This window comes from Pseudonocardia sp. NPDC049154, from assembly GCF_040648315.1.
GTDB lineage: Bacteria > Actinomycetota > Actinomycetes > Mycobacteriales > Pseudonocardiaceae > Pseudonocardia.
The window spans coordinates 1-112,423 of record NZ_JBEZDN010000011.1 but is presented as its reverse complement, the minus strand read 5'-3'; the positions used below and the strand labels follow the sequence as shown (position 1 = coordinate 112,423).

The following is a 112,423-nucleotide window of genomic DNA, read 5'->3' as shown; positions in this document are numbered from 1 at the left end:
GCGAGCAGGTCAGCTGCTGCGGCTGACCCGTCGGACGCGGCCGGGACGGGGCGGCTGCCGGGGGGCCGTGGGGCTAGTCGCAGCCGCAGCCGCAGCCGCGATCGGAACCCGACGGGGGCTCGTAGTCCATGGGGACGCCGCGGGCGTCGAGCGTCAGGGTGCAGCACTGCCCGAGCAGCTCGGCGAGCCGGCGCCGACCGCGCTGGACGCGCGACTTCATCCCCGACAGCGACACCCCCTCACGGCGGGCGGCCTCGGCCTGCCCCACACCGTCGAGGTCGATCATCTCCACGGCCCGGCGCTGCTCGCGCGGGAGCCCGCCGAGCAGCGGCCGCAGGCAATGGGCGAGCTCGTCGAGCACGTCGTCGGAGTCGTCGGGCTCCTCGCCGACGCGGTCCTCGGGTGCCGCGACGAGCTGCTCGCGAGCCCGACCGGCCCGCCGGTACTCGTCGATGACCGCGTTGCGCGCAACCCGCGACACCCAGTGCGCGAGGAGCTCCCGGTCGTCGACCGAGCCCAGGTTCTGGTGGATCCGCAGCAGGATCTCGGCGACGAGGTCCTCGGCGCGGCCGGGGTCCGCGATCCGCCGCCCGACGTACGCGCGCAGCTGCGCGACGACCTCGCGCCACATCTGCTCGGTGACGGGCTCGGCCGTCCCCGCACCGCCGGTGGTGGTCATGTCTCCGCCGCTCCTGGCGTCTGCGCCGCGCCCTGCCGAGGACTGACGACGGCAGCGCAGCGAGGACGCAGCCTCTCAGACTTCCCTTTCGGCCGGAAGGAGCTCGCCCACGGCCTTCCGCGTGAGCCCGGCGGCCATCTGGAACCTGCCGCCGGTACGAACGCAGACGAACAGCTCCGACGGCGTCGCGGTGGTCACTGGGCGGCGGCGGGGCTGGTGAGCTCGGCGAGGAGGGCCTTCACGCGGGCGTCGATGTCGTCGCGGATCGGGCGGATCTCCTCGGGGCTCTTGCCGGCGGGGTCGGTGAGCTCCCAGTCGAGGTAGCGCTTGCCGGGGTAGACCGGGCAGGCGTCGCCGCAGCCCATCGAGATGACGACGTCGGCGGCGCGGACGACGTCGTCGGTGAGCGGCTTGGGGAACTCGGTGGACAGGTCCAGCCCGAGCTCGGCCATGACCTCGCGGACGGCCGGGTTGATGGTGTCGGCGGGCGCGGAGCCGGCGGAGCGGACGTGCACGCGGCCCCGGGCGTGGTGGTCGAGCAGGGCGGCGGCCATCTGCGAGCGGCCGGCGTTGTGCACGCAGACGAACAGGACCTCGGGGACGTCGGGCATGAGGACTCCTTCGGACTGGGCGAGCGCGGTGCGGTCAGCGGCTCGCGCGGGCGTGGGCGCCCCACCAACGCCTACGCAGGGCGAGGGACACGTAGACCAGGGCGACGAGCACCGGGACCTCGATCAGCGGGCCCACCACGCCGGCCAGGGCCTGGCCGGAGGTGACGCCGAAGGTCGCGATCGCGACGGCGATGGCGAGCTCGAAGTTGTTGCCCGCGGCAGTGAACGCCAGGGTCGCGGAGCGGTCGTAGCCCAGGCCGACGGCCTTGCCCAGCGCGAGCGAGCCCAGCCACATGATCGCGAAGTAGGCCAGCAGCGGGAGCGCGATGCGGGCGACGTCGAGCGGTCGGGAGGTGATGGCGTCGCCCTGCAGGGCGAACAGGACGACGATGGTGAACAGCAGCCCGTAGAGCGCGAACGGCCCGATCCGCGGGATCAGCTTCTCCTCGTACCAGGCGCGTCCCTTGGCCTTCTCCCCGAAGCGGCGGGTGAGGTAGCCGGCGACCAGCGGGATCCCGAGGAAGATCAGCACGGACCAGGCGATCTGCCAGGCGGAGACGTTCAGGTCGGCCTGGGGCAGCCCGAGCCAGCCGGGCAGCACGGACAGGTAGAACCAGCCGAGCCCGGCGAAGGCGACGACCTGGAAGATCGAGTTGATCGCCACCAGGACGGCGGCGGCCTCGCGGTCGCCGCAGGCCAGGTCGTTCCAGATGATGACCATGGCGATGCATCGGGCGAGCCCGACGATGATCAGCCCGGTGCGGTACTCCGGCAGGTCCGGCAGCAGCAGCCAGGCCAGGGCGAACATCAGCGCCGGGCCGAAGACCCAGTTCAGCACCAGCGAGGTGGTCAGCAGCCGGCGGTCGCCGGTGACGGTGCCGAGCCGGTCGTAGCGGACCTTCGCCAGCACCGGGTACATCATGATCAGCAGGCCGAGGGCGATCGGCAACGAGACGCCGTCGATCGAGATCGCGTCCAACGCCTCGCCCAGGCCGGGGATCAGCCGTCCGGCGCCGAGGCCGACGGCCATCGCGGCGAGGATCCACACGGCCAGGAACCGGTCGAGGGTGGAGAGCTTCGTGACGACGGGTTCATCGGCCTGGCCGGGCCGCCCGGCGGCGGTGTCGGGGGTGGCACTCATGCGGGGAGGTCACTTCCGGTGGGGGTGCAGGTGCTGCGCAGCGGGGAGCGGGCGGGCACGAGGACGATCAGCGACAGCAGGTTCGACACTCATCTATCTTCACTGTCGTCGAAGCAAGCGCACAAGTGGGCGTGCGGTGAACGTCGACCGACATCGAGATGAGCCGGCTCACCCTCCGGCCGCACGGCGTTCGGGGCTGCGAGGCCCGAGGGTGAGCTGACGGCGGTGGAACTCGAAGTGCTGGGTCGGGAAGCGGTAGACGTCGGCGAGAGTCATGTAGTCCCGGAAGAACGGATCCCAGCGGGTCGGGTAGTGCATCCCACGCTCGAGGTCCGCCTCGGACTCGGCGTCGAGCCGCCGGTGCAGCTTCGCCACCGTCCGATCCAGCAGGCGGCTCATCCGAGCCGGCGTCAGCGTCTGCCCGCCCGCCCAGGAGCCCACGAAGTTGACCTGGTCGAACAGCGGCGTGGCGGCGTCCAGCGCGGCTGCGAACCGTCGGCTCGCGCCACGTGGGAGGCGGCCGAACAGGCGGACCAGGTTCCCGAGCGCACGGATGATCACGTAGCCGAGCACCATGTGGAAGAGCAACTGCCGGTTCGACCACCGTGTACCGGCGGACGACGCGCGCAGCTCCTCACCGCCGGCATCGGCGACGAGCCGCACGAAGTCGGCCCGAGCCCGCTCCATCTCCTCGTGGACCGGCTGCCTGTCCATCTCCCGAGGCTCTCCCAGGAGCACGCGGCGCAGTAGGGCCGACCAGCACCCCGATCACCGCGTGTCGTCACCCCCGCAGAACCTCAGCGCTCCGCACGGCGAGCCACTCGGCGCCGATGGCGGCGCAGGACGCCCAGCCCGAACCACACCAACGCTCCCAGCAGCGCGGTGACCAGGGTGAACAACCACAGTGGCCAGGACCAGCTCCAGAAGAGGAACCGCAGCGTGACCGGCGCCGTGTTCTGGATCATGAAAATCAGGAGCAACCCTGCGCCCACGAGGGTCGCGATCACCCCGCCGCTCAACCGTCGCCCACTATGTCCGTCCGCGGCACCGGTCGTGGCGCCGGGCCTCGTCTGCTCGACCATCGCTCTCCCCACTCCGCGCAGCAGCTCGTGTGCCCCTGCAGCGTCGGGAGCAGGGCAGATGGACGTAAGGGCCATAGGTCTCCCGTCCGGCACGACGAGGACGACCGGTGCCGTCACCGCGAGCGCGGTGCACCGCCGTCCAGGACGATCACGTCGTGGTCGCTCCTGCGGGTGCTCACGTCGGCAGCTCGGTCCCGGCCACCTCCGCGGCCATGTAGGTGGCGTACCAGTCCGGCCAGTCCTCGTCGCGCTGCCCGGTGCGCTTCTCGTGCTCACCGTGCGCGGCCTCCGCCCGCCGCAGCGCAGCGGCCAGGTCCGCGGTCGAGGCGAACGCCGTCTCCGTGGCCTCGACCCGACCGGGCAGTCGGGTGGTGACCTCCTGCAGCACCCAGACGTTGCCGTCCGGATCGCTGAACGTGGCCTGCGTGAAGTAGCTGCGCCGCTCCGGATCCAGGCCGTCGACCGGGCCGTCCGGCCCGATGTGGAAGATCGGGCTCACCTCGACACCCGCGGCGGTCAACGCGTCGCGCGTGACCTCGATGTCGGTGACGACCAGGTACTCCTTGCCCGACCCGGGCGCGGCCGCGGTGAGATCCGGGCCGAAGTGCACCGAGCACGCCGAGCCGTGCGGGGTGAGTTGGACGACGCCGGGTGGCGTGCGGTCCACCCGCCACCCGAGGCTGCCGTAGAACTGCTTCGCCCGGTCGACATCGGAGACCGGGAGGACGACGACCTCGAGTTTCATGTCGGTCGTCGCGAGGGTCTCGGTTGCGCCGGCCTTCGTGCTCTGGACATCCGTCGTGCTCATCGCGGCCTCCTCGGTCGTGTGGCGGGCGAGAGAGCGCACGGGCGTGAGGGGGTCGGTCCCCCCTCACGCGCCTGCGGATCTGCGCCCGGCTCCTGACAGCGGCGGCCACCGTCCGCGCCGCCCGCACCCACCGGCTAGGGCCATCGGTCGTGCGCGGGACGGGACGGTTGCTCCTGACGACGTGTCGGCGGCCGGACGGCTCCCGGATACTCGGGTCGACCGGCACCCCTGCCGCGGGGCCTGCCCGGCGAGGAGCGGCACGGACCGGGACTCCGGACTCACCCGCCCGGGCCTCGGGAACGTCCCGGGTGCCCGACTCCGGGGCGTCGGGCACCCCGGTCCCCCCATGCGCCGCAACGCCCCGGAGTCGAGCTACCTGAGTGGAACGACGGGCACGGTCGCGCAATACGAGCTCCGGTGTGACGCGGGTGACAGCGGCGTGAAGGTGCCTACGCAGGTGCTGATCCGGCCCGACCTGCCCCGCAGTCAGCCGATCCTCTCGTACCGCAGGTACACGGTGCCGCCGCGGAAGGCACGCTGCTCGACCAGCCGCAGCCGGAGGTCGGCGCCGAGCGGGAAGTACGGCTTGCCGCCGCCGGTGAAGGCCGGCACCACCCTCGGGCGGAACTCGTCGATCAGGTCCAGCAGTGAGGCGGCCAGACCGGCGCCGCCGACGGCCAGGTCGCCGTCGGTCTCCTTCTTGAGCCGGACCACCTCGTCGACCGCGTCGGCGCGGCGCACCAGGCGGCACCCGGGCGCGACCGACTCCAGCGAGTCGGAGAACACGATCCGCGGCGTCGCGACGTACAGCTGAGCGAACTCCGCCTCCACCTCGCCCCCGTCGGCCCGCTCCGGCGCCGTCCAGAACTCCTCCATGACCTCGTAGAGGCCGCGGCCGAACAGGAACGCCGCCGTGTCGCGGGTCTGCTGGTTGGCGAAGCGGTGCACCTCCTCGTCCGGCTCGGAGAAGCCGATGCCGCCGGTCACGTCCTCGATGTACCCGTCGAGGGAGATGCTCATCGTGTAGCTGAGGGTGCCCATGGGGAAGTAGACCGCACGGCTGACCCGAAATCATCGTCAGCGGGCCTTGACGGGCACGCGATCGCCTTGCCGCCCGGGTGTGCGCGGCGCTAGCGTCGCCGGGCTCTCCTGAGGTCACCACTGGCGCCGACGCGCCAGACGACGAGTGGGGTACTCCTCCGTTGTCCGACGACGAATCGACCGGTCCTCTCGGCTCCTCCGGCGAGCCTGCCGCGGCGCGCGAAGGGACACGGACCGAGGTCCGACCGCTGACGCTCGAGCAGGTCACGACGCTGATCGAGGCCCCCGAACGGTTCCCGCAGCAGTACGGGCTGTCCCTCGCCGACGGCTACCTGGCCTTCCCCGAGGCGCTGGCGTTCACGCGGGACGTGCTCGCGGCCGGCGCCGCGCCCGAGTGGTTCAGCCACCTGATCGTCGACCCCGACGCCGCCGAGGTGGTGGGGCTCGGCGGGTACACCGGCCCGCCGGCCGACGGCGTCGTGGAGATCGGGTACAGCGTGGCCCCCGGTCGCCGCGGCCGCGGGCACGCCACCGCGGCCGCACGGACCTGGATCGCCTCGGCCCGCGCCCACGGGGCGGTCCGGATGATCGCCCACACCCTCGCCGAGGAGGGGCCCTCGACCGCGGTCCTGCGCCGGTGCGGCTTCACCCGGGCCGCGCAGGTGGAGGACCCGGAGGAGGGGCCCGTCTGGCGGTGGGAGCTCCCGCTCGCCGTCGACGACCGGTGATCACCCGCCGCCGGCGTGCCGAGCGGAGCGGGTCGGGCGGGCGCACTCAGGTGGTGCGGGTCGTCGCGGAGGCGAAGCCCAGCCAGGTGTGGCGGTTGTTCCACCAGCACCACCCCACCTTCGGAGCGTTCCGCCTCTCCTTGCCGTCCCGGCCGGTCCCGTTGGAGATCCACACGGCAGGGGTGCGGGCGTCGAACCTCCCGCCGGGCTTGCGCAGGCGGGAGCCGATGGTCATGAAGCAGACGTTGCGCTGCAGCACCTCCGGGTCCTGCAGTACCCACTGCACGCCCTCGGTGAGCAGCAGCGGGGTCCGGCCCGTGCCGGCGAACTCGGTCGCGGCCTCCTCCGGGCTCCGGTTCACCAGGTGGTCGCCGCGGTCCAGGCCCTCCACCAGATGGACCGGCGCGTCCGGGACCTCGACGGTCGGGGCGAAGTCGTCCACGTCCGTCATGTCGGCGACCACGAACCCCGCCTTGTCGCCACGCCGCAGCAAGGGCGTCAGCGCGGAGGGTGTCGCGCCCGCGACGACCAGCAGGCCGGGTCGGTCCGGCAGGGCCTTCACGGCGATCCGGAGTTCCTCGGGGGTGAGCGGCGCGGTGGCGCCGAGGGAGACGAGTCGGTCGACCTGGTCGTGCAGGGACGGCAGCACAGGACCTCCGGGATCGGCAAACGGCACGGGCTCAACGCCCGTCCGGTCCGTCCTGTTCCCAGGACACGAGTCCGGGGTCGGCGTGCTCGCCGGCCCAGGATTCGACGGCCGGGTTCCCTGCGTCGTCGCGCAGCGGACCGAGCGGGCGGGGCGTGCTGAGCGAGTCGCACATGCCCCCACGGACCGGCGATCTCCGCCCGGACGCCCTCCACGAAGGCCGACGACCTGTCAGCCCGATCGCACGCTGCTTGACGACCGGGCCCCGGCAGGCCCGCCCCCTCGACCGGGCCCCCCTACGGAGACCTGCGCAGAGACAGGTCCCCCGCACCGGAGATCGCCCCGATCGCGCTTGCTGTTACAACTAGCTCACCCGCGGTCACGACATCGACCGGGCTGGAGCCGAGCAGGCCGAGCGAGCCGAGGACGCGGAGGCACTGCGCGAGGGGTGCCCAACGCCTAGAGTGCGCCGCGTGAGGACCTCGTGAGCGAGACCGTGGCCGGTGCCCCGACCGGCCCGGACGCCCCCGGTTCGTCCGCCCTCCGTGTGCTCCTCGTCGAGGACGACGACGGCGACGCCTTCCTCGTGGAGGAACTGCTGGCCGAGGTCGGTGAGCTCCCGACCCTGGTCCGCGTCAGCAGCATCGCCGAGGCCACGGGCCTGCTCGGGCACGCGGACTGTGTCCTGCTGGACATGAACCTGCCCGACTCATCCGGGCTGGACGGGCTGGCCCGGCTCCTCGAGATCGAGGACCACCCGGCCGTCGTCGTGCTCACCGGCGACCTCGACGAGACCCGCGGCCGGGCCGCCGTGGCGGCCGGGGCCGAGGACTACCTGATCAAGGGCAAGGTCGACGGGCGGCTGCTCACCCGGGCGGTGCAGTACGCGGTCGAGCGCCGCCGCGCCGACCGGCTCAGCCGCCAGCTGCACGAGGCCCGGGCCCAGGAGCGGGAGAACCGCCGGCTCGGGCGGGGCCTGCTGCCCACCGCGCTGCTGCGGGACCCCGCCGTCTCGGTGACCACCCGCTACCAGCCCGGCGAGAAGCGGCTGCTGCTCGGCGGCGACTTCTACGACGCCATCGAGACGGACGACGGCACCGTCCACGTCATCATCGGCGACGTCAGCGGGCACGGCCCCGACGAGGCCGCCATCGGCGTCAGCCTCCGCATCGCCTGGCGCACACTCATCCTCGCCGGAATGCCCGCCGCGCACGTCCTCCCGATCCTGGACCAGGTCCTGGTCACCGAGCGCCACGACACGATTCTCTTCACCACCGTGGCGATGGTCTCCGTGGCGGCCGACCGCAGTCACGTCGACCTCTACCTCGCCGGGCACCCGCCACCGCTGCTCGTCGACGGCATCACCCCCCGACCCCTGCCCGACCATGCCCTCGGCGTCCCGCTCGGCGTGCGGCTGGGCACGACCTGGCCGTCCGTCCGCGTGCCGTTGCCCGCGGACTGGGCGCTGCTGCTCTACACCGACGGGCTCGTCGAGGCCCGCGACGACGACGGGGAGGTGCTCTGGACCGACGGCCTGCTCGACCTGCTCGGGAGCCGGCTCCGCGCCACCGGCCCGACCTGGGACGCCGAACCGGACCGACTGCTCGACGCGCTCCTGGCCGCGGTCGACCACCGAGCGCCGCTGCGCGGCGACGATCTCGCCGTCGCGCTGATCACCCACACCGCGGCCGAGGCGAGGCAGCGGGCGGAGTGGGCGTACGACCCCACCGCCGGAGCCAGCGTCCGCGTCCGCCGGGACCTCCTCGCCTTCCTGGGCGATCGGGAGGTCGACGACGACACGACCGACGACGCCCTGTTGGTCGCCAGCGAGCTGGCCAGCAATGCCGTCGACCACGCCCGGACCCCCTTCCGCGTGACCGCCACCCTCGACGGGCGCTCGTTGCGGCTGGAGGTGACCGACGGCTCCCCCGGCGAACCCCGGCTGCAGCTCCTCGACGTCCACGCGCCACGCGGACGTGGGCTCCAGATGGTCGACACCCTGGCCACGGAGTGGACCGTCCACCACCACGACACCGGCAAGACCGTCGCCGCCGAGATCGCGATCACGACCGACTGAGCGGCTCCGCCCCCGCACGGTGCGGCCGCGCCGTCGTCAGGGACGAGGTTGTTCTGTCATCCTGTCGGCGATACCCGAGGGAGCCACGTCCCTCGCGGCGAACCGGAGCACACCCAGGAGCACGATGGCAGGCCACGCCGAGGGCGGTCCCGTCCGGGACGCGACCGATCTCGACGGCTGCGCCGACCTCAGCGACCCCGACCGGCTCCGCGCCCTGGAACACACCGGCCTGACCGCCGAACCCGACGAGCGGCTCGACGGCTTCGCCGCATGGGTACGCGAGGCCCTCGACGTCCCCGTCGCGCTCGTCTCGCTCGTTCGGCCCGACTCGCAGATCTTCCCCGGGATGAGCGGGCTCCCCGAACCGTGGGCCGGCAAGCGCTCCACACCGCTGAGCCACTCGTTCTGCCGGCACGTCGTGCTCACCGCCGAACCCCTCGTCGTCCCCGACGCCCGCGACCACCCGCTCGTGCGCGACAACCTCGCGATCCCCGACCTCGGTGTCGTCGCCTACGCCGGCATGCCCCTCACCGACGCCGCCGGCAACGTGCTGGGCTCGCTGTGCGCGATCGACGGCACACCCCGCGCGTGGACCGACACCGAGCTGGCCACCTTGCGGCGCATCGCCGCAGCCTGCGCCACCGAGCTCCGCCTGCGGCTCGCCACCTACGACGCCGGCCGCGAGGAGGTCCGCCGGGACCGGCTCGAGGCCGCCCAGAAGCGCTCGTTCCGCCGCTCGCAGACCCTGCTGCTCGCGTCTCAGGCCTTCACCGACACGACCGACGTGGACGACGTCCTGACCCGCATCCGTGCGCTGGTCCACACCGAGCTGCGCCCCGCCTACGTCGGCGCGGTCGTCCTCGACGAGCAGCACCGCACCGTCCGCCTCGCCGACGACCCGGTCGCCCTCGCCCCCACCCACACCCCCGACCTCGACGCGCACCTCCCGTCCGCCCGGGCCATGCGCGAGGCCGCGATCCTGCACTACCCCGACCGCCGGTCCTTCGACGCCGCGAACCCACCCGCCGCCGCGGCGATCATGCGTCACCTCGGCCTGCACTCGGTGGTCGCCGTCCCGCTCCCGGGTACCGACGGACCCCTCGGCTCGATCGTGCTCGGCTGGGAGATCCCGAACGTCGTCGAGGCCGAGGACCTGCTGACCATCGCCACCATCGGCGGCTACGCCAGCCAGGCCTTGGCCCGGGCGCGCATCCTGCAGCACCGGATGTCCGTGGCCCACGCCCTGCAGAACGCCATGCTCACCTCCCTGCCCACCGTCGACGGACTGCGGATGGTCGCCCGCTACGCACCCGCCGACGCCCGGGAGCACGTCGGCGGGGACTGGTACGACGCCGCAGCGGTCCCCCACCCCGCTCACCCCGGGCGGCCCGCCCTCATCGTGTCCACCGGCGACATCATCGGCCACGACCTCGACGCCGCGATGATCATGGGCCAGGTCCGGTCCATGCTGCGCCAGACCGCCTGGGACCACCCCGCCGACCCGCCCTCGGCCGTCCTGCGCGCCTTCGAGGCCGCCGACCACGGCCTGCACCTCGGCGCCCGGGGCACCGCGGTCCTCGCCCGCCTCGTCGAGACCGCCGCCGGCGCCTGGACCCTGTCCTGGACGAACGCCGGTCACCCGCCCCCGATCCTGCTGCTCCCCGGCGGCACCGCCGACCTGCTCCACGGCCACGACCCCCTGTTCGGCTTCGAGTTCACGGCGGATGCGCCCCGCACCGACCGCCACCGGGAGATCCCGTCCGGCAGCACCCTGTTCCTCTACACCGACGGACTCGTCGAGCACCGCGGCAGCGACCTCGACGTCGGCACGGAAGCTCTGCTGGACCTGCTGCGGCGCAACCACGACCGTCCGGTCGAGGACCTCGTCGACCTGGCCGTCGGCACGCTCGCCCCCGACACACCCGACGACGTCGTCGTGTTCGCGATCCGCTTCGTGTGACCGACGGAGGGGTGTGTCGACAGGAGGTGAGCGAAGCGGGACGGCCCGTCCCGCCCGGCGACCTAGTCCTGGTCCGGGCCTCGTCGCACCCGGCGGCCGTTCAGCCGGCTGAGCACGATGCCGATCGTGTACTCGTCGTGGTCCGGCAGCCAGGGCCGGGGCACGTGGCGGTCGAGGGCGGCGAGCCGATCTGAATCGGTCACCTCGTACGCGTGGCCGACACCGAGGACGCTCCAGCCCGACTGGTCGTCGAAGTCGATGTCGTCGACCTGGAAGGCGAAGACCGCGCCCTTGGACGCGGCCGCAGCCTTCGTCCGGCTGCCGGTGCGGAAGAAGACTTCCTCACCGGCGAGCGTGTACGTGACGGGGTGCGCGGCGGGCAACGCGTTCTCGGTGTAGATCACCCGGCCGACCTCGGCGACCGTGAGCAGGCGCAAGCACTCGGCGCGGCCGATGATCTCGAACCCACACGTCGGTGTGGATGCGAACAGGGGAGTGTCCGGCACGCCGGAGATTCTCGCCTTCGGAGGCCGTACCGGCCTAGGACCTGAGGCCTCACGAAGTCCCGAACCGGTCACGGAGGGCGAGAACGGACGTATCGGTGCCCACGTGCGCCCGCGGCGGGCGCAGGCCGGAGCCTGCCGTGGCCGCTGCCGTCCGCGTGGGTGACACACTCGGGCTCGGCGGGCGCGACGCCGCCCGAGACATGATCGACTCGGGGTGCCGCAAGGCCCAGGAGCACTCCGACACCGTCGCCGACGACCTCCGGACCGCGCGGGAGTGCGGCCGGCAGGACGCCCAGGCCGCCCGCGAGCACGCCGAGGACCGCGGCGAGGACGTCCCCGCGGGTGCCGATCCGGGGGATCACGCCGTGACCGGGCCGGACCGCCGCGCAGCCCCGGCCGGGTGGGACGTACGAGAGCGACCAGCCCGAATACCGGACCCGCTGGCCTGCGCCCGCACCGGCCCACCGCACGGCCCCCGGACAGGGGTGTCCGGGGGCCGCGTCCTGCCTCGGACCGGACGAGTCGCTCGCCACAGCCACCGGAGGGGATGGGATCGGGCGGACCTCCCGACTACCCTCCTCGGTCGTGAGTGATGCCGCGCGCCCCCTGGCGTCCCGGCCCGTACCCCGGACGGTGCGCTCGGCGCGGCGGTGGCTGCGTGCGCTGCACGACGAGCTCGGCGTCGCCGGGCTCGCCGCCGCGGCAGCGCTGCCGGGGCTCGCCGCGGCGGTCGACCAGCACGCGGCCGCGGTGCAGGACGCCACCACGATCGGACTCGAGGCGACCGCCGCCGTCGCGGGCCTGCTGCTCCTCGCCGGCTACGCGCACGGCGTCCTCACCGAGGCGCTCGCACACGGCTGGCACCCGCCGGCCGCCGGTCCGCAGGGCTGGTCGCGAGCCGACTGGACGAGCGTGCGGCTCGCCGCCGTCTGCGCGCTGAGCACCCGACCGGACCGTGTCGGGTCGACCGACCTGCCGCCCTGGCCGCGGACCATCACGCCTCCGTCGACCTGACCTGACCGGGCCGAGGTCGGGTCGATGCCCGGAGGCCGCCCCCTCGGTCGGGGCTCGAGAAGGTCTTAGGGACGTCTACCCGAGAAATCGCTGCTCAAGACGGGGTCGATGACGGCGCGACGGTGCGGGCGGTCGAGACGGTCGAGCTGCTGCCCTCCGTCGGCGTGGTGGTGAGGCGCCGACGGAGCCGGTGCAGGCTCACCTCGGGGTGGGCGGTTCCGGACGTACTGACGGTGGACCACCGCTCGCACGAGGCGAGGAAATCGCGCGCCGGCGGACGTCCCTGATCGGCGAGCCAGACCTCGCCCGAGCCGAGGACGAGCCGGGGCAGCAGCGCACCGAGGGCGTCCAGTCCGTCGTGGAGGTAGAGCACGTCGGCGGCCAGGACGAGGTCCCACGGGGCCCCCGCGATCGCCGACCACGGATCCGACCAGTCGCACTGCGCCACCTCGAGCCGGAGGCCGTTGCGACGGGCGTTGTGGGCCGCGAAGGCCAGGGCACCGGGCGCATGGTCGGTGGCCAGTACCCGGGCCCCGCCCTGCGCCGCTGCCAGGCTCGGCAGGGCCAGGCCGCAGCCGAGCTCGAGCACACGCGCACCGGTGAGGTTCGCGCGCGCCACCGCGTCCGCGAGCTCGATCCCGCTCGGCCACGGCTGCGCCCAGTACGGCGGCTCCGTCCCACCCCAGCCGAAGTTCTGCTCGTAGATCTGTTCGAGCGCGTCCCGGGGGTGGACGAGCTCGATCCGACCGGTCGTCAGGTCGACGGCGCTGTGGCTGACCCCGACCAGGCCGGAGGGCGCACCGGCTCCGGGGACGTCGCCGTACAGACTGAATCCGCTGCCAGCGGAGGGCATGCAAGCCTCGGATCTCTCGCGGGGTGACCCGCGTTCGGGTGCGGCACCGCAGGGGCCGCTCGTACCGCGCCTCCCGGCGCGGATCGGTCAGACTCGGTAGACGCGGGACGCGACGGGACCGGACTCCGACTCGTGGAGGTCGAACTCCACGCGGTCGCTCGCGTGCAGGCTCTGGCTCCCTCCGCCGTCGATCTGGGCGCGACGCACGGGGACCTCCCTGCCGTCGTCGAGAACGATGAGGCCGGTGCCCCGCTGGGGGTCGAACCACCGGACGATCCCGGTTGCCATGACGAGCTCCTCCGCCCTGGCTGTGACGACTTATCGGGCGACCCGGGCGACGCGCCTCGACAACTGCTGAGGCTCCGACCCTACGCGCCTCCCCCCACCGGTGCGCACCGCGCAGTAGGGTGCACTCGGTCGTTCTGTTTTCGAGGTCCGTGTCTTGCACGCTCACGGAGACACAGCGATGGGCCGCGGCCCCGCCCTCACGGTGACGGCGGGACCCGCCCATCAGGATCGGCCGGGGCTCCGCACACTGCGAAGGGCCCAGGACCTGCTAGGAGCAGTGACATGCCACAGGGCACCGTGAAGTGGTTCAACAGCGAGAAGGGCTTCGGCTTCATCGAGCAGGACGGCGGCGGCGCAGACGTCTTCGTCCACTACTCCGAGATCGACAGCACCGGCTACCGCAGCCTCGACGAGGGTCAGCGGGTGGAGTTCGAGATCGGCCAGGGCAAGAAGGGCCCGCAGGCCAACGGCGTCCGCGTCATCTGAGATCAGCCCCCCGGCCGACCGGCAGCAGATCGCCACCGGTCGGCCGGAGCCCCCCGCCGGGCTTCCGACCCGCGCCGACCGCCCAGCCTGCGACGCTGTCGACTGTGCTGATGTGGCACACCGGAGCGGTGGTGGCGCCCGTGCCCCAGAACCTCCGCGGCCCCTCCACGACCTCGCCCGTCACCGGCTCGCGCTCACACGTCCCAGGTGACCGGGAGGCTCTTGACGCCGTGGATGTCCGCGGTCTCCGGGCGCAGGCCGACCTCGTCGGCCGGCACGGCCAGGCGCAACGTCGGGAAGCGGTCGAACAGCGCGGGGAACGCGACCCGCATCTCGACGCGGGCCAGCTGCTGGCCCAGGCACTGGTGGATCCCGTGGCCGAAGGCCAGGTGCGCGCCGTCCTGCCGCCGGAGGTCGAGCACATGGGGATCGGGGAAGCGCTCGGGGTCACGGTTGGCGGTGCTGTACGAGGCGATCACGGTGGTCCCGGCCGCGATGGTCCGGCCACCCAGCTCGACGTCCTCCAGCGCCGTCCGCATGAACGTCTTGGCCACGCTCAGGTACCGCAGCAGCTCCTCCACGGCCCCGTCGACGAGCGTGCGATCGGCGCGCAGCGCGGCCAGCTGCGCCGGGTTGCGCAGCAGCGCGAAGGTGCCGAGCGCCAGCATGTTCGCGGTGGTGTCGAGCCCGGCCGCCAGCAGGATCAGGCTCACCCCCTTCAGCTCCTCGTCGGTCAGGTCGCTGTCGGTGAGGTCGCTGAGCAGGTCGTCGGTCGGGCTGGCGCGCTTGGCGGCCACCAGCTCCGCGAGGTACTCCTGGGTCGCGGTGTAGGCCGCGATCAGCTCCTCGTCGCTCGCCTCCCCGCTCATGAACGACCCGACCTGCTCCTGGAAGGAGTCCCGGTCCTCGTACGGCACCCCCAGCAGCTCGCAGATCACGATCGCGGGGACGGGCGTGGCGAACGCGCTCACCAGGTCCGTCGGCGGCCCGGCCTTCTCCATCGCGTCCAGGTGGTCGGCGGTGATCTGCTCGACGCGCTCGGTGAGCAGCCGCATCCGCCGCACGGTGAACCTGCCCACCAGCGGTTTCCGGTAGCGCCCGTGCTGCGGCTCGTCCATGAGGAGGAACTCGCCGGGCGGCGCCGGAGGGATGTCCATGCCGGTGACGTCGATCAGCGGGTGGCGCATGAGCTCCTTGCGCGAGCTGAACCGCGGGTCGGCCAGGACCGCCCTGACCAGGTCGAATCCGGTGACCAGCCAGCCGGGCTCCCCGCCGGGGAAGGTGTAGCGGCTGATCGGGCCGTGCTCGCGGGCCCGGATCAGCTCCGGGGGCGGGTCGAAGGGACAGCCGGCCGGACGGGTGGTCGGGAACGTCGTGAGGGTGTGGTCCACGGTCATTGCTCTCCTCGGCCTGACCTGTGCGGGAGCTCGGCACTCGCCGCGTCGGAGGCGAGCGTCGGACCTGCCGGTTTCACGGCCCCTTCATCACCCCTGCACCGGCTCGACCGTCACTGCCGAGGGACTCCGCGCCCGGGATCGCGTGATGGACGCGTACCCGGCGACTTCGTAGCGTCGGACGCATGGCGGCCGACACCACCGCGAACCTGATCCACTACCTGGGGTACGCCTCTTCGGCCCCGGGATCGTCGACCACGCCCGGGGCAGCCGGGTGGTCACCGAGGACGGGCGTGAGCTCCTCGACTTCACCTCCGGGCAGATGAGCGCGATCCTCGGCCACTCCCACCCGGAGATCGTCGCCACCGTCCGTGAGCAGGTCGGCAGGCTCGACCACCTCTACAGCGGCATGCTCAGCCGCCCGGTCCTCGACCTCGCCCGGCGGCTGGCGGACACGCTGCCCGCGCCGGCAGCCTCGCCGCCTGCCTCGTCGAGCCCGTCCGCAGCTCGGGCGGGGTCGTCGACCTCCCACCCGGCTACCTCGCGGCGCTGCGCGACAAGTGCCACGAGCGAGGCATGCTGCTGATCCTCGACGAGGCCCAGACCGGCCTGTGCCGCACCGGCGACTGGTACGCCTTCCAGCGTGACGGCGTGGTCCCCGACATCCTCACCCTGTCCAAGACCCTCGGCGCCGGGCTGCCGCTGTCCGCGGTGCTGACCAGCGCCGAGCTCGAGGAGCGCGCCCACGAGCGCGGCTTCCTCTTCCTCACCACGCACGGCAACGACCCGCTGCCCGCCGCCGTCGGGAACACGGTGCTCGACGTGCTCGTCCGGGACCGGCTCGACCTGCGCGCCTGCGAGCTCGGGGACCGCCTGCGCCGCGGGTTGGACGAGCTGGCGTCCCGGCACAAGGTGATCGGCGACGTGCGCGGACGGGTCTCCTCGTCGGGCTGGAGCTGGTCGACGACGAGGTCTGGGGCGACGCCGACCGGCTCGGGACCGCGGTCACCCGCCGGTGCGCCGAGCTCGGCCTGCACATGAACATCGTCCAGCTCCCGGGCATGGGCGGTACCTTCCGCATCGCCCCGCCGTTGACCTGCGCCGAGGCCGAGATCGACCGGGGCGTGGAGATCCTCGACGCCGCGCTGACCGACGCGAGGAACGGGGATGTCGGACGGAGGTCGAGCTAGGGGATCGCGGTCGCCGGCTCAGTGGCCGGGCTCCTGGCCGGCGAACATCGCGATCAGGCCGTGCGGGGCGTCGTCGCCGAACATGAGCTCCTCGAGCTCGGTGCCCTCGGCGGCCGCTTCGGCGCCGCGCGGGAACAGGGCCTGCTCGTACTCGGCGAGGGCGGCCTCGACGGACGGCGGCGACGACGGCGTCCGTCCTCGGCGCCGCCGGCGCCCGGCGTGACCCTGGTCGTGGGCGTGCGACAGGTTCACCTGTCCCGAGGGATACGGCATCGTGGTCGGACGACGAGCGTGCCCACTCGATCGGGCACCTCGGTGGTGCCGGCCTGCCGGCGGCGCCCCGCGCCGGAGCCCTGCCCGGCCACGGGAAGGTGGAGACCATGGACGACGTCGTCGTGCTGACCGTCGTGTCCAGCCGCTCCGAGGCGGACCTGCTCGTCGGACTGCTGCGCAGCGGCGGACTGTGGGCCGCCGTGTCGGCCGACGACGCCGGGGGCCAGGAACCCCAGCTCCAGCTCCAGGGGGTCCGCGTGCTCGTCGCCGCCTCCGAGGAGGGCCCGGCCCGACAGCTCCTGGCGGCCACCGCCACTCCGGACGAGGACCCGGACGTACCGGGCGATCCCCAGCGCTCCCCACACCGCTAACGAGGCGCTCCTCCGCCCCCGGAGGAAACACGACCGACACATCCGGAGACGCTGTCCGTCACAACCACGCTGTTTCCTCCTATGCGACTCAGATTCACGACACGAGACCTCGTCTCGTGCCACCGCGCGAGGAGCCGCGATGGACGCAGCAAGTACGGCGTGGATCCTGGCCGCCACCATGGGCGTGAGCCTCATGGTCCCCGGGCTGGCCCTGTTCTACGGCGGCATGGTGGGGGCGCGCAGCATCCTCAACGTCGTCATGATGACCTTCGGCGCGGTCGCGGTGACCGCGTTCGTCTGGACGCTGTTCGGCTACTCCGCCGTCTTCGGGAACTCCTACGGCGGCGCCGGCCTGCTCGGTGACGTCACCGCGCCCTCGGCGTCCAGGCCGTCGCGGTGGCCGCCGTGCTCGCCTACTCCTTCACCGTGACGTGGGTGATCGCGAAGGTCGTCGACCTCACCCTGGGGCTGCGCCTCTCGCGCGAGGTGGAGACCGAGGGCGTCGACATCCGCGTGCACGGCGAGCAGGCCTACGACCTCGACGGCCACGTGCACGCCCCGGCCGCGGACCTCGCCACCCGCGAGCACGAGGTCGTCGCCTCCGCCGAGGCCGCCCTCGCCACCGACGGGCCTGCCCCGGCCCGCGACTGACCCCCGACACCGACGAAGGGACACGGCATGACCACCGTCGACGGCACGTTCGTCCTCACCGACCAGGCCACCGGCCAGGTCGTGGAGGCCCGCAAGGGTGACGTGCTGTTCTTCCCGAAGGGCACGACGGTGAAGTTTCGAGACCCCGGACCGGGCACTCGGCTTCTCCGCGGGCCACCGCAGCTTCGCGCCCTGACCTGCCCTCCCCGCGCCGCTTCCCCCTCGAGAGGAGAACGGACCCATGGGTTCCGCGCACACCAGCGTCCCGCGCTGGCCGACCTCCGACCCGGGCCTCGACCGGACCGGGCGGAGCTACGCGATCCTGTCGTTCGGCCCGGACGCCCGGCCGACGGCCGAGGGGTGGCACCGCCAGGTCGCCGACCTCGATCGTCCGGTGTGGGCGTGGCACGGCGACTCGGCCGACGAGGTCCTGGCCGAGCTCGCCGAACGGGTGGAGGCGGCGCGGGTGGGCTGGCGGCTGATGCTCGCCGGCCCGCAGGCCGACGTGCTCGCCGCCCGGGCCGTGGCGACCCGCGGCGGCCTGCTCGACGCGGAGATCACCCTCGTGGTCACCGACGACCGGCACCGACGCGTGTGGTGCTCGCACTGCGACACCACCACGCTCGCCGAGGTCGCCACCGGGGACGTGACCGGCTGCTCCGGTTGCGGCCGCTCGCTGCTGGTCTACCACCACGTGTCCCGCCGCAACGCCGCCTACCTGGGGTTCATGGTCGACGCCGAGGAGGCCGTGTGACCACCCTGGCCTTGATCGTCGGCCACAGCGAGGAGATCGCTCCCGGCATCCGGGAGATAGCCTTCCGCCGCCCCTGCGGTGGCGTGCTGCCGGCCCACCCGGCCGGCAGCCACGTCGTCGTCGAGTGCGGCGAGGGGCGGCGCAACGCCTACTCGCTCACCAACCCGGGCGCCGAGCCCCGGGAGTACCGGATCGCGGTGCTGCACAGGCCCGACGGCGCGGGCGGCTCGGCCCACATGCACTCGCTGCGGGTCGGCGACACCGTCACGGTGTCCCGCCCGCGCAGCGCCTTCGCCCCGGTCGGCACCGCCCGCCGGCACCTGCTCGTCGCCGGCGGGATCGGGATCACCCCGATGCTGGCGCACGCCCGCGACGCGGTGCGCTGGGGCCGGGACGTCGAACTGGTCTACGTGCACCGCCCCGGCAGCGCGGCCTTCGGCGACGAGCTGGCCGCGCTGCTGGGCGACCGCCTGGCCGAGACGACCGACGAGGACGAGTTCGGGCGCCTGCTCGACAAGGCCCTCACCGGCCAGCCGATCGGCACGCACCTCTACGTCTGCGGGCCGGGTCCGCTCATGGACCGCGTGCTCGCCGACGCCGCCGCAGCCGGATGGCCACCGGAGCGGCTGCACCTCGAGCGTTTCGTGCCCGCCGCCCTGGACCCGGGCCGCGAGTTCGTGGCCCGGCTGGCCCGGTCCGGCCGCGACGTCGTCGTCCCCTCCGGCCGGAGCCTGCTCGACGCCCTCCACGGGGCCGGGGTGGCCGTGCCGAACATGTGCCGGCAGGGCGTGTGCGGTGAGTGCAAGGTGCCCGTTCTGGCCGGCGCGCCGCTGCACCGCGACGAGTACCTCTCCGATGCGGAACGCAGCACCGCGGTCATGTGCTGCGTGTCCCGCAGCGAGACCGAGACCCTGGAGATCGACCTGTGACCCTGTCCGTCAGTCCACGGCTCGCGACCTTCCCGTTCCCCTTCCGCGCCGACAGCTACCGGTACTCGACCAACGTCGAGCCCGCCCGGGTCCCGGTGGAGACCGAGGCCGGGAGCTGGGGCGCGGGGATCCTGCACCTCGACGAGGACTACACCGGCGAGCTGGCGGAACGACGTCGGATCCTGGCGGTGGACCCGTCCCGCCTGCAGGTCCTGCCGCACATGCGCCCGGCGGCCTGGGACGCGCTCCTGACCGTGCTGCGCGAGCTGCACGCGCAGCACCCCGAGTCGATGTCGCTCGAGCAGGACGGTCCGACCTTCGTCTGGCGCAACTCCCTGCTCGGCGTCGAGCAACGCTTCACCGAGGGCGCGGACGACCACCTGCCCGGTGGCCCGCTGGGCTTCCTCGGCAGCCAGATCCAGGACGACGTCGTGCTGCTCGACCAGCGCGAGGGCTCGCTGTGGGCCGACGCGGGCGTCGTCACCTTCGCAGCGGACTGGTCGCTGGGCTTCGACGTCGGCATGCGCTTCCTCGAGGTCCACGGCCCGGTCCCGCGCATCCACGAGGAAGGGATCATCTCGCGGGCCGAACGCTTCCTCATGCGCCTGCAGCCCGGCGAGGAGTACCGCCGCACGAACTGGAGCATGTCCGTCGACCGCCGGCTGGACCAGTCGACCGAGGTCTACCCCGAGTGGGGACCGGACCGGCGGGCGATCGTCGACGCCGGGCCCGCCGAGCTCGCGCGGCGCCTGCACCTGCGCGTGGAGGTGCAGCACCTGATCCGGCTCGGCGCCTCCGGCGCGATCATGTTCCTGATCCGCACCTACCTCGTCCCGCTCGACGAGCTCGCGCTGGTTCCCGCCTGGCGGGCGCGGTTCGGTCGCGTCCTGGCCGAGCTGCCCGAGGACATGGCCGACTACAAGGGCCTCGTCCGCTTCCGCGACGCCGCCGCCCGCTGGCTGCTCGACACCTGACGGCTCGTCGCACCCGCCACACGGCGGCGCGTTCGCAGGTCTTCCAAGTTTCCTCATCAGAGACTATGTTTCTCAGTGCGACACGACGAAGGGACCACCACGATGGCCTCCGACACCTCCACCCTCCCCCGCACCGAGCCCGCCCCGGCAATGGCGGCGGCCCCCGCGACGACACCGTCGCTGGCCGAGCGCGCCCGGGCCGACGGGGTGCGGTTCCTGCTGGCGCTGTTCGTCGACCTGACCGGCAAGCCGTGCGCCAAGCTGGTGCCGGTCGAGGCGGCGGACGAGCTGCAGGACGAGGGCGTCGGGTTCGCCGGCTACGCGGTCGGCGCGATCGGCCAGCAGCCCTGCGACCCCGACCTGATCGCGATCCCCGACCTGGACAGCTACACCCCGCTGCCGTGGGTGCGCGAGGGCCTGGCACTGGTGCACTGCGACCCGCACGTCGAGGGCCGCGCCTGGCACTTCGCCCCGCGGGTCATCCTCAAGAAGCTCCTGGCCGAGGCGAAGGCGCAGCAGCTGGAGCTCTTCGCGGGGGCCGAGGTCGAGTACTTCCTCGTCCGTCGCGACGCCGACGGCACCCTCGCCCCGGCCGACACCAAGGACGTCGAGGCCCGGCCCTGTTACGACGCCCGCGGCCTGACCCGCATGTACGACCACCTCACCGGCATCTCCGCGGCCATGAACGCGCTGGGTTGGGGCAACTACGCCAACGACCACGAGGACGCCAACGGCCAGTTCGAGCAGAACTTCGCCTACGCCGACGCCCTCACCACGGCCGACCGGGTCATCACCGCCCGCTACCTGATCTCGGTGCTGGCCGAGCAGCGCGGGATGACCGCGACGTTCATGCCCAAGCCCTTCGCCGACCGCACCGGGTCCGGCATGCACCTGCACCTGTCCCTCTGGTCGGACGGCGAGCCCCGGTTCCCGGACGCCGACGACACCCGCGGCTTCGGGCTCTCCGAGCTCGCCTACCGCTTCCTCGGCGGCATCCTCGACCACGCGCCCGGGATGCAGGCGGTGCTCGCGCCCACGGTGAACTCCTACAAGCGCACGGGGGCCACCTCGACCCGGTCCGGCGCGACCTGGTCCCCGCGCCGGGCCACCTACGGCGGCAACGACCGCACCCACTTCGTGCGGATCCCCGACCACCACCGCATCGAGCTGCGCGGCGGCGACGGGTCGGCGAACCCGTACCTCGCGCTCGCCGCCGCCCTCGCCGCCGGTCTCGACGGCATCGCGCGGGACGTCGACCCCGGCGCTCCGGGCGCGGACGGGGTCCTGCGCCCCGAGCTGCCGCCGACGCTGCTGCACGCCGTCGAGGCCCTGGCCGCCGACCCGGTCGTCACCGCCGGGCTCGACGCCGCCGGCCCCGGGGTCGCGGAGTACTTCGCCGCGCTCAAGCGCGAGGAGTTCTTCGACTGGCACGGCACGGTCGGCTCCTGGGAGCACGACCGCTACCTCACCGCCTTCTGACAGATCACTACCGAGAGGAGACGGCCCGTGTGCGGGATCGTCGGGCTCCACCTGCGCGACCCCGAGCTGCACCCGCAGCTCGGCCGCCTGCTGGAGACCATGCTGTGCCAGGTCGTCGAGCGGGGCCCCGACTCGGCCGGGGTCGCCGTCTACGGTGACCGCCGCCGCTGCCCCGAGGGCCACGCCGCCGTGTCGGTCCTCGCCCCCGCCGGCACCGACTTCGGCGTCCTGGGTCTGCCGGACCTGCTGGTCACCGGGGCCGGCGACACCACCGTCCTCGCCGCCCCGGTCTCCCCCGACGCCCTGGTCGCCGCCGTGCGCGCCGCGGTGCCGGACGCCACCGTGGTCGGCTCGGGCACCGACCTGGCCGTCTACAAGGGCACCGGCCATCCGCGCGAGCTCGCCGCGACCTACGACCTGGCGAACGCGCAGGGCTGGCAGGGCCTGGCCCACACCCGCATGGCCACCGAGTCCGCCGTGACGCCCGAGGGCTGCCACCCGTTCTCGGTCGGCCCGGACCAGTGCCTGGTGCACAACGGGTCCTTCGCCAACCACGCCACCATCCGCCGCGAGCTCGTCGCGGCCGGGCACGTGTTCGACTCGGAGAACGACTCCGAGGTCGGCGCCCGGTTCGTCGCCGACCGGCTGGCCCAGGGCGAGGACCTGGACAAGGCGCTGCGGCTGGTGTGCGAGCGGTTCGACGGTTTCTACACCCTGCTCGTGACCAGCGCGGACGGCTTCGCCGTCGTCCGCGACGCCATCGCCTGCAAGCCCGCGATCATCGCCGAGACCGACCGCTGGGTGGCCATGGCCTCGGAGTTCCGGGCGCTGGCCGACCTGCCCGGGATCGCCGACGCCCGGATCTACGAGCCCGAGCCCGAGCGCGTCTACCACTGGACCCGTCAAGGAGTGACCGCGTGACCAGCACGCTGGAGACCACCGTCGTCGACCTCGCGACCACCTCGGTCCGCGAGCTCAACGCCGAGCTGCACGCACCCACGGCCACGCACTACGCCGTCGAGCACCCGCAGGGCGCGCACGCCCTCGCCGCGGGTGTGGCCACCCCGATCACCGTCGACGTCCGCGGGCACGCCGGCTACTACGCCGCCGGCATGAACGACGGCGGCACGATCACCGTGCACGGCAACGCCGGCACCGGCGTCGCCGAGAACATGATGTCCGGCACCGTGCGGGTCACGGGCGACGCGTCGCAGTCCGCGGGCGCGACCGCCCACGGCGGGCTGCTGGTGATCGAGGGCTCGGCGTCGATGCGGTGCGGGATCTCGATGAAGGGCGTGGACATCGTCGTCGGCGGCGACATCGGCCCGATGTCGGCGTTCATGGCGCAGGCCGGACGCCTCGTCGTCTGCGGGAACGCCGGCGCCGACCTCGGCGACTCGATCTACGAGGCCCGCCTCTACGTCCGCGGCACCGTCGGCTCCCTCGGCGCGGACTGCGTCGAGAAGGAGATGCGCGCGGAGCACCTCGCCGAGCTGGCCGAGCTGCTCACCGCCGCCGGGATGCCGCACGACCCGGCCGAGTTCCGCCGCTACGGCTCCGCCCGCCGGCTCTACCACTTCACCTCGGGGAACACGTACTGATGCGCGAATCAGCCACTTTCGACCGCAACGTCATCGCGGACATCCAGCGGGCCGCCGCGACCGGCGTCTACGACATCCGCGGCTGGGGCGCCAAGCGCCGCCTCCCCCACTTCGACGACCTGCTGTTCCTCGGCGCCTCGATGTCCCGGTACCCGCTGGAGGGCTACCGGGAGCGCTGCGACACCGACGTGGTCCTCGGCGACCGCAACGCCAAGTACCCGCTGCACCTCGCGATCCCGGTGACCATCGCCGGGATGTCCTTCGGCGCGCTGTCCGCCCAGGCGAAGGAGGCGCTCGGTCGCGGCGCGTCGGAGGTCGGCACCTCGACCACCACCGGCGACGGCGGCATGACCCCCGAGGAGCGCGGCCAGTCCAAGCACCTCGTCTACCAGTACCTCCCGTCGCGCTACGGGATGAACCCGACCGACCTGCGCAAGGCCGACGCCATCGAGATCGTCCTCGGCCAGGGCGCCAAGCCCGGCGGTGGCGGGATGCTGCTGGGGCAGAAGATCTCCGACCGGGTCGCCGGGATGCGCACGCTGCCCGCGGGCATCGACCAGCGCTCCGCCTGCCGGCACCCGGACTGGACCGGTCCGGACGACCTCGCCATCAAGATCCTCGAGCTCCGCGAGATCACCGACTGGGAGAAGCCGGTCTACGTCAAGGTCGGCGCCTCCCGGACCTACTACGACGTCAAGCTCGCCGTCGCCGCCGGCGCGGACGTGGTCGTCGTCGACGGGATGCAGGGCGGCACCGCCGCCACCCAGAACGTGTTCATCGAGAACGTCGGCATCCCCACCCTCGCCGCGATCCCGCAGGCCGTGCAGGCCCTGCAGGAGCTGGGTCTGCACCGCAAGGTCCAGCTGATCGTCTCCGGCGGGATCCGCACCGGCGCGGACGTCGCCAAGGCGATGGCCCTGGGCGCGGACGCCGTCGCGATCGGCACCGCCGCCCTGATCGCGTTGGGCGACAACGACCCCAAGTACTCCGAGGAGTACCGCGCGCTCGGCTCGGAGGCCGGCTTCTACGACGACTTCCAGGACGGCCGCGACCCGGCCGGCATCTCCACCCAGGACCCCGAGCTCGCCGCCCGGCTGGACCCGGTCGAGGGCGGCAGGCGGCTCGCGAACTACCTGCGGGTGCTCACCCTGGAGGCGCAGACCATCGCCCGCGCCTGCGGCAAGGCGCACCTGCAGCACCTCGAGCCGGAGGACCTCGTCGCGCTGACGATCGAGGCCGCCGCCATGGCCCGGGTGCCGCTGGCCGGCACGAGCTGGATCCCGGGAGCCGACCATGCCTGAGGTCGTGATCGTCGGCGGCGGTCTGGAGGGCTGCGCCACCGCCTGGGCCCTGACCCAGCGCGGGGTGACGGACGTCGTCATCGTCGAGCGGGACACCGTCGGCTCCGGCGGCACGGGCAAGTCGTCGGGCGTCGTCCGGTGCCACTACGGCGTCTCCTCCCTCGCCGCCATGGCCACCCAGGCCCTCGAGGTGTTCGAGAACGCCGCCGAGATCCTCGGCGAGGACGTCGGCTTCCACCAGACCGGCTACGTCGTCGGCGTCGGGCCGGAGAACGTCGCCGCCCTGCACGCCTCGATGGCCGACCAGCGGGCCGTCGGGGTGCGCACCGAGGACATCGACAAGACCGAGGTCCAGAAGCTCTGGCCGGTCGCCGACCTCGACCCGTTCGCCGCGTTCGCCTGGGAGGCGCGCGGCGGCTACGGCGACGCCTACCAGACCGCCCAGGCCTTCGCCGCCGCCGCCCGACGGGCCGGGGTGCAGCTGCGCCAGGGCACCACCGTCACGGAGATCCTCGCCTCCGGGGCGAAGGCGAGCGGGGTCCGCCTGGCCGACGGCTCGACGATCGAGGCCGGCGCCGTCGTGCTCGCGGCGGGGCCCTGGTCGGTCCCGCTGCTGGCCGCGCACGGGATCGACCTCCCGATCACGGTGCACCGCGAGCAGATCGTGCTCATCGACCCGGGCCAGGACCTCGGCCGCGTGCCGGTCTTCTCGGACCTGGTGTCGCTGCAGTACGTCCGGCCCGGGAGCGGCGGGGAGATCCTGTTCGGCAACTCGGACCTCGCCGAGCTCGAGCCCGCCGATCCGGACGACTACTCGAACCGGGCGACCGAGGCCTTCCTCGATCTCGCCGTCGACAAGGTCGGCACCCGGTTCCCGGGGCTGGACGACGCCTCGATCGCCTCGACCTACGCCGGCTGCTACGACGTCACCCCCGACTTCAACCCGGCCATCTCCGAGACCCCCGTCGACGGCCTGATCGTCGCCGCCGGGTTCTCCGGGCACGGGTTCAAGATCTCGCCGTCGGTGGGCCGGCTGGTCGCCGACCTCGTCGTCGACGGGAAGAGCAGCCGGCCCGACGTCCCCGAGTCCGACTTCCGCCTCTCCCGGTTCGCCGAGGGTGCCCTGCTCCGCAGCCCCCACCCCTACGTCGGCGCCGGCGAGATGCGCTGAGCCGGGGCGAGGACGAACGGATGTGCGTGCAGGTGCCGGCCGACACGACCGGCGCGGTGTCGGTCGACCACGGGCCGGCGATCCGTGAGGTCGTCCGGCCCCGGCCGGTCGAGGGCCGGCTGGAACGCGCGATCGGGGCCGAGGTGCGGCGGATCCGCAGCGCGTCGGGCGCGACGCTGGCGGAGATGTCGATCAGGACCGGCATCTCGAAGCCCATGCTGTCGAAGATCGAGAACGCGCAGACCTCCTGCAGCCTCACCATGCTCGCCCGGCTGGCCGACGCCCTCGAGGTCCCGGTGACCTCGTTCTTCCGCCAGGCGGACACGCCCCGTGAGGCCGTGTTCACCCCGGCAGGTTCGGGAGCCCGGATCGTCGCCCGGGGCACCCGGGTCGGGCACGACTACGCCCTGCTCGGGGCGTTGCGCGGCCCGCACAAGCGGATGGAGGCCCACCTGGTCACGCTGACCGAGCGCAGCGAGGGGTTCCCGCTGTTCCAGCATCCCGGCACCGAGCTGCTCTACGTGCTCGAGGGCGAGATGGTCTACGGACACGGGGACTCCAGCTACACGATGCGCAGCGGCGACGCGCTGCAGCTCGACGGCGAAGGCGCTCACGGCCCTCGCGAGCTCCTCGACCTGCCGATCCGGTTCCTGTCCGTGGTGGCCTACGGCGACCTCGGGCCGCAGGCGGACGACTGAGATCGTGCGTCACCCGCGCTGTGCCAGGCTGTCGGCATGACCGAGGTGTCGCCCACGAGCCACTCCGGACTGGACGTCAGCGCCGTGTCGGTCACCGACGCCCGGTTGGGCGAGATCGACGTGACCCGGGCGAGCCTCTGGCGCGTCCGGCTGCGCGGGGCGTGGATCCACGAGGTGGAGGTCGACGGCTACGTCGGCGACCTGCGGATCAACGGCGTCGAGGTCGGCCCGCTGATCGAGGCGGAGCTCGACCGCCGCCAACCTCACCGTGCCGCGATGCGCCCGGACGACGTCGCCGGGTTCCGCGAGGCCTGGGACATCCTCGAGTCCCTGTGGGCCGGCACGGTGGACCGCGCGCGGACCCTGCCGCCCGAGCTCCTGCACGAGCAGGTCGACGGCGAGTGGTCCTTCGTCCAGACGCTCCGGCACCTGCTCTTCGCGACCGACATCTGGGTGCGCCGCGCGATCCTCGGCGACCCGACCCCGTGGCACCCCCTCGACCTGCCGTTCGACGAGATGGAGCCCGACCCCGCCGTCCCGTGGGACCGCGGGGCCCGGCCGGATCTCCACGAGGTGCTCGCCCTGCGCGCGGACCGCAGAGGCACCGTCCGCCGGGTGATCGAGGGGCTCACCGAGGAGGCCCTGGCAGGGCGGACCGAGCCGGTCGACGGGCCCGGCTACCCCCCGGCCGACAGCTACCCGCTCGCGGAGCCTGCGCACGGTGCTCACCGAGGAGTGGCAGCACCGCCTCTACGCGGAGCGGGACCTCGACGTCCTCGAAGGACGCCTCACGACGTAGCGCCTCTCGGCACCGAGGCGGCCACGCTGCCTGCAGAGCTCCGCTCCGCAGGTCGTCCGGCGCCTGGCCGGACCGAGCCACTCGTCCGGTCGGACGGTTCCCCGGCCAGCGGCAGGCGCGGCAGGGTGGCGGGGGACGGATGCCTCGCCGAGGAGGGGACGCATGACGCTCTACACCGACATCCCGACCCGTGCCGAGATCGACGCGCTCTGGCAGGTCGACGCCCACGCCGCCGCGTCGATCTATCTCGAGACCGCGCCCGAGTCGTCGGGCGAGGCGGAGCGGATCGCCTACAAGAACGGGGTCCGGGAGGCGCTGACGCAGCTGGAGGGCGCGGACAAGGAGGATCTCGCGGGCCTGGCGGACCAGCTGGGTGTCCTGGAGGACGAGGACTCCGACGAGTTCTGGCGGCACCAGGCCCGCAGTCTCGCGGTGTTCGCCACCTCGACCTCGCTGCGCACCTTCCGGCTGCCCAACCGGCTCACGCCGGTCGCCGTGGGCGGGACCCGGTTCTTCGTCAAGCCGCTGCTGCGCGCGGTGACCTTCCCGCAGACCGCGTTCGTGCTGGCGCTCGCCCAGGGTTCGGTCCGGCTGCTGGAGACCGTGCCCGACGCCGCCCCGCGCGAGGTGCGCGTGCCGGACATGCCCACGGACGTGGCGAGCGCCGTCGGCAAGTCGTCGATCAAGGACCGGGCGCCGGTCCGCCGGGTGCAGGGCACGGAGGGGCAGAAGCTGCGGATGGCGCAGTTCTCCCGGCTCGTCGACGGCGCGCTGCGCGAGGTGCTGCCCGGGCACGGCGTGCCGCTGGTGCTCGCCGCGACCGAGCCGCTCGACAGCATCTTCCGCGCCCACTGCCGGTACCCGGACCTGGTGCCGCACAGCGTGCCGGGCAACCCCGAGGGCCGCGGCGACGGCGAGCTGGTCGCCGAGGCCCGCACGATCCTCGACGGCTGGTACGCCGACCGGCTGGAGGAGGAGAAGCGGACCTTCGCCGACCGCGCCCAGCAGGGCCGCACCTCGACCGATGTCGCCGAACTGGCCCGCTTCGCCACCCGCGGCGCCGTGGACACGCTGTTCGTCGACATCGACGCGCGCGTCCCCGGGGAGGTCGACGAGCTCGGCGAGGTGACCTTCGCGGCCTCGGACACGGGCTACTCGGGTGGCGTCGTCGGTGAGATCGCCCGCCGGGCCTGGCTCTCCGGCGCCCGGCTGCTGGCCGTCCGGCACGAGGACGTGCCCGGAGGCGGGGACGTCGCGGGGGTGCTCCGGTACGCCCCGACCTGAGATCGGGAACCGGTCGCGATCAGGCCGTCGCGAAGCCGACCAGCAGGAACAGGTTCAGCGCGATGATCAGCGCGGCGACGACCACGGCCGCGGCCGTGGTCGGCCGGCGGTTGACCAGCGGGCCCATGAGGTCGCGGCTGCGGGTGAACAGCACCAGCGGCACCAGCGCGAACGGGATCCCGAACGACAGCACGACCTGGGACCACACCAGGGCCTCGGTGGGCTGCACGCCCACCCCCAGGACCACCAGGGCCGGGGCCAGGGTCAGCGCGCGGCGCAGGAGCAGCGGGATGTGCCGGCGCAGGAAGCCCTGCATGATCACCTGCCCCGCGTAGGTGCCGACGCCCGAGGAGGCGAAGCCGGAGGCCAGCAGCGCGATCGCGAAGGCGAGGGCCGCCCACCGGTCGACGGCGACCTCGAGGCCGGAGAACACGCCGTCGAGGGTGTCCGTCCCGGAGAGCGTCGAGCCGGCGAACACGGCGGCGGCGATCAGCAGCATCGACGCGTTGATCAGCCCGGCGGTGCCCATGCCGATCAGGACGTCGAGCCGCGTGGTGCGCAGGACGAACCGCTGCTGGTCGGGCCCGTCCACGCGGAGGCGGCGTTGGACGAGCGCCGAGTGCAGGTAGATCACATGCGGCATCACCGTCGCGCCCAGGATCCCCGTCGCGAGCAGGAGGCTGTCGGCGCCGGCGAACTGCGGTACCAGCCCGCGGGCGGCGTCGGCGCCGTCGACGTCCACCCGGAACAGCGTCGCGAACAGGCCCACGAGCACGACCACGAACAGCACGACGATCGCGCGTTCGAAGGGCCGGTGCCCGCGGCTCTGCAGGGCGAGCAGCGCGAACGCGGCGGCTCCGGTGATCAGCCCGCCGGTGAACAGCGGGATCCCGAACAGCAGCTGCAGGGCGATCGCCCCGCCGAGCACCTCGGCCAGATCGGTGGCGACGGCGACCGCCTCCGCCTGGACCCACATGCCCCAGCTCACCGGCCGCGGGAACCGCTCGCGGCACAGCTCGGCCAGGTTCCGCCCGGTCGCCAACCCGAGCTTGGCCGACAACGTCTGCACGAGCATGGCCAGCAGGTTCGCCCCGACGATCACCCACAGCAGCAGGTACCCGTACTGCGAGCCGGCCGCGAAGTTCGTCGCGAAGTTGCCGGGGTCGATGTAGGCGATCGCGGCGACGAAGGCCGGGCCGGCGATCATCAACCGGGCGCGTGCGCCGCCACCGCGGACACGCTGTGCGGCCGGTCCGCCGGTCGACCGGGGCACCGACGCCGCGGAGCGGCCGGGAGCAGAGCGCATGGCGCGCACGGTAGACAAGGCTAAGGGTTCACGGTAGCCGGTGTTCCATCCTGAGACGACGCGCGAGGCCCGGACCCGTCGCCCGCACCGCACTCCCCCGCGCGTGGCAGTCTGCGGCCATGGCGATCGATCCCACCGGTGCGGACATGAAGGCGTTCCTCGCCGCGGCCCCGGACGAGCCGGTCACGATGCTCAACCTGCTGCGCTTCGTCGAGGGCGGGCGGGCCCGCTACGACGAGTACATCGCCCACTTCCGGCGCACGTCGGAGCGGTTCGGCGCGCAGGTCGTCTACTACGGGTACGGCGGCGCGCCGGTCGTGGCCGAGCAGGGCCAGGACTGGGACGCCGTGCTGCTCGTGCACTACCCGAGCCGCCGGGCCTTCTCGGACATGGTCCGCGACCCCGAGTACCAGCAGGGCACCCACCTGCGGACGGAGGCGCTGGTCGAGGCGGTGCTGCAGCCGATGACCCCCGCCCCCTGACCGACCGCGCCCCCGCGACGGCACCGGCGGCGCCCGCTCAGGCCCGCCGCAGGCACCAGACGAGCCAGGACAGCCCGCCGACGGCCACGACGCCGCCGAGCAGCAGCGAGCCCACCGCCAACAGCATGATGCCCGCGGCCAGCACGACCGCGGACCCGAGCGCGTGCACGACGGTTCCCACGGCTCCAGCATGCCCGGCGCCGGGGCCCGGCCGCCCGCGCCCGGCTCCGAACCCAGGAGCGGCGTCGCGAGGCGCACGCCCTGGTGACACGCGTCTCCGGGCCGTCAGGATCGCGTCAAGATCGGGCATTGGGGCGTCAAGGTCCTGTTCGGGCCCCTCCCGCCCGCTCCCGCCGGTCCCAGACTCGCCGTCGGTGTCGCCGGAGGGTCCGGCGGCCGTGGTGTCGAGGAGTTGTCCGGTGGCCGATGTGCTCTCCGCACTGCTGCTGGTCGGCGCGTTCGCCGTCCTGGTGCTGTGCCTGCGTGGCCTGGAGCGGCTGTGAGTACCGCCGATCTCGTGACGAACGTCGTGGGCGGGGTCGTGGCGCTCGCGCTGCTCGTCCACCTCGTCGTCGCCCTGCTGCGGCCGGAGAGGTTCTGACGTGGAGGACAGCCTCGCGGGCCTCCTCCAGGTGGCGCTCCTGCTGGTCCTGCTCGCGGCCTGCTACGCCCCCTTCGGGGACTACATGGCCAGGGTCTTCACGAGCGAGCGGGACTGGCGGGTCGAGGCCGCGCTCTACCGGCTGGTCCGGGTCGACGCGTCGAGCGGCCAGCGCTGGCCGACCTACGCCGCCGGCGTGCTCGCCTTCTCGTTCGTCTCGATCGTGCTGGTCTACCTGCTGCAGCGGCTCCAGCCGCTGCTGCCGATGTCCTTCGGCCGCGGCGCCGTCGACCCGGCGATGGCGCTCAACACCGCGATCTCGTTCGTGACCAACACGAACTGGCAGTCCTACGTCCCCGAGCAGGTGCTCGGCGACACCGTGCAGATGGCCGGGCTGACCGTACAGAACGTCGTGTCGGCCGCGGTCGGCCTGGCGGTGGCCGTCGCGCTGATCCGCGGCCTGGTCCGGTCCGGCACCGACCGGCTCGGCAACTTCTGGGTGGACCTGACCCGCGGCGTCGTCCGGATCCTGCTGCCCTTCGCCTTCGTCGCGGCGATCCTGCTGATCGCCCTGGGCGTGACGATGTCGCTGCGGTCGGGGGTGGACGTCACCGGCGTCGACGGGACCACGCACACCCTGCCGATGGCCCCGACGGCCTCGCAGGAGGCGGTCAAGATGCTGGGCACGAACGGCGGCGGGATCTACAACGCCAACTCGGCGCACCCGTTCGAGAACCCGAACGCCCTGTCCAACCTGTTCGAGATCTTCCTGATGCTGGTCATCCCGGTCTGCCTGACCCGCACCTTCGGCACGATGGTCGGCAACCGCCGGCAGGGCACCGTGCTGCTCGCGGTGATGGGCGTGCTCTGGACGGCCGTGCTCGCGGTGGCCTGGTTCGCCGAGACCCACCCGAACGGCCCCGCCGCGCTGGCCGCGGGCGGCGCGCTCGAGGGCAAGGAGGTGCGGTTCGGCATCCCGTCGAGCGTGCTGTTCGGGGTGTCGACGACCGGCACCTCGACCGGTGCGGTGAACTCGCTGCACGACAGCTACACCGGCGGTGGCGGCGGCGCGGTCCTGCTGAACATGCTGTTCGGCGAGGTCGCCCCGGGCGGGGTGGGCGCCGGGCTCTACGGGATCCTCGTGCTGGCGATCGTCGCCGTGTTCCTCGCGGGCCTGATGGTCGGCCGCACCCCGGAGTACCTGGGCAAGAAGCTCGGCCGCCGCGAGGTGACCGCGGCCGTGGTCGCCATCCTCACGATGCCGACGCTCGTGCTCGTCGGTGCCGGCCTGGCGATCGCCCTGCCGGGGACCCTCGACGCGCTGAACAACGACGGCGCGCACGGGTTCTCCGAGGTCCTCTACGCCTACGCCAGCGCCGCCAACAACAACGGCTCCGCGTTCGCGGGCATCACGGTGACCGGCGACTTCTTCCAGACGACGCTGGGCCTGGCGATGCTCTTCGGCCGGTTCGTGCCGATCGTCGCGGTCCTCGCGCTGGCCGGCTCGCTCGCCCGGCAGCGCCGCGTCGAGGCGGGCGCGGGCACGCTCGCCACGGACGAGCCGCTCTTCGGCGTCCTCGTCGGCGGCACGGTCGTGCTGGTCGCCGCCCTCACCTTCTTCCCCGCGCTCGCGCTGGGGCCCCTCGCGGAGGCACTCGCATGACCATCCCCACCCTCGAACGCACGCCGGAGCGGGCCGCCTCCCCGGGCGGCCCGGTCAAGGCCGGCGCGTTCCGCCCCGCGCAGCTGTGGGCCTCCCTTCCCGACGCGCTGCGCAAGCTCCATCCCCGCGCCCAGCTCCACAACCCCGTCATGTTCGTCGTCTGGGTCGGCTCCGTGCTGGTCACCCTGGACGCGATCCGGCAGCCGACGCCGTTCGGCTGGCTGATCGCCGTCTGGCTGTGGTTCACGGTCCTGTTCGCCGACCTCGCCGAGGCCGTCGCGGAGGGCCGTGGCAAGGCGCAGGTGGAGACGCTGCGGAGGACCAAGCGGGACACCACGGCCCGCCTCGTCGACGGCCGGGTCGTCGGCGGCACCGAGCTCGCGGTCGGCGACCGGGTCGTCGTCGAGGCCGGGGAGAGGATCCCCGGCGACGGCGACATCGTCGAGGGCATCGCGACCGTCGACGAGTCCGCGATCACCGGCGAGTCCGCGCCGGTCGTGCGGGAGGCCGGCGGGGACCGCTCGAGCGTCACCGGCGGCACCACGGTGCTGTCCGACCGGATCGTCGTGGAGATCACGACGAAGCCGGGCGAGTCCTTCGTCGACCGGATGATCGCGCTGGTCGAGGGCGCCGCCCGGCAGAAGACGCCCAACGAGATCGCCCTGACGATCCTGCTGGCCGCGCTGACGATCATCTTCCTGCTCGCCGTCGTGGCCCTGCAGCCGATGAGCGCCTACGCCGGCGGCCCGCAGCCGGTCGTCGTGCTGGTCGCGCTCCTGGTCTGCCTCATCCCGACGACCATCGGCGCCCTGCTCTCCGCGATCGGCATCGCCGGCATGGACCGGCTGGTGCAGCGCAACGTGCTCGCCAAGTCCGGACGCGCCGTCGAGGCCGCGGGCGACATCGACACCCTGCTGCTGGACAAGACCGGCACCATCACCTTCGGCAACCGGCAGGCCACCGAGCTCCTCCCGGTGAACGGGGCGACCGCGGCGGAGCTGGCTGCGGCGGCCCGGCTGTCCAGCCTGGCCGACCAGACCCCGGAGGGGCGCAGCGTCGTCGACCTCTGCGCCCGGGAGTACGGCCTGCCCGCCGAGGCCTCGGCCGACGAGGCCCGCGCCGAGTTCGTGCCGTTCACCGCGCAGACCCGGATGTCGGGGCTGGACATCGGCGGGCGCCGGATCCGCAAGGGCGCCGCGGCCGCGGTGCTGGCCGCGACCGGGGCGCGCAGCGGCGAGGTCGACCGCCTGGTCGCGACGATCTCCGACGAGGGCGGCACCCCGCTCCTCGTCGCCGACGGCGACCGGGTGCTCGGCGTGATCCGGCTGTCCGACGTGGTCAAGCCCGGCATCGCGGCCCGCTTCTCCGAGCTCCGGGCGATGGGCATCCGGACGGTCATGGTCACGGGCGACAACCCGCGGACGGCCCGCGCGATCGCGGCCGAGGCGGGCGTCGACGACCACATCGCCGAGGCCACGCCCGAGGACAAGATGGCCTACATCCGCACGGAGCAGGAGGGCGGGCGGCTCGTCGCGATGACCGGCGACGGCACCAACGACGCCCCCGCGCTCGCACAGGCGGACGTCGGCGTCGCGATGAACACGGGGACGGCCGCGGCCAAGGAGGCCGGCAACATGGTCGACCTCGACTCCGACCCGACGAAGCTCATCGAGATCGTGGAGATCGGCAAGCAGCTGCTGATCACCCGCGGGGCACTGACCACCTTCTCCGTGGCCAACGACCTGGCGAAGTACTTCGCGATCCTGCCCGCCATGTTCGCCGCGCTGTACCCGTCCCTCGGACTGCTCGACGCCATGGGGCTGCACTCGCCGCAGTCGGCGATCCTCTCCGCGGTGATCTTCAATGCGCTGGTCATCATCGTGCTGATCCCGCTCGCCCTGCGCGGCGTGCGGTACCGGCCGAGTTCGGCGTCGGCCCTGCTGCGCCGCAACCTGCTGATCTACGGCCTCGGCGGCGTCGTCACCCCGTTCCTCGGCATCTTCCTCATCGACCTGCTCGTCCGCCTGATTCCTGGGATGTAAGGGATGCTCTCGACACTGCGCAGGCAGACCGGCACCGGTCTGCGCCTGCTGATCGTCCTCACCGTGCTGTGCGGGATCGCCTACCCGCTCGCCGTCTGGGGGGTCTCGCGGCTGCCCGGGCTGTCCGGCCACGCCGAGGGCTCGCTGATCACGCAGGACGGCACCGCCGTCGGGTCCTCGCTGATCGGCGTCGACCCCGTGCCGACCGATCCCGCCGCGGACCCGTACTTCCACACCCGGCCGTCGGCCTCGGCCGAGGGCGTCCTCGGCCCGGCGGACACCACCACCTCCGGCGGTTCGAACAAGGCCGGCAACTCCGCCGAGCTCCTCGACACCGTGTCGCAGCGCCGCGCGCTGATCGCGCAGCGCGAGGGCGTCGCGCCCGAGGCCGTGCCGACCGACGCCGTCACCGCCTCGGGATCCGGGCTCGACCCCGACATCAGCCCGGCCTACGCCGCGCTGCAGGTCGACCGCGTCGCCCGGGTGACCGGCCTCCCGGCCGACCGGGTCCGGGACCTGGTCGCGCGGGCCACGGACGGGCGCATACTCGGGTTCCTGGGCGAGCCGACCGTGAACGTCACCGAGCTCAACCTGGCGGTCGCCGCCGCGCAGCGGCCCGGCGGGTGAGCGTGGTGGGCGGGTCTCGCGCGAACGGGGTGGCGTCATGACCGGCGGGCCGGCGGCAGGAGGAACCGTGCAGCACCGTGGTGAGCTGCGGATCCACCTGGGCGCCGCGCCCGGGGTCGGCAAGACCTACGCCATGCTGTGCGAGGCCCGCCGCCGCGCCGAACGGGGCACGGACGTCGTCGTCGGGCTCGTGGAGACCCACGGCCGCGCGAGGACGGCCGAGCTCCTCGACGGCCTGGAGGTCCTCCCCAGGCGGCCCACCCGGTTCGGCGGCGAGCTCGACGTGGCGGCGGTGCTCGCCCGCCGGCCGGAGGTCGTGCTGGTCGACGAGCTGGCCCACACGAACGCGCCCGGCCCGGACCGGGTGGCCGGGAACGCCAAGCGCTGGCAGGACATCGAGGAGCTGCTCGCGGCCGGCATCGACGTGCTGTCCACGGTGAACGTCCAGCACCTCGAGTCCCTCAACGACGTCGTCGAGAAGATCACCGGGGTCCGCCAGCGGGAGACCGTGCCCGACGAGTTCGTGCGCCGCGCCGACCAGATCGAGCTGGTCGACATCACCCCCGAGGCCCTGCGCCGGCGGCTCGCCCACGGCAACGTCTACGCCGCCGAGAAGGTCGACGCCGCACTGGCCAGCTACTTCCAGGTCGGCAACCTGATCGCGCTGCGCGAGCTGGCCCTGCTCTGGGTGGCCGACGAGGTCGACACCGCGCTGCAGCGCTACCGCACCGAGCAGCGGATCTCCGAGACCTGGGAGACCCGCGAGCGCGTGGTCGTGGCCCTGACCGGCGGCCCCGAGTCGGAGACCGTGCTGCGCCGGGCGACCCGGATCGCGAAGCGGGCCGGCCAGGCCGATCTCCTCGCCGTGCACGTGCTCCGTGGGGACGGCCTCGCCGGGGCGCCCGTCGGGGCCACGAACGCGCTGCGGAAGCTGGCCGACGACGTCGGCGCCAGCTTCCACACCGTGGTCGGCGACAGTGGGGCGGGAGGCGTCACCGACGCCCTCCTCGAGTTCGCCCGCGGGGTGAACGCCACCCAGCTCGTGCTGGGCACCTCGCGACGCTCGCGGGTGGCCCGGTTGTTCGACGTCGGGATCGGCGCGCGCGTGATCCAGGAGTCGGGCTCGATCGACGTCCACATCGTCACCCACGCCTCCGCCGGCGGCTCGGTGCTGCGCCTGCCCCGCCTGCACAGCGCGGTCCCGCTCGACCGGCGCGTCCTCGGCTGGGTGGTGGCCGTGCTCGGGCCGGCCGCCGCGACGCTGGTCGGCGCGTCCCTCTACGAGATCGTCGGGCTGTCGACGGACGTGGTGCTGTTCTTCCTGGCCACCGTCGTCGCCGCACTGACCGGCGGGCTCGGGCCCGCCCTGCTCGCCGCCCTGCTCGGCGGTCTGCTGCTGAACTTCTTCCTCACCCCGCCGCTGTACTCGCTGACCATCTCCGAGCCGGAGAACGCGATCACCGTGGTGGCGATGCTGATCGTCGCGGTGCTGGTCGCGCTGGTCGTGGACCGGGCGGCGCGGCGAGGCGAACAGGCCGCACGCGCCCGGACCGAGGCGGCGCTGCTGGCGTCGTTCGCCCGGACGGTGCTGACCCGCGCCGATCCGCTGCCCCGGCTGCTGGAGAAGGTCCGGGAGGCGTTCGGGCTGCGCTGCGTCGCCCTGCTCGAGCACGACGGCGGCGAGTGGCGGCGGGTCGCGACGTCCGGTCCACCGGAGTGCGGCCGGCCCGAGGACGCCGACGTGGACGTCGCCGTCGAGCCCGGGCTGCACCTGATCGGCACCGGCCGGTCACTGCCCGCCCACGACCGGCGGCTCCTGGAGACCGTCGGCGGGCAGGCGCTGCTGGCGCTGCGCAGCCAGCGCGCCGGCGAGGAGGCGCTGCGGGCGCAGCGGCGCGCCGAGATCAACGAGACGCGCGGGGCCCTGCTCTCCGCGGTCGGTCACGACCTGCGCAGCCCCCTGACCTCCATCAAGGCCGCGGTCGGCAGCCTGCGCGATCCGCTGCTCCGGTTGTCCGGTACGGACCGGGCCGAGCTGCTCGAGACGGTCGAGGAGTCGGCGGACCGGCTGACCGGCCTCGTCGACAACCTCCTGGACTCCTCCCGGCTCGCCTCCGGCGCGGTCGAGCCGCTCCTGGACCGCATCGGCTACGACGAAGCCGCCGCCCGCGCCCTGCTCGGTGTGTCCGACGCGGCCCGGGTCCGCCTCGAGATCCCGGGCGACCTGCCCGACGTGACCGCGGACGTGGGGCTGCTGGAACGGGTCGTCGCGAACCTGGTCGACAACGCGCTGCGCCACGGCGGCGGCGCCCCGGTCGTCCTGCGGGCCAGCGCCCACGAGGGCCGCGCGGAGCTGCGGGTCGTCGACTCCGGGCCGGGGGTGCCGAAGAAGCAGCGCGAGAAGCTGTTCGCGCCCTTCCAGCGGCTCGGCGACCGGCGGGCGGCGAGCGGGGTCGGGCTCGGGCTGTCCGTGGCGCGCGGCCTGACCGAGGTCATGGGCGGCACCCTCACCGCCGAGGACACCCCGGGCGGCGGGCTCACCATCGTCGTGTCGCTGCCCGTCGCGGAACGCCCGGCGAGTCTGCTTCCTCCGCGACGCTGACGCGACGGCCGGGAAGGCGCGGCGAAGGCGTCGTGAAACCGCTCCCCCCGACGCTTCCTCCCGATGCGGCGAGTGCCGCGAGGGGAGGAACGCGATGGAACGCGACACGGCGATCGCGGTGTCCGGCCTGCGCCGGGCCTACGGCGACCGGGAGGTGCTGTCCGGCCTCGATCAACGGCGCATCCCGCCGGAGTAGGTGCTCGCGGGGCGGTCCGCGGCGTCAAACGGGGACGTCACCGCGCTGCGGGCGGTGCTCGACCGGGCCGACCGGGCCGGGCTCCCGATCGCCGACCTGACCCTGCACACCCCCGATCTCGACGACGTCTTCCTCGCCCTCACCGGGCGCCGCCAGGAGGTTCCGGCATGACCACGTCCCTCACGACGCTGTCGACCGCGCCTGCGCCCGTCCGGCCCCTCGCCGACACCCGCACGATGCTGTGCCGCGGCGTCCGCCGGCTGATCCGCTACCCGTCGCTGACCCTGATGCTGGTCGGCCTGCCGGTCGTGCTCCTGCTGCTGTTCGTGTTCGTCCTGGGCGGCACGCTCGGCGCCGGGCTCGGCGGGGGCGGCGGGCGGACCGAGTACCTGGCCTACGTCGTTCCCGGGATCCTGCTGCTCACCGTCGCCTCCAGCGGCCAGGGCACCGCCATCTCGGTCGCGATGGACATGACCGAGGGGATCATCGCCCGCTTCCGGACGATGGCGATCCACCAGCCGTCCGTGCTCACCGGGCACGCCTTCGGCGCCGTGATCCAGAACGCGGTGGCCGTCGTCGTGGTGCTCGCCGTCGCCCTGCTGATCGGCTACCGGCCGGAGGCGGGACCACTGGGCTGGCTCGGGGCGGTGGCCCTGCTCCTGCTGGTCGCCCTCGCGGTGACCTGGCTGACGGTCGCGATGGGCCTGGCGGCGAAGTCCGTCGAGACCGCGAGCAACACGCCGATGATCCTCGTGCTGCTGCCGTTCCTCGGCAGCGGCTTCGTCCCGACCGACTCGATGCCCACCGTGCTGCGCTGGTTCGCCGAGTACCAGCCGTTCACGCCGGTCATGGAGACGCTGCGGGCGCTGCTCTCCGGGCGGACCCCGGGCGCGCTCGACGCCGGGCTGGCGGTCGGCTGGTGCGTGCTCGTCGCGGTGCTCGGCTGGGTGCGGTCGAAGCGCCTCTACACCAGGTCCCGGTAGGCCTCGGCGAGCGCCCGCGCCTCCGCGCGCAGGTCGTCCCGGTCCAGGCCCGCGTACTCCGCCACCGCCTCGGCGTACGCGGGCCCCGCCGCAGCGGTGACGACCGCCCGGGTCGCCGCGCTGGACATCGTCGGCTGGTACTCGCGCAGGTAGTGGAACCGCTCGGCGATCGCGACGAGCCACACCCCGCGCACCGGCCGGCCCCGTTCCACCTCGACGAGGCCCAGCGCGAGCAGCAGCGTCCCGCAGATCGGGTCGGGGACCCCGCTCGCGAGCAGCGCGTCGAGCGCCCCGGGCAGGCTCCCGGCCGTCTCCGCGACGTCGTCGAGGCGGTGGTGGCGGAGGTGCGCGACCACGGCCGTGGCCCGCAACGACCACGCGTAGGGCAGCAGCCAGGCGGCGCAGGTGTGCACGTCGAGCACCTCGGTCGCCCGGCGCCACATCGCCAGTCCGGTGTCCGTCTCCCCCTTCGCCAGGGCCAGCTCCGCCCGCGCGGCCAGGTCGAACACCACCGCGTCGGGGGTGTCGGCCGGTGGGCCGACGGCGGCGAGGGCCCGTTCGGCGTCGCCCGTCGCCCCCAGGCCGAGCTGGGCGACGACCACGCCCAACCGCACGCCCATCGGGTCCCCCTCGACCCCGAGCGCGGCGAGCGCCTCGCCCGTCGCGGCGAGCTCCGCCAGCGCCTCGCCGTGCCGCTCCAGCTGCAGGCACAGCTCGGCGAGCCGGCCGTGGACGAACGTGTGCAGCCACGGCATCCGGGCGGGCAGCCGGGCGGACATCTCCCGCGCGGTCGCGTACGCGGTCGCCAGGTCGCCCTGGGCCTCCCGGACGTAGCCGGCCACCCCGAGCGCGACCAGGGCGACCAGCGGGCGGCGGTCCCGGCAGAGGGTGCCCAGCGCGGGCGCGTCGGGCAGCTCGGTCAGGACCTCGTGGAGCGCGCCGATCGCCGTGTCCGCCGAGCCAGCCGGCAGTCGCCGCAGGATCGCCAGCGGGCGGACTGCGGCCGCCGGATCGAGGAGCAGACACACCGCCAGATGCTGGACCACCGCCTGCCGGAGGGCGGCGCGGCCGGCCTCGTCCGTGGGCCGGTACCGCGACAACGCCGGAAGGGTCTCCTCCCCCGCCGCCAGCAGGCGTTGGGTGCCGGACTCCACCGTCCACAACGCCCCGAGCGCCGCGACGACCGCGGCGAGCGCGGCCCGGTCGTCGTGCTCCCGGGCGAGGCGCAGCACGTGCAGCAGGTTCTCCTGCTCCGCCCGGATCACGGTGCGTGCGGGCCGCGGATCGGCGCCGAACGGGGCCTCGTGCACGGATTCCGCCAGACGCCGGCCCCAGCCGAGGATCCGGGCGGTGACCAGGGCGTCCTCCCCGGCCTCGGCCCGCCGGGCGGCGCAGAACTCGCGGACGGTCTCGAGCATCCGGTACCGGCCCGCCGCGTCGGGCGGCCGCACCAGGGACTGCCCGACCAGCGCCTCCAGCAGGTCGATCCGGTCGCCGCCGAGCAGTCCGGCGGCGGTGTCGCCGGTGAACCCGCCCGGCAGCGCGGACAGCGTGCGCAACGCCGCCCGGGCCTCGTCGTCGAGCAGGTTCCAGCTCCAGCCGACCACCGCCTCCAGGGTCCGGTGCCGCGCGGGCCGGTCCCGCCCGGTGCCGCGCAGGAGGGCGAACCGGTCGTCGAGCCGGCGGTGGATCTCCGCCACCGGGAGGGCGCGGACGCGCGCCGCCGCCAGCTCCACGGCCAACGGCAACCCGTCGAGCCGGGCGCAGAGCGCCTCGACCTCGGCGGCCGGGAGGTCGACGTCGGGCCGCGCCGCGCGGGCGCGCTGGGTGAACAGCGCGACGGTGACTGCCGGATCGAGCTGGGGCAGCGGGTGGACCGACTCCGACGACAGCTCCAGCGGCGCCCGGCTCGTGGCCAGCACCCGCAGGTCCCGGGTCCGCGCCACCAGCGCGTGCACCAGGTCCGCGGCCGCGTCGAGCACGTGCTCGCAGTTGTCCAGCACCAGCAGGGCCGGCCCCGACCCCAGCGCCTCCGCCACCGCGCTCGCCGCGTCCGGGGCCGCCCCGGCCAGCGGGCCACCGGCCCGGACGGCGGTGGCCACCTCGGCGGCGACGTCGGCCCCCGCCCGGACGCCGGCCAGCGACACCACCTGCACCGAGCGCTGCTCGGCCCGGGCCGCCACCGCGTGCGCGAGCCGGGTCTTCCCGAGCCCGCCGGGGCCGAGCACCGTCACCACGCGCGAGGTGCGCAGCAGGGCCAGGACCGCCTCGACGTCACCGTCCCGGCCGAGCAGGGCGTTGGGTTCGGCGAGGATCCCGCGACGCCGGGCCGGCGCCGACTCGGCCAGCAGCGCCGCGTGCTGTGCCCGCAACGCGGCACCCGGGTCGGTGCCGAGCTCCTCGGCGAGGTCGCGGCGGTAGTCCTCGTACCGCGCCAGCGCCGCGGCCGGGCCGCGCACCCGCGCCTCGCTGCGCAGCAGCTCCACCAGCAGTTCCTCGTCGTGCGCGGCCCCGGCCGCCAGCTCCTCGAGCGGGCCGAGCGCCTCCGCGGCCCGACCCAGTCGCGACAACGCCAGCGCCCGGGCCCGGCGCAGCGCCGCGACGGTCGCCCGGCGCGCGGCCCGCAGCGCGGCGAGCGGACCCGCACCCGCCGGGTCCCCCGGGTTCGACCAGAGCGCCAGCCCGGCCTCCGCCGCGGCGAGCGCGGCCATCGGATCCGTGGCGCGCCCGACCTCGTCGGCGTGCCGCAGCAGCGCCGACGCGTCCACGTCGGCGGGGTCCACGGCCAGGCGGTAGCCGGTCGGCGTCGTCGTGATCAGGTTCGGCCCGACCCGGGCGCGCACCCGCGAGACGACCACCTGCAGCGCCTTCGCCGGGTCGGCCGGCGGACCGTCCGGCCACAGCTCGGCGACCAGCCGTCCGGTCGAGCACCCGGCGGGGAGGTCCGCGGCCAGGGCCGCGAGCAGGGCGGCGGGCCGCTCGCCCGGCAGCACCGCACCGTCCACGGCGACCTGCGGGAGCAGGGTCAGCCGGGGCACCGCCCCACCGTAGCGACCGACCCCGGCTTCGCGGCCACCGCGCCGACACGCTGCGCATCCGACAGCCGTCGACCGTCCGACGCGGGCTCAGCGCGGTCCGCCCTCCTCGTCGAGGTCGGCGGTGACGACCTCGATCAACGACGGGCCGTCCGCGCTCAGCGCGTCCTTCAGGGCCAGGACGAACCCGGCGCCGTCGGACACCGGGCGGGCCGGGACGCCGTAGCCCCGGGCGAGGGCGGTGAAGTCGATGCCCGGCACGTCCGTGCCGGGGGTCTCGCCGGTGCCCAGCACTTCGCCGAACCAGCGCAGCGCCCCGTAGGTGCCGTTCTTCAGCACGAGGATCACCACCGGGATGCGGTGGCGCGCCGCGGTCCACAGGGCGGTGATCCCGTAGTTCGCCGAGCCGTCGCCGATGACGCCGACGACCTGCCGGTCGGGCCGCCCGAGCTGGGCCCCGACGGCGGCGGGCAGCCCGAAGCCGAGCCCGCCGGAGGCGGGGAACAGGTAGCTGCCCGGCTCGCGCAGGTCCATCTGGGACCAGAACGAGGCCGCGGTCGAGGTGGACTCGACGACGTAGAGCGCGTCGTCGGGGGCGTGCTCGCGCAGCAGGGCGAACAGCTCGTCGGGGTGCACCGAGTGCGGCGAGGTCCGCGGCCGGGGGAACGGCGGCAGCGGCGGCAGCGGCGGGCGCGCGGCGACGGCGACCCGGTCGGCGAGCGCGGCGAGGGCCGGGCCGACGGGGGCGACGACGGCGTCGCCGAACGGCGCGCGGGCCGCCTCCTTCGGGTCCTCGGTGAGCTGGACCAGGCGAGTGCCCTCCGGCAGGTACCGCCCGGGCTGGTACTGGTGGTAGCGGAACACCGGGGCACCCACGACCAGCACGAGGTCGTGGCCCTCGAAGGCCGCGGAGACCTCGCGGACGGCGGCCGGCAGCACGCCGCGGAACGCCGGGTGGCGCGTCGGGAACGGGCAGCGCGGCGCGGACGGGGCGATCCACACCGGGGCGCGCAACGCCTCGGCCAGCCGCACCGCGTCGGCGTTGGCGCCGGCCGCGTCGACCTGCGGGCCGAGGACCAGCAGCGGGTTCCGCGCGCCGTCGAGCAGCGCGACGAGCTCGGTGACCTGCTCCTCGCTCAGCGACGCGCCCCCGCGCACGGTCCGGCCGGCCAGGAGCTCGCTGTCGGGGTCGGCGTCGGCGGCCCAGTCGTCGTAGGGCACCGAGACGTAGACCGGGCCGCGGGCCGGCAGCAGAGCGGTGTGCACCGCCTGGTCGATGGTGCGCGGCACGTCCGCGGCGCACGCGGGCTCGCTGCTCCACTTCACCAGCGGCTGGGGCAGGGCCGTCGCGTCGACGTTGGCCAGCATGACCTCCTGCCCGATCGTCGAGCGGACCTGCTGGCCGGCGGTCAGCACGAGCGGGCTGTGCGAGTAGACCGCGTTGGTCAGCCCGCCCATCGCGTTGCCGGAGCCGGAGGCGGCGTGCAGGTTCACGAACGCGGGGCCGCCCGTGGCGAGGGCGAACCCGTCGGCCATCGACACCACGGCGCCCTCGTGCAGCCCGAGCACGTAGGTGAAGTCCTCGGGCATGTGCGCGAGGAAGGGGAGCTCGTTGGAGCCGGGATTGCCGAAGATCGTCGTCAGTCCCCGGGCCCGCAGGATCCGGTAGGTCACCTCGGCGACCGTGGCCATGTTCCGCCTGCCTCTCCGCCACCTACTCCGGTGACGCGACCACCGTAGGAAGACGGACCGCCGTCGGACCAGTGGAACGCCGCCCGGTGAGCCGTGCGGCCCGGACACAGGATGTTCACCGCCGACGCGTGTGTCGCTCGCACCGCCGCGCCGCCGGCCTCCCTAGTGTTCCCCGGGTCGTTCTGCTCGGGAGGTCGGATGCTCAGGCGCGCACCGCTGTTCGGCGGCAAGAATCGGGTCACGTTCAGCCTGCCCGCCCATGAGCCGGCGGGGCAGGTCAGCGTGGTGGGCGACTTCAACGCCTGGGAGCCGGGCCGCCACGAGATGGTCCGCCGGCGCAACGGGACCCGCAGCGTGTCGGTCGTGCTGCCGCCCGGCGAGCACCGCTTCCGCTACCTCGCCACGGACGGGGTCTGGCTCGACGACGACACCGCGGACTTCGTCGACGCCGGCGGCAGCTGGGTCCGCGTGCGGCCGCGCGAGCGCCGGTAGCCGCCTCGGTGCCACGGACTCACGCGAGCAGGGCCGCCGCGCGGGCGGCGCTGCCGTAGACGCCGGCCCGGACGCCGTTGCGGGCGGCGCGCATCCGAGCCCGGCCGGCGGCGCCGCTGCGGTGCCAGGCCAGCAGCGCCTGGCCCCACCGGGTGCGGGCCAGGCGGGCGGTGCCGGCGGTCAGCGCGACCTCGGCCCAGCGGCCCGCGATGTCGTCGAACCCGTCGCGGTAGGCGAAGACCGCGGGCTGGACGTAGGCGAGGCCCGAGGGCAGCCGCGTCATCATCGGCGCGTACTCGGCCAGCAAGGTGTCGAGCGCGTCGTAGCGAGCGGTGCGGTGGGAACTGATGCTCCCGGTCCGCATCAAGCGCATGTCCACGTGGTAGCGGCGAATTCCCCAGAAGAGCGGGGAGGACGACCGGGTGCCGATCCGCAGCCACATTTCCTGGTCGACAGCGCTCGTGAGGCCCGTGTCGAACACCCCGACCTCGTCGAAACAGCTGCGCCGCACCAGCAGCGAACTGCCGTTGTGCGCGGGATTGTTCTCCGCGAGGAAACGGTCCATGTCGCACGCTCCCGCGGGCTGCCATCGCGGCCCGACCACCCGGCCGCTCTCCAGCATCACCCGGGTGTGGCAGAAGGTCGCGCCGACCCGACCGCCGACGGTCTCCAGCATCTCCACCTGACGGCGCAGGAACTCCGGGTGCCACCGGTCGTCGCCGTCGAGGAACGCGACGAACGGCGCCGACGTCTCGACGATGCCGAGGTTGCGCGCCGCGCCGGACCCGGCGTTGGCCGTGGAGATCACCCGGATCCGCGGGTCCCGGGCCGCCCGGGCCCGGACGATCTCGGCGGTGTCGTCGGTGGATCCGTCGTCGATCACGACGTACTCGAACCGGCCTTCGGCCTGCCGCCGCACGGAGTCGACGGCCTCCCCGATCCACGGTCCGACGTTGTAGGCGGGCGTGATCACCGAAACCACAGGACCGCGTGACGGGAGCGAAGAGCTCATGACGGCTCCAACGATCCGATACGCGACGCAACGTTCCCCCTGGAGGGTGGAATCGCGTCCGCGGAGAAAGGTGATCACGACGCGACGGTGAACGACGGTCGACGGAGAAAGGACGTGGTCGAATCGAATGCGGACCGCTCGGCCGGCGTAGGCCTGGCGGAGCAGCCGCACCTCGTTCCTGCGGAGGCCGACGGCGACCGTTCGGCCCCCTCACCGGGTCGTCCCCCGCGGAGGATGACGCGGTCTCCTCCCCGGCACGCGCACGATCGATCGGTCGGCGGCCCGTCCCGGGCCGGCGCCGGAGGCCGGCCGGTCCGGCCGGCTGTGGAGGCGACGTGACGATCGTTCCCGAGACGAAGATCTCCGTCCCGCCCCTCCCGGCGGACACCGTGCGCCGGCCGCTGTTGCGCCGCGAGCTCGACTCGATCCGCGACGTCGGACTCGTGTGTGCGCCGGCGGGCTACGGGAAGACCCTGCTGCTCGCCGAGTGGGCCGAGGCGGGGCGGCCGTCGACCGACACCGCCTGGGTGCACCTCGACGGCGACGACGACGACCCGCGCCTGTTCTGGGGTGCCCTGCTGGGGGCCCTGGCCCGGTGCCACACCGTGCCGGCGACCGCGCCGGTCCGCACCGGCCCGGACGGCCGGGGCTGGGACCTGTCCGCGGCCGGCCGACCCGAGTTCGGGGCCGCGGTCGCGGCGGCGCTCGGCGAGCTCGACCGCCCGGTCCGCCTGGTGCTCGACGACGTCCACGAGCTGAGCGCCCCCGAGGTGCTCCACGACGTCGCCCGGCTCCTGCGCCACCGCCCCGGGACGGTGCCGGTGGTCCTGGCCGGCAGGTGGGACCCGCCGATCGGGCTGCAGCGGTTCCGGCCCCAGGGCCGCCTGGTCGAGCTCCGGGCCGACCGCCTGCGCCTCGACCGGGACGAGGCGGAGGCGCTCCTGCGACGGGTCGGGGTCCGGCTCCATGCCGAGCAGCTCGACCGCCTCTACGGCCAGACGGACGGCTGGCCGGTCGGGCTGCGGTTCGCCGCCACGGCGCTGCAGGCGTCGCCGAACGTCGAGGGCTTCCTGGCGAGGTTCTCCGGTGTCGATCGGATGGTCGCCGACTACCTCGTCGACGAGGTGCTCAGCGGACTGCCCGCGTCGGCGATCGAGCTGCTGCGCCGCACCAGCGTCTCCGACGACGTCCCGGTGGCGCTCGCCGTCGAGCTGTCCGGCCGCGAGGACGCCGGGCACGTCCTCGCCGAGCTCGAGTCCAGGACCGCCCTGGTCCGCCTGCGCGGCCGGACACTGCAGACGTACCGGGTGCAGCCGCTGATCCGCAGCTACCTGCGCGGCGATCTCCAGCGGCGCAGCCCGCGGGCCGCCGGGGACCTGCACTCCGTGGCCGCCCGCTGGTGGCTCGAACGCGACCACCCGGCGACGGCCCTGACGCACGCCGCGCTGGCTGCCGATCCGGCCCTGCTCGTCGAGGTCGTCCGCCGGGTCGCCGTGCCGTTGCTGGTCACCGGCCAGCACCGAGCGCTGCGACGGGCGCTCCGCAGGGCAGGGGACGCCGTCGTGGCCGCCGATCCGTCCTTGTCGGTGGTGGCCGCGCTGGCCGCCCACCAGGCCGGCGATCGCCCCACCGGCGTCGCGGCCGCGCGGCAGGCCCGCCGGCGGTGGCCACCGGAGCCGTCGGCGCAGCTCGTCGTCCTGAGCACGATCGCGGACCGGCTCGGCGGGCTGCCACGGATCCTGGTCCGGGAGATCCCTCCCGGGGAGTCCCCGTGGGCCGACGGACCTCCGCCCGACGAGGCGACCGAGCTGTTGTCGCACGTCGCGGACTGTGCGGCACGGGTGCGTGGCCGCGACGGCGCCGAGGACCTCCGGCCCGTCCGGCGCACGCTCGACGAACTGCTGGTCCGGGCTCGCCGCACGGGCCGGGACCATCTCCTCCTGCAGTGCCACACGACGGCGGCCGCGGCGGCCGCGGCGGACGGGGACCTGCACGCGATGCGCGAGCACGCCGCGCACGCCGACGCCCTCGCCGGCGCCCGGGGGTGGGCGGCCTCGCCCGCGGCGCTCGACGCCCGCGCGCTGCTCGCCCACGCCGCACTTCTCGCCGCCGACCCGGAGCGCGTCCTCCGCCTGGTCGCCGACGCCCTGCACCGCGCCGAGACCGCGGAACCGCGGCTCCGGTTCGTCCTGGAGGTGCTGCGGGGGGCCGCCCTCGCCGACGGCGGTGACCGTCCTGGTGGCCTCGAGGTCCTCCAGCACGCCCGGGTCGTGCTCGGGGACCACGACGCCGACCGCATCGAGATCGCGCTCGCGGCCACGGCGGAGTTCGACATCGCGCTCCGGCTCGGGCACCACGCCGCGGCCTCCGCCGTGCAGGGCTGGCTCGCCGGGCGCTGCGGGACGGCCGGCGAGGCCGTGGTCATGCGCGCGCGGGCCGACGTGCTCGGCGGCCGCGTCGACCAGGCCCGCGCGACCCTGCACGGCCTCCTCGACGGCGGCCCGCGAGCCGTGCTGCCGGCCACCGTGGTGGAGGCCCAGCTGCTGTGCAGCGAGCTCGCGATCCGCGCGGAGGACCGGTTCGCCGCGGCCCTGGCCCTGCGGGACGCCGTCGGACTGGCCGAACCGCACGACCTGCTCCGGCCGTTCGTGCACGCCCGCCCCGTGGTGCGCCGGCTGCTGGCCCAGCAGTACGGCACCCTGGAGGTGGCGCACACCCTGCCGGGCCGGGCCCTGGTGCTCGCGCCCCCGGACGGCGAGCGACTCGACGCCGCGCTCAGCGTCCGCGAGCAGGCCGTGCTCGAGCTGCTGCCGTCCCTGGAGTCGCTCGAGGAGATCGCCGCCGACCTCACCGTCTCGGTCAACACCCTGAAGACGCACGTCCGGTCGATCTACGGCAAGCTCGGCGTCGGCAACCGCCGCGACGCCGTCGTCGTGGGCTACGAGCACGGCCTGATCCATCGCACCGTCTCCCCTCCGCGTCGGGCGACGGCACGCGCGAGGCGTCACGTCCCCGGCCGCGCCGGGGGACCGACGAGGAGGACCGGGTAGAGCCGGGGCCCGCCCGGGCCCACGGAAGCGACACTGGGGACTTTCGCCACTTCACCCCATCCCCTCGAGCTGCGAGGGTCTGCTGGAGTGCAGCCCGGGCACCCTGGGTGGGATCAGGCCCGCCCCGATGCTGACGACCCCCGTCGGCAGGGAACCGGACAGGTGGACGCGAGGGGTACATGACGCGGCACCGGTCGGTCAGGCTGAGGAGGGCGAGCGGGCCCCGGGCCGAGCCCGACCCGTCGATCCTGCCGGTTCCCGTCGCCGGTGGCCTCGTGCGACGCCCCCGGCTGCACGACGTGCTCGACGCCGGCGTGGCGGCCCCGGCGACCCTCGTGGCCGCGGCGGCCGGGTGGGGCAAGACCGTGCTGCTCGGATCGTGGATCGAGGCCGGCGCCGGCGGCCGGGCCGTGGTGTGGGTGACCCTCGACGCCGACCAGGACGCCCCGCAACCGTTCTGGCGGGCCGTCGCGGCGGCGCTCGTCGAGGCGACGGACGGGGACGGGCCCGACACCCTCGGCCGGATCGTCGCCGGCGGCGTGGAGACCGAGTACCTGCCGGCTGCCGTCGCGGACGCGCTCCGGGACGCGCCGACCCCCGTCGTCGTGGTCCTGGACAACTACCACGAGATCGGCTCGGCCGAGGTGCACGCGGGGCTCCTCCGCCTCGTCGAGCGACCGGTCCCGAGCCTGTCGATCGTGGTGGCCACCCGCAGGGACCCGCCCTGGCCGCTGCAACGGCTGCGCGTGGCCGACCTGCTCCGCGACGTGCGTGCCACCGATCTCGCGTTCCGGTCGGACGAGGCCGCGGAGCTGTTCGCCCGCCTCGGCGTGGACCTCACCGCCGGCCAGGTCGAGCGGCTCCTGGACCGGACCGAGGGATGGCCGGCGGGGCTGCGGCTGGCCGCCCTGCACCTGCACGACCGGTCGGACGTCGACGCCGCGGTCGAGGCCTTCTCAGGCGACGACCACAGCGTCGCCGGCTACCTGCTGACCGAGGTGCTCGACCAGCAGGCACCCGAGCTGATGACCTTCCTCACCGCCGTCAGCGTCGTCGACCTCGTGTGCGCGGATCTCGCCCGCGTGCTCACCGGCCGCGCCGAGGCGGGCCGGGTCCTGGCCGACCTCGCGGCGTCCCACCTCTTCGTGCGCGAGGCGGACCGTCCGGGGCGCTGGTTCCGGCTGCACCGCCTCGTCCTCGACATCCTCCGCGCGCGCACGGTGACCGCACGCGAACGCCGGGACCTGCATCGCCGGGCGACGGAGTGGTTCCGCGGCCACGACATGCCGCTCGAGGCCATCCGCTCGGCCGTGGGCGGTGGCCTGTGGCGGCTGGCGGCCGACCTCACGGGGGTCCACGCGGTGGCGCTCGTGATGGGGGGCGACGGCGCGCTGCTGGAACACGTGCTGGAACGGGTCCCGACCGCGGTCGCGGGGGCCTACCCGGAGCTCGCAGCGGGGCTGGCCGGGGCACGCGTCGCGCAGGGCAGCGGGCTCGACGTGCCCCGGCTCCTGGAGGCGGCCCGCACCGCACCGGCCGACGGGCTGCCGGACGACCGGCGACGGCGTGCGGAGGTGCTCCGGCAGATGAGCGCCGGCGGCCTCGGGCGGCTCCTCGGCGACTGGACCGCCGTGCAGGAGGCCTACCGCCGGGTCCCGCACGAGTCCGGTGCGCTCGCGACGCTCGGGATGGCCGGCGCGGAGATCGTGCCGGTGGTGGCCCACAACAACCTCGGCACGGCCGCGCTCTGGACCGACGACCTCGACGCCGCGGAACGCCATCTCAGCGCGGCCGCCGACGCGGCGGTACCCGGCGTCGTCCTGGCACAGTTGAACGCCGCGTCCTACCGCGCGCTCCTGCGGGCCGAGCGTGGCGAGCTCGACGCCGCCGAGGCGGAGGGGCACAAGACCCTCGCCGCCGCGGCCGCCGCCGGCCTGGAGCTCGCGGTGCAGGTCGCCGCGGCCCACCTCGCCCTCGTGCGGGTGGCGCTGGACCGGGGCGATCCCGCGGCCGCCGACGAGCAGCTGGCCCGGCTGCCGGCGTCCGAGACCATGCGCGCTGAACCGCACGTCCGGCTCGCGACCGCGCTCCTGGCCGCGGAACGGCGCGCGCTGTCCGGGGACCACGAGTCCGCGTTGGCGGTGCTCCGGAGAGGACTCGACGCGGACGCCGACCGCGCCCCGCGGATCCTGCGCGAACGGGCGGAGCTCCTGGAGGCCTCGCTCGTCGTGCACACGGGCGGCCCGGAGCGCACCCTCGCCCTGCTCGACCGGGCCGGCCCGCCGACAATGCCCGAGGGCCTCGTGACCGCTGCGCTGCTCCGGCTGCGACTCGGGGACCTCGACACCGCTCACCTGTACCGCGCCGGGCTGGGCGATCCCCCGACGGTCCGGCTCCGCGTCCGGGTCCTCCTCCTCGACGCCCTGCTGGCCGCGGCGGACGACGACCACGACCGCGCCCGGGACCGGTGCGAGGACGCCCTGGTCGCCGCCCTCCCCGGCGGGTTGCGCGGCCCGTTCCTCGACGAGGGGACGGACCTGCGCCCCGTGCTGCAGGCGTGTCTCGAGCGCGGGACGGCTGCCCCTGGATTCGTGCTCGACCTGCTCGGACGCCTCGCGGCGGGACCGGACGACACCGGAGCGGTCCGGCCGCTCGCGGACCCGCCCACCGAACGCGAGCGGACGGTCCTGCGCTATCTCGGCAGCAGCCTGAGCAACGCCGAGATCGCCGCGGAGCTCTACGTCTCGGTCAGCACGGTGAAGACCCACCAGCGCGCCCTCTACCGCAAGCTCGGGGCGGTGGGCAGGCGCGACGCGGTCCGCCGGGCCCGGCTGCTGGGGCTGCTCTGACCACACGACCGGCCCGGAGGGGGCGCGCTCATCCCATGCGGATGGTGTGCCGTCGCACCGGGACCGGCATCGTCGAGCCGTCGACCGCTGGAGGAGGTCACAGTGAGCTGCGAGTACTCGGTGCGTGTGCGGGGACGTCTCAGCCCGGCCCTCCTGGCCGCGCTGGACCCGCTCCGCCCGGCCCACCCCACGGAGACCGAGCTGCGCGCCCGGGTCGACGACCAGGCGGAGCTGCAGGAACTGCTCGCCCGGCTGCAGGATCTGGGGATCGAGCTCGTCGGGCTGCAACGGATCCCGGCCGGACCCCAGCGCGGACCACGGCGCTGAGCACGGCGCTGAGCACGGCGCCGGCGTCCGGCGGTTCCGGCGCGGCCCCATGGGCCACGACCACCCGTCCAGGATGACCACTCGCGTCCCCGCCGCCCCGACACTTGTCCCCGTCGGCAGGGTTCCCGAGCTGCCGCTCCCGGATGTCGGAGGCGTCATGATGCACATGCTCGGCGGGCCGACGGCACGACCGGGCCGGGCCGCCCTGCGCGTCGCGGCGGCCGCGCTCGGCATCGCCGCGGTCGCAGGGTGTTCCGCGCAGCCGCCCGCGCCGCCGTCGGCACCGCCCGCGCCGCCCGCGACGACCTCGGCGCCCGCGACGACGGGGTACTCGCCGCAGCTCTGCACGGCCGCCGCGGAGTTCCAGGCCGCGGCCAACGCGATCGTCGGGATCGACGCGACGAAGGTCGGCACGGACGGCGTCAAGGCCGCCCTGCAGGACCTCGCCGACGCGGGGCGGAACCTGGCCACCGCGGCGGGCGCGCAGTTCGGCCCCCAGGTCGAGGCCCTCGAGCAGGCGCTCGCCGCACTCCAGACGACCATCGCCGGCATCACGGACCAGGCGAGCCTGTCGGCGAAGCTGGGGGCGCTCGCCGCGTCCGTCGCCCAGGTCGAGGCCGCGGCGGCGCCGATCGTCGAGAGCGTGCGGACGGGCTGTCCGGGGGTCCCGACGGTCGTGGCACCTCCGACGTCGTGAACCGCACGGCGGGCCGTCCCCGCGACGGCCCGCCGTGCCGGGTCACCCGGCCCGTCCGTCCCTCTCCGCGGCCCCGACCACGAGCCCGCGCCGGTTGCTGCGGGCGCCCGCGTCCAGCCCGTCCGATCCCGGACGACGCCCCGGACCGGGGCGCAGCAGACCCAGGCCGTGGAGCCGTTCGAGCCGCCGGACCGTGTAGGGGTGGGAGCGCGGCAGCTGCGCGAGCCCGACCCAGAACCCCCGCAGCTCCTGGCCCTGCCGGAGCAACGCGGGGATGTCGACGTGCCGCTCGGTGTGGCGGCCGGAGGCGAGCAGGACCAGCCCCGTCGCCCCGTCCGGCTCCAGGTACGCGCCGTGCCGGTCGCACGAGTACTCCCGCAGCCGGGACAACGTCGGCCCGAGCAGCGGGATGCGCTGCGAGTAGGCGACGGCGAGCTGGTACCAGAGCGCGACGTGGTGCAGGCGGATGTGCCCCAGCTCGTGGCCGAGGATGAACCGCAGGCCCTCGCGGTTCCCGTCGTCGAGGTGGGCGAACAGCTCGTTGGAGAGCACGACGTAGTCGTGTCCCGTCGCCTGGGCGGCGAAGGCGTTGAGGGCGCCGTTGCCGTTGGCCAGGAAGATGTCCGGCCGACGCCGCAGGCCGAACCGTGCCGCGAGGTCCTCCGCGGTGCGGTACAGCTCGGGGTACTGCTCCGGCGACAGCTGCACGGCCGTGCCCCGGGTCGAGGCCCGCTGCGTCTCGCGGACCACGACCAGGGCGGGCACCAGCAGCAACAGTCCGAACAGGGCGGCCCGGATGCCGTTCGCCCACGCCGTGTCCTGCAGCGCCGGCGGGACGAACGGCAGCACGAGGGCGACCCGGACGATCGCCACGACGATCGCGACGTTCAGGACCACCATGAACACGAAGAACGGGAGCTCGGCCGGATGCCGGAGCCGGTTCGGCGGCGGTGCGGTGGGGCTCTCGGACCGCACGGCCTTCGCCCCTCGCCGGCGCCGGCGCCGGTCAGTGCGCCGGCTCACCGAGCGAACGGCCGAGGGCCTTGGCCTTCAGCGACTCGTACTCGGTCTGGGTGATCGCGCCCTGGTCGAGCAGGCGCTTCGCCTCGGCGATCTGTGCGGTGGGCCCGCCGGCGTCGCCGTTCGCGGTGGCGATCCGGCGCACGTCGCGCTCGTAGGCATCGCGGACCGCGGCAGCGTCCGCCTGCCGGCGCTCGCCCATCTTCCGGCCCTCCGCGATCAGGTACACGAGCGAGCCGACGATGGGCAGGACGATGATCAGCACCGTCCAGCCCGCCTTCCCCCAGCCGCCGATGTCGTCGCGCCGGAAGATGTCGCCGAAGATCACGAAGATCATCCAGAACCACAGGACGAAGCCGAAGAACACGAGCATCGTCCAGAACAGGTCGAGCAACGGGTAGTCGGTCTGTGCGAGGAGCATGTCCAACCCCTTCTTCCTGGTCTGCCGTCCGGGCGTACCGGGCCGGGGGCCGGAGTCGCTCCGGCCGGTGGTCCGCGGCGCCGACGCGGCGTCCGTCGCCGGTGTCGTGCCTCAGGAAGGACGATCGACCGTGATCGGCGCCGATGTGCCATCCCGGACGGGTGATTGCGGGTCCGCGAGGGCGTTCGTGTCCGGGGTGGACGGCGTCGGGGGTGCCCGGTCGGGCGCGCGCGGCTGGTCGAGGAACTCCACGACCCCGAGCAGGACCACGAGCGCGACGACGACCCACAGGACGTCCCACCCCGACGGCCGGTCGACGAGCACGAGCACGAGCGCGGCGAGGACCACCAGCGCCGTCCGCAGCAGGGTGCGGTGCGCGTGCACCCACGGCCCCACCGGGCCCTCGGCGAGCCATCGCCCGACCGCGCCGCGCCGCAGGGACGCGACGCCGCCGGCGAGGGCACCCCGGAGCCGCACCGCGGCGGTCGAGGGGCCCGTGAGCCACGCCGCCAGCGCGACCACCAGGCCGATCACGAACAGCGTGCGCAACGCGGCCCGGACGAAGCGCACCACGATGTCGAAGGCCGAGGACACCGCCGCGGCCGACGACTCGGCGACGCCGCCGACGACGAGGCCCCGCACCGCGAACAGGGCGAGGGCCAGCACGAACATCGTCGCCATCACCCCGATGCCGACGACCAGGGTCGCCCGCCGCCGGCGGCGCGCCAGCAGGACCCCGCCGATCAACAGGGCCAGGGTGACCCACGGCAGCCACGTGGCCGTGACGTCGAGCAGGTGGTAGAGCGTCTGGGCCCGGATCAGGGTGGTGGCCGGGAAGAGGGGGATCGTCGGGTGGATCGCGGGGATGCGTGCCGCGAGCTCGAACCCCGACGCGACGAGCTTCTGCTTCGCGGCCTCGATGAACGGGTAGAGGTCGAGGACGACCTTGCCGTCCTGGATGCCGACGGCCGAGGACTGCCCCTCCAGCACCGCGGCCATCTGCTGGTGCGACAGCGTGAGCGCCTGCTGCGCCGCGGCGACGAAGGCAGGGCTGGCCACCAGCTCCTGCACCTTGTCGCCGACGAAGGTGCGGGTGCCGTCGGCCAACGGGCCGGTGAGCCCGTGCAGCCGCTCGGCGATCGGGGCGGGCAGCCCCTGGGCGGCCAGTGCGTCCACCGCCTGGTTCGCCAGCTGCTGCACGTCGACCTGGGCGAAGACCTCGGCGGTGACCCGGTCGGCCACCACCGTCTGCACCGCCGGGTCCTGCAGGACCGGCCCGACGGTCGCCACGAACCGGTCGGTGTCGGCGAGCTGGTTGTGCGTCCACACCGCCAGCACGGACACCGGGACCAGCAGCAGGCCCAGGACCAGCAGCACCGCCGAGCCGACCGAGGCCCACCGGACCGGGCCGTGCCGCCGCGCGGCCGGCGGCGACGGGGGTGCGGCACGCAGCGCGGCCAGCTCGGCCCGCAGCCGTTCCAGCTCCGCCCGCTCCTCGGCGGTCAGGGGCGCCGCCGCCGGTGCAGCGGTGCCGGTGGCGGCCGCCGGATCCGGAGGGACGGGCTGGTCGGGTCGATCGACGACGGACATCGTGGCCCTCCTCGCCTGGGGCGCCCGGACCAGCGCACCTTCCGACGGGCGGCCCCGGGGGGCATCACCTCCTGCGGGCGAGCGGGGGAAGTCGCCGGCCGCGAATATGCGGGGCCTCGACCTCAGTGCCGGGCGCGCTCACCCGTGGGTCGAGCTCGCCGAGCTGCACCGGGGCAGCCCGTTCCGCCATGATCGGTGTGCATGAGCGTGTCGTTCGCCGCCGTCGTCCTGGGGTCGCCGGACCCCGTCGCCCTCGCCGGGTTCTACCGGGAGCTGCTCGGCTGGGAGACCGTCGAGGAGCAGCCCGACTGGGTCCGGCTGCGGGACCCCCGCCGGGAGCGTCCCGGGCTGAGCTTCCAGCTCGAGCCGCCGCAGGTCCCGCCCGCCTGGCCCGCGCGGCCGGGCGCGCCGCAGATGCAGCTGCACGTCGACCTCCTGAGCACCGATCTCGCCGCGGACGTGGACCGGGCCGTCCGACTGGGCGCCAGACTGGAGGCCGATCAGCGACAGGAGGGCGTCCGGGTGCTGCGCGATCCCGACGGGCACCCGTTCTGCCTCTTCGTCGCGGGAGCCTGAGCCGACCGAGACCCGTCACGAACCGGACGCGCTCAGGGGAGCGGATCGGGCAGGACCGAGACGAGCGTGAGCCCGAGGGCGTCGAGCTGGGCGATGATCCCGTGCAGGTGCGAGTCGTCCAGCACCTCGCCGTCGATCACCGTCTGCGGTGGCAGCTCCGTGATCCGCATGTCGCCGAGTGCGGCACGCGCATCCTCGGACAGGACGCCGTCGACGCGGAACTCGTAGTGCATGGGTCATCGGCTCCGTTCTCGTCGGCAGCGCGGTCAGCCGGAAGCGAGGCTGCCCGGCGACGGTGGGCCGGTCCTCATCCGTGACGAGTGAACGGGCCCGGCGGCTCGGCCGCCGCGTTCACTCCGTCCAGGCGTGCAGGCCGGCGCGGGCCGGCTGCGCGACGACGACGGACTTCGCCTCGATCCCGCCCCGCTCCTCGCCCCGTTCAGCCCGCCACCGCGCGGTAGCGGCCGGGCTCCACCTCCGCGACGACCCCCGTGCGGACGAGCCGGGCGATGTGCTGCTCGGCGGTGCGCGCCTCGACGCTCTCCACGTGCGGGGCCTCGACGTGCGGCCGGTAGACGAACCGGTGGTCGACGACGTCGGCGAGGGTCCGCGGCTCGGCGAGGAACTCGGTGAGCGCCTCGTCCCGCCGCCCGATCACCTCCCGGTACGCCCGCAGCCTGCGGCGGAACTCGTCCGCCCCCTCGACCACGCCCTTCTGGTGGAAGGTGCCGAACCAGCGCGCGTCGACGGACCCGCAGATGTCGATCGACCGCTCGAAGCCCTCGAGGCTGCTCACCCGGTCCCCGTAGTACGGCCCGAAGGAGGTGAGGTCGATGTCGGCGATGTAGAGGAAGCCGTCCGGCTCGACCAGCAGCCCGCAGTGCCCCGCGGTGTGCCCGGGCAGGTGCACCACGGTCGCCGTGCGGTCGCCGAGGTCGAACCGGTGGCCGTCCGGCACACCCACGGCGTCCGGGCGGCTGCGGACCCGGAACTCGGCGGCCAGGGAGTCCGCGAGCTCCGCCGTGGCGTCGGCGGGCAGGCCGTAGCCGGCGAGCAGCACCTGCGTGTCGCGGACCGCGGGCAGGTCGGCGGTGTGCACGTGGACTGGGGCGTCGAACGCGTCGATCGCCACCAGGTGGTCCTCGTGGGCGTGGCTGACGACGACCGCGTCGGCCGCCGGGAGGGCGTCCTGCTCGATCAACGCGAGCGACGGGTCCACGAGGAGCGTGCCCGCGCTGCCCCGGACCAGCAGCGAGTTCCCGTACGGGTAGCCGCCGCCGTTCGCCGCCCGCAGCAGCGTCACCTGCCCGTACTCCTCGGGTGTCCAGCCCGTCGTCCCCATCGACGCCTCCCGTCGCGCACCATCGCCTCCCGGTAGTTCTGCCTTGTGGCCACGGCCCGCGTCAATCGGCGCCGTGCCGCGACGATGCACGCGCCGGCCCGGCGCGGTGCGACGACGAGGTCAGACGGTGCGGCCGGTGCCGTTCGCCGGCCGCTCGTCCCGACCCCGCCCCGCCGGTCTGCACTAACCTCGGGGCGTGGATCGGGGGAACCTGCGGATCTCGGACGCCGACCGCGAGGCCGCCGCGCAGAGGCTGCACCTCGCGATGTCCGAGGGCCGCATCACGCTGGCCGAGCTCGAGGAGCGCCTGGGCGCCGTCTACGCCGCCAGGACCTACGCCGAGCTGGAACCGCCGTTCGCGGACCTGCCCGCGGCGTCCGGTCCGCCCGCGGCACCGCAGGTACAGGTCCCCGCCGTCCGCGAGGACCTGCACCTGAACACCGAGATGGGGTCGATCAAGCGGACGGGCGACTGGCCCGTCCCGCCGAAGCTCCGGCTGACGACCAGCATGGGCTCGATCCACCTGGACCTGACCGGGACCGCGACGCCGCCGCGGATCGCCGTCGACGTCGCCACCGGGATGGGCTCGATCACGATCGTCCTGCCGCCCGGCGGCTCGGCGGACGTCGACGGCGTCACGACCTCCTGGGGATCCGTGTCGACCAAGGTCCCGCACACCCCCTCCGGATCCGGGCCGCACCTCGTGGTGACGGGCAGCGCCGGGATGGGCAGCCTGACGATCCGGTACGCCCGCAAGGGGCTGAAGGACTGGTTCGGCGCCTGATCAGCCGAGCGTCGTCTCCGCGGCGCCCGAGGGTTCCGGGTCCGGGAGCCGCCGCATCCGCAGGGAGTTGGCGACGCCGAGCGCGGCGGCGAGCAGCGGGACGAGCAGCCCGATCTGCAGCGCGAACGGGCGGGCCTCGGTGTTGATCCGGATGATCTCCTGCCGGATCGCCTCGGGCTGCGTGGCGAGCAGCTCGGCGAGCCGGGTGTTGCTCATCAGCTCGGCGTCCTCCTCCAGCACCTGCGCGACCTGCTGTTTCTCGGCGGGCGGCAGCACAGTGCTCGCCTCGGTCTCCGCCGTGAAGGTGTAGGCGAGGGCGGCCAGCATGATCGCGCCGGCGAAGGCGAGGCCGAAGGAGAGCCCGAACGACCCGGCCGCCGAGTTGACCCCGGCCGCCTCGCTCACCCGCTCCTCCGGGACCGGTGACAGCGTGTAGTTGTTCAGCTGCGACACCAGCAGGCCCAGCCCCGCACCGGCGATCACGAGCGGGCCGACGAGGACCCAGCCCGTGCCGGCGCGCGGCACGAGCGGCAGCAGGATCAGGATACCGATCATCACGAGCCCGAAGCCGACGCCCACCACGGTGGCCGGTCGGCGCTTCCCGCTGCGCTTCCCGGCCAGGACGGCCAGCCCGAACATGCTCAGCGACAGCGGCGCGATCGTGAGGCCGGCCTCCATGGCGTCGTACTCGAGCACCATCTGCAGGAAGATCGGGAGCACGATCATGGTGCCGCCCAGCGCGACCTGCTGCAGCAGCTGCTGCGAGACGCCGATCCGGAAGTGCGCCGAGGAGAACAGCCCGGCGTCCAGCAGGGCCGGCTCCGCCCGGCGCGCCCGGTGCCGCAGCCAGAACACCAGGCCCACCAGCCCGAGGACGCCGATCGCCAGGACGAGGCCGACCCGCTCGCCGCCCTCCTGCCACACCAGGATGCCGAGGACCAGCCCGCCCATCCCGAGGACCGAGAGGGCCGCACCGACGAGGTCGACGCCCCGGGGACCGGTGTAGGGGACGTCGCGCACGAGCTTCGCGCCACCGAGCACCACGGCGATCACCACGACCTCGAGCACGAACCCGACCCGCCAGGACAGGTAGGTCGTGATGAAGCCGCCGAGCAGCGGGCCCACGGCGGCCGCGATCGCCGCCGCGGCCCCCACCAGGGCGTACACCTGCTTGCGCGCCGCGCCGTCGAAGTTGCCGTGGATGAGCGACTGCATCGCCGGCAGCAACAGCGACGCGCCGATCCCGCCGATCACCGCCCAGAACACGATCACCGCGGTCAGGCCCTGGGCGAACGCCATCGCCGTCGCGCCCACCGCGTAGCCGAGCAGCCCGAGCACGTAGGCACGCTTGCGCCCGATGAGGTCGCCGACCTTGCCGCCGATCAGGATGAACGCGGCGGACACCAGCGCCTCGAGCGCGATGGCCGACTGCACGCCGCTGACCGTCGTCCCCAGGTCGCGGACCACGGCGGAGATCGACACGTTCATCAGCGACGTGTCGACCACCAGCACGAACATCGCCATGGCGAGCAGGAGCCCGAGGAGCCGGCTGCCTCCCGCGCCCTCCGCCGCCTTCGGGTCGTCCCCGCCGGTGCTCACGTCCCGGTCCCGGCCGCGCCGTCAGGCCTTCTCAGCGCGGTACGGGACGAGTGCCCAGATCACGATCACGTTCAGCGCGATGAGCATCAGGCCCCAGATCGGGAAGTGCGGGAGGAACGCGAAGTGCGCCACGATGTTCAGCGCGGCCGCCGTGATGCCGAGCGCCCGCGCCCAGGACGCGCCCCACAGGACGCCGGCGCCCGCCGCACCGAGCAGCACGGCCAGCACCAGGTGGATCCAGCCCCAGGTGGCCAGGTCGAGCGTGTAGGTGTACTGCGGCCCGCGCACGAGGACTTCGTCCTGGACGATCGACGCGATGCCGGTGAGGACGCCGCACGCTCCGGCGAGCAGCATCAGGACCGCGGCGAACAGGGCGAAGGTGGTCGTGAACTCCGTCCGGCCCCCGGGCGTCGCCGCTCCGCCTGACTCGGCTCGGTGCGGCGTGGCGTGCGTGCTCATCATGGACTCCCTTCGGTGGCCCAGGTCTCGGGCGTCACGCTGACCTGTCGGCTCCGCCGCGGCCCCATCCCGGACGGGTGAATCGGCATCCGCCCCGCGGCCGGAGACTCCGCGCCGGGTGGACGACGTCGAACGGGGAGGCGCGGTGGGTGCGGAGAGCGAGCGGGTACGGGGGTTCGCGAGCCTCGACGAGGGGCTGCGGTCGGGTGACCCGTGGTACCGCTGGGGGCCCTACCTCAGCGAGCGGCAGTGGGGGACGGTCCGCGAGGACTACAGCCCGGACGGCGAGGCCTGGTCCTACCTGCCGCACGACCGGGCCCGCTCCCAGGCCTACCGCTGGGGCGAGGACGGCCTGGCCGGCTTCTCCGACGTCGAGCAGCGGCTCTGCCTCGGCCTGGCGCTGTGGAACGGGCGCGACCCGATCCTCAAGGAACGGATCTTCGGGCTGACCGGCCCCGAGGGGAACCACGGCGAGGACGCCAAGGAGTACTGGTGGTACCTCGACGCCGTCCCGTCCCACGCCTGGAACCGCTGGCGGTACCACTACCCCCAGCGCGCCTTCCCCTACGAGGACCTGGTGGCCACCAACGGGGCGCGCGGCCGGCACGACCCGGAGTACGAGCTGCTCGACACCGGCGTCTTCGACGACGACCGCTACTGGGTCGTCGAGGTCCACTACGCCAAGGCGGACCCGGACGACCTGCTGGTCACCGTCGAGGTCACGAACGCCGGCCCCGAGCGGGCCGAGCTGCACGTCCTGCCGACGCTGTGGTTCCGCAACACCTGGTCCTGGGACCCGGACGCCACCGCGCCGGTGATGCGGGCGATCGGCCCCGCGGCGGTCGCCGTGCCGCACCCCTTCCTCGGTGACCTGGAGCTGGTCGCCGGTCCCGCTCCGGACGGCGCCGAACCCGAGTTGTTGTTCTGCGACAACGAGACCAACCTCCAACGGCTCTACGGGACCCCCGGGCCGGAGTACCCGAAGGACGGGATCGCCGACCACGTCGTGCACGGCGCGGCCACGGTGAATCCGGAGGGCACCGGTACGAAATGCGCGGTCCGGTACCGGGTGGCGGTCGACCCCGGTGCGACGGTGGAGCTGCGGCTGCGGCTGCGCCCGCAGGACCGGCCGGGCGACCTGGGCGAGGACTTCACGCAGGTCCGCGACCGGCGGCGCGCCGAGGCGGACGAGTTCTACGGCGAGCTGACGCCCGCGGCGGCGTCGGCCGACGAGGCGAACGTGATGCGCCAGGCCTTCGCCGGGCTGCTGTGGAGCAAGCAGTTCTACCACTACGACGTGGCCCGCTGGCTCGACGGCGACCCGGGCCAGCCCCGGCCGCCCGCCTCCCGGGAGCACGGGCGCAACGCCCGGTGGCGGACCTTCAACTCGTTCGACGTCATGTCCATGCCGGACAAGTGGGAGTACCCCTGGTTCGCCTCCTGGGACCTCGCCTTCCACTGCGTCGCGCTGGCGCACGTCGACCCGGCCTTCGCGAAGTACCAGCTGATCCTGGTGTGCCGGGAGTGGTTCCAGCACCCCGACGGCGCCCTGCCCGCCTACGAGTGGGACTTCGGCGACATCAACCCGCCGGTGCAGGCGTGGGCGGCGCTCGAGGTGTTCGCCCTCGACGGCGCCCGCGACGTCGACTTCCTCTCCCGGGTCTTCGACAAGCTCCTGGTCAACTTCACCTGGTGGGTCAACCTGCAGGACTCCGACGGCTCGAACGTCTTCGAGGGCGGCTTCCTCGGCCTCGACAACATCGGCCCGATCGACCGCTCGCACCTGCCCCCGGGGTTCGTGCTGGAGCAGTCCGACGCGACCGGCTGGATGGCCGCCTACGCGCTGGCCATGGGCGTCATGGCGGCCGTGCTGCGGGCCTCCGGCCAGCGGCCCGCCGACGACCTGGTGCGCAAGTTCCTCGAGCACCTCGCCGCCATCCGCGGCGCCGTCGAGGCGGAGGGCCTGTGGGACCCGGAGACCGGCCTGTTCGCCGACCGGCTCCTCACCCCCGACGGCACGGTCGTGCCCGTCGCCGTGCGCTCGATGGTGGGTGTGATCCCGATGCTCGCGGCCGGGGTCGCGGACGAGACGACGCTGCGCCGCGCGGCCGCCGCGGGCAAGCACGTCTCCCGGCTCCTCGACCGCAAGGGCCTCGACGACGAGGCGGACCTCGCGGCGCGCGGTCTGCTGCGCGGCGGGCCCGGGAACCGGCAGCTGCTGCTCGGCGTGGTCGGCGTCGACAAGCTCGAGAGCCTCCTCGCCCAGCTCTTCGACCCGGCGGAGTTCCTCTCGCCGCACGGCCTGCGCTCGGTGTCCGCGTACCACCGCGAGCACCCGTACGTGCTCGACGCGCCCGGCCTGCACGCCGAGATCGACTACGAGCCCGCCGAGTCGACCGTCGCCATGTTCGGCGGCAACTCCAACTGGCGCGGGCCCGTGTGGTTCCCCGTCAACCACCTCGTGGTGACCTCGCTGGAGCGCTACCACCGCTTCTTCGGCGACGACCACACCGTCGAGTACCCCACCGGTTCGGGCAAGCGGCTGCGCCTCGACGAGGTCGTGGCGGACCTGTGGGAACGGCTGGTGTCGCTGTTCCTGGTCGGCGACGACGGCCGGCGGCCCTGTTTCGGCGGGGTCGAGCGGCTGCAGCGCGATCCCCGCTGGAAGGACAACCTGCTGTTCAACGAGTACTTCCACGGCGACGACGGCGCCGGGCTGGGCGCGTCCCACCAGACCGGCTGGACCGGGCTGGTCGCCGACGTGATCCGCCGCCGGCACGGCGCGGTCGACCCGGTCGGGGACGTGCTGCGCAGGCTGCGGGAGCAGGGGCCGGACCGGTGAGCCCGCGTCCCGTGCTGCCCGGGGCCGTCGCCCCGCTGGGTGCCACCGTGCGCGCGGGCGGCACGAACTTCGCCGTGGCCTCGCGGGCCGACGCGGTCGAGCTCTGCCTGTTCGACGGCGCGGACGAGCGCCGGCTCGCCCTGACCGAGTACGACGCCGGGGTCTGGCACGGCTTCGTGCCCGGCGTCGGCCCCGGTCAGGCCTACGGCTTCCGCGCGCACGGCCCCTACGAGCCGGCCCGCGGCCTGCGCTACAACCCGGCCAAGCTGCTGCTCGACCCGTACGCCCGGGCGGTCACCGGTGAGGTCCGCTTCGGACCCGAGGTGCTCGGGCACGACCCGGACGATCCCGGGCGGCCGAGCACCCTGGACTCGGCCCCGCACGTCCCGCGCAGCCTCGTCGTCGGCCGGCCTGCGACGACCTCCGAGCCGGCGCCGCGGTACTCCTACGCGGACACCGTGATCTACGAGGTGCACGTCAAGGGTTTCACCGCGGCCCATCCCGGCGTACCGCCCGCGTTGCGCGGCACCTACGCCGGGCTGGGGCACGACGCGGCCGTGGCCCACCTCGTCGGCCTGGGCGTGACCACCGTGGAGCTGCTCCCGGTGCACCACCACGTGTCCGAGGCGTTCCTGCCGGCGCGAGGGCTCACGAACTACTGGGGCTACAACACGATCGGCTACCTCGCCCCGCACCCCGGGTACTCGGCCGAGGTCCGGCGCGGGCGGCCCGGCGGGGAGGTCGAGGAGTTCCGGGCGATGGTCGAGGCGCTGCACCGGGCGGGCCTGGAGGTCGTGCTCGACGTCGTCTTCAACCACACCGGGGAGGGCGACCCGCACGGCCCGACGCTGTGCCACCGCGGCCTCGACAACGCCGGCTACTACCGGCTCGACCCCGCCGACCCGCGCCGCTACCTCGACACCACCGGCTGCGGCAACTCCCTCAACACGGCCGATCCGTTCACGTTGCAGCTGGTCATGGACTCGCTGCGGTACTGGCTGACCGTGATGGGCGTCGACGGGTTCCGCTTCGACCTGGCCCCCACCCTCGCCCGTGACGACGGCGGGTTCGACCGCCTCGCCGCCTTCTTCGACCTCGTCTCCCAGGACCCCGTGGTGTCGCGGGCGAAGCTCATCGCCGAGCCGTGGGACGTCGGGCGGGCGGACAGCTACGACCTCGGCCGGTTCCCGCCGCTGTGGCGGGAGTGGAACGGCCGCTACCGCGACACCGTCCGCGACTTCTGGCGCAGCCACGACGGCCTGCTCGGCGAGTTCGCGACCCGCTTCGCCGGCTCGGCCGACCTCTACGGCGGCCGTGGGCGCCGGCCCACCGCGTCGGTCAACTTCGTCACCGCGCACGACGGGTTCACCCTCGCCGACCTCGTGACCTACGACCGCAAGCACAACGAGGCCAACGGCGACGACAACCACGACGGCACGGACGACAACCGCTCGTGGAACTGCGGCCAGGAGGGGCCGACCGACGACCCCGAGGTGCGGGCGCTGCGGGCCCGGCAGCAGCGGGCCCTGCTCACCACGCTGCTGCTCTCGTTCGGGGTCCCGATGCTGCTGGGCGGCGACGAGCTCGGCCGCACCCAGCGCGGCAACAACAACGCCTACTGCCACGACGACGAGCTGACCTGGTTCGACTGGGCCGATGTCGACGACGGGCTGCTCGCCTTCACCGGCACGCTGATCGCCCTGCGGCGGGCGCATCCCGTGTTCCGCCGGCGCCGGTTCCTCTCCGGCGTCGACTGGCGGAACCTGCGCTGGTACGGCCCGGCCGGCACGATCCTGACCGCGGCCGAGTGGGCGGACCCCTCCGCCCGCTGCGTCGCGACGTACCTCGACGGCCGGGACTCCCCCGACCACGACGCCGAGGGCCGTGCGCTGCTCGACGACGACTTCCTCGTCCTGGTCAACGCCTGGTGGGAGCCCGTCGGGTTCACCGTGCCGGCGCTGCGCACCGGCCAGGTGTGGGCGCCCGAGATCGACACCTTCGCCCTCGAAGGGACGGGGACCCACGGCAAGCCCACGGCGGGCGACGTCGTGACCGTGGGGCCGCGCTCGGTCGTCGTCCTGCGGGCTCCGACCGACTGAGGTGGCGGTCAGCTCCGATCCGGTTCGATCCGCGTGACCCCGGTGTGGTCCGGTGCGACCATGCCCGCATGACGGTCATCGAGCGCGTCCGTTCGGCCGACGGCACCGAGATCGCCCTCGAGCAGGTGACCGACGGGCCCCGGCGATTGCTGCTGGTCCCGGGCGGTCCCGCCGGCCGGCGCCGCTGGGCGCGCACCGCGGCCCTGCTCGACGGCCACTACGCCTGCTGGCTGATGGACCGCCGCGGCAAGGGCGACTCCGGCGACACCCTGCCCTACGCGTTCGCCCGCGAGTTCGAGGACCTCCGGGCCGCGGCCGGGCGGCTCGCGAGCCAGGGGCCGCTGAGCGTGGGGGCGAACTCCAGCGGCGCCTCCGTGGTCCTCGGGGCCGCGGTGCGCGGCCTCCCGGTCTCCGAGCTGTTCCTCTACGAGCCGCCGTGGCCGGTCGACGGCCCGCTGACGCCGCCGGCGACCATCGACGCCCTCGACGTGATGATCACCGACGGCGACCGGGCCGGGGCGGTGGCGCGGGCCCTGACCGAGGTCGTCGGCGTGCCGGCCGCCGCCGTGCCCGGCATGCGCACGCTGCCCACCTGGGCCGAACGCGTCGCGCTCGTGCACACCTGGACCCGCGAGATGCGGGAGATCGACCGGCTCCCCGGGGTCGACGCCCTGGCCGCGGTCGACGTGCCCGTGGTGCTGCTGCTCGGCGACCGCAGCCCGGACCACCTGCGCCGGGCCACGACGGCGATCGCGGCCGTGCTCCCGCGCGCGACGGTCGTCCCCCTCCCGGGCCAGGGCCACAGCGCGCTCGACGAGGCACCGTCGGTCGTCGCCGAGGCCCTGCTCGCCCGGGTCACACCGAACTAGTCCTCAGCGCGGCCCGGATACCCGCGCGGCGGTGACGGCTGGTCCTCAGCGCGGCCCGGCCAGCCCCGCGGCGGTGTCGTCGAGGGAGACCGCGGCCCGGCCCGCCTCGAGGCGGGCCACCGGGACCCGGAACGGGCTGCAGGAGACGTAGTCGAGCCCGACGTGGTGGAAGAAGTGCACCGAGTCGGGATCGCCGCCGTGCTCGCCGCACACCCCCATCTTCAGCCCGGGCCGGGCCCGCCTGCCCTCCTCGACCGCGAGCCGGACGAGCCGCCCGACCCCGATCTCGTCGAGGGTCTCGAACGGCGACACCGTGAACACGCCCTTGTCCAGGTACAGGGCGAAGAACGCGGCCTCGACGTCGTCGCGGGAGAAGCCCCACGCCGTCTGGGTCAGGTCGTTGGTGCCGAACGAGAAGAAGTCGGCGGCCTCGGCGATCCGCCCGGCGGTGAGCGCGGCCCGCGGCAGCTCGATCATCGTCCCGACCGGGATGTCGAGCGCGACGCCCTCGCGCTCGGCGACCTCGGCGAGGATCCCGTCGGTCTCGTCCCGGATCAGGTGCAGCTCCATCACCGACCCGACGAGCGGCACCATGATCTCCACCTGCGGGCGGTCGCCGGCCTTGATCCGCTCCGCGGCGGCCTCGGCGGCGGCCCGGACCTGCATCGCGAACAGCCCGGGCACCACGAGGCCGAGCCGCACGCCGCGCAGTCCCAGCATCGGGTTCGACTCGTGCAGCCGTTCCACCGCGGTGAGCAGCGCCTCGTCCGCGGTGGGGTCCTCGCCGCGTTCGCGGGCCAGGGCCACCCGGACCGTCAGCTCGGTGCGGTCCGGCAGGAACTCGTGCAGCGGCGGGTCCAGCAGCCGCACCGTCACCGGCAGGCCGTCCATCGCCGCGAACAGGTCGGCGAAGTCGCCGCGCTGCAACGGCCGCAGCGCGTCGAGCGCGGCGGCGCGGGCCTCGGCCGAGTCGGCGAGGACGAGCCGCTCGATCAGCACCCGCCGCTCGCCGAGGAACATGTGCTCGGTGCGGCACAGGCCGATGCCCTGGGCCCCGAGCCGGCGGGCCCGGGCGGCGTCCTCCCCCGTGTCGGCGTTGGCACGCACGCGCAGCCGCCGGGTGGCGTCGGCGTGGGTCAGGATGCGGTGCACCGCGACCACCAGCTCGGTGGTCTCCTCGTCCGCGCTGTCCAGCACCGCGTCGAGGCCCTCCTCGAGGTAGCGGGCCACGGGGGACGGGATCACGGGGATGTCGCCGAGGAAGACCTCGCCGGTGGAGCCGTCGATCGCGAGCATGTCGCCCTCGCGCACCACGACCTCGCCGACCCGGGCCGTGCGGGCCGCCGCGTCGACGTCGATCGCCTCGGCCCCGCAGACGCACGTGCGGCCCATGCCCCGCGCGACGACGGCGGCGTGCGAGGTCTTGCCGCCGCGGCTGGTCAGCACCCCGGCCGCGGCGATCATGCCCTCGAGGTCGTCCGGGTTGGTCTCGCGCCGGACCAGGATCACGTGCTCGCCCGCCGCGTGCCGCGCGACGGCGGCGGCCGAGTCGAACACCGCCGCCCCGACCGCGGCGCCCGGCGACGCCGCCAGGCCCGTCGCGAGCCGGGACCGCTCGGCGGCCGGGTCGAACTGCGGGAACATCAGCCGCGCGAGCTGCTCGCCGGTGACCCGCTGCAGCGCCTCGTCCAGGGTGATCAGCTGCTCGTCGACGAGCTGGGCCGCGATCCGGAACGCCGCGGCGGCGGTCCGCTTGCCGACGCGGGTCTGCAGCATCCAGAGCGTGCCGCGCTCGATGGTGAACTCGATGTCGCAGAGGTCGCGGTAGTGCGTCTCCAGGCGGCGCATCACGGAGTAGAGCTGGTCCGCCGACGCCCGGTCCCGCTCGGCGAGGTCGGCGAGCGTGAGCGTGTTGCGGATGCCGGCGACCACGTCCTCGCCCTGCGCGTTGGGCAGGTAGTCCCCGTAGACGCCCTGCCTGCCGGTGGCGGGGTCGCGGGTGAAGCACACCCCGGTGCCGGAGTCCGCGCCGAGGTTGCCGAACACCATGGTGCACACGTTCACCGCGGTGCCGAGGTCGTGCGGGATCCGCTCCCGGCGGCGGTAGAGCCGGGCCCGCTCGGTGTTCCAGGAGTCGAACACGGCCTTGATCGCCAGGTCGAGCTGCTCGCGGGGGTGCTGCGGGAAGGGCCGGCCGGTCTCCTGCTGCACCACCTTCTTGTAGGCCTCGACCAGCTCCTCGAGGTCGCCCGCGGTGAGGTCGACGTCCTGGCTCACCCCGCGCTCGCCCTTCATCGCGTCCATCGCGTCGGCGAACAGCTCGCCGTCGATGTCGAGCACGGTCTTGCCGAACATCGCGATCAGGCGCCGGTAGGAGTCCCAGGCGAACCGCTCGTCCCCGGCGACCGCGGCCAGCCCGCGCACCGACGCGTCGTTGAGCCCGATGTTGAGGACCGTCTCCATCATCCCGGGCATCGAGAACTTGGCCCCCGACCGGACCGAGACGAGCAGCGGGTCCTCGGGGTCGCCGAGCTGGCGGCCGATCCGGTCCTCCAGCGCCCGCAGCGCCCGGGTCACCTGCACCCGCAGCTCGGCCGGCACCTGGCCGTCGGCCAGGTAGCGCCGGCACGCCTCGGTGGTCACCGTGAAGCCCGGCGGCACCGGCAGCCCCAGCCTGGTCATCTCCGCGAGGTTGGCGCCCTTGCCACCGAGCAGGTCCTTCTGGTCCTTGCCGCCCTCGGTGAACTCGTAGACGTACTTCTGCATCGGCCACCTCACACGTCGTCGGGCAGGAGGATCCTCGCCCCGCAGTCGAGCCGGGGATCCGATGCTGCCGTGCCACGGTGGCCGGGGCCAGACCCCGAGCGACGGATCGTCGCGGCGCGGGGCGGCCCGCCTCGTTCCACCGCGGAAGGAGGCGGGCCGCGCGGCGGCGGCCGGGGAGCGGCACCGCGGCGGGAGCGGACCGACGAGCACGGACGGGCCGGGGTGGGTCGCGCACCACCCCGGCTCCGGGTCCGGCACTCTGACGTCGGCCCGGTCCGCGTCCCGCACCTGGGGGGCGAGTGTGGGCTACACGCATCGGGCCGACCTCGTTCCAGCGTGCGATGGCGCGGCCCGTGGGGCAACGGCCGAACCTGCGCAAACGAACCTGCCGTACCGGTGCGTCCGGGGCCGGGAAGGCGCACCCTGATCCCGTGCCAGTCGCCGCGCCGGAACACACGGATCGTCCGTTGACGATCCAGCAGGTCAGCGCGCTGCTGGCGGTGCCGGTCTCCACGCTGCGCACGTGGGAGCACCGCTACTCGGTGCCCGGCGTCGTCCGCACCCGGGGCGGCCACCGCCGCTATCCGCCGCAGGTGATCGACGAGCTGCGGATCATCCGGGACGAGATCGCCCGCGGCCGGCGCGCCGGCGACGCCGCGACGACCGCCCGCCTGCTGGTCGACTCCGACGAGCCCGGCCGTGACCTGGTGGACCGCTTCCTGGAGGCGGCCCGCGCGATGGACCAGGGCGGGGTCCGCTCCTGCCTCGACGACGCCGCCGAGCGGCTGGGCCTGGGCGCCACTGTCGACCTGGTGCTCGTGCCGGCGATGCGCCGGATCGGGCACTGGTGGGAGATCGGGAGCTGCGACGTCGGCCACGAGCACCTGGCCACCGAGGCCGCGCGCACCTGGCTCTCGCGGATCGTGGCCTTCGCGCCCGAGCCGCGCCCGGGCGGATGCGTCCTGCTGGCCTGCGGCCCGCGTGACCTGCACTCGCTGGGGCTGGAGGCGTTCGGCATGCTCCTCGCCACGGACGGACGGGCCTGCCGCGTCCTCGGTGCGCGGACCCCCGTCCCCACCCTGACGGTCGCGGCGGAGACGCTCGACGCGGCCGCCGTCGTGGTGGTCTCCCACCTGGCCGTCGGCCGGCGGCCGGCGGTCGCCGCCCTGTCCGCCATGGCGGCCCAGGGCAGGCCGCCCTTCTACGCCGGCAACGCCTTCCTCACCCGGCCGTCCCGCCGCCGGGTCCCCGGCCGCTACCTGGGCGAGAGCCACCGCGAGGCGGTCCACCTGCTCGAGGAGACCCTGGCCGAACGGGCACTCGACGAGCCGGGGTGATCACCGGCGTGGGGTGCGCCGAGCGGGCCGACCGCGACCCCTGCTGCTCACCGTTCACTGGGGTCCGCGGGAAGCGGGCCCGGCTGGAGGCGATCCGGCACGTGCTGGGCCTGGTCGACTACCCCGGCAAGGATCCGAGCGTCGCCACCCCGCCGGAGCCGCGGATCGTCGGGCCCGCCGCGTCCGTCTTCGAGGCGGGCGAGGGCCGCGCGGTCTTCCCGCCGCCGGCCGGCCACCCGCCGCGCTGACGCCGGGCCGTCCGGCGGGCCGACCTCTCCCGCAGCTTCAGGGCGGCCCGGTCCCGCAGCTCGTCGATCCCCTTGATCGCCGTCTGGACGAACGGGATCAGGTCGCGGATCACGTCGGTCACGGCCGCGACGGCGTCGCGCCGCCGCCCGGTCGACGAGATCCACGTGCTCGGCACGAGTGCCACGGTCTCCACCCCTTCGCCACGACCCTCGGATGAGGGTGGAGCCGTAGTCAACCCCGGATGGAGCAGCGGCGCCACGGCTGAGGGCTCGCCTGGCCACCTGTTCATCGGGAAGTCAGGTCGGTGCCACCTCGACCGGCCGATCGGCGCCTACCCTCCGTACCGGAGCTCGTCCCGGCGCACCCGCCCGAGCCCGCACGGAGGGAGGCCGACGTGACCGACCGGGGATCCGGCGTCGGCCTGCGCCTCGTCCGGGCGTGGGCCCGGCTCGTCGGCGCCGTGGTCGTCGGCGGCCTGACGACCGCGGTGGCGGTCGCGTGGGCCGGCGCCGAGCTCGGCCGGGCGGTGCGTGGTGAGCGCCGGCGGAGCACGCCGGGCCGGCGGCCCGGGTGCGTCTGGTGCGGGTACCGGCACACCCGCCATCCCGTCCGCGTCCACGCGGACGACCTGGCCGTCCGGCTCTACGAGCGGGTCACGGCGTAGCGGTCGGGCCGCGGCGGCGCCGCCCGCCCGGCCCGCCCGTCCGCGACCACCCGGAACGGATGACGAGCCCGGGGGCACTGGCCGTCGACACTTCCGTCGGATGCCCGACGAGCCGTCCGGGCCCGCGACCGATCCCGATCGGAGACGACGATGTCCGACGTCGAGGTGACCTACAAGGAGCCCGTGACGCGGGCGCAGACCGCCCGCACCCTGTCCGCGCTGGCCGAGGCGCTCGCCGACACCGGGAAGGTCGAGCTCACGCTGGGCAACACGAGCATGACCGTGCGCGTGCCCGATGAGGTGCAGTGCAAGGTCGAGGTGGAGATCGACGAGGACGAGGTGGAGTTCGAGGTGGAGCTCCGCTGGTCGACCGCGAAGCGCCGGCACGCCGATCTCGCCGAGGCCCCGGCCGAGGCGAACGGGGACGGCGGGGGGACCGAGCCCACAGCGGAATCGGCGGAATCGGTCGACTCCGCGGACTCCGCGGACTCCGCCGGCGCCGAGGCGACCGGGCACGACGGCGCGGAGGAGACCTCCGCACCCGCCAAGCGCCCGGCGCACCGCCGGAAGGCCGGGACGCGCTGACCCGGGCGGCCGCCCCGGTCCCGCCGCCCGCCCGAACCCTCCCGTCGCCCTCCCGTCGCGGTATCCCGCACCGCCCCCGGCCGCTCTGAGGCAGCACGGAACTCCGGCGGTGGGAGAGCGGCATGAGCACGGGCACGACGACGGACTTCGGGCGCGGGGAGTACCTGCTCGACAATCGTGAGGTGGGGGCGGCGGCCCGGTTCGCCGCGCTGTCCGCGCTGTTCGACGGGACGACCTTCCGGCACGTGGACGCGCTCGGGCTCGCGCCCGGCGCCCACGTCTGGGAGGTGGGGGCGGGCGGTCCGTCCGTCCCGCGCGGTCTCGCCGAGCGCGTCGGGCCGTACGGGCTGGTGGTGGCCACCGACATCGCGCCCGAGGCGCTGACGGCGGCGGAAGGCCCCGGGGTACGCGTGCTGCGGCACGACGTGACCACGGACGACCCGCCCGGCACCTTCGACCTGGTGCACGCCCGGCTGGTCCTCACACACCTCCCCGACCGCGGGGAAGCGTTGCGGCGCATGGCCTCCGCCGTCCGGCCCGGCGGGTACCTGCTCGTGGAGGACTTCGACGTCGACCTGCAGTCCGCGCCGTGCCTCGCTCGGTCCGCCGGCCCGGACGATCTCGTTCAGGACCGCGCGCGCCGGGTCCGGAAGGCCTTCCTCGCGCTGCTCGTCGGCCGGGGCGCGGACCTGGGCTACGGCCGGGAGCTCCCGGCGCTGCTCCGCGAGGCGGGGCTCGGGACGTCGGCGCCGACGCCGTGCTGCCCCTGCCGTCGCCGGCGGGCGCAATCCTCGAGGCCGCCAACGTCACCCAGCTGCGCGCGCGGCTCCCCGGCACGGGGCTCGTCACCGATGCCGACGTCGCGGCCCATCTCGACGCGCTGACCACCGGGTGCCTGCCGGTCGCCGTCCCGCCGCTCGTCTCGGCCTGGGGACGGCGCTGAGCCACACCGGCGCCGGCTGCCTCAGGTCGCGACGCCGTGGTGGGCCAGCCGTGCGTGGTGGGCGTGACCCTCGGGCCCGTGCGGGCTCACGTGCAGGGTGGCGTCGACGAGCTTCGGCACCTCGTGGAGCAGGCGGTGCTTGGCCTCGGCGGCGATCGCGTGCGCGTCGACCACCGACAGGCTGCTGTCGACCTCGAGGCCGGCCTCGGCGCGCACGCGGTGCCCGACCCAGCGCAGCCGCAGCTGCTCGATCCCGCGCACCCCGGGCACTGCACGCAGGGCCGCGTCCGCCCGGTCGACGAGCTCCGGATCCACCGCGTCCATCAGCCGCCGGTAGATGTCCCGCGCCGCGCCCCGCAGGACGACGAGGATCGCGACCGTGATCAGGATGCCGACGATCGGGTCGGCCAGCGGGAACCCGGCCAGCACCCCGAGGGCACCCAGGACCACGGCGAGCGACGTGAACCCGTCCGTGCGGGCATGGAGCCCGTCGGCCACCAGCGCGGCCGAGCCGATGCGCCGGCCCACGCGGATCCGGTAGACCGCGACGAGCTCGTTGCCCACGAACCCGATCAGGCCGGCCGCGACGAGCACGCCGAGGTTGGCGATCGGCTGCGGGTCGACGAGACGGCGGACGGACTCGTACCCGGCGACCACGGCCGACAGGGCGATCATCGCCACGATGAACACCCCGGCCAGGTCCTCGGCGCGGCCGTAGCCGTAGGTGTAGCGCCGGGTGGGCCGGCGCCGTGCCAGCACGAACGCGATCCACAGCGGGACGGCGGTCAGCGCGTCGGAGAAGTTGTGGATGGTGTCGGCCAGCAGCGCCACCGACCCGGTCAGCACCACCACGGCGGCCTGCGCCAGCGCCGTCACCAGCAGCGCCGCCAGGCTGATCTTGAGGGCGCGGATGCCCTCGGCGCTCGCCTCCAGCGCGGAGTCGACGGAGTCCGCCGAGTCGTGGCTGTGCGGCGTGACGACCGCGCGGAGGAGCCGGAGCAGCCCGCCGTACCCGTGGCCCCCGTGTCCGTGCCCGTGTCCGTGCCCGTGTCCGTGTCCGTGCCCGTGCCCGTGCCCGTTGTCGTGACCGTGCCCGTGCCCGTGGCCGTGCTGTCGAGCGGCGCCCCGCACCTCCGTCATGGTTGGCAGGATGCCCAGCTCAGGGGCATTATGCAACCATGCGCGCGCACAAGGACATCGCAGCTGCCAGTCCCGTGCGGGAGCCACTGGATGCCGACGTGGTGGCCCTCGCCGCCGATGTCCTGCGACAGCTGGGCGACGCGACCCGGTTCCACCTCCTCGGCCTGCTCGCCGAGGGCCCACAGGACGTGACCACGCTCACCGCCAGGGTGGCCGCGTCGCGGTCCTCGGTGTCGCAGCACCTCGGCCGGTTGCGCCTGGCCGGGCTGGTCGGCGCCCGCCGCGAGGGGCGGCGGATGGTGTACCGGCTCACCAGTGACCACGTACGGAGGCTGGTGGCGGAGACCTACGCGTTCGCCGAGCACATCGGCCACCGGATCCCCCACCACGACTCGGAGTGATGGCGGCACCCCCGGCCGTGCGTGACCCCGATGCCGTATTGCTCCGGACCGGTGACGCTGATCTGATGGCGCTCCCGGAGGTGCCCGTCCTCCGGTCGCGGTTCAGGGCCCGGTCAAGCAGTCGGCCGTCTTCTTCCTCGTCCAGGAGGTGGCGATGCCGGATGTGTGCGCGGACGAACCGGGCAGAGGCGGTGCCGGGGCCGGCGACCCGTTCGTCCCCCACCTGACCACCGCCGCGGAGGCGCGCGGCGACGCGGTCGTGGTCCACGTGACCGGGGAGATCGACGCGGAGACCGCCGCGGAGTTCCGGGACGCCGTGACCCGGGTCCTCGGCGGACGGCTGGTGGTCGTGGTCCTGATCGGGGTGAGCTTCCTGGGCTCCGCCGGGCTGGCTGCGCTCCTCGGGATCCGGGACAGGGCTGCGGTGTCGGGGGCCGTCGTCCGGTTCGTGGTGGGCGGCAACCGGGCGGTGATCAGGCCATTGGGGATCACCGGCGTGGCCGGCGAGCTCGACCTGTACGACGAGCTCGGGCCGGCCCTGCGGGATCCCGCACCAGGCGCGGCCTGAGTCCGCGCGGGCGTCAGTCCCCGACCGGCGCCCCGCCGACGCCGATCTCGTCGCCGTCCGGGTCGCGGTACAGCGCCTTGCGCACACCGTTCCCGGAGGTCTCCCGCGTCTGCGGGTGCATACCCCGGCCGGCCGCGGCGTCGACGAACCCGTCGAGGTCGCCCGGCCGGCGGCCCCGGACTCATCGGCGCGCGCCCACCGCCGCCGGGTCGCGGTCGGGAAGCGCGGCGGCCGGTTCGCCCAGGTCCTGGGCGGGGTTGCCACCCCAGTGCGCCCCGGCCGGGACCTCCTCGCCCTTCATGACGAACGAGTCCGGTTCGATCTCCACGGCGTCGCCGACCGACACCCCGTAGTGGACGAGGGCGCCGACGCCGAGGGTGACCCCGGCGCCGAGCGCCGAGCGGTCGGACTTGAAGGCGCCGTCCTCCTGCGAGTGGCACTGGATGATGCTGCCGATGTTGAGCGCGCAGTCGTCGCCGACCGTGGTCATGGTGCGCTCGGTGATCGACGCGCCGTCGTCGAACACCCGCCGGCCGATGCGCAGGCCGAGCATCCGGGCGACGACGTTGTGGAACGGAGTGCCGGCCAGCAGCCGCTCCAGGGGCGGCATCGTGAGCTTCCAGTACCGCTCGTGCCGCCAGAAGCGCACGTCGTAGATCGAGCAGGACTTCGGCCGGAGCCGACGGAAGCCCGCCACCGCCCGCTCCCAGAGGATGAACCAGAGCAGCGAGAACAGCACGCTCGCGGCCACCTCGGCCGCGAAGGCGACCGCGCCGAGGTCGGAGTAGTGGTCCACGGCCAGCATCGCGAGCAGCAGGAGCCCGAACACGTGACCCCACCGGACCAGCAGTGCGAGGGCGATCGTGGCCGCGTTGTGCGCGTTCTTCCGGCGGAGCAGCCGGCGCCGCTCCTCCCGGCCGATCTCGAAGCCACGGTCCCGCTGGACCGTCCGCGGGATCTCGAAGGCAGGCGAGCCGAGCAACCCGACCCCCTCGCGGACCGGCCCGTCGATCGGGACCGCGACCTTGGTGGCGAGCAGGCAGTCGTCGCCGGTTCGGCCGCCGACGGGATAGGCGATGTGGTTGCCCAGGAAGTTCCGCGCACCGATCGAGGCCCGGCAGGCCCGGAACGAGGTGTTGGAGAAGTCGGCGTTGTTGATGGACAGCCCGTCCGCGATGACGGTGCCGGTGCCCACCGAGGCGAGGAACGGCGTCTCCTGCATCACCAGCGATCCGAAGTTCGAGCCGGTCTGCTCCACCTTCCCCAGGTCGTAGCCGAGCAGGAAGAGATAGCCGACGATGAAGGAACTGTCACCGAAGAGGGTGACGAAGAGCTTGACGTTCGTCAGCCGGGCGACGGTGCGGTGCAGCGAGTACCGGGTCCCGTGCACCGGGTACACGCGGTCCGGCCGCACGGGCAGCGCGAGCAGCCGCGGCACGGTGAACACGACCGCCAGGCCGACGAGCAGGCCGCCGAACACGATCGCGACCGAGCCGAGCAGGGCGTCGAGATAGAACTCCGATGTGGCGTACCCGACGGCGCCGGGCTCCAGCAGGGTCCGCAGCCGCGGCACCTCGGTCAGCAGGAGGAACAGCCCGCCGAAGCCGAGCGGCAGGTAGAACGCGAACAGCTTGGCCAGTTGGCTCGACACGTACGTGACCGTGCGCAGCCGCCGCACCCGGACGGGCGGCACCGCGCGGAAGTCGGTGTGCGTCGGCACCGGGGGCGAGCCGTGCCATCGCTCCCCCGCCGGCACGGACTGGCCCCGGTGCAGGGAGGAGGCGTGGCCCAGCTGGGCGCCGTCGCCCATGGCGGTGCCGATGTCCAGCACGCACTTCTCCCCGACGACGACGTCTCGCCCGAGCGTGACCGGCCCCTGCTGGATCCGGCCGGCGTGGGCGCGGTAGCCGAGCAGGTGGACGTCCTTCCGGACGACCGTTCCGGAGCCGATGCGGACGAGGTCCGTGCAGACGGGGACGAAGCGGGTGAGGATCACGACGTCCTTCCCGATCTTCGCCCCGAGGAGGCGCAGGTAGAGCGTGTACAGCGGCGACCCCACCATGAGCAGCGCCAGCGGGTTCCCCCGCACGAGCGTCTTGACCAGCCAGAACCGGAAGTAGCGCAGGCCCCAGATCGAGATCTCCGTCTCCTTCCAGCGCCCGATCAGCACCCACTTCGCCACCACCGGCAGCAGGGTCATGGCCAGGAACGCCAGGGCGCCCGCCAGCACCGAGCGGAGGTAGATCTCGCCCAGCCCGACGCTCGACGAGATCCAGACGTAGGCGCGGTCCAGCACGACGCCGGCACCCGTCACGTAGAGCAGGAAGACCAGCAGCTGCAGGACCCCCGTGAGCACGTACCCCGCGGTGCTGTGCCGCACCGGGACGACGGCCGGCGGGGCCGCCGGAGCGGGCGGTGCCGCGCCCGTCGGGCCGGCGGCAGCGGCCGCCATGCCGTCGAGCGTCGGGGTGGCGTAGACGTCGCGGATCGAGATCGACGGCAGGTCGCCGCGCTTGCGCAGCCGCGCGCAGAACCGGGTCATCACCATCGAGTCGGCGCCGAGGTCGTCGAACACGTTCCGATCGGTCGGCACCTGTTCCACGCCCAGCACCTCGGCCAGCACCCCGGCGAGCCCCTGCACGACGTCGTCGCGGGACGTCGAGGGAGCGAGTGCCTGCGGTACGGGCGTCGCCGCCGCGGCGAGCCCGGCGAGCGTCGGGTGCGCGTAGACCTCCTTGATGGAGATCGACGGCAGGTCGTCGCGCCTGCGCAGGCGCGCGCAGAACCGGGTCATCACCATCGAGTCGGCGCCGAGGTCGTCGAACACGTTGCGGTCGGTCGGGACGTGCTCCACCGCGAGGACCTCGGCGAGCACGCCGGCCAGCGCCGCGGCCAGGCCCGCGTCCGCCGGGGCCCGGGGGCTCGGCGCCGGGCTCGCGGTCGGCGCGGCCGGCGCCGGGAGGCCCGCGCGGTCGACGTGTCCGTCGTGTCCGATCGGGAGGGAGTCGAGCCGGACCAGGACCGCCGGGACATGGCTGCCGGTCAGGCGTTCGTGGAGCCGGGACCGGACGGCCTGCTCGTCGAGCGAGGACGCGTCGGTGCGGCAGGTGTAGTAGCCGACCAGCCCGGGCTCATCCGGGGCGAGGTCCCGCACCGCGGCGGCCGCGGAGGCCACGCCGGGCACGGCCAGCATCGCCGACTCGACCGCGCCGAGGTCGACCCGCTCACCGCGGAGGTCCACCTGCAGGGCGATCCGGCCGCGGTACTCGATCCGTCCGGTGTCGTCGACCCGCCCGAGATCGCCGGTCCGGTGGATCCGGCCGGACGGGTTGCCGGGGATGCCGAGGAAGTCCTCGACCTCCGCAGGACCTCCCGGCCGGTACCCGCAGGCGAGCCCGAGTCCGGCGAGCCCGACCTCGCCGGTCTCGCCGTGCCGGAGGGCCACGGGGAAGTCGGGATCGAGCACGACGCCCGCGTAGGTCGGCAGCGGTACGCCGATCGACGCGGGGGTGTCCGGGTCTGCCTCGGCCCACGCGGCCGCCACCGCCGCGCCCTCGGGCACGTAGGCGGTGCGGACCCGCCGGCCGGGGCGGTACCACCGCGCGACGAGGGGCTGCGGGCACGGTTCCCCCGCGACGACCAGCAACCGCAGGGAAGGCAGGTCCGGCTCGACCGTGGAGAGCAGGGTCGGCGTGGTGCACCACGCGGTCGCCCGCCGATCGGCGATCTCGGTGTGCAGCGCGCGTCCGGACAGGGTGGGATCACCGGGCACGAGGGTCGCGCCCGCGACCCACGCCATCCACGTCTCCGCGATCCCGCCCCCGGTGCAGAGCGGTCGCCCCTGGTACACGCGGTGACCAGCGATCCCGAACGTCTCCGAGGCGATCCGCACCGCGTTGCAGAGGCCGCGGTGGTCGATCGTCACCGCTTCCGGGAGTTCCGAGGCACCGGGCGCGTACAGCACGAAGGCGGGCCGGTCGGCGGGCTCTCCCCGCTCGGCCGGCTGCAGCCGCCCCGGGCTCATCTCCGCGATCAGCCGGGCGGCGGCGTCGATCGCGACGACCTCGGCCGTGCTCTGCCGCAGGGCGTCCCGCAGGTGCCCGCGGCCGAGCACGACGCACGCCGCCGAGTCGGCGACGACGAAGGCCAGCCGGTCCGCCGGAGCGCCGGGATCGAGCGGCACGCAGGTCCCGCCGATCGTGAGCACGGCGAGCTGGGCGACGCAGGCGTCGACGGGGTCGTCGAACAGCAACGCGACCCGGTCACCGGCGCCGGTCCCGCGCACCCGCAGGTAGCGGGCGAGCCGGTTCGCCCGCGCGTCGAGCTCGTCGTAGGTCAGCGCGGCGCCGGGGGCGTCGACGGCGAGCTGGGTCGCGCGCCCGTACTCCCGGATCCAGTCGCACCGCTCCTCGAACACGGCGTCGAGCCGCTCGTGGCGGCGCACCCGCCAGCCCTGCGCCTCGTGTCGGTCGACGACCACGAGGTCCGACAGCGGGACGTCCGGGCGGCGGACGGCACCCGGGAGCCCGGGACCGCGGTCCCGTGGCGTGACGATCGACATGAGGCCCCCACCCCAAGCACGACATCGGCTGCGCCACACGACGGAGATCGTCGCGGCGACGATGCGTCTCGGCCCGTCCGAGGGTGTCCCCGGCGGACCCCTCGGAACAATGGGACCAAGTACCCGGCGGCGAGATTTTGCCGTCGTCTCATCTGGGGCTTCCGTGATGAACCAGACATAGCGAAGAGGGGGTGGTATTCGGCCTCGTCGCCGTTCCGCGAATCGGCCGAGGGCCTCACCCGAGCGTTGCGCCGAACAGCACTCCCAGGCCGTAGGTGACCAGGGCGGCGCCCCCGCCGATCGCGAGCTGGCGCAGCGCGCGGCGCAGCGGGGGACCGCCGGAGAGCACGCCGACGACGGCCCCGGTGAGCATCAGCGCGATCCCGACGAGCACGCCCGAGACCGCGACGGCGAGACCGCCCGCGAGGCCGACGAGGAACGGCAGGATCGGGATCGCGGCGCCGGAGGCGAAGAACAGGAAGCTCGACAGGGCGGCGCCGAGGCTGCTGCCCACCACGTCGTGCCCCTCCGGGACGGGGTTCGTCGCGGCCACCGCGACCGCGGGGTCGTTGCTGCGCAACACGTGCTCGGCCCGCCGCCGGGCCTCGTCGGCGCTCAGCCCGCGGGCCCGGTAGACGAGGGCGAGCTCGTTGGCGTCGACGTCGAGCTGCGGCAGGACCCGGGAGGCGTCGCTGATGTCCGGGGCGGAGGCTGCGAGCAGTTCGCGCTGCGAGCGCACCGACACGTACTCCCCCGCCCCCATCGACAGCGCCCCCGCGAGCAGCCCGGCGAGGCCGGTGAGCAGGACCGAGGTGCGGCTCGCCCCGCCGCCGATCACGCCGAGGACGAGCGAGAGGTTGCTGACCAGGCCGTCGTTCGCGCCGAAGACGGCGGCGCGGAAGGTGCCGGACACCCGCGCCCGGCCGCGGACCGCCAGGCCGCGGACGACCTCCTCGTGGATCCGTTCGTCGGCCGCCATCGCGGGGGTGGCGTCGACGTCCCAGCGGTAGGTCGAGCGGGTCTCCGCCCGCTGCGCGAGGGCCAGCACGAACACCGAGCCGAACCGCCGCCCGAGCAGCGCGAGCATCCGCATCCGCAGCGAGCCGCGGCGGGCCGAGGCCGCGTCGTCGCCGAGCAGGCCCGCCCAGTGGGCGATGTGCCGCTCCTCCGCCTCCGCGAGCCCGAGCAGGATCTCCCGCTCGTCGCCGCTGCGGCGGGCGGCCAGGTCGCGGTAGACCTTGGCCTCCTCGCGCTCGTCGGCCAGCATGCGGCGCCACCGGCGGCGGCTGGCGCGGGACGGCCGTGCCGGAGGGTCGTTCCCCGTCGGGCTGTCGGGCATGGGCGACAGTCTGCGCCCGGCCGGTGGTCCGCGCGTAACCCTCACCCCCGCCCGGGCGACCTCCCCGGGGTCGGAGGAGGTGAGCATCATGGTGCAGAGCTCGACCCCCGCCCGGCTCCGCCGCGGTCTCGGCGTGTGGGAGGCGATCGGGCTCTCGCTGGCGCTGATGGCGCCGTCGATGGCGGCGAACATCAACCCGCAGGGCACGGCGAGCTCGGTCGGCCGCGCGGTCCCGCTGGCCTTCGCCCTGGCGACGGTCGGGGTCCTGCTCGTCGCCTACACGTTCGTGCGGCTGTGCCAGCGGTTCCACCACGCCGGCAGCGTCTACGGGTTCGTCGGCGCCACCCTCGGCCCGCGCGCCGGCGTGGTCGCCGGGTGGTCCCTGCTGGGCACGTACGTGTTCTACGGGGTCGTCACGTCGACGGCGGCGGGCATCTTCGGCGCGGACGCCCTGCGGGTGCTCGGGATCTGGCCCGACCAGCCCCGCTGGGCCGGGTTCGCGCTGGCGGCGATCGCGCTGCTCGGCGTGCTGGCCCTCGCGGTCGTCCGGGTGCGCGGCGGCACGCGGGTGCTGCTGACGATCGAGGGCGTCACCGTCGGGTTGATCCTCGCGGTGTGCGTGGTGGTCCTCGTCCGGCTGGCCGGCGGGACGGCGCCGGGCGGGCACACCCTGGACGCGTCGGTGTTCAGCGTCGCGCCCGGCACCGGGGTGTCGGCCCTGTTCCTCGGCGTGGTGTTCGGGTTCCTCTCCTTCGCGGGGTTCGAGGCCGCGGCCACGCTCGGCGAGGAGGCCCGCGACCCGCGCCGCAGCATCCCGCGGGCGATCCTGGGCACGGCCGTCTTCGGCGGCGTCTACTTCGTGTTCGTGACCACCGTCGAGGTGATGGGCTTCGGCACCGACCCGGCGGGGATCGCGGCGTTCACGGCGTCGTCGTCGCTGCTCGGCGACCTCGGGGCGGAGTACGTCGCCGGCTGGGTGGGCCATCTGATCACGGTGGGCGCGGCGGTCAGCGCGTTCGGCTGCGCGCTCGCCTGCGCGGTCGGCGCCTCCCGCCTCCTCTTCGCCCTGACCCGCGACGGGGTCGGGCCGGCCGCGCTCGCGGAGGTCTCGCCGGAGCGCGGCACCCCGGTGCGGGCGACGTGCGTGGTGGTGGGGGCGATGTACCTCGAGGTCGCGCTCGCGTGGTTCGCGCTGGACTCGGCGCCGTTCACGCTGTTCCAGGCGTCGGCGACGATCGGCACGCTGATCCTGCTGGTGGTGTACGCGCTCGCCACGATCGGCGCCGCCCGGCTGCTGTTCTTCTCCGGACACCGGGAGGTGGCGGCGTGGGAGGTGGTGGTCCCGGCGCTCGCGCTCGTCCTGCTCGGGTACACGCTCTTCCGCAACATCGTCCCGTACCCGGAGGGCGGTGCGGGGAGCTATCCCGCGATCTCCGCGGCCTGGATCCTGCTCGGCGTCGTCTGGGTGCTCACCCGGCCCGGCACGGCGCGCGTGGCCGGTGCCCGGCTCACCGCGAACGACGGGCTCGGCGCCGACCTCACCCCGCCGGGATGAGGTCGGCGCGATCTTCCGTGCGGCACGCTCCGCTCGGCGGCCGGTCCGAGGGGGTGGCACCGCGGTGCGACGACGGCGGTTCACGACGCTGCTCGGCCTGCTCGTCGTCCTGGGCCTCGCGTCGGCGCCCGGTTCCGCCGCCGGGTTCGGCACGATCGACAGCGGCGGGCAGAGCCGCGAGCACGAGCGGATCACCCGGGCCGCCCTGAGCTGCGCCGGGACGGCCGGTTCCGACCCGGACTGCATCCAGCCGCTAACCATGGACTACCTCGCCGGGCACGGGCACGAGTTCGGCGCCGTCGGCTCGCCGGACAGCGACGAGCTCTCCGACCCGGCCGCGCACTGCGACGACGCGGACTACGTGCCGGGCACCTACCCCCGCACCCGCGACCAGGCCACCGCCTCGCTCGTCGACTGCCTGAACCACCTGCGCATGCGCTTCGGCGAGGGGCTGGGCGACGCGCAGGGCCTGCTCGGTCCCGACGGCGAGGTGCTCCCCGCCGAGGTCGAGCCGCACCCGGAGTGCCGGTCTCGCGAGCAACGGGAGGAGCGGGCCAAGTGCGCGACCCTCGAGGCGTTCGGCCGGGCCCTGCACGGCGCGCAGGACTTCTACGCCCACAGCAACTGGGCCGACGAACCCGACCCGGCCCGCCCGATCGGCGACGAGAACCCGCCGGGGCTCGCCCTCCCCGCGCCGAGCCCCCTGCTCGACCTGCGGGGCGGCGCGGCGCCCGCCCCGCCCGACGCGCTCAGCACCGGGTGCTTCGTGGCGCGAGACGAGGTCCCCGGCGTCGGGGCCTGCCAGCTGCGCGTCACCCACGCCGGGCTCAACAAGGACCGCGGGCAGATCGACCCCGTCACCGGCGCGGCCACCGACCCGACGACGTCGCGCGGGATGATCGGCACCAACTTCGCCCGTGCCGTGACCGGCGCCGTCACCGAGACCCGCCGCCAGTGGCAGGACTTCCGGTCCGAGCTGGTCGCGCGGTACGGAACCGAGCGCGGCGAGCGCATGGCCTGCGCGCTCAGCCACGACGACCCCGTCAACGACTGCGCGGGCACGAACCTGACGGTGGCCGTCGCCGTCGTCGCCGGGCTCGTCGTCGTGGCGGTCGGGGCGATCCTCTGGCTCCGGCGCTCGATCAGGCGATCGGGACGCGGTCCGGACGGATCGGCCGGGGCAGCAGGTCCCGCCCGGTGAGGTAGGCGTCCACCGCGGCGGCCGCGGCGCGGCCCTCGGCGATCGCCCACACGATCAGCGACTGGCCGCGGCCCATGTCCCCGGCGACGAAGACGCCCTCCGCGGTGGACATGAAGTCCTCGTCCCGCAGGACGTTGCCGCGCCCGTCGAGCCGGGCGTCCAGCTGCGCGAGGAGGTCGCCCTGCTCGGCGCCGGTGAACCCGAGGGCGATCAGCGCGAGCTGGGCCGGGAGGTCGGTCGTCGCGCCGGCGGGGTGGAAGCGCTTGGCCGCGTCCCGGAACCCCTCGACGAGCGTCACCGAGCGCAGCCCGCCGTCGGGGCCGCCGTGGAACTCGACGGTGTCCACCGAGAACAGGCGCACCCCGCCCTCCTCGTGCGCGGGCGACGTGCGCAGCACCGCCGGATACGTCGGCCACGGCATCTCGGGGGTGCGCCGCTGCGGGGGCCGGGCCCGGATGTCGACGTGGGCGACCGACCGGGCGGCCTGGCGGTGGACGGTCCCCAGGCAGTCGGTCCCGGTGTCGCCGCCCCCGATGATCACGACGTCCTTGCCCTCGGCGCTGATCGGGGACTCGCCCAGATCCCCCTCCTGCACCCGGTTCGCCCAGGTCAGGTAGTCCATCGCGAGGTGCACCCCGGCCAGGTCGCGGCCCGGCACCGGCAGCTCGCGGGCGGCCGTGGCGCCACAGGCCAGGACGACGGCGTCGGACTGGTCCCGCAGCCGCTCGAGGCTGATGTCGACGCCGACCTCCACGCCGGCACGGAACGCCGTGCCCTCGGCGAGCATCTGCGCCAGCCGCCGGTCCAGACGGCGCTTCTCCATCTTGAACGCGGGGATGCCGTAGCGGAGCAGGCCGCCGATCCGGTCGGCCCGTTCGCAGACCACCACGTCGTGGCCCGCGCGGGTGAGCTGCTGGGCGGCGGCCAGCCCGGCCGGGCCCGACCCGACCACTGTGACCGACCGGCCCGTGCGGCGCGGCGGCGGGAGCGGCCGCACCCACCCCTGTGCCCAGGCGTGGTCGACGATCTGCAGCTCGACCTGCTTGATCGACACCGCGTCGGCGTTGATGGCCAGCACGCACGACTCCTCGCACGGGGCCGGGCACAGCACCCCGGTGAACTCGGGGAAGTTGTTCGTGGCGTGCAGCCGCTCGCTCGCCTCGCGCCAGCGCTCGCGGCGGACCAGGTCGTTCCACTCGGGGATGAGGTTGCCCAGCGGGCACTCCGCGTGGCAGAACGGGACCCCGCAGTCCATGCAGCGCCCGGCCTGCGCGCGCAACGCCGGCTCCGGCAGCGGCTCGTACACCTCGCGCCAGTCCCGCAGCCGCAGGTCCACCGGCCGCTTCGGCGTGGGCCGGCGAGCGGTGCGCAGAAATCCCCAGGGGTCACCCACGGCGGGCCTCCCGTCGGTGTGGTCCACGTACGGTGCACCCCCGCGCGGCGCCTGACAACGCCCTACTTCGCGCAGACCCGCTCGGCCGACGTTGCGGGTCGGAATCCGCACTAGCATGACCTGGGTCACACCCTGCACGCCGAAGGTCGAGCCGATGACATCTGCACCCGCGAACGCTCCCGAGGACATCGCCGTCGAGGAGGCCGGCCACGTCGACGTCCTCATCGTCGGCGCCGGCGTCTCCGGCATCGGCGCCGCCCACCACCTGCAGGAGAGCTTCCCCGACCGGACCTTCCTCCTCCTCGACGCCCAGCCGGACCGCGGCGGGACCTGGTGGACCCACCGGTACCCGGGAGTGCGCTCGGACAGCGACCTGTTCACCTACGGCTACCGGTTCAAGCCGTGGCGCGGCCCGTCGATCGCCGCCGGCGAGGAGATCCTCGCGTACCTCGACGAGGTCCTCGACAAGGACGACCTGCGCCGGCACATCCGCTACCGGCACCGGGTCGTCGCGGCCACCTGGTCCTCCGAGGAGCGCCGGTGGGCCGTCGAGGTCGACCGGGAGGACACGGGCCGGCGGCTGCGCTTCACCACGGACTTCCTGTGGATGTGCCAGGGCTACTACAACCACGCCGAGCCCTACCGGCCGGAGTGGGAGGGCGTGGACCGCTTCGGTGGCACGATCGTGCACCCCCAGGACTGGCCGGAGGACCTCGACCTCACGGGCAAGCGCGTGGTCGTCATCGGCTCGGGCTCGACCGCCTCGACGCTGATTCCCGCGATCGCCGAGACGGCCGACCACGTGACGATGCTGCAGCGCTCGCCGTCCTACTACTACGCCCCGCCCGTCACGCACGAGCTCGCCGTCCAGCTGCGGGCGCTGGACATCGCGGACGAGTGGACCCACGAGATCCTGCGCCGCCAGTACATGTCGCAGTACCACTGGCTTGCCCGGACGTCGCTGGACGCGCCCGACGAGGTCCACACGTACCTCATGGAGTCGATGCGCCCGCTGCTGCCGGAGGGGTTCGACGTCGAGAAGCACCTCACCCCGCGCTACCGCCCCTGGCAGCAGCGCATCGCCATCGTGCCGGACGGCGACTTCTTCGCGGCCCTGCGCGCGGGCAAGGCGTCGATCGTCACCGACGGCATCGCGGAGTTCACCGAGACCGGGATCCGGACGGCCTCGGGGCAGGAGCTTGAGGCGGACGTCGTGGTCACCGCCACCGGCTTCAACCTCTCGGCCTTCGGCGACGTGGCGTTCACCGTCGACGGCGAGCCGGTCGACTTCACGCGGAAGGTCACCTGGCGCGGGGTCATGATCAGCGACGTGCCGAACATGGCCTACGTGTTCGGCTACTTCCGGCACAGCTGGACGCTGCGCGTGGACCTCGTCGCCGACCTGGTGTGCCGGCTGTGGGAGCACATGCAGGACAAGGGCGCCACGACGGTCGTCCCGACGCTGCGGCCGGGCGACGCCGACATGCCGCTGCTCCCGTGGTCGGACCCGGAGAACTTCAACTCCGGCTACGTCATGCGCTCCCAGCACGTGCTCTTCAAGCAGGGCGACCGCGAGCCCTGGACGCACATGCTCGAGCACGAGGAGGAACAGGAGATCCTGCCGAAGGCCGACCTCGACGACGGCCTCGTCTACCGCTGAGTCCCGCCCATGTCCGCCGCGCTCACGACCACGGACCGGGTTCCCGTCGGTGGCGGGGTGATCGTGACGGGGCCCGGGGTGGTGGTGACGCAGCCGGTGGAGGGCACGTTCGTCGCCTTCTCCACGACCTGCCCCCACCGCGGCTGCGCGGTGCGGGCCGTGGCCGCCGGGACGATCAACTGCTTCTGCCACGGCAGCCGCTTCCGCATCGCCGACGGTGCCGTCGTCGGCGGGCCGGCGGAGGAGCCGCTGCGGCGGCTCCCGGTCGTGGTGGTCGGCACGGAGATCAGGGTGGGCGACGAGGCGGACGGCCCGGGCTGAGCGACGTCAGCCGGTCGGCGCGGGCGGGGTCGGCCGGCCGCCGCGGGCGACGGTGCCGGCCTGGTCGACCACGGCGGCCCGCCATTCCGGCGGGACCACGGCGAACACGCCGTCGTCGACCGCGGCCAGGGCCTCGCGGGCGACGTCGGCGGGGTCGGCGCCGACCGGGGACATCCCCGTCGCCACCAACGCCGGGCAGATCATGCTGATCCCGACGGGCGTGCCCGCGAGCGCCATCGCCGCGTGCGCGACGACCGCCGCCACCGCGTGCTTCGACGGGCCGTACGCGCCGCCGCCAGGGAACACCGTCATGCCCGCCAGGGACGCGGTGACCAGCACGTGGGCCGGGTCCGCCGCCGCGAGCAGCCTCGGGACGAAGGCCCGCAGGCCGTTGACCACTCCCGCGACGTTCACCCCGAAGACGCGGTCCCACTCCGCCGCCGGCACCTCCCAGGGCGCACCGACCGACGGCCCGACGATCCCGGCGTTGAGGCAGACGAACCGGGCGCCGGACGCGCGCTCGGCGAGCCGCTCCACCGCCTCCGGGTCGGAGACGTCCACGACCGTTCCGGAGCCGCCGAGCCGCTCGGCCGCCGCGAGCACCCCCGCCTCGTCAACGTCCGCGAGGACCAGCTCGGCGCCCCGCCCGCGCAGCTGCTCGGCCAGGGCGAGACCGATCCCGCCGGCCGCACCGGTGACGACCGCGGTGAACGGCCGGTCACCGCCCCACGGGCTCGTCAACGGTCCGCGCCGGTCGTCATGCGCCCCAGGCTAGAGGTGCTCAGCCCACCACGGTCGCCGGCCGGTGGCCGTCCCACGGCAGGGCCTTCTCCAGGTCGGCCGCCACGGCGAGGAGCGTGCCCTCGCCGGCGTACGGACCGGTCAGCTGCGCCCCGACGGGCCAGCCCTCGTCGGTGCGCCCGAGCGGGAGGGAGATCGCCGGGTTCCCGGTGACGTTGGACAGCGCGGTGAAGCCGGCGGTGGCGAAGATGCGGTCGTACCAGCCGCGCGCGTCGAGGGAGTCGTCGTCGGCGTCGAGGTGGCCGAGGGGCGTGTTGGGGACGTTCATCGTCGGCGTCAGGATCAGGTCGTACCGCTGGTGGAAGGCGGCGACGGCCCGGGTGGTCGCGTTGAATACCCGGTCGGCGGCGAACAGGTCCGAGGCCCGGAGGGTGCGCCCGTGGTCGGCACAGGCACGGGTGGTGGCCTCGAGGTGCTCGGGTCCGGGGTCGACGCCGAGGGCCGCGGCCAGGGAGTCCACGCCGTCGGCGAGGAAGCTGGTCCAGGCGGTCAGGTTGGCGTCGTCGAACGCCTCGGGGTCCATCGCGGGGGCGGCGAGCTCCACGGTGTGCCCCAGCTCCTGGAGCGTGCGCCCGACCGCCTCCGTGGCCGCCACGCAGCGCGGGTCGACGGTGCCGCGGCCGGAGAACGCGGCGGTGTGCAGGGCGATCCGCAGCGGCCGGCTCCCGGTGCGGACCTCCTCGGCGAAGGGCCGCACGGGCTCCGGCAGCAGGTACCGGTCGCCCGGCTCGTAGCCGTGCACCGCGTCGAGCAGGCCCGCGCAGTCCCGCACGGTGCGGGTCACGGCGAACTCGATGCCGAGGCCGAGCAACGGGTCGGCGTAGTCCGGGCCGGGCGACGTCCGTCCGCGGCTCGGCTTGAGCCCGACCAACCCGCACGCCGCCGCCGGGATGCGGATCGAACCGCCGCCGTCGTTCGCGTGCGCGACGGGCAGCGCCCGGGCCGCGACCAGGGCGGCCGAGCCGCCGCTCGACCCGCCCGGGCTGCGCGTGAGGTCCCACGGGTTGTGGACCGGACCGGTCGCGACGGGCTCCGTGCTGGCGTTGAAGCCCAGTTCCGGGGTGGCGGTGACGCCGAGGGTCGCCAGCCCGGCACGCCGGAAGCGCGCCATGAGGTGGGTGTCCGCGGGCATCGGCACACCGTCTCCGAGCAGCCGGCTGCCGGCTCGCTGCGGGACCCCCGCGGCGTGCACGATGAGGTCCTTGATCGCGAACGGCACACCGGCGAACGGCCCGTCCGCGGCGTGGTCGAGCGGCGCTGCGAAACGCTTGCCGACCAGCGCGTTCAGCGCGGGCTGCACGGCGTCGAGGGCCTCCGTGGCGGCGGCCTGCACCTCGCCGGCCGTGACCTCGCCGGAGCGGATCAGGGCGGCGAGCGCGGTGGCGTCGAGGTCGGCGTACTCGTCGGGCTTCATGGCGTCCTCCGTGGTCGGGAGGCGCGACGGTACGGACGGGCGCGCCGCGGCACATCGGTCGGTTGACGGATGCCCTCCGGACCCGTCGTCGTCCCTGGTCGGGAGGCTGCGGGCCCGGTAGCGTGCGCCGCGTGACCGCCCTCACCGCGGCCCGTGAGCTGCGGTCCTTCCTGCGGCGCAACGGCAGCCGCACCCCCGGCGCGGCGTCCGCGGTGCTCGAGGCCCTGCGCCCGGTGGTGCCGGCGGACTGTCTCGCGTTGTCGCTCTGGGATCCTGCGGCGTCGCGGCACCGCACGCTCGCCTCCTCCTACCCGTCGGCGGTCACGGCCCTGCTCGACGGACGCATGCACACCGATCCGCTGTTCGACTCGGTCCGGTCGGGCCGGGTGCCGGTCCGGGTCCGGGACCTGGCGCCCCGCCGCCGCCACGGGGAGATCTTCGACCGGATCATCACGCCGCTCGGCTTCCGGGACGGCGTCACCCACTGCCTGTTCGCGGCCGACGGCCGGTACGTCGGCATGCTCAACGCGAGCACGCTCGACGCCCGCCACCCGGACGACGACACCGTCGACCTGCTCGACCTGCTCGGCCCCGACCTCGCCGCCGCGCTCGACCCGGTCGCCGCTCCCCGATCCCCCACCGAACGGCTGGTGCGCGGGGAGGTCGACGGGTTCGTCGCGGGTGCCGACGGGACCGTGACGCCGCTCTCCCCCGCGTCGCGCCCCGTCCTCGTCGCCCCGCCGTCGCCACTGGCCGGGGTGGTGGCGCAGCTCCGTGCGGGCGTCCCGCCCGCCACCCCGGTCCTGCACGTCGTCCGGGACGTCGCCGTGGTCGCCGTCGAGCTGTACGCCTCGCCGTCGGGCGTGGTCGTCCTGCACCGCGAGGTGCCCTCGCCGGCCGGGCTCACCGTGCGGGAACTGCACGTGCTCGACGGCGTCGCCCGCGGCCTGAGCAACACCGAGATCGCCGCCGCCCACGGCATCGGCGGCCGCACGGTCGCCACGCACGTCGAGCACATCCTGGCCAAGACGGGCTGCCGCAACCGCGTCGAGGCCGCGCAGCTGGCCACGCGGTGGGGCCTGCTGGTGGCCCCGCCGAGCTGAGCGTCCTGCCGTGGTGAAGGGGTCGGCGGAGTGCCCCCTCGTTCGGAGGGGCCTCGGCTTCGGGCCGACGGGTTCTCAGAAGGCGAACAGGGGCCACTCCGGCGGGAGCCCGAACATCAGCTGGCCGACCGACTCGTACCGGCTGGGCGAGACGAAGGCGTGCTGGGTGACGGTGTGGACGTCGCGGAAGTGGGCCGCGAAGGGGCGGTTGTTGCGAATGGCCGAGGTGCCCGCGACCTGGTGCACGAGCCGCACGGCGGTGGCGGCGGCCTCGACCCCGTGGGCGGCCGCCAGTTGGATGGATCGGCGGTGCTCGGTCTCGAAGGGGCGTCCGGCCTCGCAGGCCGCGTAGCCCTCGGCGAGCACCTCGCGCAGGTACGCGCGGGCCGCACACCGGTGCCCCTCGGCGCGGGCGATCTCCGACTGGGCCACGGCGCGCTCCCGCAGCGGGACGGTCGTGAAGGCGGGCGTCTTCGCCGTCGCGAGTTCGGTGACCTCGGCGACCGCGGTGTGCGCGATGCCGAGGGCGACCGCGGCCATCACCGCCGTGGTCTGCCAGAACACCATCCGGTACAGCGGCCCCTGGAAGGCGGGACCCGGTGGGGCGTCGGCGAAGGGCACGAGCAGCGGCGTCCGGCGATCGGGGACGAACGCGCCGTCGACGGTCACGTCATGGCTCCCGGTGCCCCGCATGCCCAGGACGTCCCAGTTCTCGATGATCTGCCCCTCCGCCCGCGGGAGGAACACGAGCACCGTGACCGGCTGGCCGTCGGACGTGGTGCGGGGTACGCCCTCATCCGTCGGCACCGCGGTGAAGATCAGCCACGTCGCGGCGTGACAGCCGCTGACGAACGGTACCCGGCCCGTGATCCGGTGACCGCCCTCCACGGGGACGGCGGTCATCGACGGGACCAGCGTCCCGGCGAACCGCGCCTCCCCCGCGTACACCTCGTCGGCGCCCCGCTCCGGCAGCCACATCCCGAAGATGCTCGGAGTCACGGACATGTACAGGTTCCACGCGGCGGCGGCGTCGACCCGCGCGATCTCCTCCACGAGGTCGAAGGCGCTCACCGGGTCGATCTCGAAGCCGCCGAGTGCACGGGGGATCCACATGCGGTAGAGCCCGACCTCCCGCATGGCCTCGACCGACGCGTCCGGGAGGCGGCACTCCCGGTCCGCGACCGGCGCATTCTCCCGCAGCACCGGAGCGATCTTCTCCACGCCCTGGTGCAGGGCCTCGACGTCGGTGACGGGCATGTCGGCACTCCCCGGATCGGCGCGGCCGCGGAGCCCCTCGCCCCCGAAGGACCGGCGGGCGGACCGCGACGGCACCCGTCGGCCTGCCGAGCGGGACGGCCAGGGTCCTGCGCGCTCCGGGGAGCGTCAACCGCCGTCCGGCCGCGCACCCCTTGTCAGGAATCTCTTGACGAGCTCGTTGTCAGGGCTACCCTGACGAGCATGGAGACCCTGCTGGAGAAGGCCTTGACGGTCGACGTCACCGAGGCGGCGGCGTCGACGTCGCTGGCCGCCGTGCGGGAGGCGGAGCGGTACGCGGACGCGATCATCGGGCTGCCGCCGACGCCGGGGACGCCGGAGTGGGACGCCGAGCAGGGCACCGACGTGCCGGCGGAGCGGGAGCGCGCGTGGCAGGTCCTGCAGTTCCGGATCGAGCTTGTGGCGGGGATCGACCCGGTCCGTACCCTCGTCGGCCTGCGCCGGACCGGCACGACCTGGGACCTCATCGGCCGGGCGGCCGGGGTGAGCAGGCAGTCGGCGCACGAGCGGTGGGCCCGCCGGGTCACCGACGTGCTCGAGCGCGGCACCGGGTGAGCGCGTCGTCGGCGTGGATCTCGGGCTTCGGGTGACCACTAGGGTCGGACGAATGCCCGTCCGCGTGCGCGATGTCATGACCCGGCGGCTCGTCACGGTGCAGGCGGACGATCCCGTGGACCTCGCTGCACAACGCATGCTGCGGGCGGGGTTCAGCGCGCTGCCCGTGGTGCGGGGCGTCGACCGGCTGGTCGGGATCGTCAGCCTGGTCGACGTCCTGCGCCACCGGGAGGACGGCGCGCCCGCCGGAGAGACCGTGGGGTCGATCATGACCACGGACGTGCTGACGATGTCGCCGGCGACGAGCGCCGCCGTCGTCGCGCACCGGTTGCGCACCTACGGCGAGCTGCGGGTGATGCCGATCGTGGAGCGCGGGCTCCTGGTCGGGGTGGTCACCCGCAGCGACCTGCTCCGCGGCCCCCGGGAGCAGCCCGGGCTGCTGTCCCGGCTGTTCGGCCGGACCACGCTGCCCGATCCCGTGCCGGCCCGGATGCCGCGGGAGCGCAGGCCGGACGCCCGGACGGTCGGCGAGGTGATGACCAGCACCGACCTGGTCGTCGTCCGGCCCGCCACCCCCTGCTCGCGGGCCGTCGAGCTGCTCCTCACCCGCCGGTTCAGCCTGCTCCCGGTGGTCGAGGACGACGGCGGGCTGGTCGGCGTGGTGAGCGAGGCCGACCTGCTGCGTGACCCGCTCGACGGCAGCCGCAGCGGGCCCCCGCGGACCGTCGGCGCCGCGATGACCCGCTCGCCCACCGTCGTCCGGCCGGACACGCCGCTGGCCGAGGCCCGGCACCTGGTCGTCGACCGGGGCTTCCGGGTCCTGCCGGTGACCCGCGGCCGGACGCTCGTCGGGGTGCTCAGCCGCAGCGACCTCGTCTGACGGGCCGGTCAGGCCGGTCGTGCCACCCCGGCGATCAGGAGCGCGCCACCGAGCACGAGCAACCCGGTACCGATCACCGGGACCAGCCGGGGCCCCTGCCGGCTCGTCTTCTCCAGCACCATCAGCGCGGTGAGGCCGAGCATCCACAGCAGACTCGCGGCTCCGGTCACCACCATGACCAGCATCAACGCCCAGCAACAGCCCACGCAGGACACCCCGTGCCGCAGGCCGAGGCGCGCCGCCCCCGCCGGGCCGCGCCGGTACTCGCGGCGCAGCACGGTCGCCGGGCTGCGGCAGGCGCGCAGGCACGCCTCCTTGAGCCGGCTGAACTGGAAGCCGCCCGCGAGCAGGATGGCCAGGCCGAGCAGGACCTCCGGCCGGGCGGCGAGCCACGGGACCGCGCCGGTCGCCGCGGCCACGCCCAGCGCCACGGCGAAGGCGAGCCCCGCGACCGCCGTCCACACCGCGAGATAGCCGCCGAGCAGCGCCGGAAGCGCCCCGCCCGGCTGCGGCGCCCGCGCCCGGACGTGCGCGAACAGGCGCACCAGCGGCACGACCGTCGGCAGCATCATCGCCCCGACCATCACCAGCCAGGCCACCAGGAACGGGCCCGGCCGGGGCACCGCGGGACCGTGGTGGTGGCCGCCCGCGAGCACGAGCCAGCCGCTGAGCAGCCAGCACGCCCCCGCGGCCGCCCACAGCCCGGTCGCCGGGTCGCGGAGCCGGGCCGGGACCGCGACCGGGGACATCAGCCGGTGAACCGGAAGTGGCCCTGCACCGAGTTGTAACCGGAGATGTCGATGTCCGGGCGGCCGAGCTTCGCGCCGCTGCGCCGGTACACCGAGGCGGTGCCGGGATAGGCCGGCGAGCCCGGGATGGTGGAGAACACCGAGTCGGACAGGGTGGTCGGCCGCCCGGTTGCGCCCACCAGCTGCTCGAACTCCGCCTCCACCACGTCGCCGATCTTGAGCGTGCCCTTGCCCTCCTGCACCGTCGCGGCGAAGGGCGCCCGCTCCACGCCCACGACCTCCCCGATCAGCGCGGCGAGGTCCGCGATCGGGCCGCCGAGCCCGCCGGTGAACACGTCGAGCAGCGCCTTCTCCTGCTCCTCCGAGCACCGGTCGTCGACGTAGACCATCGCGGTCCAGTTCCCGGCCAGCACGTTGCCCGGGATGTAGGCGAGCAGGGCGAGGCCGCGGTCGGACACGTCGACACCCTGGACGGTGCCGCTGTCCACGTACCAGACGACCGAGCCGTCGCACACGCCGCCGTCGGGGTCGAGGCCCACCCAGCAGGGGCAGACCGCCTTGCACGTGCAGACCTCCAGCAGGCGCCCCTCGACCACGTAGGTGCCGCTCTCGATGTCGGTCGCGGTCATCGCCGTCCCTCCTTCCCACCGCCCGGCGGCAGTGTGACGGAGACCACAGAGAACGGCCAGGGGTCGATCCGTGAGCGGTCGCTACCGGCGCGTGACCTCGCCGAGGCCCGTGACCTCCTGGGTCACCTGCGGCGAGCCCTCGTACCGGATGCTGCCGACGCCGGTGACCCGGGCCTGCAGGGTGCGGCTCACGTCGACCACGGCCGAGCCGGCCCCGCTGACCGTCACGTCGGCCTCCTCCGAGGTGAGGTTCGCGGCGTCGTACTCGCCGATGCCGGTCAGGTCGACCACCTGGCGGGTCACCCGCCCGGACACGACGACCCGGGCGGCGCCGCCGTGCGTGACCGCGAGCTCGGGTCCGTCGAGCCCGGTCACGGTGACCGCACCGGCGCCGGACACGGTCAGGCCGGTCAGCTGCTCGACGGTGACCCGGTAGTTGATCACATCGGCGTTCGCGGGGATCGTGCCCTCCCGGATCCCGAGCTTGAGCGTGGTGCCCTGCACCTCGCTGGTGAGCGACGGCAGGATGCCGTCGTCCGCCCGGATCTCGAGCGACCCGGTGCCGGTCTGCTCGATGGTGAGCGTCCCGGCGGAGGCGAACTCCACCGAGTCGAAGCCCGGCACCGGGCGGTTCTCGGTCCGTACGTTCCCGGACCCGGTCGCGACGGTCGTCTGACCGCACGCCGCCACCAGTACGAGCAGCGCCGTCGCGGCGAGCAGGCGCGCGCGACCCCTCCAGAAGGTGACGTGCCCCATCGTCCACCGTCCGTTCCGCCGAACCGCCCGTCCGTACGGTCCCAGACGACGGCCCGGCGGGCCACGGGGTTCAGCCGCGGGCTGCGGCAACGCCGACATCGCCGGCCTGCTCGGCACCTCCACGAACGCCCGACCCCTCACCCTCGCGCAGCGCCTCGTCTCGCCCCCGAGGTCCCACACGATCCGGGAGTGCTCCCACGGCGTGGAGTCACGTGTCGTGGGCCGCTCCCTGCGGGCTGCTCGTGTAGCCGTCGATGCTGGCGCTCACCTGCGCGACGATCCTGCGTGCCAGGCGTCACCCTGTTCGTCGTTCCCACAGGGCTGACCGCAGGCAGCGGTCGGGCTCATCGGCTGCTCAGGATCCGCCCGACTCCCGGCGCAGGGAGCGGAGCAGGAGGAGGAGCGGGGTCCACGCCTCCTCCAGCGCCGCGTCCGGGTCCACCGCGGCGGCGATCCACAGCGCGGCCTCGTTCATGGCGCCGTTGAGCAGGGCCGCGGTCGCCGCCCGCGACACCGGGCGCAGTTCCCCCGAGTCGACGAGCATGTCGAGGACCTCTTCGAGCAGGCGGCCGGACTGCGCGGCGTCGTGCTCGCGCCACGTCTCCCAGCCCAGGACCGCGGGCGCGTCGACGACCAGCACCCGGCGCACGCGCGGGTCGACGCTGGCCGCCAGGAACGCACGGCAGCCACGCTCGAGCTGCTCCCACGGCTCCCCCGTCGCGGCCTCCTCGATCGCCGCGGCAACCGACCGCTGGACGTCGCCCAGCACGGCCTCGAACAGGGCCTTCTTGCTCCGGTAGTGGTGGTACACCGCGCCGCGGGTCACCCCGGCCGCCGCCGCGACCTCCTCGAGGCCGACCTCGGCGTACCCGCGGCGGGGTTCGCCGCGGCCGCCTTCGACGCTGCGGACGCCTCGGCCTCCTAGGGCCGGACCCGCACGACGACCTCGGCGTCGGTGACCCGCTCGACGCCGACCGTGAAGCCACCGGCCTCCGTCTGCCCGCCGACCGGCACCCGGACCTGCTGGCCGGCGACCTGGATCTCGGCCACGTCGTTCTCCACGCCGACGAGCCGCGCCTCGACCCCGAGGACGGAGACGGCGGCGGCGCCGCTGCGCGGGAAGGTGACGGTGCAGCCGTCGAGCCCGCAATCGGTGCTCGACGACCCTCCCCCGCAGCCGGCCAGGCCGAGGGTGAGGACGGCCGCGGCGAGGCCGGTCAGGAGCCGGCGGGATCTCGGGAGTGCGCGCACGCCCGAGATCCTAGCGCCGGGTTTGTCTGGTTCTCCGAGGCCGCCCACTCAGAGCGCGGCGGCGACGGCGCCGGCGAACGCCCGGTCCATGTCGTAGACCGGCTCCCAGGTGATGTGGACGACGTGGGCGTAGTTCTGCAGGTGGAAGACCTGGTACGCGTTGAAGGCGTCCGGGTCGTCGACCTCGAGGAGGACGTAACCGCCCCATGCCGTGCCGAGGGTCTTCTGGTGCGCGACACCCTTGTCCACGTTGCCGTAGTTGCCGGCCCTGGCCATCGCCCGGAAAGCCTCGGCCCAGGCGGCATCGATGTCGTTCTTGGTCACGCCGTCGCGGTAGACGAACTTCTGCAGGTACATCTGGCCCATGACCCCTCCCGGTGCCTCGATCGGACCGGGCGACGGTCCCGGGGGCCGCCGGGCGCGGATAGAGCCGGAGGGCCCCCGGCGCGTCAGGAGGCCACGTAGAGGGCGATCACGAGCAGTGGGGCGAGGACGTCGTACCAGAGGATGAACCCGGCGTTGCCCGCCTCCCGGTTGCCCTGCCGCACGATCTGCACGACGTGCCCGACCGCGGCGCCGAGGTAGAAGATCGCGAAGGCGAGCACGGCGGCGAGCTGGAACTGCCGGTCGAAGCCGCTCCCCGCGAGGATCCCGAGCACCCCGATCAGCACCCCGGCCAGCCCGACCTCCCACTGGAACGGGTTGCCGGCCGGCCAGCCGATCGACCTCGCGATGGGGTCCGGGAACATCAGGTGCCCGCACCCGACGATCAGCGAGTTGACGCCCGCGAGCCAGACCAGGGCGTTGAGCGAGCTCGCGGCCGTGAACCCGACCCAGCCCGACATCGCGACCTGCACGATCTCGGCCACGACGAACCCGGCGAGCCCGACGTAGGTCGTCATGCCGAGCAGCCGCAGGACGACCGGCGGCGGCCCCGGGTCCTCGGCGGGCACGACCGGCAGCTCGGCCGTCGGCGGCGGGTCGACGGAGCGCTCGGGTACCGGCACGTGTCCCTCCCGGTCATGGGGTCCTGACGGCCGGTTCGCCGCACCAGCGGACGGCGTTAGCGGCGGCACGGCGGCGACCGTCGTGATCCACTGGCCGAAGTCCCCCGCGACCGCGATCACCTCCGGAGGCCGCCCGTGCCGCTCGACCCGCAGTTCCGCACCGTCCTCGGCACCCTCGCCGCGGCCGGCTTCACCGGCCTGACCGGCGGCGATGCACTCACCGTGCGCGAGCGGTACCGGACGCTCGCGCTGTCCCGGCGCGGGCCGGGGTTCGTGCCGGAGCCGGTCGCCGCAGTCGCGGACACGACGGCCGACCGCGTCCCGGTACGGATCTTCACGCCGGCGCAGGACCGCGGGCTCGCCGTGGTGTACCTGCACGGCGGCGGCTGGGTGATGGGCGACCTGGACACGCACGACCCGCTGTGCCGCCGCGTGGCCAACGCGCTCGGCGCGGTCGTGGTGTCCGTGGACTACCGGCTCGCGCCCGAGCACCCCTTCCCCGCCGGGCTCGACGACGCCGTCACCGTGCTGCGCTGGACGCTCGCCCGCCACCCCGACCGGCCGGTGGGTGCCGCGGGGGACAGCGCGGGCGCCTCGCTCGCCGCCGGCCTCGCACTGCGGGCCCGCGATGCCGGCCTCCCGCTGGCCGGTCAGCTGCTGTTCTACCCGGCCACCGACCCGGCGATGACCTCGCCGTCGGTGCGCGACAACGGCGAGGGCTACTTCCTCACCCACGCCGACATGGTCTGGTTCCTCGAGCAGTACGCGCCGGGCGGCGGGTCCGGCGTCCCCGAGGTGGACCTGCTGGCGGCCGACGTGGGCGGGGTGGCGCCCGCCGTCGTCGCGACCGCGGAGTTCGACCCGCTCCGCGACGAGGGCGTCGCCTACGTGGAGCACCTCGCCGCCGCGGGTGTGCCGGTCGAGCACGTGCCCGGGCCCGGGCTGATCCACGGCTACGCGGCGTTCCTCGGGGTGGTCGACGCCGCCGACGCGACGGCCGTGCAGGCCCTCGCCTCCTTCGGCCGGGTCCTCACGGGGTGAATCCGCCGGCGCGATGATCACCCCGGTCCCGTCAGCCGACCGGCGCGAGGCGCTCCGCCCGCTCGAGCAGGGCGACGACGTCCTCCCGGGTGCGGTGCGGCGCGTCGTTCCACGCGGTGAGGTCGCGGATCAGGGCCGCGCCCCGCGGTCCGCGCAGCGCCGGCGCACGCCGCTCGGCCGCGCCCGGCAGGCACCGCCAGACGTGCGCGATCCACGGCATCGCGTCCCGCTCGACGTTGACCAGCCGACCCCCGCGGTGGGCCGCGACGGTCAGCGCCGCCACCACGCAGGCCTGCTCGACCTCGTCCGGCCGCGGCGGCCCGGCGAGCAGCCGCGCCACCCTCGACGGGCGGTTGTCCGTGCACCAGCCGTGCTGCAACCACCCGCGCTCCACGATCCCGCGGGCCACCGCGAGAACACTCCGCTCGGACGTCCGGCGGAGGGGCCGGACCCCGGGCTCGACCAGACAGACGGCCATCGCCGCTCCTCCCGCTCATTGCCCCACCTCGCAGTGTGGGCCGGGAGCCGCCTGCGCGGTAGGGCCTTCATCGCCGCTCCGGGCACCGGGCCCGGACCGCGCCGACCAGGCCGGCCGCGTCGTCGGCGTGCAGGTGGACCGCGGAGAGCGTGACGGTCCCGTGCCGCAGCAGGTCGACCACGACCGGTTCGCGGAGGAGCACCTCGACGGTCGTCTGGTTGCCGACGGGGAGGTGCAGGACGCCGTCGTCGACCTGCAGCGACCGGCCGTCGCGGGTCCGGCGGACCTGCCGGACCCGGTCGACGGCCGCCCACGGCACGGTCAGGTCGACGGCCCGGCCCGCCCGGACCCGCAGCCCGGCGGGCCCCACGACGTGCGGGTGCACTGTGACGCCGGCGAGGATCCCGAGCGCGAAGAGGACACCCCACACCCCGGTGGCCAGCAGCAGGACGCGGAGCCAGGTGAAGGCGGGGCTCCACGGCACGATCACGTCCACCGCCACGACCTCGAGGGCCGAGAGCCCGGTGAAGACGATCAGGGGCGGCAGCATCGGGCCGCGGTAGGCGAACGCCCGTCCTCCCGCCTCGACGTCGGGCCGGCGGCCGGCCCAGCGCAGCAGGCTCACCCAGCCGTCGAGTTCGGCGCGCACCGCCCGTCGCAGGATGTTCACGATACGACCGTATTGCGAAATGGGCAGGTTGGCAATACGGCTGTATCGTGACGTCCGTGCCGAAGCAGGTCGACCACGCCGCCCGTCGCGCGCACATCGCCGACGCCGTGCTCGCCGTCGTCGCGCGGGCCGGCCTGGAGGAGGTGAGCGTGCGGCACGTGGCGGCCGAGGCGGAGGTCTCGCCCGGCATGGTGCAGCACTACTTCCGCACGAAGGACGAGCTGATGCGGGCCGCGCTCGAGCGGGTCGGCGCCGCGGTGCAGGAGCGTCTCGGCGCGACCGGCGAGCTGCCGCCGCGCGAGCTGGTGCGCGCGCTGTTCCTGCAGCTCCTGCCGGTCGACGGGCAACGGGCGCGGGAGGCCCGCGTGGCCGTCGCCTTCCTCGCACACGCCGCGGTGCACCCCGAGGCCGGCGACGGGCTGCGCGCCGACGCCCGCGCCCTCCGCGAACACCTCGCCGCGCAGCTCGACGGCCCGGCGGCCGGACCGGTCGCCACCGGACTGCTCGCACTCGTCGACGGCCTCGGGCTCCAGGTCCTCACCGGACAGCTCGACGCCGACGACGCCGTCGCCACCCTCGACGTCTGGCTCGACCTGGCCCTGGGCTAGGGGGCGGCAGGCGCGCCCGCGAGCGCCCGCTGGGCGCGCGCGGTGCACGGGCTGGTCGCGATCATCCCGACGACGACGTCGACCGGCAGGGCGAGCTGCGAGGCCAGGACCGCCTGGTCGACCGGCAGGACCCAGATCAGGGTGAGCCGGACCGCGGCGGTCGCGAGGAAGACCGCGCCCCAGGTCGCGGTGGCGCCCGAGAGAAAGCGGCGCAACGGCCCCGGGTTCCGTATCCCCTCGTCCCGGTCGGCCGCCTGCTCCGCGGTACGGACCAGCCAGGGCGGAACCACTCGGCGAGCGGACGCTCCCGCAGCCCCTGGACGACCAGCCACGCCCCGAGCGGGACGATCCCCAGCTCCTCCTTCGCCAGCATCAGCCGCGGCGATCCGAGCAGGAAGCTCGTCGCGATCCCCACCGCGGAGAACACCAGCACGAGCAGGGCGAGCGGGTCGGCCCGGCGGCCGCGCCACCAACCCCAGCCCACCCGGACGGCGGCGAACGCCGCACCGGCTGCGAGCGCCGTGGGAGCCACGCGTCCAGCAGGCGACGACCCCCGCGGTCGCCGCGGGCGCACGCCGTCGCCCGCCAAGCAGGCGGCGATCCTGGCCGCGGCCACCGACTGCTTCCTGGCCGACGGCTACGCGGGGGCCTCCATGGACCGGGTCGCCGAGCGCGCCGGGGTCAGCAAGCAGACCGTGTACGGCCACTTCGGCGGCAAGGAGTCCCTGTTCACGGCCTCTCCGCCGCCGACCGCCGCGAGATCGCCGAGGGGTCGCCGGCCTGGTCCGTCGGGCCTACGGGCGGTGATACATCCGGAGCCCCTCGCACGAGCATCGGGAGGAGAACCACCCTCCCGACCCTGAGGTGACCATGGACGGCACGGCGGCCCGGCACCACGCGACGTTGATGGCGGTCGCACGCGGCTACCAGCGCTCGCAGGCCCTGGCGGTGGCGGCCGAGCTGGGGATCGCCGACCTGCTCACCGGGCCCCGCCCCGTCGTCGACCTCGCGGCGGCCACGGGCACGGACGTCACCGCGCTGTACCGCCTCCTGCGGTCGCTGGCCTCGATCGGGGTGTTCCACGAGGACGACGAGCAGCGGTTCTCGCTGACGGCGATGGGCCACCTGCTGCGCCGCGACCATCCCTGGTCGATCGATCCCGCCGTGCGGATGTTCTGCGCGGACTACCAGTGGCGGGCGTGGGGCGAGCTGGGCTACAGCGTCCGGACCGGCGGCAACGCCCTCGTCCACACCCTGGGGACGGACGTGTGGGAGCACCGGCGCCGGGACCCCGCCCAGGGCGAGCTGTTCGACGCGGCCATGCGGACCATGGCCACCTCCTACGCCCCGGGCGTCCTGGCCGCGCACGACTTCGGGGCCTACTCGGTGGTGGCCGACGTCGGCGGCGGCACCGGCGCGATGCTGGCGGCGATCCTCGCCGCCCACCCCGACCTGCACGGAATCCTCGCCGAACAACCCGAGGTGCTGCCCCGCGCCGCACGTCAGCTCGACGCCGCCGGCGTGGCCGACCGGGTCCGGCTGGTCGAGTGCGACTTCTTCGACGACGTGCCCACGGGCGCCGACGCCTACGTGATGCTGCGGGTCCTGCACGACTGGCCCGACGACGCGGCCGCGCAGATCCTCCGCCACGTGCGCGCGGCGACGGGCCCGACCGCCCGCCTGCTCGTGGTCGAGGCGGTCGTCGGCCCGCCGAACGAGGACCCCCAGACGGCCTTCCTCGACCTGATGATGCTCGTGTCCGCGGGCGGGCGGGAGCGCACCGAGCCGGAGTGGCGGGACCTGCTCGCGACCGCCGGTTTCCGGGTCGCAGGCATCGTCCCCGCAGGTCCGGGGCGGTCCGTGATCGAGGCGGTCCCGGCCTAGTGGCGGTCGGCGGTCGGCGTCCGGGCTGACGGTCGGCGGCTGGGGCCGGCGGCCGGCATCAGCCTCGCCCAGCAACGCCGCCCAACTCGACCAGCACCCCGAACCCCGACCGCCCCTCAGATCGCCCCGAGCAGCATGACCGCCATCGAGGCGGCGGCGAGGAGGTGTGCGACGGCGGCGACCCGGGCGGTGCGCAGGGCGCCGAGCCGCGCACCGGCAGCAACCCGGTCCGAGCCCGCGCAGCCGGCGACGACGGGCGGGCCACCGACCGCGGCCGGGACGCGCGGCCCGACCCGGTGTGCGGCGGACGCCCAGCGGTCGCCACAGCGCATCCCGTGCCACGCGAAGTAGCCGACCAGGAGGATCGACACCCCGGAGACCCCGATCGGCACACCGGCCACCGCCACAGCGTGCCCGGTGTGCCCCGCGTGCCCGGCGCTCGCCGCCTGCCCACCGTGCGGGCCGAGCACCAGCATGAAGAGCATCGCGAGGCCGCAGACCACGTGGTGCGCGGCGTCGTCGGCGGCGGGGCCGTCGCGAAGAGCGGCGGCCGTGAACCAGGCGGCGCTGAGGCCGAACACGACCGTCCAGGCCCCGGGCGGCAGCGGGTCGAGGGCCGGCGAGAACATCGCCGCCATCCCGGACGCCATCGCGGCGTGGGCCAGCTCCCCCGCGGCGGGGCGGCCGTCGCGTCGGGCGGTCACCAGACGGACGACGTGCAGCAGGCCCACGCCGACCAGGACCGCGGACACTCCGGCATCGAACCAGGCCATGGGCGGGCGGTTCCCTTCGTCGCGAGGAGGATCCGGGAGGCAGCTCCGGAGAGTGCGCGACCCGGTGCGGGCCGTCACGGAGAACTGCACCGTCTCCGCGTTCCGGGCACGTTTCCGTCGCGGTACGAGTCGCGGCCCGATCCCGATCCCCCGTGTCACCTCTGTGACCGTGCGTCGAGACGCGGTGACACCTCCTTCACCGCAGAACACCCGCGCGGTGAGATCTCCGCAGACCTGCAGGCCGGAGACGCACAGCTCCGTCGCCGGACCCCGGCCCGACAGCCACTACCGACCCCGCCGGAGCCGGGCGGCAACCGCACCGGTGTGGGTGACGACCCCCGACAGCGATCGCGGTGCGTGACGCCGCCCAGGTCAGCGCCCCGCGGGCCGAACTTCTCAACCCTGTTCGTAACCGTGTGAGGTCGAGTTGACCCCGCCGTCACCGAGCGGCCCCGGTCCGGACACGCACACCGGGAGGGATCTCCCGCATCCGTCCGGCGCCCCCGCCCGGATGTGACGTCCGCGGAAGGAGCTCGGCATGGAGGTCCTGGTCCTGACCACCGCTCCCGGCGGGCGGTCGGTGCTGCCCGCACTCGACCTGCTCGACCACACCGTGCGCGCGGCGGCGCCGTCCGTCACGGCGTTCCTCGACGCGGGGCGCTGCGACGTCGTGCTCGTCGACGGGCGCCGGCAGCCGCGGGCCGCCCTCGAGCTCGCGGCCCTGGTCGCGACGGCCGCACGGGGCACGCCGGTCGTGTTCGTCGCCGACGAGACCTGCCTCGCCGGTCTCCCGCGGGGCCACGGCGTGGCCCAGCTGGTGCTGTCCGACGCCGGGCCCGCCGAGGTCGACGCCCGGTTGCGGCTGGCCCGACGACGGTCCGTCGACCCGAGACACGGGCCCGAGCAGCCCGTCGTGGTGCGCGTGGGCCCGTTCGAGCTCGACCCGCACGCCTACACGATCCGGCTCCAGCACCGGCCGCTCCCGCTGACCCATCGGGAGTTCGAGCTGCTCGGCGCGCTGCTGGCGCAGGCCGGGCGGCCGCTGTCCCGCGAGCGCCTGCTCGGTCTCGTCGACGGCGGCGGCGACGGGACCAGCCCGCGGGCGGTCGACTGCCACATCCGCGCCATCCGCGCGAAGCTCGGTGCGCACCGCAGCAGCATCCGCACCGTCCGCGGGCTCGGCTACCTGGTCGCCGCCGGGTGACCCGTCGGCGCGCTCGCGCCGGGCGGCAGCCAGGGCAGGACGTACCCGTGGCCGCGCACCGTGCGCACCAGCCCGCGGTGCCGGCCGAGCTTGGCCCGGATCGCGCGGATGTGGCAGTCGACGGCGCGCGGGCCGGTCCCGTCCGTCCAGCCGCCGCACTCGCCCACCAGCTGCGCGCGGGTCAGGGGCCGCCCGGCGTGCAACAGCAGGGCCTTGAGCAGCTCGAACTCGTGATGGGTGAGGGCGAGCGGGGCGCCGTCGAGCGTCACCGTCCAGGCGTGGACGTCGAGGACGAAGGGTCCCACCGCCAGGACGGCCGCCGCGGCTTCGGGCTCCGGGTCGACCACGCGCCGACGGCCGGCCAGCCGCAGCCGGGCGTCGATCTCCGCGGGCCCGGCCGAGGCCAGCACGAGCTGCACCACGGCGCAGTCCTCGTCGATCTGCGGCGCGACCAGCTCCTCGATCACCCCGATCACGGGGATCCCCCGGGCGGTCGCCACCAGCCCCCGGCTCAGCTCGCAGGCCGCGAAGGGGTGCGTGCGCCCGTCGACGAGGGCCGCGTCGCACCGGCCCGCCGCCAGGAACTCCTGGACCGAGGGCCGGCAGGTGCGCACGGGGTGCGGCAGGAGGTCGAGCGCGGGCAGGACCGCGCGCACGTCAGGGTCGGAGGTGAGCACCAGAATCTGCACGACTTCTCTCCCCGGAATGCGGGTCGGCGGTTGCGGAACGACTAGAACCATCCCCGGCGGGATTGACACAAGCCGCACCGCGTGACCATTCCGTCAACACTTCCTCACACGACCAGAATCCCATTCGTGATCGTGGCACGCTGGACGGGTCTCGCAGGCTCAGGCGTTGTGCGACAGGCTATCCCAACCAGAGATTCGCGCCGCCACCGCTCCGGTCACATTTCTCCGGCCTGCTCACACCTTCCCGGAACGGTCGGTGAGGGAAGCGATACGCCGCCGACACGAACCGCCACGATCGAGTGAAGGAAACGCGATTAACCGCGGCGTAACTGCGGCCCCACCGAACGCAACGGTCCGGCTGCTTCGCTCAGTGGCAGCCGGGGGCGGCAGGGCTCCCCCGCTCCGCCCGGGACCCCGATCCGGGCGCCGGCCGCACCTCGGTTCGTTCCCCAACGGAAGTTCCAAAGGAGACAGACATGACTCAGAGCGTCCTCCGTCGCGCCGGGAAGGCCGGCGTGGTGGTCGCCGGTGGCGTCATGGCCCTCTCGGCCGTCGCCGCCGGTACCGCGTCCGCGGACGAGGGCCACTCGGGCCCCGAGAAGGAGGCGGGCGGCTTCTCCCCGACGACGCCGGTGGACGGCGTCGTCGCGCACTGGATGATGTACCACTATCAGCAGGACTTCACCCAGGAGCCGGAGGCGATCCTCGCCGACCCGGTGGAGTACGCCGCGATCCACCAGCACATGGCCGAGATGATGCTCGGTCTCGCGCCGCTGCCCGAGGACCCCGAGCCGGTCCCCTACGGCACGCACGCCGAGTGACCGGCCCCGCCCCCCAGGGCTGATCCACCCCGGGTCCGCCCCGCGCGACGCGGCGCGGGGCGGCCCGACCCCTTCCGAATCCCCCACCCTCCCGGGAGCGCTCCGTGACCTCCACGCTGACCGACACCCTCGTCCTCGACCCGGCCGCGCAGGACCTGCTGTTCCGCGAGGCGCGGACCGTCGCCGCCTTCACCGACGAGCCGGTCGGCGACGACCTCCTCCACGCCGTGCACGACCTCGTGCGCGCTGCCCCCACCTCGATGAACTGCTGCCCGCTGCGGGTGCTGGCGCTGCGCAGCGAGAGCGCGCGGGCCCGGCTGCTGCCGCACATGGCCGAGGGCAACCGGGAGAAGACGGCGGCGGCGCCGCTGGTCCTGGTCCTCGCCGCCGACCACGCCTTCACCGAGCACATGCCCACGCTGTTCCCGTTCGTCGACGCCGACGCCTACTTCGCCGACCCCGCGCTGCGCGCCGGGACCGCCGAGTACAACGCCGCCCTGCAGGCCGGCTACCTGATCCTCGGGCTGCGGGCCGCGGGCCTGGGCGTCGGCCCGATGGCCGGCTTCGACCGCGAGGGCGTCGACGCCGAGTTCTTCGCCGAGGGCCGGCTGCACGCCTCGCTGGTGCTGATCGCGGGCCGTCCGACGGGCGAGAACCCGTACCCGCGGCTGCCGCGGCCGGACTTCGACCAGGTCGTCACCTCGCTGTAGAGCACGCCCCACCCGCCGGACGAGGAGGATCCCCGTGACCACGACCGCCCTCCCGGTCGACGCGCCGAGCGGCGCGAGCCGCACCGCCGAGCCGATCGACCCGGTCGCGTGCGCCGCGGCCGTCGCGCCGCTGCTGGCCGAGCAGCGCCCGCTCGGTGAGTCCCGGCGCCGGCTGACCGACGCCACGGTCGCCGCGCTGGCCGATGCCGGCCAGCTGCGCACCTGGGTCCCGCGGCGGTTCGGCGGGTTGGAGACCGACACGCCCACGGTGATCGACGCGACGGCCCGGATCTCCGCGGCCGACCCGGCCGCCGGGTGGGTCACGATGATCCTCTCCTGCGCGGACCTCCTGGTCGGGATGCTCGAGCAGCGGGCCCAGCAGGAGGTCTGGTCCGCCGGCCCGGACACCTCGGTCTGCGCGGTGTTCAACCCCAGCTCCACCAGCGAGCGGGTGCCCGGCGGCTGGCGGGTGCGCGGGCGGTGGATGCCCGCCTCCGGGTGCCGGCACGCGAGCTGGGCGCTGCTCGGCGTCCCGCTGGCCGACGACCCCGAGGCCGGCGGGGCCACCACGCGCGCCAGCGTGCTGATCCCGATGAGCGAGCTGACCGTGACGGCCAGCTGGAACGCCATCGGCATGCGCGCCACCGGCAGCGACACCCTCGAGACCGCCGACGCGTTCGTCCCCGAGCACCGGGTGCTGCGGCTCGGCCCGGCCCTCGAAGGCCGGTTCCCCGGCTCGTACGGCGCCTCCTGGCGGCACCGCTCGCCGTTGATGCCGACGCTGTCCACCCACATGATGGCCGTCTACCTCGGCATGGCGGCCTCGGCGCTCGACGTCGTGCTCGCCGCCTCCGGGACCAAGGGCCTCACCTTCACCACCTACTCCCGCGCCGCCGAGTCCGGCGGGGTGCAGACCGCCGTCGCGAAGGCCGCGCTGACGATCGACGCCATGTGGGCGCTGGCCCACCACGCCGGCCGCGAGGTCGACTGGTGGGCCCGGACCGGCACCCGCCCCTCGACGGCCGACCGGGCCCGCATCCGCGGCTGGACCGGGCACGTCGCCGCGCAGTGCCGCGAGGCCCTCGACCAGCTCGTCAGCTGCTACGGCGCCTCCGCCTTCGCCGAGACGAACCCGCTGCAGGCCACCGTCCGCGACATGCACGCCGCCAGCCGGCACGCGGTGGCCAACCCGATCACCGGCACCGAGATCTACGGCCGCGCGCTGCTCGGCGTGGAGCCGTCGATCGCCACGCTCATCTGAGGAGCCCCTCGTGACCACCGAGAGCGCCCTGACCGCCACCGACGCGGCGCTGGGCTCGCGGGACCTCGCGGCCCGCGACACCCGTACCGCGATCCCCCGGGCCCGGCCCGTCCCCGCCGGCCTTCGCTGCACCACCCGCGAGATCGCCGACCCGGGCGACCTGGTCGGCCTGCTGCCCTCCGCCGCCGACGCCCTGTCCTGGGTCCGCGGCGGCGAGGGGCTCGTGGCCTGGGGTCGCACGACGACCCTGGAGACCGGCGGTCCCGGCCGCTTCGTCGACGCCGAGGCCGTGTGGCGGGCCCTCGCCGCCCGGATCGAGGTCGACGACGAGGTGGGCCTGCCGGGCACCGGACCCGTCGCCTTCGCGTCCTTCGCCTTCGGCGACGGACCGCTGGGGCGGACCCGCACCGGCGGCGGCGAGCGCTCCGTGCTCGTCGTCCCCCGGGTCGTCGTCGGACGGCGCGGCGGACGGTGCTGGATCACCGAGCTGGGCCCCGTGGCCGGCCACCCCGCCCCGTGGGGCGACGTGGCCGGAGACCCGGCCCGGCTCGGCCCGGACGAGCGACCCGCGCCGGTCCGCCGGCCGGGTCCCGCGCACTGGGCGGCGGGCGCGATGTCCGCCGCGGCGTACCGCGACGCGGTCGCCGAGGCCGTCACGCGCATGGCCGACGGGCCGCTGGACAAGGTCGTGCTCGCCCGGGACGTGGTGGCCCGCTTCGGCCGCCCCGTCGATCCCCGGTTCCTGATCCGGGCCCTCGCCGCGGGCAACCCGCGGTGCTGGACCTACTCGGTCGACGGGCTCGTCGGCGCCACGCCGGAGCTGCTGCTGCGCCGGTCCGGCGCCGTCGTCGAGTCCCGGGTGCTGGCCGGGACGACCTGGCCGGGCGCCGAGGGGGCCGATGACCAGGTGCTGTCCGCCGGGAAGTACCGCGAGGAGCACCGGTTCGCCGTCGAGTCCCTCTGCCGCACCCTCGGCCCCTCCTGCACCCGCATGGAGCTCGACGGGCCGCACCTGCTCCGGCTGCCGACCGTCACCCACCTCGCCACCGACGTCCGCGGCCACCTCGACCCGCTGCAGGACCCGTCGGTGCTGGCCCTCGCCGGTGCCGTGCACCCCACCGCCGCCGTGGGCGGCACCCCGCCGGCCCTCGCGGCGGCGACGATCGCCGAGCTCGAGGGCCGGGTCGGCCTGCAGCGCGGCCGCTACGCCGGTCCCGTCGGGTGGGTGGACGTGCACGGCGACGGCGAGCTCGGCATCGCCCTGCGCTGCGCCCGGCTCTCCGGGCGCACGGCCCGCCTGTTCGCCGGCTGCGGCGTCGTCGCCGACTCCGACCCCGATCTCGAGCTCGCCGAGACCGCTGCCAAGCTCCGCGCCGTCACCGAGGCGCTCGGCTCCTGAGCCGGTTCCCGACCCACCGGAGGTCCGTCCCGTGACAGCCACCGCCGACCCCGACCTCACAGCACCCGCCTTCACCGGGCCCGGCCTCCCGGCCCCGCCCGCCCACGCCCCGCGCTCGGTGCTGGCGACCGTCCACCAGGCCTTCCTCGCCCGGGCGATCTACACCGTCGTCGAGCTGGGGGTGGTCGACGAGCTCGCCCACGGCCCGCGCAGCTGCGCCGAGCTGGCCCGGGTGCTGGACGTGGCCGCCGAGCCGTTGCACCAGGTCGTGCGCGGCACCGCCAGCGCCGGACTGCTGCGCTCGCTCGGCGGCACCGGGTCCGACGAGGTCTTCGCGCTCTCCGACACCGGCGAGATGCTGCTGCCCGGGCACCCGAGCGCCACCCGCGACCTCGTGCTGATGATGCAGGGCCCGACGGTCCTCGGTTGCCTCGACGCGCTGCCCGACCGGGTGCGCAGCGGCCGGACCGGCCCCGAGGTCGCGCACGGGCGTACTTGGTTCGAGAACCTGCGCGCCGACGCCGGGCTGGCCGCATCCTTCGATCGGATGATGGTCGCGATCCACGGCGGCGAGTACAGCGCGGTGGCCGCCGCGTACGACCTGCGCTCGGCCCGGACCGTCGTCGACGTCGGCGGCGGCACGGGCGGCCTGACCGTCGCCCTGCTCGAGGCCAACGCCCACCTGCACGGCGTGGTCCACGACCTGCCCGACGTCGCCGCCCGCGCCGAGCGGACCCTCGGCCGGGCCGGGCTCGCCCACCGGGCCGAGGTCAGCGGCGGCAGCTTCTTCGAGAGCGTCCCCCGCGGGGCGGACGCCTACCTGCTCTCCTACGTCCTCCACGACTGGACCGACGACGACTGCGTCCGGATCCTGCGGACCGTCGCGGCCGCCATGACCGCGGGCGCGCGCCTCCTGGTCGTCGAGAACGTGCTGCCGACCGGGGACGAGCCGCACCCCGGCCGGACCCTGGACCTGCTCATGGCCACCCTCACCCACGGCCGCGAACGCACCGAGGAGGAGTACCGGCGGCTGCTCGCGCGGGCGGGCCTGCGGCTGCGGCGCGTGGTGCCCACGGCGTCCCCGGTCAGTGTCCTGGAGGCCGTCCCGGGGTCGGACCCCGAGCACGGAGCCTGACCCGGTACCGGGGCCGGGCGGGCTGTCTGCAGGACACGAGGACCGATCGGGGGATCGGGCGGGGCGGGAGCGGCGGCGCTCCCGCCCCGTTCTGCATGCCGAGAACGCCCGATCACCAGGAGCGGTTGCTCACCGCACACCGACCTGACCCGCCACCCTCGCGGCCTCCTCGATGCGGGCCCGGAGGGCGGTGTGCCCGGTCCGGCGAGCCGCCCGGTCCACCGGCACCTCGACGACGTGGAGCCCGGGGCGACCGAGCGCGCCGGGCAGCTGCGCGAGGTCGGTGAGCCGGCGGTGGCCCACGCGGTACGCCGCGCAGAGGGCCGCGAGGTCGGTGCCGTGCGGGGTGCCGAAGACCCGCTCGAAGGAGCGCGCGTGCTCCGGCGCACCCTGCTCGAGCAGGGTGAACACGCTGCCGCCGTCGTCGTTGGCCACCACGATCGTCAGGTCGGGACGGGGTTCGCGGGGGCCGGCGAGGAGCCCGCCGGCGTCGTGCAGGAGGGTCACGTCGCCGAGGAGGGCGACGGCGGGTGCGTCGTGGGCGAGGGCGGCGCCGACGGCGGTGGAGACCACCCCGTCGATCCCCGCGACCCCCCGGTTCGACAGCACGGTGAGGTCCGGCCGCGGGGCCGCCGCCAGCGCGACGTCCCGGATCGGGCTCGACGGCCCGACGACCAGCAACCCGCCGGTCGGCACGGCCCGGACGAGCTCGCGCGCCAGCCGCATCGCGCCGACGGGATCGGCGTCGAGGCCGTCGTCGAGCGCGCGCTGCACCGCCGCGTCGGCCTGCCGCCACCGGGCGGCGAAGGCCTTGTCGCCCCACGGGCTCGGCGGAAGCGACCCGACCTGCACCACGGAGCCCTGGGTGTCGTTCCACCACGGCCGGGCGGCGGGCGGGACGGCGAACACCCGGATCCGCTCGTCGGCGAGGGCGCGCTGGACGGCGCGGTGCAGCGTCGGCCGGCCGAGGACGACGAGCTGGCGGGGCAGCAGCTCGGGTGCGGCCCCGGAGAGGGCGGCCCCGAGCAGCCAGGGGCCGGTGCGGACCGCGCTGCCCCACAGCGTGGACGACGGCTCGGCGACCACCGGGACGTCGGCGGGCGCGTCGCGGCCCTCCGCACCGTCCCCGGCCACGACGAGTGTCGGCAGCGAGGGATCGAGCCGCAGCGGCGGCAGCGTGACCCGGGCGGTGTGGACCTCGGACCACGGCCGGCCGGCAGGTCGCCCGGGCGGGAAGGCGCCGTCGTCGCCGGGCGGGGGCAGCAGCGGCTCGCGCAGCGGGACGTCGAGCTGGACCGGCCCCGGATCGTTGCTCAGCGTCCCTCGGGCGGCCGCGACTGCCCGGACGACCGTCGCGCGCCACGCCTCGGGCCGGGTGCCCTCGGCGGACAGCACGCCCTCGAGCCGCAGCGCGCCGCCGAAGATCCCGCGCTGCGCGACGGTCTGGCTCGCGCCGGTGCCGACCAGGTCGGCGGGCCGGTCCGCGGTGAGCAGCAGCAGCGGGACGCCGGCGTGCGCGGCCTCGAGCACGGCCGGGTGCAGGTTCGCCACCGCGGTTCCCGAGGTGCACACCACGGCGACCGGCAGGCCGGAGCGCAGCGCCAGGCCGAGGGCCAGGAAGCCGGCACCCCGCTCGTCGATGCGCACGTGCAGCCGGAGCCCGCCCTCGGTGTCGGCGGTGTCGAGCGCGAGGGAGAGCGGCGCGTTGCGCGAGCCCGGGCAGAGAACGACGTCGCGGACGCCGCACCGGGCGAGCTCGTCGACGGCGACGCGGGCGAGGAGGGTCGACGGGTTCACCCGCCGGAGGCTAGGCGGGTGATGTTGCGCTTCGTGTGGGCGCCGAAACCGCTGTGTTCCCCTTCGCTCACAACGGATCCGGGTGCGCCGGGGCGGCCCTGGTGTGCCTACACCGCCCACCAGATGCACCACATGGGCGCGGTCGACGCCGTCTACCCCCACGCCTCGCTGGAGGCCGAAGCCCTGCACTGGGGCCGGGGAGATCCTCGGCAAATCCCCCAGGCCCAACGCATGCTCAAATACTCCTTCAACCTCATCGACGACGGCCTCGTCGGCCAACAACTGTTCGCCGGCGAAGCCACCCGGCTGGCCTACATGACCGACGAAGCCGTCGAAGGCTGCGACTCCTTCCTGCAGAAACGCGACCCCGACTGGTCCCCCTACCCCTGGCACTACTGACTGTGAGGATGGCGTAGCCGGCCCGGTGATGGTGGGTTGGTGCGTGACAGCGGCGGCGTGGCCCTTCTTCTGACTGGCCCCTTCGGGTGCCTTGCGCGGGACTTGCCCGCCGCCGTTGTCGGCACCGGCCCCCGGCCGGAGTAGCTGGCCTGATCAGGAGCATGACCGCCAGAGCTTGACCCTCTGGCGTGTCTCGTCACAGTCCTGCCGGCTCCGACCCGGGACCGGGACCTTACGTCCCTCCAGGCAAGGAGAACGCCAGGCCATGGTGACAGAACACGCTCCGGACCAGCAGACCCGCGAGCAGGCCGAGCAACCGGCAGGTGCGGCGGGCGAGCAGGTGCGGTTGGCCGAGCTGGTCGAGTTCGTGATCGGGGTGGACACCCACACCGACACCCACACCGC

At 74.5% G+C, this 112,423-nt stretch carries 108 protein-coding genes and 4 pseudogenes (1 of these 112 cut by a window edge); 64 read left to right on the top strand and 48 right to left on the bottom strand.

Annotated elements, in window-relative coordinates; translation table 11 throughout:
- Positions 1-26: the 3' end of an ArsI/CadI family heavy metal resistance metalloenzyme gene (locus AB0B41_RS09050; RefSeq protein ID WP_358200697.1), read on the top strand. The gene continues 436 nt to the left of window position 1, outside the view; 26 of the gene's 462 nt are visible here — the last part of the coding sequence; the start codon falls outside the window, past its left edge; it ends in the stop codon at positions 24-26.
- Between the two features lie 47 nt (positions 27-73).
- On the opposite strand, the gene AB0B41_RS09045 is transcribed toward AB0B41_RS09050, so the two are convergent.
- The 7 genes from AB0B41_RS09045 to AB0B41_RS09015 form a co-directional block, all read right to left on the bottom strand.
- Entirely contained in the window at positions 74-679 is a 606-nt protein-coding gene (locus AB0B41_RS09045) for a sigma-70 family RNA polymerase sigma factor (RefSeq protein ID WP_358200695.1), read from the bottom strand.
- A 194-nt stretch (positions 680-873) separates the two neighbouring features.
- Positions 874-1,290 carry an arsenate reductase ArsC gene (locus AB0B41_RS09040; RefSeq protein ID WP_358200694.1) on the bottom strand — a complete coding sequence of 139 codons (417 nt, stop codon included), beginning with the start codon at positions 1,288-1,290 and terminating at the stop codon, positions 874-876.
- 34 nt (positions 1,291-1,324) lie between these two features.
- Positions 1,325-2,431 (bottom strand): ACR3 family arsenite efflux transporter, encoded by a 1,107-nt coding sequence (gene arsB, locus AB0B41_RS09035; protein ID WP_358200692.1) that lies wholly within the window; start codon positions 2,429-2,431, stop codon positions 1,325-1,327.
- Positions 2,432-2,599: 168 nt separating this feature from the next.
- The gene (locus AB0B41_RS09030; protein ID WP_358200690.1) at positions 2,600-3,145 is read right to left on the bottom strand and encodes a DinB family protein; all 546 of its coding nucleotides are present in this window, start codon (positions 3,143-3,145) and stop codon (positions 2,600-2,602) included.
- An 83-nt stretch (positions 3,146-3,228) separates the two neighbouring features.
- Positions 3,229-3,396: a LapA family protein gene (locus tag AB0B41_RS09025; RefSeq protein ID WP_358200687.1), complete on the bottom strand. Its 168-nt coding sequence runs from the start codon at positions 3,394-3,396 to the stop codon at positions 3,229-3,231.
- A 292-nt stretch (positions 3,397-3,688) separates the two neighbouring features.
- The gene (locus AB0B41_RS09020; RefSeq protein WP_358200685.1) at positions 3,689-4,321 is read right to left on the bottom strand and encodes a VOC family protein; all 633 of its coding nucleotides are present in this window, start codon (positions 4,319-4,321) and stop codon (positions 3,689-3,691) included.
- Positions 4,322-4,807: 486 nt separating this feature from the next.
- On the bottom strand, positions 4,808-5,362 hold the full coding sequence (locus AB0B41_RS09015; RefSeq protein WP_358200683.1) for a dihydrofolate reductase family protein: 555 nt from the start codon (positions 5,360-5,362) through the stop codon (positions 4,808-4,810).
- Positions 5,363-5,523: 161 nt separating this feature from the next.
- Between AB0B41_RS09015 and AB0B41_RS09010 the strand changes: the two genes are divergently transcribed.
- Positions 5,524-6,090, top strand: coding sequence for a GNAT family protein (locus AB0B41_RS09010; RefSeq protein WP_358200681.1), 567 nt, complete (start codon positions 5,524-5,526; stop codon positions 6,088-6,090).
- A 46-nt stretch (positions 6,091-6,136) separates the two neighbouring features.
- Here the strand turns inward: AB0B41_RS09010 and AB0B41_RS09005 are convergent, their stop codons facing one another.
- Positions 6,137-6,739 carry a DUF5701 family protein gene (locus AB0B41_RS09005; protein WP_358200679.1) on the bottom strand — a complete coding sequence of 201 codons (603 nt, stop codon included), beginning with the start codon at positions 6,737-6,739 and terminating at the stop codon, positions 6,137-6,139.
- 481 nt (positions 6,740-7,220) lie between these two features.
- On the opposite strand from AB0B41_RS09005, the gene AB0B41_RS09000 reads away from it, so the two are divergent.
- Both AB0B41_RS09000 and AB0B41_RS08995 read left to right on the top strand, forming a co-directional pair.
- The gene (locus tag AB0B41_RS09000; RefSeq protein WP_358200677.1) at positions 7,221-8,813 is read left to right on the top strand and encodes a SpoIIE family protein phosphatase; all 1,593 of its coding nucleotides are present in this window, start codon (positions 7,221-7,223) and stop codon (positions 8,811-8,813) included.
- A 124-nt stretch (positions 8,814-8,937) separates the two neighbouring features.
- Positions 8,938-10,773, top strand: a complete 1,836-nt coding sequence (locus AB0B41_RS08995) for a SpoIIE family protein phosphatase (protein WP_358200675.1) — start codon at positions 8,938-8,940, stop codon at positions 10,771-10,773.
- Positions 10,774-10,835: 62 nt separating this feature from the next.
- Here the strand turns inward: AB0B41_RS08995 and AB0B41_RS08990 are convergent, their stop codons facing one another.
- Entirely contained in the window at positions 10,836-11,279 is a 444-nt protein-coding gene (locus AB0B41_RS08990) for a pyridoxamine 5'-phosphate oxidase family protein (RefSeq protein ID WP_358200673.1), read from the bottom strand.
- A 585-nt stretch (positions 11,280-11,864) separates the two neighbouring features.
- Between AB0B41_RS08990 and AB0B41_RS08985 the strand changes: the two genes are divergently transcribed.
- A complete protein-coding gene (locus tag AB0B41_RS08985; protein ID WP_358200671.1) occupies positions 11,865-12,293 on the top strand; it encodes a DUF6401 family natural product biosynthesis protein in 429 nt (142 codons plus the stop codon).
- A gap of 94 nt (positions 12,294-12,387) precedes the next feature.
- Here AB0B41_RS08985 and AB0B41_RS08980 read toward each other — a convergent pair whose 3' ends face one another.
- Together AB0B41_RS08980 and AB0B41_RS08975 are read right to left on the bottom strand one after the other, a co-directional pair.
- Positions 12,388-13,146: a methyltransferase domain-containing protein gene (locus AB0B41_RS08980; RefSeq protein ID WP_358200669.1), complete on the bottom strand. Its 759-nt coding sequence runs from the start codon at positions 13,144-13,146 to the stop codon at positions 12,388-12,390.
- A gap of 87 nt (positions 13,147-13,233) precedes the next feature.
- Positions 13,234-13,434 carry a cold shock domain-containing protein gene (locus tag AB0B41_RS08975; RefSeq protein ID WP_358200667.1) on the bottom strand — a complete coding sequence of 67 codons (201 nt, stop codon included), beginning with the start codon at positions 13,432-13,434 and terminating at the stop codon, positions 13,234-13,236.
- Between the two features lie 282 nt (positions 13,435-13,716).
- Between AB0B41_RS08975 and AB0B41_RS08970 the strand changes: the two genes are divergently transcribed.
- A complete protein-coding gene (locus tag AB0B41_RS08970) occupies positions 13,717-13,920 on the top strand; it encodes a cold-shock protein (RefSeq protein WP_037047683.1) in 204 nt (67 codons plus the stop codon).
- Positions 13,921-14,114: 194 nt separating this feature from the next.
- On the opposite strand, the gene AB0B41_RS08965 is transcribed toward AB0B41_RS08970, so the two are convergent.
- Positions 14,115-15,317, bottom strand: coding sequence for a cytochrome P450 (locus AB0B41_RS08965; RefSeq protein ID WP_358200665.1), 1,203 nt, complete (start codon positions 15,315-15,317; stop codon positions 14,115-14,117).
- 182 nt (positions 15,318-15,499) lie between these two features.
- Here AB0B41_RS08965 and AB0B41_RS08960 point away from each other — a divergent pair.
- Positions 15,500-16,504: pseudogene (locus AB0B41_RS08960) on the top strand (aspartate aminotransferase family protein).
- Between the two features lie 18 nt (positions 16,505-16,522).
- Here AB0B41_RS08960 and AB0B41_RS08955 read toward each other — a convergent pair.
- Entirely contained in the window at positions 16,523-16,756 is a 234-nt protein-coding gene (locus AB0B41_RS08955; RefSeq protein WP_358200663.1) for a hypothetical protein, read from the bottom strand.
- A gap of 128 nt (positions 16,757-16,884) precedes the next feature.
- Here AB0B41_RS08955 and AB0B41_RS08950 point away from each other — a divergent pair, with 128 nt between their 5' ends.
- The 14 genes and pseudogenes from AB0B41_RS08950 to AB0B41_RS08885 all read left to right on the top strand — a co-directional run bounded on the left by AB0B41_RS08950 (position 16,885) and on the right by AB0B41_RS08885 (position 28,789).
- Positions 16,885-17,148: a hypothetical protein gene (locus tag AB0B41_RS08950; protein WP_358200661.1), complete on the top strand. Its 264-nt coding sequence runs from the start codon at positions 16,885-16,887 to the stop codon at positions 17,146-17,148.
- A gap of 139 nt (positions 17,149-17,287) precedes the next feature.
- Positions 17,288-17,578 carry a hypothetical protein gene (locus tag AB0B41_RS08945; RefSeq protein ID WP_358200659.1) on the top strand — a complete coding sequence of 97 codons (291 nt, stop codon included), beginning with the start codon at positions 17,288-17,290 and terminating at the stop codon, positions 17,576-17,578.
- Complete coding sequence (locus tag AB0B41_RS08940; protein WP_358200657.1) at positions 17,554-17,799, top strand: hypothetical protein; 246 nt, start codon at positions 17,554-17,556, stop codon at positions 17,797-17,799. The genes AB0B41_RS08945 and AB0B41_RS08940 overlap by 25 nt, the downstream gene beginning before the upstream one ends.
- A 241-nt stretch (positions 17,800-18,040) precedes the next feature.
- Positions 18,041-18,553, top strand: coding sequence for a dimethylamine monooxygenase subunit DmmA family protein (locus tag AB0B41_RS08935; RefSeq protein ID WP_358200655.1), 513 nt, complete (start codon positions 18,041-18,043; stop codon positions 18,551-18,553).
- Positions 18,550-19,482 carry a PDR/VanB family oxidoreductase gene (locus AB0B41_RS08930; RefSeq protein ID WP_358200652.1) on the top strand — a complete coding sequence of 311 codons (933 nt, stop codon included), beginning with the start codon at positions 18,550-18,552 and terminating at the stop codon, positions 19,480-19,482. Before AB0B41_RS08935 ends, AB0B41_RS08930 begins: the two co-directional genes overlap by 4 nt.
- Positions 19,479-20,456 (top strand): DUF3445 domain-containing protein, encoded by a 978-nt coding sequence (locus AB0B41_RS08925; protein ID WP_358200650.1) that lies wholly within the window; start codon positions 19,479-19,481, stop codon positions 20,454-20,456. The genes AB0B41_RS08930 and AB0B41_RS08925 overlap by 4 nt, the downstream gene beginning before the upstream one ends.
- A 102-nt stretch (positions 20,457-20,558) precedes the next feature.
- Positions 20,559-21,935, top strand: coding sequence for a type III glutamate--ammonia ligase (gene glnT, locus AB0B41_RS08920; RefSeq protein WP_358200649.1), 1,377 nt, complete (start codon positions 20,559-20,561; stop codon positions 21,933-21,935).
- Positions 21,936-21,962: 27 nt separating this feature from the next.
- Positions 21,963-22,856 carry a glutamine amidotransferase gene (locus AB0B41_RS08915; protein ID WP_358200647.1) on the top strand — a complete coding sequence of 298 codons (894 nt, stop codon included), beginning with the start codon at positions 21,963-21,965 and terminating at the stop codon, positions 22,854-22,856.
- Entirely contained in the window at positions 22,853-23,536 is a 684-nt protein-coding gene (locus tag AB0B41_RS08910; protein ID WP_358200645.1) for a glutamate synthase, read from the top strand. The genes AB0B41_RS08915 and AB0B41_RS08910 overlap by 4 nt, the downstream gene beginning before the upstream one ends.
- On the top strand, positions 23,536-24,837 hold the full coding sequence (locus AB0B41_RS08905) for an FMN-binding glutamate synthase family protein (protein WP_358200643.1): 1,302 nt from the start codon (positions 23,536-23,538) through the stop codon (positions 24,835-24,837). Before AB0B41_RS08910 ends, AB0B41_RS08905 begins: the two co-directional genes overlap by 1 nt.
- Positions 24,830-26,008, top strand: coding sequence for an FAD-binding oxidoreductase (locus AB0B41_RS08900; protein ID WP_358200641.1), 1,179 nt, complete (start codon positions 24,830-24,832; stop codon positions 26,006-26,008). Before AB0B41_RS08905 ends, AB0B41_RS08900 begins: the two co-directional genes overlap by 8 nt.
- A 20-nt stretch (positions 26,009-26,028) precedes the next feature.
- The gene (locus AB0B41_RS08895; RefSeq protein WP_358200639.1) at positions 26,029-26,706 is read left to right on the top strand and encodes an XRE family transcriptional regulator; all 678 of its coding nucleotides are present in this window, start codon (positions 26,029-26,031) and stop codon (positions 26,704-26,706) included.
- Between the two features lie 36 nt (positions 26,707-26,742).
- Positions 26,743-27,309, top strand: a pseudogene (locus tag AB0B41_RS08890) (DinB family protein); the annotation flags it as partial.
- Positions 27,310-27,667: 358 nt separating this feature from the next.
- The gene (locus tag AB0B41_RS08885) at positions 27,668-28,789 is read left to right on the top strand and encodes a hypothetical protein (protein WP_358200637.1); all 1,122 of its coding nucleotides are present in this window, start codon (positions 27,668-27,670) and stop codon (positions 28,787-28,789) included.
- Positions 28,790-28,808: 19 nt separating this feature from the next.
- Here the strand turns inward: AB0B41_RS08885 and AB0B41_RS08880 are convergent, their stop codons facing one another.
- Positions 28,809-30,095: an Nramp family divalent metal transporter gene (locus AB0B41_RS08880; RefSeq protein WP_358200635.1), complete on the bottom strand. Its 1,287-nt coding sequence runs from the start codon at positions 30,093-30,095 to the stop codon at positions 28,809-28,811.
- A 119-nt stretch (positions 30,096-30,214) separates the two neighbouring features.
- Here AB0B41_RS08880 and AB0B41_RS08875 point away from each other — a divergent pair, with 119 nt between their 5' ends.
- Entirely contained in the window at positions 30,215-30,577 is a 363-nt protein-coding gene (locus tag AB0B41_RS08875) for a DUF1330 domain-containing protein (RefSeq protein ID WP_358200633.1), read from the top strand.
- A gap of 37 nt (positions 30,578-30,614) precedes the next feature.
- Here AB0B41_RS08875 and AB0B41_RS08870 read toward each other — a convergent pair whose 3' ends face one another.
- Positions 30,615-30,758 (bottom strand): hypothetical protein, encoded by a 144-nt coding sequence (locus AB0B41_RS08870; protein WP_358200632.1) that lies wholly within the window; start codon positions 30,756-30,758, stop codon positions 30,615-30,617.
- 193 nt (positions 30,759-30,951) lie between these two features.
- On the opposite strand from AB0B41_RS08870, the gene AB0B41_RS08865 reads away from it, so the two are divergent.
- From AB0B41_RS08865 to AB0B41_RS08830, 8 genes are all read left to right on the top strand, one after another.
- Positions 30,952-31,080 carry a hypothetical protein gene (locus AB0B41_RS08865; protein ID WP_358200630.1) on the top strand — a complete coding sequence of 43 codons (129 nt, stop codon included), beginning with the start codon at positions 30,952-30,954 and terminating at the stop codon, positions 31,078-31,080.
- A complete protein-coding gene (gene kdpF / locus AB0B41_RS08860; protein ID WP_037047721.1) occupies positions 31,077-31,178 on the top strand; it encodes a K(+)-transporting ATPase subunit F in 102 nt (33 codons plus the stop codon). Before AB0B41_RS08865 ends, kdpF begins: the two co-directional genes overlap by 4 nt.
- Before the next feature lies 1 nt (position 31,179).
- A complete protein-coding gene (gene kdpA, locus AB0B41_RS08855; protein WP_358200627.1) occupies positions 31,180-32,841 on the top strand; it encodes a potassium-transporting ATPase subunit KdpA in 1,662 nt (553 codons plus the stop codon).
- Positions 32,838-34,883: a potassium-transporting ATPase subunit KdpB gene (gene kdpB / locus AB0B41_RS08850; protein ID WP_358200625.1), complete on the top strand. Its 2,046-nt coding sequence runs from the start codon at positions 32,838-32,840 to the stop codon at positions 34,881-34,883. Before kdpA ends, kdpB begins: the two co-directional genes overlap by 4 nt.
- Before the next feature lie 3 nt (positions 34,884-34,886).
- On the top strand, positions 34,887-35,510 hold the full coding sequence (gene kdpC, locus AB0B41_RS08845) for a K(+)-transporting ATPase subunit C (RefSeq protein ID WP_358200623.1): 624 nt from the start codon (positions 34,887-34,889) through the stop codon (positions 35,508-35,510).
- 67 nt (positions 35,511-35,577) lie between these two features.
- The gene (locus tag AB0B41_RS08840; RefSeq protein ID WP_358200620.1) at positions 35,578-38,112 is read left to right on the top strand and encodes a DUF4118 domain-containing protein; all 2,535 of its coding nucleotides are present in this window, start codon (positions 35,578-35,580) and stop codon (positions 38,110-38,112) included.
- A gap of 196 nt (positions 38,113-38,308) precedes the next feature.
- Complete coding sequence (locus AB0B41_RS08835; RefSeq protein WP_358200618.1) at positions 38,309-38,479, top strand: hypothetical protein; 171 nt, start codon at positions 38,309-38,311, stop codon at positions 38,477-38,479.
- The gene (locus AB0B41_RS08830; RefSeq protein WP_358200616.1) at positions 38,476-39,291 is read left to right on the top strand and encodes an ABC transporter permease; all 816 of its coding nucleotides are present in this window, start codon (positions 38,476-38,478) and stop codon (positions 39,289-39,291) included. The genes AB0B41_RS08835 and AB0B41_RS08830 overlap by 4 nt, the downstream gene beginning before the upstream one ends.
- On the opposite strand, the gene AB0B41_RS08825 is transcribed toward AB0B41_RS08830, so the two are convergent.
- Both AB0B41_RS08825 and mdlC read right to left on the bottom strand, forming a co-directional pair.
- Positions 39,273-42,329, bottom strand: a complete 3,057-nt coding sequence (locus AB0B41_RS08825; RefSeq protein WP_358200614.1) for a BTAD domain-containing putative transcriptional regulator — start codon at positions 42,327-42,329, stop codon at positions 39,273-39,275. The genes AB0B41_RS08830 and AB0B41_RS08825 overlap by 19 nt on opposite strands.
- An 87-nt stretch (positions 42,330-42,416) precedes the next feature.
- Complete coding sequence (gene mdlC / locus AB0B41_RS08820; RefSeq protein WP_358200612.1) at positions 42,417-44,018, bottom strand: benzoylformate decarboxylase; 1,602 nt, start codon at positions 44,016-44,018, stop codon at positions 42,417-42,419.
- Positions 44,019-44,216: 198 nt separating this feature from the next.
- On the opposite strand from mdlC, the gene AB0B41_RS08815 reads away from it, so the two are divergent.
- Positions 44,217-44,510, top strand: coding sequence for an isoamylase early set domain-containing protein (locus tag AB0B41_RS08815; protein WP_358200610.1), 294 nt, complete (start codon positions 44,217-44,219; stop codon positions 44,508-44,510).
- Positions 44,511-44,529: 19 nt separating this feature from the next.
- Here AB0B41_RS08815 and AB0B41_RS08810 read toward each other — a convergent pair whose 3' ends face one another.
- Complete coding sequence (locus tag AB0B41_RS08810; RefSeq protein WP_358200608.1) at positions 44,530-45,483, bottom strand: glycosyltransferase family A protein; 954 nt, start codon at positions 45,481-45,483, stop codon at positions 44,530-44,532.
- 374 nt (positions 45,484-45,857) lie between these two features.
- On the opposite strand from AB0B41_RS08810, the gene AB0B41_RS08805 reads away from it, so the two are divergent.
- From AB0B41_RS08805 to AB0B41_RS08790, 4 genes are all read left to right on the top strand, one after another.
- Positions 45,858-48,572 carry a LuxR C-terminal-related transcriptional regulator gene (locus AB0B41_RS08805; RefSeq protein WP_358200605.1) on the top strand — a complete coding sequence of 905 codons (2,715 nt, stop codon included), beginning with the start codon at positions 45,858-45,860 and terminating at the stop codon, positions 48,570-48,572.
- 275 nt (positions 48,573-48,847) lie between these two features.
- Entirely contained in the window at positions 48,848-51,421 is a 2,574-nt protein-coding gene (locus tag AB0B41_RS08800) for a LuxR C-terminal-related transcriptional regulator (RefSeq protein ID WP_358200603.1), read from the top strand.
- Positions 51,422-51,523: 102 nt separating this feature from the next.
- Entirely contained in the window at positions 51,524-51,748 is a 225-nt protein-coding gene (locus tag AB0B41_RS08795) for a hypothetical protein (RefSeq protein ID WP_358200601.1), read from the top strand.
- Positions 51,749-51,821: 73 nt separating this feature from the next.
- Positions 51,822-52,445 carry a hypothetical protein gene (locus AB0B41_RS08790; protein ID WP_358200599.1) on the top strand — a complete coding sequence of 208 codons (624 nt, stop codon included), beginning with the start codon at positions 51,822-51,824 and terminating at the stop codon, positions 52,443-52,445.
- Positions 52,446-52,487: 42 nt separating this feature from the next.
- On the opposite strand, the gene AB0B41_RS08785 is transcribed toward AB0B41_RS08790, so the two are convergent.
- The 3 genes from AB0B41_RS08785 to AB0B41_RS08775 form a co-directional block, all read right to left on the bottom strand.
- The gene (locus AB0B41_RS08785; RefSeq protein ID WP_358200597.1) at positions 52,488-53,420 is read right to left on the bottom strand and encodes a M48 family metallopeptidase; all 933 of its coding nucleotides are present in this window, start codon (positions 53,418-53,420) and stop codon (positions 52,488-52,490) included.
- A gap of 31 nt (positions 53,421-53,451) precedes the next feature.
- Positions 53,452-53,886 carry an SHOCT domain-containing protein gene (locus AB0B41_RS08780; protein ID WP_358200595.1) on the bottom strand — a complete coding sequence of 145 codons (435 nt, stop codon included), beginning with the start codon at positions 53,884-53,886 and terminating at the stop codon, positions 53,452-53,454.
- 111 nt (positions 53,887-53,997) lie between these two features.
- Positions 53,998-55,476, bottom strand: a complete 1,479-nt coding sequence (locus AB0B41_RS08775; protein ID WP_358200593.1) for a hypothetical protein — start codon at positions 55,474-55,476, stop codon at positions 53,998-54,000.
- Positions 55,477-55,677: 201 nt separating this feature from the next.
- Here AB0B41_RS08775 and AB0B41_RS08770 point away from each other — a divergent pair, with 201 nt between their 5' ends.
- Positions 55,678-56,052, top strand: coding sequence for a VOC family protein (locus AB0B41_RS08770; RefSeq protein ID WP_358200591.1), 375 nt, complete (start codon positions 55,678-55,680; stop codon positions 56,050-56,052).
- A gap of 32 nt (positions 56,053-56,084) precedes the next feature.
- On the opposite strand, the gene AB0B41_RS08765 is transcribed toward AB0B41_RS08770, so the two are convergent.
- Both AB0B41_RS08765 and AB0B41_RS08760 read right to left on the bottom strand, forming a co-directional pair.
- A complete protein-coding gene (locus tag AB0B41_RS08765; RefSeq protein ID WP_358200588.1) occupies positions 56,085-56,285 on the bottom strand; it encodes a hypothetical protein in 201 nt (66 codons plus the stop codon).
- A 206-nt stretch (positions 56,286-56,491) separates the two neighbouring features.
- The gene (locus AB0B41_RS08760) at positions 56,492-57,394 is read right to left on the bottom strand and encodes an MBL fold metallo-hydrolase (protein WP_358200586.1); all 903 of its coding nucleotides are present in this window, start codon (positions 57,392-57,394) and stop codon (positions 56,492-56,494) included.
- Positions 57,395-57,590: 196 nt separating this feature from the next.
- Between AB0B41_RS08760 and AB0B41_RS08755 the strand changes: the two genes are divergently transcribed.
- Positions 57,591-58,178: a DUF1707 domain-containing protein gene (locus AB0B41_RS08755; RefSeq protein ID WP_358200584.1), complete on the top strand. Its 588-nt coding sequence runs from the start codon at positions 57,591-57,593 to the stop codon at positions 58,176-58,178.
- Here AB0B41_RS08755 and AB0B41_RS08750 read toward each other — a convergent pair whose 3' ends face one another.
- A complete protein-coding gene (locus AB0B41_RS08750) occupies positions 58,179-59,777 on the bottom strand; it encodes an MFS transporter (RefSeq protein ID WP_358200582.1) in 1,599 nt (532 codons plus the stop codon).
- Between the two features lie 21 nt (positions 59,778-59,798).
- A complete protein-coding gene (locus AB0B41_RS08745) occupies positions 59,799-60,236 on the bottom strand; it encodes a hypothetical protein (RefSeq protein WP_358200580.1) in 438 nt (145 codons plus the stop codon).
- Between the two features lie 145 nt (positions 60,237-60,381).
- Here AB0B41_RS08745 and AB0B41_RS08740 point away from each other — a divergent pair, with 145 nt between their 5' ends.
- From AB0B41_RS08740 to AB0B41_RS08730, 3 genes are all read left to right on the top strand, one after another.
- Positions 60,382-63,078: a glucosidase gene (locus AB0B41_RS08740; RefSeq protein ID WP_358200578.1), complete on the top strand. Its 2,697-nt coding sequence runs from the start codon at positions 60,382-60,384 to the stop codon at positions 63,076-63,078.
- Positions 63,075-65,177 (top strand): glycogen debranching protein GlgX, encoded by a 2,103-nt coding sequence (gene glgX, locus AB0B41_RS08735; RefSeq protein WP_358200576.1) that lies wholly within the window; start codon positions 63,075-63,077, stop codon positions 65,175-65,177. Before AB0B41_RS08740 ends, glgX begins: the two co-directional genes overlap by 4 nt.
- A 68-nt stretch (positions 65,178-65,245) precedes the next feature.
- Complete coding sequence (locus tag AB0B41_RS08730; protein WP_358200574.1) at positions 65,246-66,046, top strand: alpha/beta hydrolase; 801 nt, start codon at positions 65,246-65,248, stop codon at positions 66,044-66,046.
- 45 nt (positions 66,047-66,091) lie between these two features.
- Here AB0B41_RS08730 and ppdK read toward each other — a convergent pair whose 3' ends face one another.
- Complete coding sequence (gene ppdK / locus AB0B41_RS08725) at positions 66,092-68,812, bottom strand: pyruvate, phosphate dikinase (protein WP_358200572.1); 2,721 nt, start codon at positions 68,810-68,812, stop codon at positions 66,092-66,094.
- Positions 68,813-69,279: 467 nt separating this feature from the next.
- On the opposite strand from ppdK, the gene AB0B41_RS08720 reads away from it, so the two are divergent.
- Positions 69,280-70,149: a B12-binding domain-containing protein gene (locus tag AB0B41_RS08720; protein ID WP_358200570.1), complete on the top strand. Its 870-nt coding sequence runs from the start codon at positions 69,280-69,282 to the stop codon at positions 70,147-70,149.
- 118 nt (positions 70,150-70,267) lie between these two features.
- Here the strand turns inward: AB0B41_RS08720 and AB0B41_RS08715 are convergent, their stop codons facing one another.
- On the bottom strand, positions 70,268-70,573 hold the full coding sequence (locus tag AB0B41_RS08715; RefSeq protein ID WP_358200568.1) for a hypothetical protein: 306 nt from the start codon (positions 70,571-70,573) through the stop codon (positions 70,268-70,270).
- A 219-nt stretch (positions 70,574-70,792) separates the two neighbouring features.
- On the opposite strand from AB0B41_RS08715, the gene AB0B41_RS08710 reads away from it, so the two are divergent.
- From AB0B41_RS08710 to AB0B41_RS08700, 3 genes are all read left to right on the top strand, one after another.
- Complete coding sequence (locus AB0B41_RS08710) at positions 70,793-71,062, top strand: hypothetical protein (RefSeq protein ID WP_358200566.1); 270 nt, start codon at positions 70,793-70,795, stop codon at positions 71,060-71,062.
- Positions 71,063-71,212: 150 nt separating this feature from the next.
- Complete coding sequence (locus tag AB0B41_RS08705; RefSeq protein WP_358200564.1) at positions 71,213-71,647, top strand: amphi-Trp domain-containing protein; 435 nt, start codon at positions 71,213-71,215, stop codon at positions 71,645-71,647.
- Positions 71,648-71,769: 122 nt separating this feature from the next.
- Positions 71,770-72,531, top strand: a complete 762-nt coding sequence (locus tag AB0B41_RS08700) for a methyltransferase domain-containing protein (protein ID WP_358200562.1) — start codon at positions 71,770-71,772, stop codon at positions 72,529-72,531.
- Between the two features lie 80 nt (positions 72,532-72,611).
- Here the strand turns inward: AB0B41_RS08700 and AB0B41_RS08695 are convergent, their stop codons facing one another.
- Positions 72,612-73,730 (bottom strand): cation diffusion facilitator family transporter, encoded by a 1,119-nt coding sequence (locus AB0B41_RS08695; protein WP_358200560.1) that lies wholly within the window; start codon positions 73,728-73,730, stop codon positions 72,612-72,614.
- 38 nt (positions 73,731-73,768) lie between these two features.
- On the opposite strand from AB0B41_RS08695, the gene AB0B41_RS08690 reads away from it, so the two are divergent.
- The gene (locus AB0B41_RS08690) at positions 73,769-74,131 is read left to right on the top strand and encodes a metalloregulator ArsR/SmtB family transcription factor (RefSeq protein ID WP_358200558.1); all 363 of its coding nucleotides are present in this window, start codon (positions 73,769-73,771) and stop codon (positions 74,129-74,131) included.
- A gap of 154 nt (positions 74,132-74,285) precedes the next feature.
- The gene (locus AB0B41_RS08685; RefSeq protein ID WP_358200556.1) at positions 74,286-74,699 is read left to right on the top strand and encodes an anti-sigma factor antagonist; all 414 of its coding nucleotides are present in this window, start codon (positions 74,286-74,288) and stop codon (positions 74,697-74,699) included.
- A gap of 181 nt (positions 74,700-74,880) precedes the next feature.
- Here AB0B41_RS08685 and AB0B41_RS08680 read toward each other — a convergent pair whose 3' ends face one another.
- Together AB0B41_RS08680 and AB0B41_RS08675 are read right to left on the bottom strand one after the other, a co-directional pair.
- Entirely contained in the window at positions 74,881-79,260 is a 4,380-nt protein-coding gene (locus tag AB0B41_RS08680) for a Pls/PosA family non-ribosomal peptide synthetase (RefSeq protein ID WP_358200553.1), read from the bottom strand.
- 235 nt (positions 79,261-79,495) lie between these two features.
- A complete protein-coding gene (locus AB0B41_RS08675) occupies positions 79,496-80,527 on the bottom strand; it encodes a VIT1/CCC1 family protein (protein WP_358200551.1) in 1,032 nt (343 codons plus the stop codon).
- 160 nt (positions 80,528-80,687) lie between these two features.
- On the opposite strand from AB0B41_RS08675, the gene AB0B41_RS08670 reads away from it, so the two are divergent.
- Both AB0B41_RS08670 and AB0B41_RS08665 read left to right on the top strand, forming a co-directional pair.
- On the top strand, positions 80,688-82,154 hold the full coding sequence (locus AB0B41_RS08670; RefSeq protein WP_358200549.1) for an APC family permease: 1,467 nt from the start codon (positions 80,688-80,690) through the stop codon (positions 82,152-82,154).
- 64 nt (positions 82,155-82,218) lie between these two features.
- On the top strand, positions 82,219-83,355 hold the full coding sequence (locus AB0B41_RS08665; RefSeq protein ID WP_358200547.1) for a hypothetical protein: 1,137 nt from the start codon (positions 82,219-82,221) through the stop codon (positions 83,353-83,355).
- On the opposite strand, the gene AB0B41_RS08660 is transcribed toward AB0B41_RS08665, so the two are convergent.
- Entirely contained in the window at positions 83,297-84,748 is a 1,452-nt protein-coding gene (locus tag AB0B41_RS08660) for a glutamate synthase subunit beta (RefSeq protein ID WP_358200544.1), read from the bottom strand. The genes AB0B41_RS08665 and AB0B41_RS08660 overlap by 59 nt on opposite strands.
- Before the next feature lie 154 nt (positions 84,749-84,902).
- Here AB0B41_RS08660 and AB0B41_RS08655 point away from each other — a divergent pair, with 154 nt between their 5' ends.
- Positions 84,903-86,408 (top strand): NAD(P)/FAD-dependent oxidoreductase, encoded by a 1,506-nt coding sequence (locus AB0B41_RS08655; protein ID WP_358200543.1) that lies wholly within the window; start codon positions 84,903-84,905, stop codon positions 86,406-86,408.
- Positions 86,409-86,417: 9 nt separating this feature from the next.
- The gene (locus AB0B41_RS08650) at positions 86,418-86,729 is read left to right on the top strand and encodes a Rieske (2Fe-2S) protein (protein WP_358200541.1); all 312 of its coding nucleotides are present in this window, start codon (positions 86,418-86,420) and stop codon (positions 86,727-86,729) included.
- Positions 86,730-86,735: 6 nt separating this feature from the next.
- Here the strand turns inward: AB0B41_RS08650 and AB0B41_RS08645 are convergent, their stop codons facing one another.
- Together AB0B41_RS08645 and AB0B41_RS08640 are read right to left on the bottom strand one after the other, a co-directional pair.
- The gene (locus tag AB0B41_RS08645; protein WP_358200540.1) at positions 86,736-87,470 is read right to left on the bottom strand and encodes an SDR family NAD(P)-dependent oxidoreductase; all 735 of its coding nucleotides are present in this window, start codon (positions 87,468-87,470) and stop codon (positions 86,736-86,738) included.
- A 40-nt stretch (positions 87,471-87,510) separates the two neighbouring features.
- Entirely contained in the window at positions 87,511-88,944 is a 1,434-nt protein-coding gene (locus tag AB0B41_RS08640) for an amidase family protein (RefSeq protein WP_358200538.1), read from the bottom strand.
- 131 nt (positions 88,945-89,075) lie between these two features.
- Between AB0B41_RS08640 and AB0B41_RS08635 the strand changes: the two genes are divergently transcribed.
- Positions 89,076-90,047: a helix-turn-helix transcriptional regulator gene (locus AB0B41_RS08635; protein WP_358200535.1), complete on the top strand. Its 972-nt coding sequence runs from the start codon at positions 89,076-89,078 to the stop codon at positions 90,045-90,047.
- Between the two features lie 75 nt (positions 90,048-90,122).
- Here the strand turns inward: AB0B41_RS08635 and AB0B41_RS08630 are convergent, their stop codons facing one another.
- Positions 90,123-91,304: an acyl-CoA dehydrogenase family protein gene (locus AB0B41_RS08630; RefSeq protein WP_358200533.1), complete on the bottom strand. Its 1,182-nt coding sequence runs from the start codon at positions 91,302-91,304 to the stop codon at positions 90,123-90,125.
- A 201-nt stretch (positions 91,305-91,505) separates the two neighbouring features.
- On the opposite strand from AB0B41_RS08630, the gene AB0B41_RS08625 reads away from it, so the two are divergent.
- Positions 91,506-91,877: a hypothetical protein gene (locus AB0B41_RS08625; protein WP_358200531.1), complete on the top strand. Its 372-nt coding sequence runs from the start codon at positions 91,506-91,508 to the stop codon at positions 91,875-91,877.
- A gap of 52 nt (positions 91,878-91,929) precedes the next feature.
- Complete coding sequence (locus tag AB0B41_RS08620) at positions 91,930-92,757, top strand: CBS domain-containing protein (protein WP_358200529.1); 828 nt, start codon at positions 91,930-91,932, stop codon at positions 92,755-92,757.
- An 8-nt stretch (positions 92,758-92,765) separates the two neighbouring features.
- Here the strand turns inward: AB0B41_RS08620 and AB0B41_RS08615 are convergent, their stop codons facing one another.
- The 8 genes and pseudogenes from AB0B41_RS08615 to AB0B41_RS08580 all read right to left on the bottom strand — a co-directional run bounded on the left by AB0B41_RS08615 (position 92,766) and on the right by AB0B41_RS08580 (position 97,149).
- Positions 92,766-93,506 (bottom strand): DUF2182 domain-containing protein, encoded by a 741-nt coding sequence (locus AB0B41_RS08615; protein ID WP_358200526.1) that lies wholly within the window; start codon positions 93,504-93,506, stop codon positions 92,766-92,768.
- Positions 93,506-94,135: a DUF1326 domain-containing protein gene (locus AB0B41_RS08610; protein ID WP_358200524.1), complete on the bottom strand. Its 630-nt coding sequence runs from the start codon at positions 94,133-94,135 to the stop codon at positions 93,506-93,508. The genes AB0B41_RS08615 and AB0B41_RS08610 overlap by 1 nt, the downstream gene beginning before the upstream one ends.
- 81 nt (positions 94,136-94,216) lie before the next feature.
- Positions 94,217-94,891 (bottom strand): DUF2807 domain-containing protein, encoded by a 675-nt coding sequence (locus tag AB0B41_RS08605; RefSeq protein WP_358200523.1) that lies wholly within the window; start codon positions 94,889-94,891, stop codon positions 94,217-94,219.
- 355 nt (positions 94,892-95,246) lie between these two features.
- Positions 95,247-95,660, bottom strand: coding sequence for a hypothetical protein (locus AB0B41_RS08600; protein ID WP_358200720.1), 414 nt, complete (start codon positions 95,658-95,660; stop codon positions 95,247-95,249).
- Between the two features lie 9 nt (positions 95,661-95,669).
- A pseudogene (locus AB0B41_RS08595) lies at positions 95,670-95,753 on the bottom strand (TetR family transcriptional regulator); the annotation flags it as partial.
- Between the two features lie 59 nt (positions 95,754-95,812).
- On the bottom strand, positions 95,813-96,142 hold the full coding sequence (locus tag AB0B41_RS08590) for a hypothetical protein (RefSeq protein ID WP_358200722.1): 330 nt from the start codon (positions 96,140-96,142) through the stop codon (positions 95,813-95,815).
- Between the two features lie 48 nt (positions 96,143-96,190).
- Complete coding sequence (locus tag AB0B41_RS08585) at positions 96,191-96,508, bottom strand: hypothetical protein (protein ID WP_358200521.1); 318 nt, start codon at positions 96,506-96,508, stop codon at positions 96,191-96,193.
- Between the two features lie 83 nt (positions 96,509-96,591).
- Positions 96,592-97,149 carry a DUF6790 family protein gene (locus tag AB0B41_RS08580; protein ID WP_358200518.1) on the bottom strand — a complete coding sequence of 186 codons (558 nt, stop codon included), beginning with the start codon at positions 97,147-97,149 and terminating at the stop codon, positions 96,592-96,594.
- A 135-nt stretch (positions 97,150-97,284) separates the two neighbouring features.
- Between AB0B41_RS08580 and AB0B41_RS08575 the strand changes: the two genes are divergently transcribed.
- Positions 97,285-98,190: an alpha/beta hydrolase gene (locus AB0B41_RS08575; protein ID WP_358200516.1), complete on the top strand. Its 906-nt coding sequence runs from the start codon at positions 97,285-97,287 to the stop codon at positions 98,188-98,190.
- 31 nt (positions 98,191-98,221) lie between these two features.
- On the opposite strand, the gene AB0B41_RS08570 is transcribed toward AB0B41_RS08575, so the two are convergent.
- Together AB0B41_RS08570 and AB0B41_RS08565 are read right to left on the bottom strand one after the other, a co-directional pair.
- The gene (locus AB0B41_RS08570) at positions 98,222-98,668 is read right to left on the bottom strand and encodes a hypothetical protein (protein ID WP_358200514.1); all 447 of its coding nucleotides are present in this window, start codon (positions 98,666-98,668) and stop codon (positions 98,222-98,224) included.
- A 67-nt stretch (positions 98,669-98,735) separates the two neighbouring features.
- Entirely contained in the window at positions 98,736-99,338 is a 603-nt protein-coding gene (locus AB0B41_RS08565) for a hypothetical protein (protein ID WP_358200512.1), read from the bottom strand.
- Between the two features lie 56 nt (positions 99,339-99,394).
- Here AB0B41_RS08565 and AB0B41_RS08560 point away from each other — a divergent pair, with 56 nt between their 5' ends.
- Complete coding sequence (locus AB0B41_RS08560) at positions 99,395-99,946, top strand: TetR family transcriptional regulator C-terminal domain-containing protein (RefSeq protein WP_358200510.1); 552 nt, start codon at positions 99,395-99,397, stop codon at positions 99,944-99,946.
- On the opposite strand, the gene AB0B41_RS08555 is transcribed toward AB0B41_RS08560, so the two are convergent.
- Entirely contained in the window at positions 99,943-100,236 is a 294-nt protein-coding gene (locus tag AB0B41_RS08555; RefSeq protein ID WP_358200508.1) for a hypothetical protein, read from the bottom strand. The two genes, AB0B41_RS08560 and AB0B41_RS08555, sit on opposite strands and share 4 nt — an antisense overlap.
- 231 nt (positions 100,237-100,467) lie before the next feature.
- On the opposite strand from AB0B41_RS08555, the gene AB0B41_RS08550 reads away from it, so the two are divergent.
- Complete coding sequence (locus AB0B41_RS08550; protein ID WP_358200506.1) at positions 100,468-100,809, top strand: TetR/AcrR family transcriptional regulator; 342 nt, start codon at positions 100,468-100,470, stop codon at positions 100,807-100,809.
- A gap of 7 nt (positions 100,810-100,816) precedes the next feature.
- Positions 100,817-101,830 carry a methyltransferase gene (locus AB0B41_RS08545; RefSeq protein ID WP_358200504.1) on the top strand — a complete coding sequence of 338 codons (1,014 nt, stop codon included), beginning with the start codon at positions 100,817-100,819 and terminating at the stop codon, positions 101,828-101,830.
- 116 nt (positions 101,831-101,946) lie between these two features.
- Here AB0B41_RS08545 and AB0B41_RS08540 read toward each other — a convergent pair whose 3' ends face one another.
- On the bottom strand, positions 101,947-102,603 hold the full coding sequence (locus AB0B41_RS08540) for a DUF5134 domain-containing protein (protein WP_358200502.1): 657 nt from the start codon (positions 102,601-102,603) through the stop codon (positions 101,947-101,949).
- A 538-nt stretch (positions 102,604-103,141) separates the two neighbouring features.
- Between AB0B41_RS08540 and AB0B41_RS08535 the strand changes: the two genes are divergently transcribed.
- Entirely contained in the window at positions 103,142-103,807 is a 666-nt protein-coding gene (locus tag AB0B41_RS08535; protein ID WP_358200500.1) for a winged helix-turn-helix domain-containing protein, read from the top strand.
- Here AB0B41_RS08535 and AB0B41_RS08530 read toward each other — a convergent pair.
- A complete protein-coding gene (locus AB0B41_RS08530) occupies positions 103,786-104,496 on the bottom strand; it encodes a winged helix-turn-helix domain-containing protein (protein WP_358200497.1) in 711 nt (236 codons plus the stop codon). The two genes, AB0B41_RS08535 and AB0B41_RS08530, sit on opposite strands and share 22 nt — an antisense overlap.
- A gap of 476 nt (positions 104,497-104,972) precedes the next feature.
- On the opposite strand from AB0B41_RS08530, the gene AB0B41_RS08525 reads away from it, so the two are divergent.
- The 5 genes from AB0B41_RS08525 to AB0B41_RS08505 all read left to right on the top strand — a co-directional run bounded on the left by AB0B41_RS08525 (position 104,973) and on the right by AB0B41_RS08505 (position 109,822).
- Positions 104,973-105,317 (top strand): hypothetical protein, encoded by a 345-nt coding sequence (locus AB0B41_RS08525; RefSeq protein WP_358200495.1) that lies wholly within the window; start codon positions 104,973-104,975, stop codon positions 105,315-105,317.
- Between the two features lie 104 nt (positions 105,318-105,421).
- Complete coding sequence (locus tag AB0B41_RS08520) at positions 105,422-106,027, top strand: malonic semialdehyde reductase (protein ID WP_358200493.1); 606 nt, start codon at positions 105,422-105,424, stop codon at positions 106,025-106,027.
- Between the two features lie 34 nt (positions 106,028-106,061).
- Positions 106,062-107,288 (top strand): acyl-CoA dehydrogenase, encoded by a 1,227-nt coding sequence (locus tag AB0B41_RS08515; RefSeq protein ID WP_358200492.1) that lies wholly within the window; start codon positions 106,062-106,064, stop codon positions 107,286-107,288.
- Positions 107,289-107,298: 10 nt separating this feature from the next.
- Entirely contained in the window at positions 107,299-108,687 is a 1,389-nt protein-coding gene (locus AB0B41_RS08510; protein ID WP_358200490.1) for a chorismate-binding protein, read from the top strand.
- A gap of 31 nt (positions 108,688-108,718) precedes the next feature.
- The gene (locus AB0B41_RS08505; protein WP_358200488.1) at positions 108,719-109,822 is read left to right on the top strand and encodes a methyltransferase; all 1,104 of its coding nucleotides are present in this window, start codon (positions 108,719-108,721) and stop codon (positions 109,820-109,822) included.
- Between the two features lie 129 nt (positions 109,823-109,951).
- Here AB0B41_RS08505 and menD read toward each other — a convergent pair whose 3' ends face one another.
- Positions 109,952-111,619 (bottom strand): 2-succinyl-5-enolpyruvyl-6-hydroxy-3-cyclohexene-1-carboxylic-acid synthase, encoded by a 1,668-nt coding sequence (menD, locus tag AB0B41_RS08500; protein WP_358200486.1) that lies wholly within the window; start codon positions 111,617-111,619, stop codon positions 109,952-109,954.
- Positions 111,620-111,727: 108 nt separating this feature from the next.
- Between menD and AB0B41_RS08495 the strand changes: the two are divergent.
- Positions 111,728-112,018, top strand: a pseudogene (locus AB0B41_RS08495) (enoyl-CoA hydratase-related protein); the annotation flags it as partial.
- Positions 112,019-112,423: the final 405 nt, after the last annotated feature.

Excerpts from the sequence above, each read along its gene's own strand:
- AB0B41_RS09045 (WP_358200695.1), bottom strand. The coding sequence starts at position 679 with ATGACCACCACCGGCGGTGCGGGGACGGCCGAGCCCGTCACCGAGCAG.
- AB0B41_RS09040 (WP_358200694.1), bottom strand. The coding sequence starts at position 1,290 with ATGCCCGACGTCCCCGAGGTCCTGTTCGTCTGCGTGCACAACGCCGGC.
- arsB (WP_358200692.1), bottom strand. The coding sequence starts at position 2,431 with ATGAGTGCCACCCCCGACACCGCCGCCGGGCGGCCCGGCCAGGCCGAT.
- AB0B41_RS09030 (WP_358200690.1), bottom strand. The coding sequence starts at position 3,145 with ATGGACAGGCAGCCGGTCCACGAGGAGATGGAGCGGGCTCGGGCCGAC.
- AB0B41_RS09025 (WP_358200687.1), bottom strand. The coding sequence starts at position 3,396 with ATGATCCAGAACACGGCGCCGGTCACGCTGCGGTTCCTCTTCTGGAGC.
- AB0B41_RS09020 (WP_358200685.1), bottom strand. The coding sequence starts at position 4,321 with ATGAGCACGACGGATGTCCAGAGCACGAAGGCCGGCGCAACCGAGACC.
- AB0B41_RS09015 (WP_358200683.1), bottom strand. The coding sequence starts at position 5,362 with ATGGGCACCCTCAGCTACACGATGAGCATCTCCCTCGACGGGTACATC.
- AB0B41_RS08995 (WP_358200675.1), top strand. The coding sequence starts at position 8,938 with ATGGCAGGCCACGCCGAGGGCGGTCCCGTCCGGGACGCGACCGATCTC.
- AB0B41_RS08980 (WP_358200669.1), bottom strand. The coding sequence starts at position 13,146 with ATGCCCTCCGCTGGCAGCGGATTCAGTCTGTACGGCGACGTCCCCGGA.
- AB0B41_RS08975 (WP_358200667.1), bottom strand. The coding sequence starts at position 13,434 with ATGGCAACCGGGATCGTCCGGTGGTTCGACCCCCAGCGGGGCACCGGC.
- AB0B41_RS08970 (WP_037047683.1), top strand. The coding sequence starts at position 13,717 with ATGCCACAGGGCACCGTGAAGTGGTTCAACAGCGAGAAGGGCTTCGGC.
- AB0B41_RS08965 (WP_358200665.1), bottom strand. The coding sequence starts at position 15,317 with ATGACCGTGGACCACACCCTCACGACGTTCCCGACCACCCGTCCGGCC.
- AB0B41_RS08950 (WP_358200661.1), top strand. The coding sequence starts at position 16,885 with ATGGACGACGTCGTCGTGCTGACCGTCGTGTCCAGCCGCTCCGAGGCG.
- AB0B41_RS08945 (WP_358200659.1), top strand. The coding sequence starts at position 17,288 with ATGGACGCAGCAAGTACGGCGTGGATCCTGGCCGCCACCATGGGCGTG.
- AB0B41_RS08935 (WP_358200655.1), top strand. The coding sequence starts at position 18,041 with ATGGGTTCCGCGCACACCAGCGTCCCGCGCTGGCCGACCTCCGACCCG.
- glnT (WP_358200649.1), top strand. The coding sequence starts at position 20,559 with ATGGCCTCCGACACCTCCACCCTCCCCCGCACCGAGCCCGCCCCGGCA.
- AB0B41_RS08905 (WP_358200643.1), top strand. The coding sequence starts at position 23,536 with ATGCGCGAATCAGCCACTTTCGACCGCAACGTCATCGCGGACATCCAG.
- AB0B41_RS08900 (WP_358200641.1), top strand. The coding sequence starts at position 24,830 with ATGCCTGAGGTCGTGATCGTCGGCGGCGGTCTGGAGGGCTGCGCCACC.
- AB0B41_RS08895 (WP_358200639.1), top strand. The coding sequence starts at position 26,029 with ATGTGCGTGCAGGTGCCGGCCGACACGACCGGCGCGGTGTCGGTCGAC.
- AB0B41_RS08885 (WP_358200637.1), top strand. The coding sequence starts at position 27,668 with ATGACGCTCTACACCGACATCCCGACCCGTGCCGAGATCGACGCGCTC.
- AB0B41_RS08880 (WP_358200635.1), bottom strand. The coding sequence starts at position 30,095 with ATGCGCTCTGCTCCCGGCCGCTCCGCGGCGTCGGTGCCCCGGTCGACC.
- AB0B41_RS08875 (WP_358200633.1), top strand. The coding sequence starts at position 30,215 with ATGGCGATCGATCCCACCGGTGCGGACATGAAGGCGTTCCTCGCCGCG.
- kdpB (WP_358200625.1), top strand. The coding sequence starts at position 32,838 with ATGACCATCCCCACCCTCGAACGCACGCCGGAGCGGGCCGCCTCCCCG.
- kdpC (WP_358200623.1), top strand. The coding sequence starts at position 34,887 with ATGCTCTCGACACTGCGCAGGCAGACCGGCACCGGTCTGCGCCTGCTG.
- AB0B41_RS08830 (WP_358200616.1), top strand. The coding sequence starts at position 38,476 with ATGACCACGTCCCTCACGACGCTGTCGACCGCGCCTGCGCCCGTCCGG.
- mdlC (WP_358200612.1), bottom strand. The coding sequence starts at position 44,018 with ATGGCCACGGTCGCCGAGGTGACCTACCGGATCCTGCGGGCCCGGGGA.
- AB0B41_RS08815 (WP_358200610.1), top strand. The coding sequence starts at position 44,217 with ATGCTCAGGCGCGCACCGCTGTTCGGCGGCAAGAATCGGGTCACGTTC.
- AB0B41_RS08790 (WP_358200599.1), top strand. The coding sequence starts at position 51,822 with ATGACCACTCGCGTCCCCGCCGCCCCGACACTTGTCCCCGTCGGCAGG.
- AB0B41_RS08780 (WP_358200595.1), bottom strand. The coding sequence starts at position 53,886 with ATGCTCCTCGCACAGACCGACTACCCGTTGCTCGACCTGTTCTGGACG.
- AB0B41_RS08775 (WP_358200593.1), bottom strand. The coding sequence starts at position 55,476 with ATGTCCGTCGTCGATCGACCCGACCAGCCCGTCCCTCCGGATCCGGCG.
- AB0B41_RS08770 (WP_358200591.1), top strand. The coding sequence starts at position 55,678 with ATGAGCGTGTCGTTCGCCGCCGTCGTCCTGGGGTCGCCGGACCCCGTC.
- AB0B41_RS08765 (WP_358200588.1), bottom strand. The coding sequence starts at position 56,285 with ATGCACTACGAGTTCCGCGTCGACGGCGTCCTGTCCGAGGATGCGCGT.
- AB0B41_RS08760 (WP_358200586.1), bottom strand. The coding sequence starts at position 57,394 with ATGGGGACGACGGGCTGGACACCCGAGGAGTACGGGCAGGTGACGCTG.
- AB0B41_RS08745 (WP_358200580.1), bottom strand. The coding sequence starts at position 60,236 with ATGAGCACGCACGCCACGCCGCACCGAGCCGAGTCAGGCGGAGCGGCG.
- AB0B41_RS08730 (WP_358200574.1), top strand. The coding sequence starts at position 65,246 with ATGACGGTCATCGAGCGCGTCCGTTCGGCCGACGGCACCGAGATCGCC.
- ppdK (WP_358200572.1), bottom strand. The coding sequence starts at position 68,812 with ATGCAGAAGTACGTCTACGAGTTCACCGAGGGCGGCAAGGACCAGAAG.
- AB0B41_RS08705 (WP_358200564.1), top strand. The coding sequence starts at position 71,213 with ATGTCCGACGTCGAGGTGACCTACAAGGAGCCCGTGACGCGGGCGCAG.
- AB0B41_RS08700 (WP_358200562.1), top strand. The coding sequence starts at position 71,770 with ATGAGCACGGGCACGACGACGGACTTCGGGCGCGGGGAGTACCTGCTC.
- AB0B41_RS08695 (WP_358200560.1), bottom strand. The coding sequence starts at position 73,730 with ATGACGGAGGTGCGGGGCGCCGCTCGACAGCACGGCCACGGGCACGGG.
- AB0B41_RS08690 (WP_358200558.1), top strand. The coding sequence starts at position 73,769 with ATGCGCGCGCACAAGGACATCGCAGCTGCCAGTCCCGTGCGGGAGCCA.
- AB0B41_RS08685 (WP_358200556.1), top strand. The coding sequence starts at position 74,286 with ATGCCGGATGTGTGCGCGGACGAACCGGGCAGAGGCGGTGCCGGGGCC.
- AB0B41_RS08680 (WP_358200553.1), bottom strand. The coding sequence starts at position 79,260 with ATGTCGATCGTCACGCCACGGGACCGCGGTCCCGGGCTCCCGGGTGCC.
- AB0B41_RS08675 (WP_358200551.1), bottom strand. The coding sequence starts at position 80,527 with ATGCTGGCCGACGAGCGCGAGGAGGCCAAGGTCTACCGCGACCTGGCC.
- AB0B41_RS08670 (WP_358200549.1), top strand. The coding sequence starts at position 80,688 with ATGGTGCAGAGCTCGACCCCCGCCCGGCTCCGCCGCGGTCTCGGCGTG.
- AB0B41_RS08655 (WP_358200543.1), top strand. The coding sequence starts at position 84,903 with ATGACATCTGCACCCGCGAACGCTCCCGAGGACATCGCCGTCGAGGAG.
- AB0B41_RS08650 (WP_358200541.1), top strand. The coding sequence starts at position 86,418 with ATGTCCGCCGCGCTCACGACCACGGACCGGGTTCCCGTCGGTGGCGGG.
- AB0B41_RS08640 (WP_358200538.1), bottom strand. The coding sequence starts at position 88,944 with ATGAAGCCCGACGAGTACGCCGACCTCGACGCCACCGCGCTCGCCGCC.
- AB0B41_RS08630 (WP_358200533.1), bottom strand. The coding sequence starts at position 91,304 with ATGCCCGTCACCGACGTCGAGGCCCTGCACCAGGGCGTGGAGAAGATC.
- AB0B41_RS08625 (WP_358200531.1), top strand. The coding sequence starts at position 91,506 with ATGGAGACCCTGCTGGAGAAGGCCTTGACGGTCGACGTCACCGAGGCG.
- AB0B41_RS08620 (WP_358200529.1), top strand. The coding sequence starts at position 91,930 with ATGCCCGTCCGCGTGCGCGATGTCATGACCCGGCGGCTCGTCACGGTG.
- AB0B41_RS08615 (WP_358200526.1), bottom strand. The coding sequence starts at position 93,506 with ATGTCCCCGGTCGCGGTCCCGGCCCGGCTCCGCGACCCGGCGACCGGG.
- AB0B41_RS08610 (WP_358200524.1), bottom strand. The coding sequence starts at position 94,135 with ATGACCGCGACCGACATCGAGAGCGGCACCTACGTGGTCGAGGGGCGC.
- AB0B41_RS08605 (WP_358200523.1), bottom strand. The coding sequence starts at position 94,891 with ATGGGGCACGTCACCTTCTGGAGGGGTCGCGCGCGCCTGCTCGCCGCG.
- AB0B41_RS08585 (WP_358200521.1), bottom strand. The coding sequence starts at position 96,508 with ATGGGCCAGATGTACCTGCAGAAGTTCGTCTACCGCGACGGCGTGACC.
- AB0B41_RS08570 (WP_358200514.1), bottom strand. The coding sequence starts at position 98,668 with ATGGCCGTCTGTCTGGTCGAGCCCGGGGTCCGGCCCCTCCGCCGGACG.
- AB0B41_RS08545 (WP_358200504.1), top strand. The coding sequence starts at position 100,817 with ATGGACGGCACGGCGGCCCGGCACCACGCGACGTTGATGGCGGTCGCA.
- AB0B41_RS08540 (WP_358200502.1), bottom strand. The coding sequence starts at position 102,603 with ATGGCCTGGTTCGATGCCGGAGTGTCCGCGGTCCTGGTCGGCGTGGGC.
- AB0B41_RS08535 (WP_358200500.1), top strand. The coding sequence starts at position 103,142 with ATGGAGGTCCTGGTCCTGACCACCGCTCCCGGCGGGCGGTCGGTGCTG.
- AB0B41_RS08525 (WP_358200495.1), top strand. The coding sequence starts at position 104,973 with ATGACTCAGAGCGTCCTCCGTCGCGCCGGGAAGGCCGGCGTGGTGGTC.